This window comes from Cupriavidus necator, assembly GCF_013141915.1.
In the GTDB taxonomy this organism is placed as follows: Bacteria; Pseudomonadota; Gammaproteobacteria; order Burkholderiales; family Burkholderiaceae; genus Cupriavidus; species Cupriavidus necator_B.
In genome coordinates this window covers 112,031-193,693 of sequence record NZ_SROX01000012.1, presented here as the reverse complement: position 1 = coordinate 193,693, position 81,663 = coordinate 112,031, and the positions used below count along the sequence as shown (strand labels likewise).

At 68.2% G+C, this 81,663-nt stretch carries 84 protein-coding genes (1 of these 84 running past the window's edge); 26 read left to right on the top strand and 58 right to left on the bottom strand.

Annotated features, from left to right (window positions below; all coding sequences use genetic code 11):
* The 20 genes from E5S69_RS32985 to E5S69_RS21475 form a co-directional block, all read right to left on the bottom strand.
* The coding region (locus E5S69_RS32985; RefSeq protein ID WP_171516668.1) for a biotin carboxylase N-terminal domain-containing protein at positions 1–77 on the bottom strand (77 nt) is incomplete at its 3' end.
* Positions 78–148: 71 nt separating this feature from the next.
* Entirely contained in the window at positions 149–1,171 is a 1,023-nt protein-coding gene (gene bioB, locus E5S69_RS21565) for a biotin synthase BioB (protein WP_171516658.1), read from the bottom strand.
* Between the two features lie 19 nt (positions 1,172–1,190).
* Entirely contained in the window at positions 1,191–1,928 is a 738-nt protein-coding gene (gene bioD / locus E5S69_RS21560) for a dethiobiotin synthase (RefSeq protein ID WP_171516657.1), read from the bottom strand.
* Positions 1,925–3,139, bottom strand: coding sequence for an 8-amino-7-oxononanoate synthase (bioF, locus tag E5S69_RS21555; protein ID WP_171516656.1), 1,215 nt, complete (start codon positions 3,137–3,139; stop codon positions 1,925–1,927). Before bioF ends, bioD begins: the two co-directional genes overlap by 4 nt.
* Positions 3,129–4,547, bottom strand: a complete 1,419-nt coding sequence (bioA, locus tag E5S69_RS21550) for an adenosylmethionine--8-amino-7-oxononanoate transaminase (RefSeq protein WP_171516655.1) — start codon at positions 4,545–4,547, stop codon at positions 3,129–3,131. The genes bioF and bioA overlap by 11 nt, the downstream gene beginning before the upstream one ends.
* Positions 4,548–4,869: 322 nt before the next feature.
* Entirely contained in the window at positions 4,870–5,658 is a 789-nt protein-coding gene (locus tag E5S69_RS21545; protein ID WP_171516654.1) for an enoyl-CoA hydratase/isomerase family protein, read from the bottom strand.
* A gap of 40 nt (positions 5,659–5,698) precedes the next feature.
* Positions 5,699–6,595: a dienelactone hydrolase family protein gene (locus E5S69_RS21540; protein ID WP_171516653.1), complete on the bottom strand. Its 897-nt coding sequence runs from the start codon at positions 6,593–6,595 to the stop codon at positions 5,699–5,701.
* A gap of 31 nt (positions 6,596–6,626) precedes the next feature.
* Positions 6,627–8,234 carry a carboxyl transferase domain-containing protein gene (locus E5S69_RS21535; protein ID WP_171516652.1) on the bottom strand — a complete coding sequence of 536 codons (1,608 nt, stop codon included), beginning with the start codon at positions 8,232–8,234 and terminating at the stop codon, positions 6,627–6,629.
* Between the two features lie 64 nt (positions 8,235–8,298).
* Positions 8,299–8,988 carry a glutathione S-transferase family protein gene (locus tag E5S69_RS21530; RefSeq protein WP_171516651.1) on the bottom strand — a complete coding sequence of 230 codons (690 nt, stop codon included), beginning with the start codon at positions 8,986–8,988 and terminating at the stop codon, positions 8,299–8,301.
* Positions 8,985–9,413 carry a YchJ family protein gene (locus E5S69_RS21525; RefSeq protein WP_171516667.1) on the bottom strand — a complete coding sequence of 143 codons (429 nt, stop codon included), beginning with the start codon at positions 9,411–9,413 and terminating at the stop codon, positions 8,985–8,987. The genes E5S69_RS21530 and E5S69_RS21525 overlap by 4 nt, the downstream gene beginning before the upstream one ends.
* Before the next feature lie 53 nt (positions 9,414–9,466).
* Positions 9,467–10,153, bottom strand: coding sequence for an HAD family hydrolase (locus tag E5S69_RS21520; protein WP_171516650.1), 687 nt, complete (start codon positions 10,151–10,153; stop codon positions 9,467–9,469).
* Positions 10,150–10,806, bottom strand: a complete 657-nt coding sequence (locus tag E5S69_RS21515; protein WP_171516649.1) for a 2-hydroxychromene-2-carboxylate isomerase — start codon at positions 10,804–10,806, stop codon at positions 10,150–10,152. Before E5S69_RS21515 ends, E5S69_RS21520 begins: the two co-directional genes overlap by 4 nt.
* A 93-nt stretch (positions 10,807–10,899) precedes the next feature.
* The gene (locus tag E5S69_RS21510) at positions 10,900–12,030 is read right to left on the bottom strand and encodes an acyl-CoA dehydrogenase family protein (RefSeq protein WP_171516648.1); all 1,131 of its coding nucleotides are present in this window, start codon (positions 12,028–12,030) and stop codon (positions 10,900–10,902) included.
* 30 nt (positions 12,031–12,060) lie between these two features.
* Complete coding sequence (locus E5S69_RS21505) at positions 12,061–12,741, bottom strand: SDR family oxidoreductase (protein ID WP_171516647.1); 681 nt, start codon at positions 12,739–12,741, stop codon at positions 12,061–12,063.
* Positions 12,742–12,964: 223 nt separating this feature from the next.
* On the bottom strand, positions 12,965–14,143 hold the full coding sequence (locus E5S69_RS21500; RefSeq protein WP_171516646.1) for an acetyl-CoA C-acetyltransferase: 1,179 nt from the start codon (positions 14,141–14,143) through the stop codon (positions 12,965–12,967).
* A 48-nt stretch (positions 14,144–14,191) separates the two neighbouring features.
* Positions 14,192–14,863 carry a carbonate dehydratase gene (gene can / locus E5S69_RS21495; RefSeq protein WP_171516645.1) on the bottom strand — a complete coding sequence of 224 codons (672 nt, stop codon included), beginning with the start codon at positions 14,861–14,863 and terminating at the stop codon, positions 14,192–14,194.
* Positions 14,860–16,707, bottom strand: a complete 1,848-nt coding sequence (aceK, locus tag E5S69_RS21490; protein ID WP_171516644.1) for a bifunctional isocitrate dehydrogenase kinase/phosphatase — start codon at positions 16,705–16,707, stop codon at positions 14,860–14,862. Before aceK ends, can begins: the two co-directional genes overlap by 4 nt.
* A gap of 124 nt (positions 16,708–16,831) precedes the next feature.
* Positions 16,832–18,013: an isovaleryl-CoA dehydrogenase gene (locus tag E5S69_RS21485; protein WP_171516643.1), complete on the bottom strand. Its 1,182-nt coding sequence runs from the start codon at positions 18,011–18,013 to the stop codon at positions 16,832–16,834.
* A 62-nt stretch (positions 18,014–18,075) separates the two neighbouring features.
* Positions 18,076–18,552, bottom strand: coding sequence for a PaaI family thioesterase (locus E5S69_RS21480; RefSeq protein ID WP_171516642.1), 477 nt, complete (start codon positions 18,550–18,552; stop codon positions 18,076–18,078).
* 127 nt (positions 18,553–18,679) lie between these two features.
* Positions 18,680–19,138 carry a MerR family transcriptional regulator gene (locus E5S69_RS21475; protein ID WP_171516641.1) on the bottom strand — a complete coding sequence of 153 codons (459 nt, stop codon included), beginning with the start codon at positions 19,136–19,138 and terminating at the stop codon, positions 18,680–18,682.
* Between the two features lie 209 nt (positions 19,139–19,347).
* Here E5S69_RS21475 and E5S69_RS21470 point away from each other — a divergent pair, with 209 nt between their 5' ends.
* Positions 19,348–20,424 carry an MBL fold metallo-hydrolase gene (locus E5S69_RS21470; RefSeq protein ID WP_171516640.1) on the top strand — a complete coding sequence of 359 codons (1,077 nt, stop codon included), beginning with the start codon at positions 19,348–19,350 and terminating at the stop codon, positions 20,422–20,424.
* Positions 20,425–20,430: 6 nt separating this feature from the next.
* Here the strand turns inward: E5S69_RS21470 and E5S69_RS21465 are convergent, their stop codons facing one another.
* The 5 genes from E5S69_RS21465 to argS all read right to left on the bottom strand — a co-directional run bounded on the left by E5S69_RS21465 (position 20,431) and on the right by argS (position 25,619).
* Positions 20,431–21,261 carry a helical backbone metal receptor gene (locus E5S69_RS21465; RefSeq protein ID WP_171516639.1) on the bottom strand — a complete coding sequence of 277 codons (831 nt, stop codon included), beginning with the start codon at positions 21,259–21,261 and terminating at the stop codon, positions 20,431–20,433.
* A 2-nt stretch (positions 21,262–21,263) separates the two neighbouring features.
* Entirely contained in the window at positions 21,264–22,085 is an 822-nt protein-coding gene (locus tag E5S69_RS21460) for an SDR family oxidoreductase (protein ID WP_171516638.1), read from the bottom strand.
* Between the two features lie 133 nt (positions 22,086–22,218).
* Positions 22,219–22,854: a thiol:disulfide interchange protein DsbA/DsbL gene (locus E5S69_RS21455; RefSeq protein WP_171516637.1), complete on the bottom strand. Its 636-nt coding sequence runs from the start codon at positions 22,852–22,854 to the stop codon at positions 22,219–22,221.
* Positions 22,855–22,990: 136 nt separating this feature from the next.
* Positions 22,991–23,707, bottom strand: coding sequence for an SPOR domain-containing protein (locus tag E5S69_RS21450; RefSeq protein WP_171516636.1), 717 nt, complete (start codon positions 23,705–23,707; stop codon positions 22,991–22,993).
* Between the two features lie 124 nt (positions 23,708–23,831).
* The gene (gene argS, locus E5S69_RS21445; protein WP_171516635.1) at positions 23,832–25,619 is read right to left on the bottom strand and encodes an arginine--tRNA ligase; all 1,788 of its coding nucleotides are present in this window, start codon (positions 25,617–25,619) and stop codon (positions 23,832–23,834) included.
* Between the two features lie 279 nt (positions 25,620–25,898).
* Here argS and E5S69_RS21440 point away from each other — a divergent pair, with 279 nt between their 5' ends.
* Complete coding sequence (locus E5S69_RS21440; protein WP_171516634.1) at positions 25,899–26,222, top strand: DUF1840 domain-containing protein; 324 nt, start codon at positions 25,899–25,901, stop codon at positions 26,220–26,222.
* 180 nt (positions 26,223–26,402) lie between these two features.
* Here E5S69_RS21440 and E5S69_RS21435 read toward each other — a convergent pair whose 3' ends face one another.
* The gene (locus tag E5S69_RS21435; RefSeq protein ID WP_171516633.1) at positions 26,403–26,831 is read right to left on the bottom strand and encodes a DUF883 family protein; all 429 of its coding nucleotides are present in this window, start codon (positions 26,829–26,831) and stop codon (positions 26,403–26,405) included.
* A gap of 52 nt (positions 26,832–26,883) precedes the next feature.
* Positions 26,884–27,051 (bottom strand): DUF1328 domain-containing protein, encoded by a 168-nt coding sequence (locus E5S69_RS21430; RefSeq protein WP_010812883.1) that lies wholly within the window; start codon positions 27,049–27,051, stop codon positions 26,884–26,886.
* 331 nt (positions 27,052–27,382) lie between these two features.
* Here E5S69_RS21430 and E5S69_RS21425 point away from each other — a divergent pair, with 331 nt between their 5' ends.
* Positions 27,383–28,804: a CHASE3 domain-containing protein gene (locus tag E5S69_RS21425; protein ID WP_171516632.1), complete on the top strand. Its 1,422-nt coding sequence runs from the start codon at positions 27,383–27,385 to the stop codon at positions 28,802–28,804.
* A 44-nt stretch (positions 28,805–28,848) separates the two neighbouring features.
* Here E5S69_RS21425 and E5S69_RS21420 read toward each other — a convergent pair whose 3' ends face one another.
* The 5 genes from E5S69_RS21420 to E5S69_RS21400 all read right to left on the bottom strand — a co-directional run bounded on the left by E5S69_RS21420 (position 28,849) and on the right by E5S69_RS21400 (position 34,806).
* Entirely contained in the window at positions 28,849–29,256 is a 408-nt protein-coding gene (locus tag E5S69_RS21420) for a response regulator (RefSeq protein ID WP_171516631.1), read from the bottom strand.
* Between the two features lie 54 nt (positions 29,257–29,310).
* Complete coding sequence (locus E5S69_RS21415; RefSeq protein WP_171516630.1) at positions 29,311–29,943, bottom strand: response regulator; 633 nt, start codon at positions 29,941–29,943, stop codon at positions 29,311–29,313.
* A 309-nt stretch (positions 29,944–30,252) separates the two neighbouring features.
* Positions 30,253–30,714: a hypothetical protein gene (locus E5S69_RS21410; protein WP_171516629.1), complete on the bottom strand. Its 462-nt coding sequence runs from the start codon at positions 30,712–30,714 to the stop codon at positions 30,253–30,255.
* 263 nt (positions 30,715–30,977) lie between these two features.
* Positions 30,978–33,725, bottom strand: a complete 2,748-nt coding sequence (metH, locus tag E5S69_RS21405) for a methionine synthase (RefSeq protein ID WP_171516628.1) — start codon at positions 33,723–33,725, stop codon at positions 30,978–30,980.
* Between the two features lie 19 nt (positions 33,726–33,744).
* Positions 33,745–34,806 carry a homocysteine S-methyltransferase family protein gene (locus tag E5S69_RS21400; protein WP_171516627.1) on the bottom strand — a complete coding sequence of 354 codons (1,062 nt, stop codon included), beginning with the start codon at positions 34,804–34,806 and terminating at the stop codon, positions 33,745–33,747.
* Positions 34,807–35,001: 195 nt separating this feature from the next.
* On the opposite strand from E5S69_RS21400, the gene E5S69_RS21395 reads away from it, so the two are divergent.
* Complete coding sequence (locus E5S69_RS21395) at positions 35,002–35,394, top strand: rhodanese-like domain-containing protein (protein ID WP_171516626.1); 393 nt, start codon at positions 35,002–35,004, stop codon at positions 35,392–35,394.
* A 105-nt stretch (positions 35,395–35,499) separates the two neighbouring features.
* Here the strand turns inward: E5S69_RS21395 and E5S69_RS21390 are convergent, their stop codons facing one another.
* The 4 genes from E5S69_RS21390 to E5S69_RS21375 form a co-directional block, all read right to left on the bottom strand.
* Positions 35,500–35,757, bottom strand: a complete 258-nt coding sequence (locus E5S69_RS21390; RefSeq protein WP_012351433.1) for a BTH_I0359 family protein — start codon at positions 35,755–35,757, stop codon at positions 35,500–35,502.
* 226 nt (positions 35,758–35,983) lie between these two features.
* Complete coding sequence (pcaD, locus tag E5S69_RS21385; protein ID WP_171516625.1) at positions 35,984–36,826, bottom strand: 3-oxoadipate enol-lactonase; 843 nt, start codon at positions 36,824–36,826, stop codon at positions 35,984–35,986.
* Positions 36,827–36,880: 54 nt separating this feature from the next.
* Entirely contained in the window at positions 36,881–37,888 is a 1,008-nt protein-coding gene (locus E5S69_RS21380; protein WP_336510608.1) for a DUF3108 domain-containing protein, read from the bottom strand.
* Positions 37,889–37,946: 58 nt separating this feature from the next.
* A complete protein-coding gene (locus tag E5S69_RS21375) occupies positions 37,947–38,780 on the bottom strand; it encodes an IclR family transcriptional regulator (protein WP_171516624.1) in 834 nt (277 codons plus the stop codon).
* Between the two features lie 168 nt (positions 38,781–38,948).
* Between E5S69_RS21375 and E5S69_RS21370 the strand changes: the two genes are divergently transcribed.
* From E5S69_RS21370 to rfaE2, 7 genes are all read left to right on the top strand, one after another.
* The gene (locus E5S69_RS21370; protein WP_171516623.1) at positions 38,949–39,947 is read left to right on the top strand and encodes a Bug family tripartite tricarboxylate transporter substrate binding protein; all 999 of its coding nucleotides are present in this window, start codon (positions 38,949–38,951) and stop codon (positions 39,945–39,947) included.
* Between the two features lie 51 nt (positions 39,948–39,998).
* Positions 39,999–40,979, top strand: a complete 981-nt coding sequence (locus E5S69_RS21365; RefSeq protein WP_171516622.1) for a fumarylacetoacetate hydrolase family protein — start codon at positions 39,999–40,001, stop codon at positions 40,977–40,979.
* Between the two features lie 123 nt (positions 40,980–41,102).
* Positions 41,103–41,936: an enoyl-CoA hydratase/isomerase family protein gene (locus tag E5S69_RS21360; RefSeq protein ID WP_171516621.1), complete on the top strand. Its 834-nt coding sequence runs from the start codon at positions 41,103–41,105 to the stop codon at positions 41,934–41,936.
* 64 nt (positions 41,937–42,000) lie between these two features.
* The gene (locus E5S69_RS21355; RefSeq protein ID WP_171516620.1) at positions 42,001–42,783 is read left to right on the top strand and encodes a PhaM family polyhydroxyalkanoate granule multifunctional regulatory protein; all 783 of its coding nucleotides are present in this window, start codon (positions 42,001–42,003) and stop codon (positions 42,781–42,783) included.
* A 36-nt stretch (positions 42,784–42,819) separates the two neighbouring features.
* On the top strand, positions 42,820–44,097 hold the full coding sequence (locus E5S69_RS21350) for a patatin-like phospholipase family protein (RefSeq protein ID WP_171516619.1): 1,278 nt from the start codon (positions 42,820–42,822) through the stop codon (positions 44,095–44,097).
* A gap of 201 nt (positions 44,098–44,298) precedes the next feature.
* The gene (locus tag E5S69_RS21345) at positions 44,299–45,162 is read left to right on the top strand and encodes a ferritin-like domain-containing protein (RefSeq protein ID WP_171516618.1); all 864 of its coding nucleotides are present in this window, start codon (positions 44,299–44,301) and stop codon (positions 45,160–45,162) included.
* Positions 45,163–45,518: 356 nt separating this feature from the next.
* A complete protein-coding gene (rfaE2, locus tag E5S69_RS21340; protein ID WP_171516617.1) occupies positions 45,519–46,013 on the top strand; it encodes a D-glycero-beta-D-manno-heptose 1-phosphate adenylyltransferase in 495 nt (164 codons plus the stop codon).
* 15 nt (positions 46,014–46,028) lie between these two features.
* Here the strand turns inward: rfaE2 and E5S69_RS21335 are convergent, their stop codons facing one another.
* From E5S69_RS21335 to E5S69_RS21325, 3 genes are read right to left on the bottom strand one after another with little or no spacing between them, the layout of a single operon-like run.
* Positions 46,029–46,253: a hypothetical protein gene (locus tag E5S69_RS21335; protein ID WP_171516616.1), complete on the bottom strand. Its 225-nt coding sequence runs from the start codon at positions 46,251–46,253 to the stop codon at positions 46,029–46,031.
* Between the two features lie 40 nt (positions 46,254–46,293).
* The gene (locus tag E5S69_RS21330) at positions 46,294–47,136 is read right to left on the bottom strand and encodes a type III pantothenate kinase (RefSeq protein ID WP_171516615.1); all 843 of its coding nucleotides are present in this window, start codon (positions 47,134–47,136) and stop codon (positions 46,294–46,296) included.
* Positions 47,133–48,008 (bottom strand): biotin--[acetyl-CoA-carboxylase] ligase, encoded by an 876-nt coding sequence (locus tag E5S69_RS21325; protein WP_171516614.1) that lies wholly within the window; start codon positions 48,006–48,008, stop codon positions 47,133–47,135. Before E5S69_RS21325 ends, E5S69_RS21330 begins: the two co-directional genes overlap by 4 nt.
* A 194-nt stretch (positions 48,009–48,202) precedes the next feature.
* Between E5S69_RS21325 and E5S69_RS21320 the strand changes: the two genes are divergently transcribed.
* The 5 genes from E5S69_RS21320 (at position 48,203) to E5S69_RS21300 (ending at position 53,116) form a co-directional block, all read left to right on the top strand.
* Entirely contained in the window at positions 48,203–49,339 is a 1,137-nt protein-coding gene (locus E5S69_RS21320; protein WP_171516613.1) for an MlaE family ABC transporter permease, read from the top strand.
* Positions 49,336–50,184 carry an ATP-binding cassette domain-containing protein gene (locus tag E5S69_RS21315; protein WP_171516612.1) on the top strand — a complete coding sequence of 283 codons (849 nt, stop codon included), beginning with the start codon at positions 49,336–49,338 and terminating at the stop codon, positions 50,182–50,184. The genes E5S69_RS21320 and E5S69_RS21315 overlap by 4 nt, the downstream gene beginning before the upstream one ends.
* Positions 50,181–51,125, top strand: coding sequence for an MlaD family protein (locus E5S69_RS21310; RefSeq protein WP_171516611.1), 945 nt, complete (start codon positions 50,181–50,183; stop codon positions 51,123–51,125). The genes E5S69_RS21315 and E5S69_RS21310 overlap by 4 nt, the downstream gene beginning before the upstream one ends.
* 65 nt (positions 51,126–51,190) lie before the next feature.
* Positions 51,191–51,847 carry an ABC-type transport auxiliary lipoprotein family protein gene (locus E5S69_RS21305; RefSeq protein WP_423766659.1) on the top strand — a complete coding sequence of 219 codons (657 nt, stop codon included), beginning with the start codon at positions 51,191–51,193 and terminating at the stop codon, positions 51,845–51,847.
* Between the two features lie 18 nt (positions 51,848–51,865).
* Entirely contained in the window at positions 51,866–53,116 is a 1,251-nt protein-coding gene (locus E5S69_RS21300; RefSeq protein ID WP_171516610.1) for a VanZ family protein, read from the top strand.
* Between the two features lie 34 nt (positions 53,117–53,150).
* Here E5S69_RS21300 and pcp read toward each other — a convergent pair whose 3' ends face one another.
* The 9 genes from pcp to E5S69_RS21255 form a co-directional block, all read right to left on the bottom strand.
* Positions 53,151–53,801, bottom strand: coding sequence for a pyroglutamyl-peptidase I (gene pcp, locus E5S69_RS21295; protein ID WP_171516609.1), 651 nt, complete (start codon positions 53,799–53,801; stop codon positions 53,151–53,153).
* A 16-nt stretch (positions 53,802–53,817) separates the two neighbouring features.
* Positions 53,818–54,768, bottom strand: coding sequence for a DUF979 domain-containing protein (locus E5S69_RS21290; RefSeq protein ID WP_171516608.1), 951 nt, complete (start codon positions 54,766–54,768; stop codon positions 53,818–53,820).
* 10 nt (positions 54,769–54,778) lie between these two features.
* The gene (locus tag E5S69_RS21285) at positions 54,779–55,504 is read right to left on the bottom strand and encodes a DUF969 domain-containing protein (protein WP_171516607.1); all 726 of its coding nucleotides are present in this window, start codon (positions 55,502–55,504) and stop codon (positions 54,779–54,781) included.
* A gap of 107 nt (positions 55,505–55,611) precedes the next feature.
* Positions 55,612–56,352 carry a 5-oxoprolinase subunit PxpA gene (gene pxpA, locus E5S69_RS21280; RefSeq protein ID WP_171516606.1) on the bottom strand — a complete coding sequence of 247 codons (741 nt, stop codon included), beginning with the start codon at positions 56,350–56,352 and terminating at the stop codon, positions 55,612–55,614.
* 30 nt (positions 56,353–56,382) lie between these two features.
* A complete protein-coding gene (locus tag E5S69_RS21275) occupies positions 56,383–57,402 on the bottom strand; it encodes a 5-oxoprolinase/urea amidolyase family protein (RefSeq protein WP_171516605.1) in 1,020 nt (339 codons plus the stop codon).
* Positions 57,399–58,046, bottom strand: a complete 648-nt coding sequence (pxpB, locus tag E5S69_RS21270; RefSeq protein WP_171516604.1) for a 5-oxoprolinase subunit PxpB — start codon at positions 58,044–58,046, stop codon at positions 57,399–57,401. The genes E5S69_RS21275 and pxpB overlap by 4 nt, the downstream gene beginning before the upstream one ends.
* A gap of 226 nt (positions 58,047–58,272) precedes the next feature.
* Positions 58,273–59,268 carry a lipoyl synthase gene (lipA, locus tag E5S69_RS21265; RefSeq protein ID WP_171516603.1) on the bottom strand — a complete coding sequence of 332 codons (996 nt, stop codon included), beginning with the start codon at positions 59,266–59,268 and terminating at the stop codon, positions 58,273–58,275.
* A 40-nt stretch (positions 59,269–59,308) separates the two neighbouring features.
* Positions 59,309–60,037 carry a lipoyl(octanoyl) transferase LipB gene (lipB, locus tag E5S69_RS21260; RefSeq protein WP_171516602.1) on the bottom strand — a complete coding sequence of 243 codons (729 nt, stop codon included), beginning with the start codon at positions 60,035–60,037 and terminating at the stop codon, positions 59,309–59,311.
* A 148-nt stretch (positions 60,038–60,185) separates the two neighbouring features.
* Positions 60,186–60,554: a DUF2917 domain-containing protein gene (locus E5S69_RS21255; RefSeq protein ID WP_171516601.1), complete on the bottom strand. Its 369-nt coding sequence runs from the start codon at positions 60,552–60,554 to the stop codon at positions 60,186–60,188.
* 248 nt (positions 60,555–60,802) lie between these two features.
* On the opposite strand from E5S69_RS21255, the gene E5S69_RS21250 reads away from it, so the two are divergent.
* On the top strand, positions 60,803–61,759 hold the full coding sequence (locus E5S69_RS21250; protein ID WP_171516600.1) for a transcriptional regulator GcvA: 957 nt from the start codon (positions 60,803–60,805) through the stop codon (positions 61,757–61,759).
* Between the two features lies 1 nt (position 61,760).
* Here the strand turns inward: E5S69_RS21250 and E5S69_RS21245 are convergent, their stop codons facing one another.
* The 7 genes from E5S69_RS21245 to E5S69_RS21215 form a co-directional block, all read right to left on the bottom strand.
* Positions 61,761–62,837, bottom strand: coding sequence for a tyrosine recombinase XerC (locus tag E5S69_RS21245; RefSeq protein ID WP_171516599.1), 1,077 nt, complete (start codon positions 62,835–62,837; stop codon positions 61,761–61,763).
* A 4-nt stretch (positions 62,838–62,841) separates the two neighbouring features.
* Positions 62,842–63,528, bottom strand: coding sequence for a DUF484 family protein (locus E5S69_RS21240; RefSeq protein ID WP_171516598.1), 687 nt, complete (start codon positions 63,526–63,528; stop codon positions 62,842–62,844).
* A 141-nt stretch (positions 63,529–63,669) separates the two neighbouring features.
* Positions 63,670–64,812 carry a rod shape-determining protein RodA gene (gene rodA, locus E5S69_RS21235; RefSeq protein WP_171516597.1) on the bottom strand — a complete coding sequence of 381 codons (1,143 nt, stop codon included), beginning with the start codon at positions 64,810–64,812 and terminating at the stop codon, positions 63,670–63,672.
* An 11-nt stretch (positions 64,813–64,823) separates the two neighbouring features.
* Positions 64,824–67,127 carry a penicillin-binding protein 2 gene (mrdA, locus tag E5S69_RS21230; RefSeq protein ID WP_171516596.1) on the bottom strand — a complete coding sequence of 768 codons (2,304 nt, stop codon included), beginning with the start codon at positions 67,125–67,127 and terminating at the stop codon, positions 64,824–64,826.
* Positions 67,128–67,187: 60 nt separating this feature from the next.
* Complete coding sequence (gene mreD, locus E5S69_RS21225; protein ID WP_116355312.1) at positions 67,188–67,700, bottom strand: rod shape-determining protein MreD; 513 nt, start codon at positions 67,698–67,700, stop codon at positions 67,188–67,190.
* Complete coding sequence (gene mreC / locus E5S69_RS21220) at positions 67,697–68,662, bottom strand: rod shape-determining protein MreC (RefSeq protein ID WP_171516595.1); 966 nt, start codon at positions 68,660–68,662, stop codon at positions 67,697–67,699. The genes mreD and mreC overlap by 4 nt, the downstream gene beginning before the upstream one ends.
* 196 nt (positions 68,663–68,858) lie before the next feature.
* A complete protein-coding gene (locus E5S69_RS21215) occupies positions 68,859–69,902 on the bottom strand; it encodes a rod shape-determining protein (RefSeq protein WP_008648066.1) in 1,044 nt (347 codons plus the stop codon).
* A gap of 556 nt (positions 69,903–70,458) precedes the next feature.
* Between E5S69_RS21215 and gatC the strand changes: the two genes are divergently transcribed.
* From gatC to gatB, 5 genes are all read left to right on the top strand, one after another.
* The gene (gene gatC, locus E5S69_RS21210; protein ID WP_116355310.1) at positions 70,459–70,758 is read left to right on the top strand and encodes an Asp-tRNA(Asn)/Glu-tRNA(Gln) amidotransferase subunit GatC; all 300 of its coding nucleotides are present in this window, start codon (positions 70,459–70,461) and stop codon (positions 70,756–70,758) included.
* Between the two features lie 92 nt (positions 70,759–70,850).
* On the top strand, positions 70,851–72,356 hold the full coding sequence (gene gatA, locus E5S69_RS21205; RefSeq protein ID WP_171516594.1) for an Asp-tRNA(Asn)/Glu-tRNA(Gln) amidotransferase subunit GatA: 1,506 nt from the start codon (positions 70,851–70,853) through the stop codon (positions 72,354–72,356).
* Positions 72,357–72,358: 2 nt separating this feature from the next.
* Positions 72,359–72,817, top strand: coding sequence for a hypothetical protein (locus E5S69_RS21200; protein WP_171516593.1), 459 nt, complete (start codon positions 72,359–72,361; stop codon positions 72,815–72,817).
* A 17-nt stretch (positions 72,818–72,834) separates the two neighbouring features.
* The gene (locus E5S69_RS21195; RefSeq protein ID WP_171516592.1) at positions 72,835–73,938 is read left to right on the top strand and encodes a dienelactone hydrolase family protein; all 1,104 of its coding nucleotides are present in this window, start codon (positions 72,835–72,837) and stop codon (positions 73,936–73,938) included.
* An 89-nt stretch (positions 73,939–74,027) separates the two neighbouring features.
* Positions 74,028–75,485 (top strand): Asp-tRNA(Asn)/Glu-tRNA(Gln) amidotransferase subunit GatB, encoded by a 1,458-nt coding sequence (gene gatB / locus E5S69_RS21190; RefSeq protein ID WP_171516591.1) that lies wholly within the window; start codon positions 74,028–74,030, stop codon positions 75,483–75,485.
* Positions 75,486–75,650: 165 nt separating this feature from the next.
* On the opposite strand, the gene E5S69_RS21185 is transcribed toward gatB, so the two are convergent.
* A complete protein-coding gene (locus E5S69_RS21185; protein ID WP_171516590.1) occupies positions 75,651–76,352 on the bottom strand; it encodes a tetratricopeptide repeat protein in 702 nt (233 codons plus the stop codon).
* Positions 76,353–76,496: 144 nt separating this feature from the next.
* Positions 76,497–77,468, bottom strand: coding sequence for a magnesium and cobalt transport protein CorA (locus E5S69_RS21180; protein WP_171516589.1), 972 nt, complete (start codon positions 77,466–77,468; stop codon positions 76,497–76,499).
* Between the two features lie 218 nt (positions 77,469–77,686).
* Here E5S69_RS21180 and minC point away from each other — a divergent pair, with 218 nt between their 5' ends.
* From minC to E5S69_RS21160, 4 genes are all read left to right on the top strand, one after another.
* The gene (minC, locus tag E5S69_RS21175) at positions 77,687–78,487 is read left to right on the top strand and encodes a septum site-determining protein MinC (protein WP_171516588.1); all 801 of its coding nucleotides are present in this window, start codon (positions 77,687–77,689) and stop codon (positions 78,485–78,487) included.
* A gap of 67 nt (positions 78,488–78,554) precedes the next feature.
* A complete protein-coding gene (gene minD / locus E5S69_RS21170; protein WP_171516587.1) occupies positions 78,555–79,370 on the top strand; it encodes a septum site-determining protein MinD in 816 nt (271 codons plus the stop codon).
* A 21-nt stretch (positions 79,371–79,391) separates the two neighbouring features.
* Entirely contained in the window at positions 79,392–79,646 is a 255-nt protein-coding gene (gene minE / locus E5S69_RS21165; RefSeq protein WP_012351386.1) for a cell division topological specificity factor MinE, read from the top strand.
* A 356-nt stretch (positions 79,647–80,002) separates the two neighbouring features.
* Positions 80,003–81,100, top strand: coding sequence for a porin (locus tag E5S69_RS21160; RefSeq protein WP_171516586.1), 1,098 nt, complete (start codon positions 80,003–80,005; stop codon positions 81,098–81,100).
* 51 nt (positions 81,101–81,151) lie between these two features.
* On the opposite strand, the gene E5S69_RS21155 is transcribed toward E5S69_RS21160, so the two are convergent.
* Positions 81,152–81,663 carry the 3' portion of a HAMP domain-containing histidine kinase gene (locus E5S69_RS21155; protein ID WP_171516585.1) on the bottom strand. Its footprint extends 262 nt past the window's final position, so the window shows 512 of its 774 coding nt (coding positions 263–774); its start codon lies off the right edge, out of view; it ends in the stop codon at positions 81,152–81,154.

Here is an 81,663-nt window from a genome sequence, read left to right as displayed (position 1 = left end):
ATGCCCAGCCGGCGGCAGGTGGCGGCCACGCGGCAGGCGATTTCACCGCGGTTGGCGATCAGGATCTTGTTGAACATGCCCCCTCCTCGTTATCCCATGGATGGGATCTTACGGCGGCGAGCCGTCCAGCGGGCACTTTCCTACCGCGTCATCCCGCGTAGCCCTCCGCGCGGATGTCGAGGCGGGCCAGCAGGGCGCGATCGCGGTCGGCCTGCGGGTTGCCGGTGGTCAGCAGCTTGTCGCCGTAGAAAATGGAATTGGCGCCCGCCATGAAGCACAGCGCCTGCAACGCTTCGTCCATGGCCTCGCGGCCGGCGGACAGGCGCACCATCGCTTGAGGCATGGTGATGCGGGCCACGGCGATGGTGCGCACGAACTCGAACGGGTCCAGCGCCTCGGTGCCCGCCAGCGGCGTGCCCTCGACCTGCACCAGGTTGTTGATGGGCACCGACTCGGGGTACGGGTCCATGTTGGCCAGCTGCGCGATCAGGCCGGCGCGCGCCTCGCGCGATTCGCCCATGCCGACGATGCCGCCGCAGCAGACGTTGATGCCGGCGTCGCGCACATGGCCGATGGTGTCGAGCCGGTCCTGGTAGGTACGCGTGGTGATGATCTTGCCGTAGAACTCGGGCGAGGTATCGAGGTTGTGGTTGTAGTAGTCCAGCCCCGCGTCCTTGAGCTGCTGCGCCTGCTCGGCCTTGAGCATGCCCAGCGTGACGCAGGTCTCCAGCCCCATCGCCTTGACCTCGCGCACCATGTCCATCACCGGCTCCAGGTGGCGGTCCTTGGGGCTGCGCCAGGCGGCGCCCATGCAGAAGCGCGTGGCGCCATTGGCCTTGGCCGCGCGCGCGGCGTCGAGCACTTCGTCCAGCGCCATCAGCTTCTCGGCCTTGACGCCGGCATCATGATGCGCGCTCTGCGGGCAGTAGCCGCAATCCTCTTCGCAGCCGCCGGTCTTGATCGACAGCAGTGTCGACAGCTGCACGGTATTGGCGTCGAAATGCTCGCGATGCACCTGCTGGGCGCGGAACAGCAGGTCGTTGAACGGCAGCGCGAACAGCGCGGCAACGTCGTCGACGCGCCATTTGGCATCGTCGGGCAAGGCATGCTGGCGCGCGGTCTGGCGCAGCGATTCGGCGGAGATGGTGGTAACGGTGTGGGCTTGGGTCATGGTCAGTCGAATTCTGTTTTCAGGCGGCGAGGCCAGCGGCCTCGGTCTGGTAGCGGGTGGCGGCGGCCAGCAGCGGCGCCAGGTCGAGCCGGTCCGCGGCATCGGCGGGTGCCAGTTGCCAGGGCAGCTCGCCGAGGCAGGGCGCGGCGAGCGACGCATGCAGCGTGGCGATGTTCTCGTCGGCCAGCAGCATGTCCGGGTCGACCCGGTTGGCGATCCAGCCGGCCAGCGGCAGGCCGCGCGCGCGGATGGCCTCGGCGCTCAGCACGGCGTGGTTCAGGCATCCGAGCCGGATGCCCACCACCAGCACCACCGGCACGCTCAGCATCACCGCGAGGTCGGCGGTGTTCCAGCGCACCGCGCCGGCGTCGAGCGGCACGTTGAAGCCGCCCACGCCCTCGACCACCACGGCGTCGGCCTGGCGGCGCAGCGCGTCGAAGGCGGCGCGGATGGGGGCCCGCGTGATGCGCACGCCTTCCTGTGCCGCGGCCAGGTGCGGCGAGCACGGCGTGCGCAGCAGGAACGGGCAGGTATGGCCGAGCGGCACCGTGACCGAGCTGGCGGCGCGCAGCTGCGCCACATCGTCGTTGTGCCAATGGCCGTCGCGCCATTCGCTGCCGCTGGCCACGGGCTTCATGCCCGCGGTGCGGTAGCCGGCGGCGCCGAGCGCATGCAGCAGCGCGGCGCTGGCGTGGGTCTTGCCGATGCCGGTATCGGTGCCCGTCACAAAGCAGGCAAAGGGCGCCCGGGTGCTCATGCGGCCTCCCGCTGCGCCACCGCGGCGCTCAGCGCATCGAGCAGGCGCCGCACGTCGGCTTCGGTGTGCGATGCCGACAGCGTGATGCGCAGCCGCGCGGTGCCCTCGGGCACGGTCGGCGGACGGATCGCGCCAACGCGGATGCCGTCGGCCTCCAGCATGGCCGACAGCGCCAGCGACGCGCCGTTGTCGCCGACGATCAGCGGCTGGACCGCGGTCTGGCTGTCGCCCAGGGTCCAGCCCGCGATCGCGGCCAGCTGGGCCAAGCCCTCGCGCAGCATGGCGATGCAGCGCGCCAGTTGCGCACGGCGTTGCCGGCCCTCCTCACCTTCGATGATGGCCAGGCTGGCCAGCAGCGCGTGCGCGACCGCCGGCGGCGCGGCCGTGGTGTAGATATACGGCCGCGCAGTGTTGACCAGGTGCTCGATGATGGCCTCGTGCGCAGCGACGAAGGCGCCCGCCACGCCGGCGGCCTTGCCGAGCGTGCCGATATAGATGAAGCGTTCGGACGACAGGCCCAGCGCTTCCAGCACGCCATGCCCCTGTTCGCCGAGCACGCCGAAGCCATGGGCATCGTCGACGATGATCCAGGCGTCATGACGCTCGGCCAGCGCCAGCAGCGCGCGCAACGGCGCCACATTGCCGTCCATGCTGAACACGCTGTCGGTAACGATCAGCTTGCGCTGGCTGGTGCTGGCCGCGAGCAGCGCTTCCAGCGCATCGGTGTCGCAATGCGGGTAGCGCTGCACGTCGGCGCGCGCCAGCCGTGCGCCGTCGATCAGCGAGGCATGATTGAGCGATTCGCAGAACAACGTCGCCCCGGCCGCGCCCAGTGCTGTCAGCACCGCCATATTGGCCATATAGCCGGTGCAGAAGTACAGCGTGCGCGCGTGCGCGATATGCGGCGCGAGCCAGCGTGCCAGCTCGGTCTCGAGCTGCGCGTGCGCGCGTGAATGGCCGCTGACCAGATGCGAGGCACCGCTGCCGGCGCCATAGCGCTGCGCGCCTTCCACCAGCGCGGCGATCACTTGCGGGTGGTTGGCGAGCCCCAGGTAGTCGTTGCTGCAGAAGGTCAGCAGCGATTCCGCCTCGGCCCCGTCCTCGCCCACGGCCTGATGCGGCGCGCATGCGGTGTGCGCGATGCGGCGGCGGCGCGTAAGGGCCTGGGCGTGGCGCTGTTCCGCGGCCTGCTTCAGTTGTTCAAGCAGCATGGCGCACCTCCTTGTCCGCAGCCACGGTCACGTGCGCGGTCACGTCGTCGAGCGTCGCCAGCAGCTGTTCGCCCAGCCAGTGCGCCTGCGCGGCGTCGAAGACGTAGGGCGGCATCACGTAGAGCGTATGGCCGATCGGGCGCACCAGCAGCTCGCGTGCGCGCGCGGCATGGTGGAAGCGCGCGGCAAAGTCGGCGCCGGCCACCTCGCCGCTTACGTCGGCGGCCCAGATCAGGCCGCGCTGGCGCACGTGCCGCACGCGCGCGTCGGCAGCCAGCGCGGCCATGCCGTCGGCCAGCCATTGCGCGCGCTCGCGGTTGCGCGCCAGCACCTGGTCCTGCGCGAACAGGTCCAGCGTGGCCAGGGCCGCGCGGCAGGCGAGCGGGTTGCCGGTGTACGAATGCGAATGCAGGAAGCTGCGCGCCAGCTCGTCGGCAACGAAGGCGCGCTGGATTTCGGGGCGCGACAACACCAGCGACAGCGGCAGGTAGCCGCCGCTGATGCCCTTGGACAGGCACAGGAAGTCAGGCCAGGCATGCGCGGGCAGCGGCGCCTCGGTGCCGCGCGACTGTTCCCACGCGAAGAAGGTGCCGGTGCGTCCGCAGCCCACCGCGATCTCGTCGGCGATCAGGTGGACGCGGTAGCGGTCGCACAACGCGCGCACGCCGTCGAGGTAGGACGGGTCATGCATCGCCATGCCGGCGGCGCCCTGCACCAGCGGCTCGACGATCAGCGCGGCAATGGCGCCGGCGCGCTCGCGCAGCAGCGCCTCGAGCTCCGCCAGCGCGCGCACCGCCACGTCGGCGGGCGACTCGCCGCGCGCAGCCTGGCGTGCATCGGGCGACATCACCACATGCGCGCGGCGGATCAGCGCATCGTAGGCATCGCGGAAGATCTCTACGTCGGTCACGGCGAGCGCGCCTACGGTTTCACCGTGGTAACCGTGGCGCAGGCAGACGAACTCGCGCTTGGCCGGCAGGCCGGTGTTGCGCCAGTAGTGGAAGCTCATCTTCAGCGCGATCTCGACCGCCGAGGCACCGTCCGAGGCGTAGAAGACGTTGCCCAGCGCGCCGCCGGTCAAAGCCGATAGGCGCTCGGCCAGCTCGACTGCCGGGGCGTGCGTGCAGCCGGCGAGCATCACGTGCTCGAGCGTCTCCAGCTGCATTGCCAGCGCCGCGTTGATGCGCGGATTGGCGTGGCCGAACAGGTTGACCCACCAGGAGCTGGTGGCGTCGAAATAGCGATGGCCGTCGGCATCGTGCAGCCACGGGCCTTCGCCGCGAACGATGGCCAGCGGCACGGCGTCGTCATCGGGACGCAGGCGCGTGCACGGGTGCCAGACGGCAGCGCGGCTGCGCTGGCCCAGCGCCGGCGCGCCGCTGGCTGGGAAATGGGACAGGTGGTCCAAGATAGCCCTCCTTGGTTGACCATCCGCGCGGTCGCCGCTGCCGGCGAGGCCGGGCAGTGCGACAGTGGCGGATCGGTTGGGGAGGGTCATGTTAGGAAGGTCTGCCGCGCCTTGGCAATGACTGCCGATTTTTCCGGTTAGCGTAGCGTTGTCTGGATTTGGCGAACGTTATACGCATGAAGCCAAGATTTTGGGGCTAGCGTGCTGCCATCTCCACGCAATCCCAGGGGGCCTTTATTTCCTGAATCGCTTTCACATGCCGCCGTGGAGCTCCCCTCTCCCGCTTGCGGGGGAAGGGAGCAACCAAACGGGGATGCCTTCTTCAAGCCGGCCGCCACGACGGCGTGCGCTTCTCCAGAAACGACTTCACCCCTTCGCGCCCTTCTTCCGACGCCCGGATCTTCGCGATGCGGTCGGCGGTATCGGCCAGCAGGTCGTTGTCGATGACGCGCCCGGCAATGTCCTGCACCAGCCGCTTGCTCTCGCGCACGGCGTTGGGGCTGTTGGCCACCAGCGCGGCCGTCAGTTCGGCCACCTTGGCGTCCAGCGCCTCGGCCGGCACCACCGCATGCAGCAGGCCCAGGCGCAGCGCCTCGGCCGCGTCGAAGCGCTCGGCGGTGATGAAGTAGCGGCGCGCGGCCTGTTCGCCCATGGCGCGGATCACATACGGGCTGATGGTGGCAGGCAGCAGCCCCAGGCGCGCCTCGGAGAGGCAGAAATGCGCGTGCTCGGCCGCCACCGCGATATCGCACGCGGCCACCAGGCCCATGCCGCCGGCGTAGGTGTCGCCCTGGATGCGCGCGATCACCGGGCGCGGGCACGACCAGATGGTGTGCAGCATCTGCGCCAGCGTCAGCGCATCGGCGCGGTTCTGGTCGTCGGAGTAGCCCGCCATCTTCTTCATCCAGTTCAGGTCGGCGCCGGCGCAGAAGGCCGGCCCGCTGCCGGCCAGCACGATGGCGCGCACTTCGTCCATGTCGCCCAGCGCGCGGAAGGCGCCGGTCAGCTCGGCGATCACGGTCTCGTTGAAGGCGTTGCGCACGTCGGGCCGGTTCAGCGTGACGGTGGCCACGTGGCTGGCGATATTGACGTTCAGGGCTGTGAATTCCATGGTTCGCTCCGTTGGCGGATAGTGATGGGGCGGCGTGCCTTCAGCTGCCGGTATCGAATGGCAGCCCGAGCGAGCGGAAGAAGTTGCCGACTTCCGGCAGCCACACGGGGATGCCTTCGCGCGCGCTGAACAGGCGGTGCGAGTCGGTGCCGAACTCGCCCACGTCGACCAGCCGCGCTTGCGCCGCCAGGCCGGTGGCGCGCGCCTTGAAGGCGTTGAACATGCGGCCGGGCAAGGGCACCGGCCAGTAACTGTCGTTCTCGCCATAGAACCACAGCGAGGGGTAGCGCGCCAGGCTGCCGTAGCTCGCAAACGCATCGACCAGGCGCGCTTCCCAGTCCGGGCAGTTCAGGTTGCGCAGCCCGCCGGCAAAGTTGACCACGCCCCGCACGCCCGGATAGGCGATGGTGCTGAACGCCATGGTGGTCAGCCCGCCGTGGGACTGGCCGATCACGACGATGCGCGCCATGTCGACATAGGGCTGCGTGGCCATGTAATCGAGCGTGGCGACGACGTCGTCGGCCTGCATCATGCCGTTGGTCTCGATGTCGCAACTGCCGCCCACATAGGCGCCGCCCGAGCGCGCAAAGCCCTGCCGCATCGGCAGCACCACCACGTAGCCGCGGCGCAGGAATTCCACGCTCTGCGCCGGAAAGCGCGCGCGCCCTTGCATGCCGGGCCGGCCCGGCGCCTTGCCGTGGTTGATCACCACCAGCGGGAACGGCCCGTCCCCGGCGGGCTTGAACACTGTGGCCTCCAGGTCGATGCGCGACGGGATCGCGGCCTTCGGCAGCATCACCACCTGCTCCTGGAAGCGCACGCGGGCCGCCGACTGGCCGTTGCCATTCGGCGTCTGCGCGTGCCCGCACAGCGGCGCCAGCACGGCAAGCAGCGTGACTAGGGCGAGGCGGCGAAGCAGGCGGGTGGCGCTGCGCATGGCGTGCAAGGTGGTGATGGCGTGCCCGGGACTACATGCGGAACACGCCGAACTTCATCTCGTCGATCGGCGCATTGAGGCTGGCCGACAGCCCTAGCCCGAGCACCGTGCGCGTCTGCGCGGGATCGATCACGCCGTCGTCCCACAGCCGCGCGCTGGCGTAGTACGGGTGGCCCTGGTGTTCGTACTGGTCGCGGATCGGCTGCTTGAACGCGTCTTCTTCCTGCGCGCTCCACTGGCCGCCCTTCGCTTCGATGCCGTCGCGGCGCACCGTTGCCAGCACGCTCGCGGCCTGCTCGCCGCCCATCACCGAGATGCGCGCGTTCGGCCACATCCACAGGAAGCGCGGCGAATACGCGCGCCCGCACATGCCGTAGTTGCCCGCGCCGAACGAGCCGCCAATGATCACCGTGAACTTGGGCACCTGCGCGGTCGCCACCGCGGTCACCATCTTGGCGCCGTTGCGCGCGATGCCTTCGTTCTCGTACTTGCGCCCCACCATGAAGCCGGTGATGTTCTGCAGGAACACCAGCGGGATCTTGCGCTGGCAGCACAGCTCGATGAAGTGCGCGCCCTTGAGCGCCGACTCCGAAAACAGGATGCCGTTGTTGGCGACGATCCCGACCGGATAGCCCCAGATCCGCGCGAAGCCGCACACCAGCGTGGTGCCGTAGCGCGCCTTGAACTCGTCGAACTCCGAACCGTCGACCAGCCGCGCGATCACCTCGCGCACGTCGTACGGCTTGCGCGTGTCGGTCGGGATCACGCCGTACAGCTCTTCCACCGGATAGAGCGGCTCGACCGGCGCGTGCAGGCGGATCTGGTCCGGCTTGCGGCGGTTCAGGTGCTGCACGATATTGCGCGCCAGCGAAAGCGCGTGGTGGTCGTTCTGCGCGAAGTAGTCGGCCACGCCCGACAGGCGGGTATGCACATCGGCGCCGCCGAGGTCTTCGGCGCTGACTTCCTCGCCGGTGGCCGCCTTCACCAGCGGCGGGCCGCCCAGGAAGATGGTGCCCTGGTTCTTGACGATGATCGACTCGTCGCTCATCGCCGGCACGTAGGCGCCGCCCGCGGTGCACGATCCCATCACCACCGCGATCTGCGGGATGCCGCGCTTGGACAGGTTGGCCTGGTTGTAGAAGATGCGGCCGAAGTGGTCGCGGTCGGGAAACACCTCGTCCTGGTTGGGCAGGTTGGCGCCGCCCGAATCGACCAGGTAGATGCACGGCAGGTGGTTCTCTTCGGCGATTTCCTGCGCGCGCACGTGCTTCTTGACCGTCATCGGGTAATACGTGCCGCCCTTGACGGTGGCGTCGTTGCAGACGATCACGCATTCCTGCCCGGCCACGCGGCCGATGCCGGTGATGATGCCGGCGCCGGGCGCGGCGTTTTCGTACATGTCGTACGCGGCCAGCTGCGACAGCTCCAGGAACGGCGTGCCGGGGTCCAGCAATTGCTGCACGCGCTCGCGCGGCAGCAGCTTGCCGCGCGACAGGTGCTTGGCGCGCGCGTCGGCGCCGCCGCCTTCGGCCAGCTTCGCGATCTTTGCTTTGAGGTCGGCCACCAGCGCGTGCATGGCCTCGGCATTGGCCTTGAAGGATTCGGAGCGGGCGTTGAGTTTGGTTTCGAGCGTAGGCATCTCGGAGTCTCTTGCTGCCAGATAGGGTTGTGCGCCGCGTGATGCCGTCCCGCCGCGGCCGGGCTCAGCCGGCGGACTTGGGCAACGGATGCCCGGGCATCAGGTCATAGGGATGCTTCCAGCCCGGCAGCGCGCGCATGCGCTCGGTCCAGGCGTGGATATGCGGATATTCCTTGCGCCAGTGCACGCCGATTTCGTCATCGAAGAAGACATAGCCCGCCAGCGAGAAGTCGGCGATGGTGGTGCGCTCGCCCAGCACGAAGTCGCGCGCGGCCAGGTGCGCGTCCAGCACGTGCCACGCGCCTTCGCAGCGCGCGCGGAAGAACTCCAGCACGGCCGGGTCGGGCGACCTGGCGAAGTTGCGCATGAAGCGGTAGGTGGCGGTGTACGAGGTGAACTTGTGGTTGTCGAACAGCAGCCAGCGCAGCACCTCGGCGCGCTCGGCTTCATTGCGCGGGCCGAACGCATCCAGGCGCGTCGCCAGCGTATCGAGGATGGCGCCGGACTGCGACAGGCGCTGGCCGCCGAACTCCAGCACCGGCACCTCGCCCATCACGTTGATGGCGCGGTATTCGGGGGTGCGGGTCTCGCCGTTGAAGAAATCGACGAAACGCGGCTGCCAGAGTGGCTGATGTGGCGGCTGGCCGCGCTGCACGGCAACCGTTTCCAGCAACTGCGCCACCTTGTAGGCATTGCCTGACTGGGCAAAGCAATACAGCAGGTACTCAGGCCCGTTCTGCTTTTCGATGCTCATGAAGTTTCCCCGATCATGTCGCCATCCACATATAGCCAGCGCGGCGCCTCGCCGGGCAGGCGCGGCTCGCACACAAAGCGGCTGCGCTCATGCAGCCGCAAGGCGCGCCCGCCCACCTTGTAGCGCGCCACGAATTCCACTTCGGCATGGGTGTCGTCCTGCTGCGCATGCGCCTTGACCGTCAGCCCCAGCCAGCGCGTCGCGGTGTCCGGCACCAGGTCGGCCGGACACGTCGATGCATGCCAGGTTTGCCGCAGCCAGTCCATGTCGTTCAGCACATAGGCGCTGTAGCGCGAGCGCATCAGCGCCTCGGCATTGGGCGGCAGCGCCTCGCCGCGGTGAAAGCGGCCACAGCAGGCGGCGTAGTCGGCGCTGCCGCACGGGCACGGCACCGGCCCGGCCTTGGGCAGGCGCTGCGACGCCATCGCCGCCTTTGCCGCCTTTGCCGCCTTTGCCGTCTTTGCCGCCTTCGCGCCCGTCATCCCACCAGCTCCGGCAGCTCGCGCATATCGGCGAAGATGGTGCGCGCGCCGGCCTCGCGCAGCTGCGCGGCATCGTTGCGCGCGGCGTAGCCGAACACCGTCATGCCGGCGGCCACGCCCGCGGTCACGCCGGTCGGGCTGTCTTCCACCACCGCGCAGCGCGCCGGCTCAACGCCCATGGTGCGCGCGGCCAGCAGGTACACGTCCGGTGCGGGCTTGCTGCGCGCCACCTCGGTCGCCGAGAAGATATGCTCGCGCGCATCTTGCTGGAACAGCTCGACCAGCCCGGTCTTGGTCAGCTGCAGCTTGACCTTGACGCGGTCCGCGCCCGAAGCCACGCACACCGGCATGCCGGTGGCGGCGACCGCGCGGATGGCCTCGCGCACATGCGCGACCGCGGCGACTTCTTCTTCCAGCACCGCGTTGCGGCGCGCCAGCCAGGTCGACAGCCAGTTCTCGGGCAGCGGCGCGCCGCGCATGCGTTCGATCATGTCCAGCTCCTCGCGCACCGCGCGGCCCAGGAACAGCCGCGTGGAGTCTTCCAGCGAGATCTCGATGCCGAGCTCGTTCAGCATCTGGTTGAGCACGCGGTTGACGATGGGTTCGCTGTCGACGAGCACGCCGTCGCAATCGAAGATGACACAATCGAAGCGGCCGGAATGGCCATGGTTTACTGCAGTCATGCGGGTTTCTTTTCCTTGGTGTCGAGATTGGGCACGGCCCGTAGCTCGGTCTGGCGGCGGCTCTTCAGGTGGGCCTCGACCTGGTCGAAGCGGTCGAAGCCCCAGAACGGCTCGCCATCGACGATGACGAAGGGCGAGCCGAACACGCCCTTGGCCATCGCCACCTCGATCTCGGCCTTAAGCTGGTCCTTGATCTGGTAGCTGGTGGCGCCGGCATCGAGCGCCTGCACGTCCACCCCCAGCGGCTCGGCCAGCTTCATGATTTCGGCCGGCTCGGCGATATTGATGTCGTCGACGAACAGCGCGCGGTACACCGACCGGGCGAAAGCCGCGGCCAGGTCGTCGCCGTGATGGTTCTGCAGCCACAGCATGGCGCGCGCCGCATGCGTGGTCGGCAGCGGGAAATGCGTGGGGCGCTTGTAGTCGATGCCGTGGAAGCGCGCGGTGCGCTCGAAGTCGCGCCAGGCGTAGTCGCCCTTGAGCGGCAGCTGCGGCAGCGGCGCCGCGCCGGTGGTCTTGAACACCACGCCCAGCAGGATCGGATGCCAGGCGACGTTGCGCCCGTACTTCTGCGCCAGGTCGTCGATACGGGTGCTGGCGAAGTAGCCGTACGGCGAAGAGAAATCAAAGTAGAAGTCGATCGCTGCGGTCATGTCGGGGCCCTATTCTTGTGGTGGCAGGTCGGGTGGCGGGAAGACGTGGCGCATGCGCGGCACGCCTGCTCATCGTACGCGCAAATGCCGGCGCTAGGCCAGCGCCCGCGCGATCAGGATCTTCTGGATGTCGCTGGTGCCCTCATAGATCTGGCACACGCGCACGTCGCGGTAGATGCGCTCCACCGGGAAGTCGCTGACATAGCCGTAGCCGCCGAACACCTGGATCGCGTCCGAGCACACCCGCTCGGCCATTTCGCTGGCGAAAAGCTTGGCCATGGCCGCTTCCTTCAGGCACGGGCGCCCGGCGTCGCGCAGCGTGGCGGCGTGCCACACCATCTGGCGCGCCACGTCGATGCGCGTGGCCATCTCGGCGAGCCGGAACTGCACCGCCTGGTGCTGGAACAGCGGCTGTCCGAAACTCTCGCGTTCCCTGGCGTAGGCCAGGGCCGCCTCGAACGCGGCGCGCGCCATGCCGATGCTCTGCGAGGCGATGCCGATGCGCCCGCCCTCCAGCCCCGACAGCGCCATCTTGTAGCCGCCGCCTTCGTCGCCGAGCAGGTTGGCGGCCGGGACCCGGCAGTCCTCGAACAGGATCTGCGCGGTGTCGGACGAATGCTGGCCGAGCTTGTCTTCAAGCCGTGCCACCACGTAGCCCGGTGTCGACGTCGGCACGATGAAGGCGCTGATGCCGCGCTTGCCGGCGGCCTTGTCGGTCACCGCCAGCACGATCGCCACATCGGCGTTCTGCCCGCTGGTGATGAACTGCTTGACGCCGTTGAGCACGTAGTGGTCGCCGTCGCGGACCGCGCTGGTGCGCAGTGCCGACGCGTCCGAGCCGACGTGCGGCTCGGTCAGGCAGAACGCGCCCAGCATCTCGCCGCGCGCCAGCGGCACCAGCCACTGCTGCTTCTGCGCCTCGCTGGCAAACGACATCAGCATGCTGCACACCGGGCAGTTGTTGACGCTGATGACGGTGGAGGTGCCGCCGTCGCCCGCCGCGATCTCTTCCAGGATCAGCGCCAGCGACAGGTAGTCGAGCCCGGCGCCGCCGTATTCCTCCGGCACCGCCACGCCATACGCGCCCAGCGCGGCCAGCTCGCGGTGCACGTCCTTGGGGAAGGTCTTGTCGCGGTCCCATTGCGCGGCCTGCGGCGCGATCACTTCCTGCGCGAACTGGCGCACGGCATCGCGGATCATTTCCTGTTCGGGGGTCAGCAGCATGTCGGTTCGGTGATCCAGTGTGCAGGCGCGCTACCAGGGGATGGGCGTGCCGTCGTAGTTGTGGAAGGTGCCGTTGTCGCGGCGCTTGACGCTGGCCAGCACCTGGCGCATGCCCCTGACGCTCTGCTGCACGGTCAGGTCGGCTTCCTGGCCGCCCATGTCGGTCTTGACCCAGCCCGGGTGCAGTGCGACGCAGGTGGCATGGCGCGCATCCAGCGACACCGCGCGCAGCGCCGCGTTGGCGCCGGCCTTGCTGACGCGGTACAGCCAGCTGGTGCTGTGCTCCATCGCGCCGATGCTGCCCATGCGCGACGACAGTACCGCCAGCACCCCGCCGTGGCCGGACTGCCCGGCCTCGACATAGGGCAGCAGCAACGGCAGCGCCATCATCGGCCCCAGCACATTGACATGCATGACGCGGTCGAACTCCGGCGGCGTGACCGGCTGCGCGCTGTCGCTGCGCGGGCCCATCACGCCGGCGTTGTAGACCGCTACGTCAAGCGCCTCGCCGTCGAGCTTCCAGCCCAGGCCGGCCACCGCGCCGGCATCGGCGAGGTCGGCCTGGTGCGCTTCGGCGCCGAGCGCCTGCAGCGCGCCCACGCCCTCGGGCGTGCGCGCCGCCGCGATGACGCGCCAGCCGTCGGCACGGTACTGGCGCACGAATTCAAGTCCGATGCCACGCGAGGCACCGAGGATGAGAGCGGTTGGCAAGGGTGGGCCTCCTTTTGTCGAAGACCCGTGCGATACGCTCGCCGGGCCACAAGTTCAGCAAACTGCCTCGGTCTGGCTCCCTCTCCCGCTTGCGGGAGAGGGTTGGGGAGAGGGCCGGCGTTGCCACGAAGTGAAGCGTGCCGTGCCTGGCGCGCGCCTGCCCTCTTCCCTGGCCCCTCTCCCGCACGCGGGAGAGGGGAGAAAACAAGCGGGAGGCAAGGCGTCAGACGATCTCGATCCCCACCGCCGTCGCCTCGCCGCCGCCGATGCACAGGCTGGCCACGCCGCGCTTGCCGCCGGTCTTGCGCAGCGCGCCGATCAGCGTGGTCATGATGCGCGCGCCCGAGGCGCCGATCGGGTGTCCCAGCGCGCAGGCGCCGCCGTGGATATTGACCTTGTCGCGCGGGATCTTGAGGTCGTGCATCGCCGCCATCGGCACCACGGCGAAGGCCTCGTTGATCTCGAACAGGTCGACGCTGTCGGTGGTCCAGTCCAGTTTGCGGTACAGCTTGGCGATGGCCTCGACCGGCGCGGTGGTGAACCACCCCGGCGCCTGCGCGTGCGTGGTGTGGCCCAGCATGCGGGCGATCGGCTGCAGGCCCAGCGCCTTTGCGGTGGAGGCGCGCATCATCACCAGCGCCGCGGCGCCGTCGTTGATCGACGACGACGAGGCGGCGGTGATGGTGCCGTCCTTGGCAAAGGCGGGCTTGAGCGACGGGATCTTGTCGAGCTTGATGCGGCGCGGGCCTTCGTCGGTGTCGATCACCGTGTCGCCGCCCTTGCCCGACACCGTCACCGGCGCGATCTCCCAGCGGAAGTCGCCGTTCTCGGTGGCCTGCTGCGCGCGCCGCACGCTTTCCATCGCGAACTCGTCCTGCTGCTGGCGCGTGAAGCCGTACTTGGCAGCGCAGTCTTCGCCGAAGGTGCCCATGGCGCGGCCCTTGTCGTACGCGTCTTCCAGGCCGTCCAGCATCATGTGGTCGTAGATCATGCCGTGGCCGATGCGGTAGCCGCCGCGGCCCTTCGGGATCAGGTACGGCGCGTTGGTCATGCTCTCCATGCCGCCGGCGACCGCGATCTCGAACGAGCCGGCGATCAGGCCGTCATAGACGGTCATCGCCGCGCGCATGCCCGAGCCGCACATCTTGTTGACGGTGGTGCAGCCCGTGGCCAGCGGCAAGCCTGCGCCGAGCGCGGCCTGGCGTGCCGGCGCCTGGCCCTGGCCGGCCGGCAGCACGCAGCCGAACACCACTTCCTCCACCTGATCCGGCTTCAGGCCGGCGCGTTCGACCGCCGCGCGGATGGCCGCGGCGCCCAGTTGCGGCGCGGTGACGCTGGCGAATTCGCTTTGGAACGCAGCCATCGGCGTGCGCGCTGCTGAAACGATGACGATCTCTTCCATGTCGGGTCTCCTGGATCGGTAGGTATGCGTAAGGGGTGCCGGAACGGGCTAGCGGATCGACGCCTGCGGCGGCTCGCCGTACTGGCGGTAGGCCGCGGCCAGCTGTTCGTGCAGCTCGTCGTTGTTGCTGGCGGCCATGCCGAGGTCGCGCAGCAGGCCGTCGGACACGCCGTAGATCCAGCCGTGCACGGTGATGGCCTGGCCGCGGTCCCAGGCGTCCTGGATCACGGTGGTCTGGCAGATGTTGTTGACCTGCTCGATCACGTTGAGCTCGCACAGCCGGGTGTGGGCGTCTTCCTCGCGCAGGATGGTGCCGAGGTAGGACTCGTGCTTGTCGGCCACGTCGCGCACATGGCGCAGCCAGTTGTCGGCCAGGCCGATGCGCTCGCGCTTGAGCGCGACCTTGACGCCGCCGCAGCCGTAGTGGCCCACCACGGTGATATGGCGCACCTTGAGCACTTCTACCGCGAACTGGATCACGGACAGCGCGTTCAGGTCGCTGTGCGCGATCACGTTGGCAATGTTGCGGTGGACGAACACCTCGCCCGGGGCCAGACCCAGGATCTGGTTGGCCGGCACGCGCGAATCGGAACAGCCGATCCACAGGTACTCCGGCGCCTGCTGGTTGGCCAGGCGGGTGAAGAACGCCGGATCTTCCGCATTGACGCGGTCGACCCAGTCGCGGTTGTTGCGGAACAGCTGGGCGATAGCGTCATTCATGCGACTCTCCTTGCAGGACCGGGATCGGGCTGTTTATCTGGCTGTTGATCGGACTGTTCGGCGGCAGCGCCGTAGCGGTGTATGAATCGCTCTGAAGCGTGATAGGCAAAGAAGTCATGGACATGTCCGGCCAGCAGCCGGTCCTTGTGGCTCTGCCACATGGCAGGGTCAAAAAAATCCGCGTGGTGACGCAGGAACGCCGCGCGCACGCGCGGGTCGCCTAGCAGGAAAGTGCGGAAGGTCTCGGGAAAGATGTCGTGCGGACGCACGGTGTACCAGACCTCGCCCGACATCTCCTCTTCCTCGTTGCGCGGCTGCGGCACGTGGCGGATGTTGCAGTCGGTCAGGTACTCGATCTCGTCGTAGTCGTAGAACACCACGCGCCCGTGGCGCGTGACGCCGAAGTTCTTGTACAGCATGTCGCCCGGGAAGATGTTGGCGGCCATCAGTTCCTTGATGGCATTGCCATATTCCAGCACGCCATGCTCGACCTGCTCGTCGGAACCCTCCTGCAGGTAGATGTTCAGCGGCGTCATGCGGCGCTCGATATAGACATGGCGCACCACGATCTCTTCGCCGCCGTCCTTGGCGCGCTGGTATTCGATCATCGAGGGCGCGTGCTGCTCGAACTCGCGCACCAGCGCCTCGTCGAAGCGCGACAGCGGAAAGGCCACGTCGGAGTATTCCAGCGTATCGGCCATGCGGCCGACGCGATCGTGCTGCTTGACCAGCTGGTACTTCGACTTGACCAGCTCGCGCGTGGTTTCCTTCGGTGCCGGAATAAAATCGCGGATCACCTTGAACACGTACGGGTACGACGGCAGCGTGAACACCAGCATCACCAGCCCGCGGATGCCGGGCGCGATGATGAAGCGGTCCGACGAATGCTGCAGGTGGTGCAGGAAATCCCGGTAGAACAGGTTCTTGCCCTGCTTCTGCAAGCCCAGCGAGGTGTAGATTTCCGCGCGCGGCTTGCGCGGCATGATGTCGCGCAGGAAGGTCACGTAGGCCGACGGGATTTCCATGTCGACCATGAAATAGGAGTGCGTGAACGAGAACAGGATCAGCAGCTGTTCCTTCTTCAGCAGCACCGTGTCGAGCATCAGCTTGCCGCCCGGGCCATGCAGGATCGGGATCGCCAGCGGGAAGGTGCGGTCGCCGTTGACGATGCGGCCGATGATGAAGGCGGCCTTGTTGCGGAAGAACAGCGACGACAGCGTATGGACCTGGAAATTCGGCGCGATGCGCAGGTCGCCGAAATGCTCGCTGACGGCGCGCACCACGTAGCCGATGTCGCGCTGCAGGTCTTCGAACGGGCGTTCGAGCTGGAAGTTGTGGACGATGCGCTCGAAGCACGCGGCCATGCCTTCGCGGCTGCCCGGGTAGTACGCGCGGAAGGTCGGGCGCGTGGGCGATTCTTCGTTCTCGATGTACTCGGTCGAGATCGCCGGGCGCACGAAGATGAAATCGTTGTTGAAGTACGAGCGGTGCAGGATGCGCGTGCACACCGAGTTGAAGAAGGTCTCGGCCAGCTCGGGCTGGTGGTGGTTGGTCAGCAGCCCGATGTAGTGCAGCTTGATCTGCTGCCAGATCTCGTCGTCGATGTTCTCGGCGTCGTACTCGTCTTCCAGGATCACGCTCGACTCGCGCACGCGCTCGTTATAGAAGGCGATGCGGTCGCGCTGGATCTGCTGCAGCCCGTGCCAGTCTCCGGCCTCGAATTTCAGCTTGGCCTGGTGGCTGACCTCGCGGAACAGGCGGTAGTGCTTGTCGAACCCGTCGAGCATGGTTCTCGCCACATCGTAGGCAATCTGCGAGGAGAGCAGTTTGGGGAAGTGGGACATGGGTCGACGGGGGCCTGGAGGCAGTACAGCGTGAGGATGTTGTAACGGGTATTGAGATTGTAATGGGGTTCGGGCGGGGGCTCCGGGTGATTTCGGCGCCCCGCCTGGTCGCCGGCGCTGCCGCTTACATGGTTTCGGCGAACAGTTCGCGGCCGATCAGCATGCGGCGGATCTCCGAGGTGCCGGCGCCGATCTCGTACAGCTTGGCATCGCGCCACAGGCGGCCGGCCGGGTATTCGTTGATATAGCCATTGCCGCCCAGGATCTGCACGGTCTCGCCCGCCATCCAGGTGGCCTTTTCCGCCGTGTACAGGATCACCGCGGCGCAGTCCTTGCGCACCTGGCGCACATGGTCGCTGCCGAGCGCGTCGAGGTTCTTGCCGACCGTGTACAGGTAGCTGCGCGCCGCCTGCAGCGTGGTGTACATGTCGGCCACCTTGCCCTGGATCAGCTGGAATTCGCCGATGCTCTGGCCGAACTGCTTGCGGTCGTGGATATACGGCGTGACCACATCCATGCAGGCCTGCATGATGCCGACCGGGCCGCCCGACAGCACCGCGCGCTCGTAGTCCAGGCCGCTCATCAGCACCCTGGCGCCGCCGTTCTCGGCGCCGAGGATGTTCTCGGCGGGGACTTCCACGTCCTCGAACACCAGTTCGCCGGTGTGCGAGCCGCGCATGCCGAGCTTGTCGAGCTTCTGCGCCACCGAGAAGCCCTTCATGCCCTTCTCGACGATAAACGCGGTCATGCCGCGCGCGCCCAGTTCGGGCTCGGTCTTGGCGTAGACCACCAGCACGTCGCAGTCCGGGCCGTTGGTAATCCACATCTTGGTGCCGTTCAGCACGTAGCGGTCGCCCTTCAGTTCGGCGCGCAGCTTCATGCTGACCACGTCGGAGCCGGCGTTGGGCTCGCTCATCGCCAGTGCGCCGATCCACTCGCCCGAGACCAGTTTGGGCAGGTACCTTGCCTTCTGCGCCGGCGTGCCGTTGCGGTGGATCTGGTTCACGCACAGGTTGGAATGCGCGCCGTACGACAGCCCGACCGAGGCCGAGGCGCGGCTGATTTCCTCCATCGCGATCATGTGGGCCAGGTAGCCCATGTTGGCGCCGCCGTATTCCTCGGCCACGGTGATGCCGAGCACGCCGAGGTCGCCCATCTTCTTCCAGGCGTCCATCGGGAACTGGTCGGTGCGGTCGATCTCGCCCGCGCGCGGTGCCAGTTCGGCCTGGGCCCAGTCGCGCACGGAATTGCGCAGCATCTCGATGTCTTCGCCCAGATCGAATTTCAGGCCTGGCAGTTCAGTCATGGTGGTCTCCTGTAGGAATCGGTGTGTGTCGCGTTTTTTCCGGGGTTGCCGGATCAATGGGTTCAGACGTGGCCGAGTGTCTTGACCACGCACAGCGTCATCAGCATGGTCGCCACCTGCTTGCGGCGGCGGTCCTGCTCGACGTAGACATCGCCCTGCGCCACGATCAGCGTGCGCCCGGGCTTGAGCACCCGCCCCACCGCCACCAGGCGTTCGCCCTGGGCCGGGGACAGCAGGTTGATCTTGTATTCGGCGGTCAGGCCCGCCTCATCCTCGCCCACCAGCGTCAGCGCGGCATAGCCGCAGGCGCTGTCGGCCAGCGCGCCCACCACGCCGCCGTGGAAAAAGCCGTGCTGCTGGGTCACGCCCTCGGACCAAGGCATCGCCAGCTCGACCTCGCCGCGCGCGACGCGCTGCAGCGTGGCGCCAAAGGTGTTCATCAGCCCCTGCCGCGAAAAACTCGTGGCAATGGCGTCGGCCCGCGCGGCGGACAGCGGTTCCGGTTCAGCGGGCACGGCACTGGCAATGGAGGCGGTCATGACTGGTTCCGGTATCGGGGGCCTGGATGGCGGGCAGCGGAACGGCGCGCCATCCCGGTTATTCTATTTACGTTTACGTAAACGTCAATCCCAAGCGGCCCGCATTTCGGGGAAAGTGGCGCGTGCTCTACGTGGATTGGCCCGGCGCGTTGTCGCCGTCCGCAGCCTGCGTCAGCGTGCCGCTCTGTGCCGCCAGCAAGGCCTTGCACTGACGCTCGTGCTGGTCAATTTCGGCCAGCTGCGCCTGCAGGTCTTCCATTTGCCGCTCCAGCGTGCGGCGGTGCGCGGCGAGCGCGTGCAGGAAGCGATCCAGTTGCGGCGCGGTGTCGCGGGGTGATTCATAGAGATCAAGGATTTCTCGGATCTCGTTGAGAGTAAGCCCTAACCTCTTGCCGCGCAGAGTCAGTTTCAGCCGGGTCCGCTCGCGGCCGTTGTAGACGCGCTTGCGGCCGCCCGGGCCTTCGCGTTCCGGTGACAGCAGGCCCTGGTCCTCGTAAAAGCGGATAGCCCGCGGCGTCACATCGAATTCGCGTGCGAGGTCGGTAATGGTGTAGGTGGCGGAAGCCGCCGCTGGCGTTGCTGACATGGCCTGCCTGAAGAAAGTGAACGGTCGTTCGTTGCGAAGTCAAGTTTTCGCTTAAGATGGAAACGAACCCGTATGGTTGACGTTTACGTTAGCGTCAACCCGATCGGCTGGCAACCGGTGCTTGCACGCCCCCACGCACGAGCCGGGACGTGCCGGCAGAACGAGAAAGCCCGCGCCCCGCCGCCAGGCTTCGACCCACGAGACTCCTCATGAACGCACTCGAACATCAGCTCCAATATCCGTTCGGCGACACCATGCCCGCGCCCGGCGCCAAGCAGGAAGTCGCCCCCGGCGTCTACTGGCTGCGCATGCCGCTGCCGTTCGCACTCGACCATATCAATCTGTGGCTGCTGCGCGACCGCCTGGACGGACGCGACGGCTGGACCATCATTGACTGCGGCATCACCAACGATGTCATCAAGGGTCACTGGGAAACCATCTTCGCCAATGAGCTGGAAGGCTTGCCGGTGGTGCGCGTGCTGGTCACGCACAGCCATCCGGACCATGTCGGGCTGGCACACTGGCTGTGCCGGCGCTTCGGCGTGCGGCTGTGGATGAGCCTGGGCGACTACATGAGCGCGCGCGTGATGGGCAGCGGCACCGGTGCCGGCTCCAGCGCGGGCGGCGACGCCGCCGCCGCGCATTTCGCGCTGCATGGCCTGACTGATGCCGACAGCCAGGAGAAGCTGCGCGCGCGCAAGACCTATTACCCGTCGCTGGTGCCGGACCTGCCGGCGCAGTACCGCCGCCTGATGGAGGGCGAGACGGTGCGCATCGGCACCGAGCCAGCCACCTCGTCCTGGCGCGTGATTACCGGCTTCGGCCATTCGCCCGAGCACGTGGCGCTGTATAACGCGGCCACCAACGTGCTGATCTCCGGCGACATGGTGCTGCCGCGCATCTCGACCAATGTCAGCGTGTTCGACATGGAGCCGGAGGGCAATTCGCTGCAGCTCTACCTGGATTCGCTCGGCAAGTACGAGCCGCTGCCGCAAGACGTGCTGATCCTGCCGTCGCACGGCCGCCCCTTCCGCAACCTGCATACCCGCATCACGCAGCTGCGCGAGCACCATGCCGACCGTCTCGCCGAAACGCTCGAAGCGTGCCGCGAGAAGGCCTGCAGCGCCCACGACATCGTCAGCGTGATCTTCAAGCGCCAGTTCGACATCCACCAGATGACCTTCGCCATGGGCGAGTCGCTGGCCCATCTGCACTGCCTGTGGCACCGCGGCGAGCTGGTGCGCGACACCGGCGACGACGGCGTGATCCGCTTCCGCGCCGCCTGAGCTGCCTCAGTTGGCGGCTGCCAGCGCCGCCAGGTAGCGCACCCCGTCGACGGCGCGGCTGCCGTACCAGGACAGCATCTCGCCGTCGACCAGCAGCACCGGCTTGCCGAGCTGGCGCTCGAGCGCATCGGCGTGGTCTTCGGTAAAGCGGTAGGGCTCGGTCGACAGCAGCACCAGGTCAAGCTCGCGCACCAGCGCGTCGCTCCAGCGGAAGGTGGGATAGCGCTCGCCGGGCGCATTGGGCCGGCTGCAGTCGCCTCCCGCGCAGGCCTGCAGGTCGTTGCCGCCAGGCCAGGTCCGCCAGTTGGCCAGCGCCAGCATGCGACTGATATAGGTGTCGCGCGACACCGTCATCCACGGGTCTTGCCAGATCGCGTACAGCACGCGGCGTGCCGGCCATGGCCGCACGCGGATCGCATCCAGCTGCAGCTGCAGCGCCGTGCACAGCGCCTCGGCCTCGGCATGGCAGCCGAAGATGCCGCCCAGCAGCCGGTACAGCCCGAAATTGTCCTCCGGCGCGCACGGATGGGTGACGATCACGTTGGGCACGAAGCTGCGGATCTCGTCCACCGTCTCGCGCCGGTTCTCGTCGATATTGACCACCACGTGCGTGGGCGCCAGCTGGCGCAGGCGCGCTACGTTCACGTCCTTGGTGCCGCCCACCTTGGGCAGCGCGCGCACGGCCGGTTCCGGGTGGATGCAGAAGCCGGTGCGCGCCACCATCTGCCGCGCCATCCCGAGCGCGAACAGCAACTCGGTCACCGACGGCACCAGCGAGGCGATCCGCACCACGCCAGTGGCGGCGGCATGCTGCTGGCCGATGGCGTCGCGCCACATGGTCAGGGCTCCAGGGGCGGCTCTGCACTGCGCGGGTCGGCACGGCGCGGCTTGCGCGGCGCGCCCGCGGCGAGCGCGTCGTACAGCCAGCGCGGCATCACGTGCAGCAGCGCCGCCACCACGCCCATCGGCCACGGGATCACGCGGAAGCGCCGGCCCGCCGCGATCACGCGCACGGCCTTGCGCGCGAAAACGTCGGCATCGGTCAGGAACGGCATGCGGTACGGGTTGTGCGCGGTCATCGGCGTGCGGATATAGCCCGGCGCGATCGTGACCACGCCGATGCCGTGCCGGCGCTGCTCCAGCCGCAGGCTTTCCAGCAGCTTGATCACCGCCGACTTGGAAGCGCTGTAGGCCCCCGCGCCCGGCAGCCCGCGCACGCCGGCGACGCTGGCAATGCCCACCAGCGTGCCGCGCCGGCCGAAATGGCCGGGCTCGCGCGCCTGCATTGCGTGCAGGAAGGGCTGGAAGGTGGTCAGCACGCCGAACCAGTTGGTGTCCATGACCTGGCGGAACGCGTCCAGGTCCTCGCGCTCGCTCGCCACCGTGCCAACCGAAACGCCGGCATTGGCGATCACCACATCGGGACAGCCGAAATGGCCGAGAAAGTCCTCCGCTGCGCGCGCCATCGCGTCGGCATCGCGCACGTCGGCGCCATAGACCCGCACCGCGCCCGGGTTGGGCAACGTTGCCACGAACTCGCGCAGCGCTTCCTCGCGGCGGGCGACCAGGCCGAGGATGGCGCCCTGCGCGGCGTATTCGCGCGCGAGCGCCTGGCCCAGGCCGCTGGAGGCACCGGTGAGAAAGACTTTGAGGGGGCGCATGAAAGCGAAGGCAGTGGGAAATGAAAAACGGCTGGTACAGGATACCAGCCGTTTGGCTTGCCACAGGCGTTTGACATACTGCCTGGGTACTCCCTCTCCCGCTCGCGGGAGAGTGGAGCAAACCCTCAACCAGTCAAAGCTTCTTCGCCTTCACCTGCTCCACCAGGTAATCCATGGTCTGGATCGCACCCTGCTTGTTGCCGGCGATGGAAGGCGAGGTCACGTACTTGCCCTGCACCACCACGGTCGGCACGCCGTCAACCTTGTAGGCGTCGGCGATCTTGTTGGCGCGCTGCGAATTGGTCGTCACCGTGAACGAGTTGTATGCGTCCAGGAAGGCCTTGCGGTCGACGCCGTTCTTGGCCATGAAATCGGCAATCTCGTTGGGGTCGGTCAGGCGCTTGCGGTCCACGTGGATCGCGTTGAAGACCTTGGTGTGCATGGCGTCGAGCTTGCCGATGGCTTCCAGCGCGTAGAAGATCTTGGTGTGCGGCAGCAGGTCGTCGCGGAAGGCGACCGGCACGCGCTTGAACACCACATTGCCGCCCTGCTTCTTGACCCAGGCCTCCAGGTCCGGCTCGAAGTCGTAGCAGTGCGGGCAGCCATACCAGAAGAACTCGGTTACCTCGATCTTGCCCGCCGCGACCGGCTGGGGCGTCTTCAGGACCTGGTACTCCTTGCCTTCGGTGGGTGCCGCCTGGGACGGGGCGGACATCAGCAGGCCGCCCACGGCGGCAAACATGGCGAACAGTGCGGCGAGTTTTTTCATCTTGGAACGGCCTTGCGGTTTGGACGATGAGCGTATGACAGCGGCGGTGGCACCCGGTTCATCGAAGTGCCCGCCGCGCCTGGCGGGAACGTGTTGCTGCGGTGTTGCGGCGGTTACCGGAAATTAAGCGGCTCGCCTACTGCTTGGTGAAGCGGATCACCGAGGCCTCGAAGCCGGACGACTGCAACCGGTCGCGTGCCTTGTTCATGTCTTCGATGCGGTTGAACGGCCCCAGGCGCACCCGGTACATCTTGACCCCATTGACGTCGCGCTCGGTGATGCGGGCCTCGAAGCCCTGCATCGCCAGGTTGGCCTTCTGGCGGTCGGCGTCGTCCGACGAGCGGAACGCGCCCACCTGCAACAGGTAGCCCACCTTGTGGGCGTCGGCCTGGGCGATTTCGGCAATCGGGTCGGACACCGGCTTTTCGGCCGGCTTGCTCGCGAGCGGCTTGTCAGCCGGCTTTTCCACTGGCTTTTCCACCGGACGGTCCAGCGGCTTCTCCGCCGGGCGGGTGGCCGCCACCGGCGGCTGGCCGTTCTGCCGGGGCTCCGGCTCCGGCGCCGGGCCCACCGGCTTGGCCGGGGTCTTGCTCCACAGCGGCTTGTTCGGATCGCTCGGCCCCTCGTCGGCGCGCTGGGCCGGTGCCGGCAGCTGGCTGGTGACGTTGCCGGGCTCGCTCGGCCGCGGGGCGTTCTTCTGCTGGAACGGAGTCGGCGACTTGGTGATGTACAGGGCGACCACCACGGCGATGGCCAGCCCGACGATCAGCCCGAGCACCAGGCCCAGGAACGTACCGCCGCGTTGCTGGCTGCGGCGAACATTGCGCGAAGCGCGCTTGCGTTGCTGTTGCATGAAGTCCTCTTCGGTGATGCCGGGATTATAGAGCCAGTGCCGCCGCCGGCCGCACCGGATCGTCCCCGGGGCCAGCTGGCCCCGTGCGTCGCCCGGCGGCCCGGACCGGGCGCCGGCAGCCTGCTTACATGCGACGCGGGGCGGACACCCCGATCACCGCCAGGCCGTTGCGCAGCACCTGGCGCGTGGCCGCCAGCAGCGCCAGGCGCGCGCGCTTGACGGCTTCGTCGTCGACCAGCACGCGGTCGGCATTGTAGAAGGCGTGGAAGTCGCCGGCCAGGTCGCGCAGGTAGAACGCCACCGCGTGCGGCGCCAGTTCGGCCGCGGCGGCCGACAGCATGTCCGGGAACTCGGCCAGGCGACGTCCCAGCGCCTGCGCCTGCGCGCTGGCTTCGGCGCCGGTCACGGCGGACAGGTCGGCGCCGGCCAGCTCGGCCAGCCGGGCTTCCCAGTCCGCGCCGCCCCACGACTCGAAGATCGAGCAGATGCGGGCATGGGCATACTGGACGTAGTACACCGGGTTCTCGTCGTTCTGCTTGAGTGCAAGGTCGACGTCGAACACGAATTCGGTATCGGCCTTGCGCGACAGCAGGAAGAAGCGCACCGCATCGCGGCCGCGGGTGAAGTGCGCGGGCCAGTCGGCCACGCCGGCGTCCAGGCAGCCGCGGATGGTTTCATCGCCGCCGTTGGACCATTCGATCAGGTCGCGCACGGTAACGTAGGAGCCGGCGCGCTTGGAGATCTTGACCTCCTCGCCGTTCTTCATCACGGTCACCATCTTGTGCAGCACGTAGTCGGGGTAGCCCTGCGGGATGCCCATGTCCAGGCCCTGCAGGCCGGCGCGCACGCGCGCGATGGTGCCGTGGTGGTCGCTGCCCTGCACGTTGATGACCTTGGTGAAGCCGCGCTCCCACTTGGTGGTGTGGTAGGCCACGTCCGGCACGAAGTACGTATAGGTGCCGTCGCTCTTCTTCATCACGCGGTCCTTGTCGTCGCCGTCGTCGGTGGTGCGCAGCCACAGCGCGCCCTCGCTCTCGTAGGTCTTGCCCTTCCCGATCAGCGACTGCACCGCGGCGTCGACGCGGCCGTCGCTGTACAGCGACGACTCCAGGTAATAGCGGTCGAACTTGACGCCGAAGGCCTGCAGGTCGATGTCCTGCTCGTTGCGCAGGTAGGTCACGGCAAACTTGCGGATCGAGTCGATGTCTTCGACGTTGCCCGACGCGGTTACCGGCTCGCCGTCCGAAGCGCTGACGGTCTTGCCGGCGAGGAAGTCGGCGGCGATATCGGCGATGTAGTCGCCGTTGTAGGCGGCCTCGGGCCAGCTGGCATCGCCCGGCTTCAGGCCGCGCGCGCGCGCCTGCACCGACAGCGCCAGGGTCTGGATCTGCACGCCGGCGTCGTTGTAGTAGAACTCGCGGTGCACGTGCCAGCCCTGCCACGACAGCAGGTTGGCGAGCGCGTCGCCCAGCGCCGCCTGGCGGCCGTGGCCGACGTGCAGCGGACCGGTCGGGTTGGCCGAGACGAATTCGACCAGCACCTGGCCGTGCACGCCGCGCTCGCGCGCGCCGTAGTGGTCGCCCTCGGCCAGCACCGCGCGCAGCACGTCGGCCTTGGCGGCCGGGGTCAGGCGCAGGTTGATGAAGCCGGGGCCGGCGATCTCCATGGCCGCGACCAGGCCTTGCGCGCGCGCATCGGCCTTAACCGCGGCGACAATGCGCTGCGCCAGCTCGCGCGGATTGCTCTTGAGCGCGCGCGCGACCTGCATGGCGACATTGCAGGCCAGGTCGCCATGGGCGGCCGCCTTGGGCCGCTCGAAGGTGACGGCGGGCAAGGCGGCATCGGCCGGGGCGAGTGCGCGCACGGCATCGGTGAACGCGGCGGCAAGATTGGAGGTCTGAACAGGCAGCATGGATGTCGGAAGCCCTGTGGGCTGGTATTCAGGCGCGGTCCCTGCGGGCCGCGCCGGGTGCCTGGACTACGGCAAGTGACGGCGGATCAACGCCGCGCCGCGTGACAGGCATGGGAATCGGGAACGCGCAATTTTATCAGGTGCTATGCTGACATCATGCCCAAGGACGGCCACGGACCACAATCCGGTCCGGCGGCCGCCCCACACCGTGCCCGCACCGGCGCGGCATCCCGCCCCGGGGACGCCGCCCACCGCATCTCCGTGAAAGGAAAAACCATCATGCTGATCACCTTCAAATCCCACGCCGCGCAGGACCTGATCATGATGAAGGATCTGGCCGTGACGCTGCTGGGCATCATCGGCAAGCATCTCGGGGAACGGGGGGTGATCACCGTCGAAGAACTGCCGCACGCGATCCACAGGCTCGAAGCGGCCGTGGCCGATGCGCGCCGCGCGCATCCGGCCGACGCCGCCGTCGAGGCCCGCCCCGACGCCGACGAGCAAGAGGAAGAACCGCTGCATCTGGGCCAGCGGGCCTATCCGTTCCTCGACATGCTGCGCGCTTCGCAGCGCGAAGGGGCCAATGTGCTGTGGGGGGTCTGAGCCGTCCCGGCCGGGCGCCGCGCGAGGCGGCGCCGGTCGAGCGCTGGCGGATAAAAAAACACCCGGCACCCCAATTGGGGCCGGGCTTCCGGACGAGGGTTCCGGAAAGGGGGGAATTCTGGCGCAGCCGCCTGGCCAACCAGGCGGTGCGCAGCAGGGCTGGGGTTCTAGCCCGAGCGGCTATTCCTCATCGGCATGGTGCCGGCCACTAGCCAGCAGCAGCCCGATCACCGCGCCGACCGCCGCGGCCAGCGCCACCGCCTTCAACGGGGACTCGGCCACGCGGTGCTGGGCCTGCACCACCGCACCATCCACACGCTCGCGCGCGCGCATCATGCCGTCAGTGGTCTGGGCGCGCAGGCGATGCGCCATGTCGCTGGCGCGTTCACGCAAGCGCTGGCCGGCTTGCAGGCTCTCGGCAGAGCCCTCCCGTGCCAGCACCTGGATGGTGTGCTCGAGTTGCGAAATCAGCGACTTGACTTCGCTCGAGACCGGCGCCGCTGCCTCGCGCGTATCGCGCGCAGCGTGCTTGATATGGCGAATCGCACTGTCGGCACTGTCGGACAGGTGGTTCAGTTCCTTCCGGACTTTGGGGTTCTGCGTCAGCATACGGTCTCCTCAGGTTCGGTCGGCGAGGGGGTGAAGTCGGCGTGCGCCGGATTCATCGGCCCCTGCGGACGAGGCCCATCACCGCGGCGACCAGCGCCACGACCAGGAAGATGAAGAACAGGATCTTGGCGATTTCGACGGCACCGGCGGCAATCCCGCCGAAGCCGAAGATCGCGGCGATCAGGGCGATGACGAAAAATACGAGTGCATATTGCAGCATGGCTAGGCTCCCGAAGATTTCGGACCAGGCCAGGCGCACTGGCTGGGCCCATGTGAGGGCTTGCGCCAAGGGGTGCAAGCTCATAGCCTCATCGTAGAAAGCCACGCTTCGTGCCAATACCGACAGGCAGCCGATTCCGCTGTCAGCCGAGTCCTACAACACGGGTCCGGCGCCACGCCGGCGTGCGCATTGCGCGCGCGCCGGAAGCTGTACAGGCGCTAAAGGGACCTGGATGCCGGGCTTCGGGTTGACCCATGGCGGTCGATGTGATTCCATGGGCGCTCCCTGGCGCCGCGGCGGGCGAGCGCGCCTTCACGATAGGAATTGCCCCATGTTCAAGCAGTCATTTCTACCTCACACGCTGTTGCTCGCGGGCGGCATCCTGCTGACCCTGGCAGTGCTGGTGGCGTCGGAAACCGGCAATATCCGCCTGCGCGAAAGCTATACCGACGTGATCCGCTCGCAGCGCCTGCAGACCGAGCTGGCCGCGCTCAACGGCGAGCTGGTCAATGCGGAGGCCGGCCAGCGCGGCTTCCTGCTGACCGGCAAGGAAAGCTACCTGGAGCCCTACTACAAGGCGCTGCCCCGCATTGCCGAACTGATGGCGCAGATCCGCGCCGGCTACGCCAATGACCCGGAGGGCCTGAAGCAGTTCGGCGACACCTCCAAGCTGGTCAACAGCAAGCTCAACGAAATGGCGCTGACCCTGGTGTATGGCAAGCGTGACCTGGAAGTGGCGCTGGACCTGATCCGCACCGACTACGGCAAGCAGACCATGGACAACGCCCGCCGCGGGCTCGACCAGCTGCAGGCGCGCGAGGCCGGCGCGGTCTCGCACCGGCTCGAAGGCGCCGAGAACGACGTGCAGCTGTCGCGTTACGGCATCGGCCTGCTCACCGCCATCAACATCATCCTGCTGATGGCCGTCGGCATCGGCCACGCCAAGCGGCTGTCGATGGCCGAGGCGGTGCGCTCGCAGCTGGAAGAGGAAAGCGTGCGGCTGGACCGCAAGGTGCGCGCGCGCACGCGCCAGCTGTCGGCACTGGCGGCCCACCTGCAGCGCGTGACCGAAGACGAGAAGACGCGGCTCGCGCGCGAACTGCATGACGAACTGGGCGCGATCCTGACCGCGATCAAGCTGGACCTGCATTGGGTGCGGCGCAAGGTCCAGGCGGACCACCCCCTGGCGGCCGAGCGCCTGACGCGCGTGATGCTGCACGTGGACCAGGGCATCCAGATCAAGCGCCGCCTGATCGAAGACCTGCGCCCCACCGTGCTGCTCAACCTGGGGCTGCGCGCGGCGGTGTGCCAGCTGGTCGAGGAAGTCGGCGCGCGCAACAACTGGGGTACCCAGGTCAGCGTGCCCGAAGACCTGCCCGCACTGCGCGACGAAGCCGCGATCGCGCTGTACCGGATCGTGCAGGAATCGCTGACCAATGCCAGCAAGTACTCGGAGGCCAGGCACGTCGACGTGTCGCTGGCGTGCCAGGGTGAGCTGCTGACGCTGACCGTGCGCGACGACGGCAAGGGCTTGCCGCCGGACTTCGACCCCGGCAGCACCGCCGGCCACCACGGCCTGCTGGGGATGGAGCAGCGTGTCACCGCGCTCGGCGGCAGCATGCAGATCGATTCGTCGCCGGATGCCGGGGTGCGGGTCCGGATCGAGGTACCGCTGACCGCGTCAGTGCTGGCGCCGGCGGAAGAGCCGGAGAGCCCGGAGCGTCCGGAGAGCCCCGAGCCGGCACGCGCCTGACAGGGCCACGGAATCGGCGCGGACGCGTCAGCGACGCGCTGTCGTCATGGCTGGGGCCCGGCGTGTTCCTCGATCACGCGGAACACCTGCTCCAGCTCCAGGGATTTGTCGAAGAAGTAGTCGGCGCCCGCCTCGGCGCACTGGCGCCGGTACATCTCGAGCTGGGCATGGTTGGTATAGACGATGCGGACCGTGCCGTTGTCGTCGCGCTGCATGGCGCGCAGCACATTGATGCCGTTGCCCTGGCGCAGCTGCAGATCGACGATCGCCACGTCGTACTTGCCGGCGCCAAGCAGGCGCAACGCCATGGCTTCGGTGTCGGCCCAGTCAACGTTCTCGACGAACGGGAAATCCTTCAGGTATTCGAGCAGCATGCCACGCAGGACCGCCGAATCTTCAATCAGCAGCACGTTCAGCGCCCGGTAGGAAGTGTTCGAATCCTGCTCCGACATATTTTGTATTGCGGGTCCCTTCCGGGGCGGCCCGCTCGGGCCGCGATTGAACTGCTATTCCACCAGGCCGTTCTTGATCGCGTAATAGGTCAGGTCGGCGTTGGTCTTCATGCCCATTTTCTCCAGGATGCGCGAACGGTAAGTGCTGACGGTCTTGACGCTGAGGAACAGCTCGTCGGCGATCACCGACACCGATTGCCCGCGCGACAGCTTGCAGAAGATCTGGAATTCGCGCTCGGACAGCATCTGGTGCACTGGCTGCTCGGTCGGCTTGTCGAGCCCGCCGATCAGCAGGTCGGCCACCGTTGCGCTCACGTAGCGGCGGCCCTGCGCGACCGTGCGGATCGCCTTGACGAGGTCGTCCGGCGCGCTTTCCTTGGTCAGGTAGCCGGACGCGCCGGCACGGATCAGGTTGATTGCATACTGGTCTTCCGGATACGTCGACAGGATCAGTACCGGCAAATCGGGCTTGCGCTGCCGGATCAGCTTCAGCACGTCGATGCCGTTGCGGTCCGGCATGGAAATGTCCAGCACCAGCACGTCGAAGTCGGCATCGCGCAACCGCGCCATGACTTCATCGCCACTGCCGGCCTCGCCGGTCACCTGGATATCGGGTTCTTCGGAAATAAACTGACGCAGCCCGGCACGCACAATCTCGTGGTCGTCGGCGATCAGGACGCGGATCATGTGGGGCTCCACGGGTTGAACGGACCGGCACTTCGGCCCGGTGCACGTCGGGTGCAGGCGGAACCGCTTGCGATGTTGTCATTGTAGTGCCGGGCGCGGGCGCGGGCTGTCGGTGTCAGGCTGACAATGCGCCGTGGCGGCGGGACCGCTTCGGTGCGGATTGTGACCGCGCGCTAAAGCAAAGCGGGACGGATCAGATCCGTCCCGCTTTGCTGCGGCGCGTCAGGCCCATGAACGTCCCTGGAGGGAGCCCGGCGCGGCCGCCACCGGCAGTGGCTGTGGCTAGTACTGCAAGCGACTGCCCGGTGCTTACTGGGCCTTGGCGCCGGCTTCAGCCCCCGCGCTCACGTCCACGCTGGCGTCGGCCTTCGATTTCTTGGTCGACTTGGCGGCGTGCTTGCCGTGCTTGGCCTTGGTGCCGGCGTCTGCCTTGGCCGAGCCGGTGGCGTCGGCGGCAGTGCCGGCGCCCTTGTCGACTGCCGCGCCTGCGGTCGACAGGCCCTTGTCAGCCGCCGTGCCCGCTGCCGACAGGCCCTTGTCGGTCGCCGCGCCGGCGGTCGACAGGCCCTTCTCGGCCGCGCCCGCGGCACCTGTCGTGGCGCTGCCGACGGCATTCAGGCCACCCTGCGCCGCCGCAGCGGGCGAAGGCGTGGTCACCGAGGCACCAACATCGGCTTTGGTGCCAACGCCAACGCCGGTGCCCTGGGCCATGGCCAGCGAGGAAGCGGCGGCGATCGACACGACGGACAGGGAGAGCAGCAGTTTCTTCATGGACAGACTCCTTTCAGGATGCCCCACGGCGAAACATTCGCCGCGGTGATCACGCTGGTGTTTGCGTGTATCGAGCCCTCAGTCTAGGGAGCCGCACTGCGCCGGTCTGTGAGCAGTTGAAAGGCTCTGTAAGGAGTTGTGAGGCGCCGCCCTCGCCGCTTGAGCCGCGGCGTGCGGGCCGTGCGCGACGCTTTTCCCTGACGCATCAACGGGCTGGCAGCGGGGCGCCGCCACCGCCGCTGCCGCGCTGGCGTCGCACCCGGTTACAGGTTGGGCGCGAGCGCTCGCGCCACCGCGGCGCGGTCTTCGTGGCGGCGTGCCGCCATGTCATCGAGCTGGTCCTGGCCGATCTTGCCGATGGTGAAGTAGGTCGACGCGGGATGCGCGAGGTAGAAGCCGCTGACCGAGGCCGCCGGCGTCATCGCCAGCGACTCGGTAATACCCATGCCGATCTCGGCCGCGTCGAGGTATTCGAACATTGGCCCCTTGACGGTGTGCTCCGGGCAGGCCGGATAGCCGGGCGCGGGACGAATGCCGCGGTATTTCTCGGCGATCAGTTCCTCGTTGCTCAGCGTCTCGGCGGCGTCATAGCCCCACAGGTCCTTGCGCACGCGCTCATGCAGGCATTCGGCGAAGCCCTCGGCGAGGCGGTCGGCCAGCGCCTTCAGCATGATCGCGCTGTAGTCGTCGTGGTCGGCCTCGAACTGCGCCTCCTTCTTGTCCACGCCCAGGCCCGCCGTCACGGCAAACAGGCCGACATAGTCGGCGATGCCGCTGTCCTTCGGTGCGACGAAGTCCGCCAGGCAACGGTTGGGACGGCGCACGCCGTCCACCACCGGGCGCTCGCTTTGCTGGCGCAGGTTGTGCCAGGTCAGCGCCACCTTGCTGCGGGTCTCGTCGGTGTAGATCTCGATATCGTCGTCGTTGACGGTATTGGCCGGCAGCAATGCAATCACGCCGTTGGCGTTGAGCCAGCGGCCCTGGATCAGCCGCGACAGCATCGCCTTGCCGTCCGAGAACACCCTGCGCGCCGACTCGCCGACGATCTCGTCGTTGAGGATGTCGGGGAATTTGCCGGCCAGGTCCCAGGTCTGGAAGAACGGGCCCCAGTCGATGTAGTGGGCCAGCTCGGCCAGGTCATAGTTGCGGAACACGCGGCGGCCGATGAACTTGGGCTTCGGCGGCACGTACCCGCTCCAGTCGATCGGCGTCTTGTTGGCGCGCGCCTGCGCCAGCGTCACCATCGGCGTGGCCTTCTTGTTGGCGTGCTGGGTGCGGATGCGGTCGTAGTCGGACTTGAGCTCGTCCAGGTAGCGCGCCGCCCCTTCGTCGGACAGCAGGCTCGACGCCACGCTGACCGAACGCGAGGCATCCGGCACGTAGACCACCGGGCCTTCGTAGTTCGGTGCGATCTTGACCGCGGTATGGACCCGCGACGTCGTCGCGCCGCCGATCAGCAGCGGGATCTTCTTCACGCGGAAGTAGTCGTCGCGCTGCATCTCCGACGCGACGTAGGCCATTTCTTCGAGCGACGGCGTGATCAGCCCGGACAGGCCGACGATGTCCGCGCCCTCGACCTTGGCCTTGGCCAGGATCTCGTTGCACGGGACCATCACGCCCATGTTGACCACTTCGAAGTTATTGCACTGGAGCACCACCGACACGATGTTCTTGCCGATGTCGTGCACGTCGCCCTTGACCGTGGCGATCACGATCTTGCCGCGCGCCTTGACCTCGCCGCCGGCCTCGGCCAGCAGGCGCTTCTCTTCCTCGATGAAGGGCAGCAGGTGCGCCACCGCCTGCTTCATCACGCGCGCGCTCTTGACCACTTGCGGCAGGAACATCTTGCCGGCGCCGAACAGGTCGCCGACGATGTTCATGCCGTCCATCAGCGGGCCTTCGATCACCTCGATCGGACGGCCGCCACGCGCCGCCACCTGCTGGCGGACTTCCTCGGTGTCCTCGACGATAAAGGTGGTGATGCCGTGCACGAGCGCGTGCGCCAGGCGCTCGCCCACCGGCACCGGCTGCTCGGGCGTGCCGCGCCAGGCCAGGTTCTCTTCCTTCTTCGCGCCGCCGCCCTTGTAGCGGTCGGCGATTTCCAGCAAGCGGTCGGTGGAGTCTTCGCGGCGGTTGAGCACCACGTCTTCCACGCGCTCGCGCAGCTCGGGATCGAGCTGGTCATACACGCCGAGCTGGCCGGCGTTGACGATGCCCATGTCCATGCCCGCGCCGATGGCGTGGTACAGGAACACGGTGTGGATCGCCTCGCGCACCACGTCGTTGCCGCGGAACGAGAACGACACGTTGGACACGCCGCCGCTGACCTTGGCATACGGCAGGTTCTGCTTGATCCAGCGCGTGGCCTCGATGAAGTCGACCGCGTAGTTGTTGTGCTCTTCGATGCCGGTCGCGACCGCGAAGATGTTCGGGTCGAAGATGATGTCTTCCGGCGGAAAACCGACTTCGTTCACCAGGATGTCGTAGCTGCGCTTGCAGATTTCGGTCTTGCGCGCGAAGGTATCGGCCTGGCCCTTCTCGTCGAAAGCCATCACTACGCTGGCCGCGCCGTAGCGGCGGATCAGCTCGGCATGGTGGCGGAACTGTTCCTCGCCTTCCTTCAGCGAGATCGAGTTCACCACCGGCTTGCCCTGCACGCACTGCAGGCCCGCCTCGATCACTTCCCACTTGGACGAGTCCAGCATGATCGGCACGCGCGCGATGTCGGGCTCGGAGGCGATCAGGTTCAGGAAGCGAACCATCGCGGCCTTCGAGTCCAGCATGGCCTCGTCCATGTTGATGTCGATGATCTGCGCGCCGTTCTCGACCTGCTGGCGCGCCACCGCCAGCGCCTCGTCGAACTGGCCGTTCAGGATCATGCGCGCGAAGGCCTTGGAGCCGGTCACGTTGGTGCGTTCGCCGACGTTGACGAACAGCGTGTCGTCGTCGATGGTGAAGGGCTCGAGGCCGGACAGGCGCATCGGGCGCGGGGGCAGTTTGTTATCGCTCATGTTCTGGGGGCTCTCGGGCTCAGGCGGCGTCGCGGTACTGGCCGGGCCAGGTGCGGGGTTTCTTGTCGGCCACGCGCTGGGCGATGGCGGCGATGTGCTCGGGGGTGGTGCCGCAGCAGCCGCCTACCAGGTTCACCAGCCCGGAGGCGGCGAACTCTTCCACCAGCGACGAGGTGACCTCCGGGGTTTCATCGAAGCCCGTATCGCTCATCGGGTTGGGCAAACCCGCGTTCGGGTAGCACGACACCGCGGCATCGCAGATCTTGGCCAGCTCGGCGATATACGGGCGCATCAGCGTCGCGCCGAGCGCGCAGTTCAGCCCGAACGTGACCGGCCGCGCGTGGCGCAGGCTGTTCCAGAACGCCTCGACGGTCTGGCCGGACAGGATGCGGCCCGAGGCGTCGGTGACGGTGCCGGAGATCATCACCGGCACGCGTTCGCCGGTGTCCTCGAACAGCTGGTCGATGGCGAACAGCGCGGCCTTGGCATTGAGCGTGTCGAAGATGGTCTCGACCAGGAACACGTCGGCACCGCCTTCGAGCAAAGCCTTGCCCTGCTCGTAGTAGGACTCGCGCAGCTCTTCGAAGGTCACGTTGCGCGCGCCCGGGTCGTTCACGTCGGGCGAGATGCTGGCGGTCTTGGGCGTGGGGCCGAACGCGCCGGCGACAAAGCGCGGCTTGTCGGGCGTGCTGTACTTGTCGCAGGCGGCGCGTGCCAGGCGCGCGGCCTCGACATTCATCTCGTACGCCAGCTCGGCCATCTTGTAGTCTTCCTGCGCCACGCGCGTGGCGCCGAAGGTATTGGTCTCGATCAGGTCGGCGCCGGCGGCCAGGTATTGCTCGTGGATCTCGCTGATGACTTGCGGGCGTGTCAGCACCAGCAGCTCGTTGTTGCCCTTGACGTCCACCTTGTGTTCCGTGAAGCGCGTGCCGCGGTAGTCCGCCTCGGACAGCTTGTAGCGCTGGATCATGGTGCCCATGGCGCCATCGAGGATCAGGATGCGTTCTTGCAGCAGCCGGGGCAGGACGGCTGCCCGGGTATAGGGGCGCGGCGCGGCCGCGGTGGATTCAGGGGCACTCATGGCGGGGAACTCTGGAAAGGCGGGGCCGGCGGAGCTTCGACGGTAGGCCGCGGTGGCCGATGGCGGCCAAAGAAGTGCGATTTTATCAGGTGTATCAAGGCCTTGCGGCCGCCTTCGGTTGCCTGCCGCCCGCTCCGGCGCCTACACTGAGAGACGTAAACGTCACCGTCCGCCGTGCCGCATTCCCCTCCGACCATGCAACACCTTGCCCCCACCGACGCCCACGATTTGCTGGCGCAATCGCCCGAGACCCTGTTCATCGACTGCCGCAGCGAGATGGAATACCTGTTCGTCGGCCATCCGAAGGGCGCGCACAACGTGCCCTGGAACGACGGTCCGGACTGGGAGGTCAACCCGCATTTCGTGCAGATGGTGAAGAAGCTCGCCGGGCAGGCCTCGGCGCGGCCGGTGCTGCTGATCTGCCGCAGCGGCAACCGCTCCTCGGCGGCGGCGCGCGCGCTGGAAGGGGCGGGGTTCTCCAACGTCCAGTATGTGCTGCACGGCTTCGAGGGCGACCTCGATGCCGAGCGCCACCGCAATACGCTCAACGGCTGGCGCCACGACGGACTGCCCTGGGAGCAGTACTGAAGCGCGCCGCCGGGCCGCAAAAACAAAAGCCCGCCGAAGCGGGCAGGATCCTCGTCGCGAAACCGGGCAGCGCGGCGGCTCGAGGCGCCGACCCGGCGTTGCCGCTCAGTGCATCACCAGCGGATGCGTCATCACGTTGTCGAACTTGCCGAGGAAGTCATCGACTTCCTCCACCGATGGCTCGCTTTCGATCAACCGCTTCACGTCCGCGCGGAAGCTCTCGGCGAGCTGGCCACCGAGGAAAATCTCGCGCTTCAGGTTCTTGTCGACGATTTCGTAGCCCCCGAACTCAAGCGGCGCTTGCTCGACATCCGCACCGAACTCGACGATGCAGTAGTTGTCGCTGTTGTAGATCATTTGCATGGCACACCTCCTGGGCGTCATGGATGGGCGGCTCGCCCTTGTGGTTCTTGCCTCAGTTAATGCCATGAGGGGGCGCCGCGGCTTTACCTCCAAACTTGGGGTGACCGGCGGGAAATCAAGTTATTGCGTGCCTGTCACCACGTTGCCACGATTTTCTGCCTTACATGAATTGGGCATCGGCCAATGCAACAAGTTTCTTGAGCCGGGAACATCAGTGTGTTGCTTGTCACGGAACGTCGCACTGGCCCCCGCATGCGGCGCTCCCCAGGAAGGCGTCCAGCACGGCGTGGAAGCGTTCAGGCTGCTCCACGTGCACCAGGTGCGCCGCTTGCGGCACGACCTCGAGCCGGGACCCGGCGATTGCCGCGGCAATGCTCTGCGCCATCGCCACGGTAGCACCCTGGTCCTGCTCGCCCGCTACTACCAGCGTAGGACAATGAATGCGGGAAAGCGCGCCCGCGAGGTCAAAAGCCATGATGGCCTCGGCCACACCCACGTAGCCACGTACCGGGGTCGCCACCAGCATGTTGCGGATGCGCAACACCTCGTCCGGATGTGATGCGTGGAACGCAGGCGTCAGCCAGCGGCCCAGGGTGGCGTCGGCCAGTCCTGCCATGCCGTGCGCCTCGGCCTGGCCGATGCGGTTGTGCCACATCGGGTGGGCTTCCATCGGCGTCTGGCTGTTGGTGGCTACCAGCGCCAGCGACAGCAGCCGCTCCGGATGGCGCAGTCCCATGCTCTGCCCGATCATCCCGCCCACCGAGATCCCGCAGAAATGCGCCTGCGGCACCTGCAGCGCGTCCATCACCGCGACCACGTCGTCGGCCAGCCGCGTCATGGTGTAAGGGCCGAGCGGGGCATCGCTGGCGCCGTGGCCGCGCAAGTCCGGGCGCACCACGCGGTAGTGTCCCGCCAGGTGGCGGGCGGTGGTGTCCCACAAGGTATGGTCGGCGGCCAGGGCGTGGGTCAGGATCACCCATGGCCCGTCGACGCCGTCCACACGCACGTGCAAATCAGCACCATCGGCGTGGATGCGGCGGGTTTCGGTGGGTGGCGTGGCAACGGTCATGGCTGGGACTCCTTGTGGGTCAAGCATGCATGGGAATGTGCAAAGCCGGCAGCGCTACGGTCCTTCCTTGCCGCGGTACACCAGGTCTATCTGGGTGCCGTCGGGCTCTGTCTGGCGCAACCGTACCGGCATCCAGCCGAGTGACTGGGCCAGCCAGACCTCGACGCGGCGCCGGTCGTTGGCGCGGCGCGGCAGCCGGACAAAGTGCTTGGCCCGCACCGCGCCCTGGCCGGTGTCGATCTCGTCCTCTCCAACATACTGCACTTGCATCGGTTCCACATCCCGGGTGTCGGCAACCTGGAACGTTTCCGTCACACCGGGCGAGGCATAGCGCTGTGGGTTGCCGCGGACCAGGCCCACCAGTTGCAGGAAGACACTGAAGCGGTCCTGAGCGCCGGACGGGAAAGGCGCCTGCGCGCCCGAGGCGAAGGCCACGGTGCCCGCTGCGGCGTCGATGCGCGTGGCCTCGACCTTGTTGCGGCGGCGCTCTTCATAGCGCTCGGGCAGCAGGCCCTGCTCGGCCATCGCGCCGCTGCTCTGGAAGGCAAAGCGGAACCACAGCACGCGGGTTTCGACGGCGAGACGGTAACGGCCGCCGTCCTGCTCCCAGCGGATCAGGCCGTCGGGGTTCTGCACGCCGTTGACGAAACTGGCGTAGTGCATGGTTGCCGACGGCGGCGCGTTGTAGCGCAGGCCATCGACGCCGCCCTGCGGGCCGCCGGATGGCGCGGGCACAGCGGCAGCGGGCCTGGCCGCGCTGCCCTCGCCGCCGCTGCCGGCGACCATCTCTGACGGGCCTTGCGGGCTGGTGGCGAGCGCCGGCGCGGGGGGCGCTTCCTGCGGCTCGGGTCGGGGGACGGGAGCCGCAGGCCTGGGCTGAGGCTGGGGCCGCGCCGGCCGCGCGACCGGCCGCGGCTTGGGCGGGGCCGGCGGCGCTGGCGGCGGCAGCAGCACGGCTTCCAGCGTGGGGGTGTTGCTGACATCGACCGGGATCAGCGGCCCTGGCATGCGCACCAGCCCCACCACTGCCAGCAGGTGGACCAGCAGCACCAGCGCAATCACGAAGATCCAGCGGCGCCGGCGCCAGACGCGGGGATCCGCGCCGCGACGGGCGTGGGGACTAGGGGTGGCCGGTCTGTCCGGCCGGGGTGGCGGCACCAAGGTAGCCGAGTTCCGATGAGAGCTGTTGGGCGATGGCGCGTACGCGGCAATCCATCGTACCGCCCCATTCTGCATCGAATATGCTTTGCGCGCCCAGCACGATCAGCCCCATGGCGAGATGCCCGTTGGCGTCGAACACCGGCATCGAGAACGCGTTGATGCCCGGCAGCACGCCGCCGAGCGTGCGCGCGGCGCCGTGCGCGCGCACCTCGGCGCAGATCGCGTCGTAGTCGGCCAGGGTGCGCGGCATGTCGGGCACGCCGTCATGGCCGCGCGCGCCCAGCTCGCGCTCGATCAGCGGCAGCGTCTGCTTGCGCGGCAGGTAGGCACCGTAGAGGCGGCCGGTGGCCGAGTTCAGCATCGGCATGACATCGCCCAGGCGCAGGCTGACCGTGACCGGGTGGCTGGACTCCTCCCAGTGCACCACGGTGGGACCGTGGTTGCCCCACACGGCGATGCCGGCGGTCAGGTCGAGGTCGTCGCGCAGCTGGGACAAAATCGGGCGCGCCTTCTTGACCGGATCGAGGCGGTTCAGCCCGGCCAGCCCCAGTTGCAGCGCGAACGGACCCAGGTCATAGCGTCCGCTGACGGGATCCTGCGCCACCGCGCCCAGCCGCATGAAGCTGACCAGGTAGCGGTGCGCCTTGGCCGGGTTCATGTCCGCGGCGGCGGCGAGGTCGCGCAACATCATCGCGCGCGGCGATGCCGCCAGCGCCTGCAGCAGCCTGAAACCCACCTCGATGGACTGGATGCCGGAACGCAGCTTGGCGTCTTCTTCTTCGATCTCTGACATGCGGATGGTTGCCGGGGGGCGGGACAAATCGTAGGTAAATTTACTATAGCGAAATCGATTTACCAATTTTTAAGCGATCGGTAGACTTTCTTCGCAACAGACCTGGCCGGCGCAACGCTTGCGTGCAAGCCCGCCCGAGCCGGGCCCTTTTTATCACGGAGACAACCGATGCGCCCCTCTGGCTACTTCCGCACAGCTTGCGCCGCCCTGACGGCCGCTTCCCTGTTCGGCCTCCTGTTTGCGGCCAGCGCCTCCGCGCACGCCGATGACTGGCCGTCGCAGCCGATCCGCTGGGTGGTGCCCTACCCTGCCGGCGGCGGCACCGACGTGGTGGCGCGCACCGTGGCCCAGGCCATCACGCCGGGGCTGGGCAAGCAGGTGGTGATCGACAACCGGCCGGGCGCCGCCACCATCGTCGGCGCCGACGCCGTGGCGCATGCCAAACCCGACGGCTACACCGTGCTGACCGCCGATACCGCCACGCTGGCCGCCAATCCGTCGCTGTACAAGAAGCTGCCATACAACGCCGACAAGGACTTCGTCTACATCGGCCAGCTGGCGCGCTTTCCGCTGGTGCTGGTGGCCACGCCCAACTTCCCCGCGCGCACGCTCAAGGAAGTGATCGAATACGCGCAGAAGAACCCGGGCAAGGTCAACTTTGCCTCGCCCGGCGCCGGCAGCCCGCACCACCTGGCGATGGAACTGTTCATGGACCAGACCCGGGTCAAGATGACGCACGTGCCCTACAAGGGCGCCGCGCCCGCGGTGCAGGACCTGCTGGCGGGCCAGGTCGACCTGATGTTCCTGGACCTGGCCTCGGGCCAGCAGAACGTGCAAGCCGGCAAACTGCGCGCGCTGGGCGTGGCCACGCCCAAGCGCCTCACCGTGCTGCCGAGCGTGCCGACCGTGGCCGAAGGTGGCGTGGCTGGCTTTGAGGCCTACGCCTGGCAAGGCATGGTGGCGCCGGCCGGCACGCCCAAGGCGGTGGTCACGCGGCTGAATGCCGAGCTGGTCAAGGCGCTGAAGACGCCCGAGGTGCAGAAGAAGCTGGAAGGCGTTGGCGTGGAAGCGGTCTACAGCACGCCCGACGAGTTCGCCAGCTACGCGCGCGCCGAAGCCGAACGCTGGGGCAAGCTGATCAAGGCCAAGGGCATCACGGTAGACTAGCGGCCATTGCGCCCGCCCCGGCCGGCGCCCCTGAACTTCCGTACCCGATCCATGAAACTCGCAACCCTGAAGGACGGTTCGCGCGACGGCCAGCTGGTGGTCGTGTCGCGCGACCTGAAGACCGCGCACACCGCCACCGACATCGCTGGCAAGCTGCAGACCGTGCTCGACGACTGGCAGTTCTACGCGCCGCAACTGCAGGACCTGTACGACGCGCTCAACGGCGGCCGCGCGCGGCATCCGTTCCCGTTCGCGCCGAAAGACTGCATGGCGCCGCTGCCGCGCGCCTACCAGTGGGCCGACGGCTCGGCCTATGTCAACCACGTCGAGCTGGTGCGCAAGGCGCGCGGCGCCGAGATGCCGCCCGAGTTCTGGACCGACCCGCTGATGTACCAGGGCGGCTCCGACGACTTCCTGGGCCCGCACGACGACATCGTCTGCGCCAGCGAGGCCTTCGGCATCGACTTCGAGGCCGAGGTGGCGGTGATCACCGGCGACGTGAAGATGGGCGCCACGCCGGAACAGGCCGGCGAGGCCATCCGGCTGGTGCTGCTGGCCAACGATGTCTCGCTGCGCAACCTGATCCCGGCCGAACTGGGCAAGGGCTTCGGCTTCTTCCAGAGCAAGCCGGCGACCGCGTTCTCGCCGGTGGCGGTGACCCCCGACGAGCTGGGCGAGGCCTGGCGCGAGTGCAAGGTCCACCTGCCGATGACGGTCCACTGGAACAGCAAGAAGGTGGGCCAGCCCGATTGCGGCACCGACATGGTGTTCGACTTCGGCCAGCTGATCGCGCATATCTGCAAGACCCGCAACGTGCGCGCCGGCAGCATCGTCGGCTCGGGCACGATCTCCAACGTCGACCGCAAGAAGGGCTACTGCTGCATCGCCGAGAAGCGCATGCTCGAGACCATCGACGAAGGCAAGCCGGTGACCGAGTTCATGAAGTTCGGCGACGCGGTCAAGATCGAGATGTTCGACGCGCAGGGCCATTCGGTCTTCGGCGCGATCGACCAGCTGGTGGCGCCTGCCTGAGCAAGGCCGGGGGCCGCGCGATGCGGCGGCGCGCCGGATCTGCATATAATTAACCGACCGATCGGTTGGCAAATTAACCATGCACCCGGCGCCCGCGCTGGCGCCCTCTTCACAGGCCCCACCATGACCACTTCCTCCGCTGACAATGCTGCCCTGTCCCCGCGCTACGCGCGCTATCACGCGCTGACACTGCGCCGCCACGGCCCCATCCTGGAAATCGTCATGGGCGCGGCCCAGTCGGCCAACCAGAAGCTGGCCACGGCGGACGCCAGCATGCACCGCGAACTGGCCGAAATCTGGCGCGACGTGTCCGCCGACCCCGAGGTGCGCGTGGCGCTGATCCGCGGCGAAGGCAAGGGCTTCTCCGCCGGCGGCGACCTGGCGCTGGTCGAGGACATGGCCAACGACTTCGACACCCGCACCCGGGTCTGGCACGAGGCACGCGACCTGGTCTACAACGTCATCAACTGCGACAAGCCGGTGGTGTCGGCCATGCATGGCCCGGCGGTCGGCGCCGGGCTGGTGGCCGGGCTGCTGGCCGATATCTCGATCGCCGCGAAGACCGCGCGCATCGTCGACGGCCATACCCGGCTGGGCGTGGCGGCGGGCGACCATGCCGCGATCGTGTGGCCGCTGCTGTGCGGAATGGCCAAGGCCAAGTACTATCTGATGCTGTGCGAGTCGGTCAGCGGCGAAGAGGCCGAGCGGATCGGCCTGGTTTCGCTGGCGGTGGAAGAGGACGAACTGGTAGCGCGCGCGTTCGAGGTGGCCAACCGGCTGGCGGCGGGGTCGCAGACGGCAATCCGCTGGACCAAGTACGCCCTCAACAACTGGCTGCGCATGGCCGGCCCCGCGTTCGATACCTCGCTGGCGCTCGAATTCATGGGCTTTGCCGGCCCCGACGTGCACGAAGGCATGGCGAGCCTGCGGCAGAAGCGGCCGCCACAGTTCAGGTAACGACGACGCAGCCGCGCTCCCGGGGGTCCGGGCACGGGCTGCGCCGCACACGGAGCGCGCGACCATGTTCGGACAGATTCCCGATTTCACCAACGGCTTTGATTTCATGCGCCGGCTGTGGGGCGGCGGCGCAGGCGTGTCCGCCGGCCTGATGCCTGGCCTGCAGGCCATGACGCCGCCGATGGACCTCGATGACCTCGACAAGCGCATCGCCGACCTGAAGGCCGTGGAGAGCTGGCTGCAGCTCAACACCAACCTGCTGCGCACCACCATCCAGGGGCTGGAGGTGCAACGCGCCACGCTGGTGGCGCTGCAGACCTTCGGCAATGCCCTGTCGCCCGAGGCGATGCAGTCGGCGATGGAAAACGTTGCCCGCGCAGCCAACGCACCCAGCACCGAGCCGCCGCAACGCACCGGCGCCGATACCGGCAGCGGTGCGCAAGCCGAGCCGGCTGCCACCGAGAGCGCGCAGGCTGCCGCCAGCGACGCCGATGCCGCCACGCCGCCCAACGCGGGGCTGTGGTGGGACATGCTGCAACAGCAGTTCAACCAGATTGCCAGCAGCGCCGCGGCAGCCAGCATGGCGCCGTTCGGCATGGGCGGCTTTGGCGCTGCCGGCGCTGCCACGCCAGCCGCCGCCACCCAGGCAACCGCGGAGAAACCGAAGCCGGCGGCGGCCGGCAAGACGGCTGCGGCCGGTACCGCCAGGCCTGCCGCTAAGAAGGCGCCGGCGAAGAAGGCGGCCGCCAAGAAAACGGCCAAGGCCAGGCCGGCCCGCGATGCGGGCGAGGGTGGCAACGGCGGCAGTGGCAGCAACAATGGCGCCGGCGGCAACGTCACCAACTGATCCCCCTGCTGCGTGGCGCGCACTTTCCCCAACCCCATGCACCGAGATTCCCTGCCGCTGCCCGCTGCGGCGCCCGCGTCCGGTCCCAACCCCGCCGCCACCGCCCTGATCATGATGGGCGGGGGCGCGCGCGCGGCGTACCAGGCCGGCGTGCTCAACGGCGTGGCGCGCATCGCCGCGCGCCACGGCAAGGCGCAGGCAGCGCTGCCGTTCGGCATCATCGCCGGCACTTCGGCCGGGGCCATCAACGGCGCCGGTCTGGCGATCCATGCCGGCGACTTCCAGGCCGCCGCGCAGAGCCTGGGCGCGCTCTGGCACAGCATCCATGCCGACGAGGTTTACCGCACCGATGTGCTGCGCGTGGGCGTGTCGGGGGCGCGCTGGCTGTCGGCGCTGGCGCTGGGCTGGGCCACCCAGCGGCGGGCGCCGCGCGCCTTGTTCGACAACACGCCGCTGGGCAGCATGCTGGGCGAGCTGTTCGAGCCCGCGCGGGTGCAGGCCAGCCTTGACAGCGGCGCGCTGCAGGCATTCGCGGTCACGGCGCTGTCGTACAGCACCGGGCGCCATGTGACCTTTTACCAGTCGCACCACCGCATCCATCCGTGGCACCGCAGCCAGCGCATCGCGGTGCCGGCGCAGATCACGGTGGACCACCTGCTGGCGTCGTCGTCGATCCCGTTCCTGTTCCCCGCCATGCCGCTGGAGCTGGACGGCCACCACGAATGGTTCGGCGACGGCACCATGCGCCAGATGTCGCCGCTGTCGCCGGCCATCCACCTGGGCGCTTCGCGCATCCTGGCGATCGGCGCGGCCTCGCGGCAGCGCTCGGGCTGGTTCGACACCATGCCGGGGGGTGGCTATCCGTCGCTGGCACAGGTTGGCGGGCAGGCACTGGCCAGCATCTTCCTGGACGGCCTGAATGCAGACCTGGAGCGGCTGCTGCATATCAACCGGCTGCTGGCGCGCATGCCCGAGGTGGCCGGCGACCGCGAAGGCTGGCGCCCGGTGCAGGTGATGACGGTGGCACCCAGCGAGCCGATCGAAGCCATCGCCGCCGAGCACCAGAAGCAGTTGCCGCGCACCGTGCGCGCGCTGCTGGCGCCGCTGGGCGGCACCGAGGTGCGCGGCGCGGCGTTCGCCAGCTACCTCCTGTTCGAACCGGCCTTCACGCAGGCGCTGATTGCGCTGGGCGAGCGCGACGCCGCGGCCCAGGCCGACGAGCTGGCGGCCTTCCTCTACGGCATCGTCCCTGGCACGGCGCCCGCGGCGACGGGCGCGGGGAACCAGGCGGCCGAGCAGGCGATCTCACCCTGAGCCGTTGCGATCACATGACATCCCCGTGAACGCCCGGGCTGTCACTTTGCCGCGCCGCCGCGGCGCTGATCGCCCGGAAAATGCAAAAGGCCGTGGGCAAACCCCGTCCAAGGCGTTGCATTTGCCCCGATCCCGCCTAAAAAAGGGAGAAGAGAATAATTCGCATCTGGTAGAATCTGCCCGTAATTTCAAAGGCTTACCATGCTCTACCCCGAACTGTTCAAATCGTTGGAAGCCGTCCGCTGGCACATGGACAAGGACATCCCCTGGGATACCTTCGACGCCAGCATGCTGACGGACGACCAGGCCAAGACCATTCGCATGAATGCGATCACGGAATGGTCCGCCCTGCCCGCGACCGAAATGTTCCTGCGCGACAACCGCCACGACTCGGACTTTTCGGCGTTCATGAGCATCTGGTTCTTCGAGGAACAGAAGCACTCGCTGGTGCTGATGGAATACCTGCGCCGCTTCCGCCCGGACCTGGTGCCGACCGAGGAAGAACTGCACGCGGTGCGCTTCGAGTTCGATCCGGCCCCGCCGCTGGAAACGCTGATGCTGCATTTCTGCGGCGAGATCCGCCTGAACCACTGGTACCGCCGTGCCGCCGAATGGCACACCGAACCGGTGATCAAGCATATCTACCGCACCCTGTCGCAGGACGAAGCCCGCCATGGCGGCGCCTACCTGCGCTACATGAAGAAGTACCTGGCGCAGTTCGGCGACAGCGCGCGCGCGGCCTTCGCCAAGATCGGCGTGCTGATGGCATCGGCGCGCCGCACCGAGAAGCCGCTGCACCCGACCAACCTGCACGTCAACAAGGCGCTGTTCCCCAATGACACGGTGCAGTCGCGCCTGCCGGACCCGGACTGGCTCGAGCACTGGCTGGACGAACAGATCCGCTTCGACGAAGGCTGGGAGAAGAAGGTCATCGAACGGATCCTGCACAACATGTCGCTGCTGTTCGAACGTACCTTTGAAACCGTGCAGGACCTGAACCGCTACCGCAAGGAGCTGAACGCCAGCCTGCAAGGCACCGGCGGCGCCAGCCCGGCGCAAGCCTGAGCGGCCAGCCCGGACGCACAAAAAAACGCCCCGCCGAAGCGGGGCATTTTTTTGCCTTCACGCATTCCCGACAAATGCGGCCCGCTGCGGCGCGCCGGATCTGGCCCGGCGCTGGCGGGTAGGATGCAACGCCGTTTTTCCTGTGGCCGGAAATTACGGTGCCGCGGATGATAAGCGCGCCATGCGCCGCGCAGGTAGTAGCCGGTTACTACATCGCCGCCGTGCCGTCCCTGCGCCGTGACGCGACAACGTAAACCATGGGGCGGCCCGGGACCTGCTGCAAGAACAGGTACCATTCGGGCAAGCGCGCCGGCTCCGACACGGGTCCGGCCTTCCACTATCCGATGCCCTGATCCATGTCCGTACCCGCCTTCGAATCCAAGCTGACTCCCGCCGACGATCCCGCCGCGCTGGCCGCGCGCATCGCCGCGCTGCCGCGCCCGCTGGTGTTTACCAACGGCGTCTTCGACATCCTGCATCGCGGCCATGCCACCTACCTGGCGCAGGCGCGCGCGCTCGGCGCCAGCCTGGTGGTCGGGGTCAACAGCGATGCGTCGGTGAAGATGCTGGGCAAGGGCGACGACCGCCCGCTCAACCATGAATCGGACCGCATGGCGCTGCTGGCCGCGCTCGCCTCGGTTGATCTGGTGGCGATGTTCCGCGAGCAGACGCCGGTGGAGCTGATCCGCCTGGTGCGCCCCGACATCTACGTCAAGGGCGGCGACTACGATATCGACACGCTGGAAGAAACCCGGCTGGTACGCAGCTGGGGCGGCCACGCCTATGCCATTCCCTTCCTGCACGACCGCTCGACCACCAAGCTGCTGACCAAGGTACGCGAGGGCGGCTGAGCCGCCGCGCTTGCGCTACGCGGCCGGCGCCGACGCCGGCAGGGCCGGCTGGGGTTGCAGCCGCATCCGTTCGCCGCGCACCTGCTGCTCCAGCCGGTGCGGCTCGCGCGGCGATTCAAACCACCCCGACAGCGGCTCCGCGCCGAACGCGCCGAGCCCCGCGGCCAGCAGCACGGCGTTGGCGAACAGCAGCAACAGCAACGCGATGCGCAGGGAGCGTGACAGGCCGGGATGGGTCATGGTGGGAGGCCGGAACGATGGTATAGGGGACTGGCTGCGGCTACGCGCCGGTCGATGCCATCGCATGCAGGCCGAGCAGCACCAGATTATCGTGCATCTCGAACGGCACCGCGAGCGCCCCCGCCAGCGCACCGCGCGCCCCGCCCGACAGCAGGCAGCGCGGCGGGCGCGAACCGTCGCCGCGCTCGCCCAGCGCGCGCCAGGTGCGCTCGATGGCGCCAGCCTGCGCGGCCAGGCAGCCGGCGGCAATGGCGTCGTGGGTGTTGTCGGCCCAGCGCCGCTGCGCGGCGGCCACGCTGCCGGCGTCGCCAACCTCCAGCGCCGGCAGCTGCGCCGTATTGCGTGCCAGCGTGCCCAGCATCAGCGCCAGGCCCGGCAGGATCAGGCCGCCTTCGAAGCGCGCGCCGCCATCCGCCGCCACGGTGACGATATCCAGCGTGGTGGCGGTGCCGGCGGTCACCACCAGCAGCGTGTCGTGCGGCAGCCAGCGGTGCGCGCCAATGGCGCCGACCCAGCGGTCCACGCCCAGCTGCGTGGGTTCGCGATAACCGTTGGCAAGGTCGCCCTGCGCGGCGGCGCTGCGCACCCATTGCATCGGCGCGCAGCCGCCGAAGGCGTCGGCCAGCGCGGCATCGACGGCGGCGGCAATCACCGGCCCGGCCACGTTGCTGATCCACACCGACGGCATCGGCCCGCTGGCCCGCAGTGCGCGCAGGTCGGCGGCCAGGGCCCCGAGCGCGCCGTCATCGGCATGCGCCACCGCACCGCCGTGCTGCCACGGCGTGGGCAGGGCACCCGTGGCGGGCAGCGCCGCGCCGGCCTCGCACCACGCCCACTTGAGCCGGGTATTGCCGATATCGATCAGCAGCCGCGGCGCGTTCATGCGGTCTCTCCGTCGCCCGGGACAGGCCGCAGCGACAGTTCGCCGCTGGCGATGCGCTCCAGCCCGGCGGGCGTTTCCAGCAGCAGGTGGCCGGCCTCGTCGACGCCGCGCGCCATGCCTTCGGCGATCACCTGGCCGTCGTGCAGCAGCCGCACCGGCTGGTCACGGTAGGCATCGGCCGCGGACCAGCGCCGCGCCATCGGGCCGAAGCCATGCGCGAGGAAGTCCGCGCGCATGGCTGCCAGCCGTGCCAGCAGCGCGGCCAGCAGGCGCGGCGCATCGCGTCCGGCATCGAAGCCGGGCATGGCCTCGGCCACACCCGCCAGTTCGCGGCCCAGCGCCGCTTCCATCTGCGCATCGCGCACCAGGTTCAGGCCGATGCCGATCACCGCCCAGACCCGCCGCGGCCCCGCCGGCACCGACTCGATCAGGATGCCGGCCAGCTTGCGGCCATCGATCTGCAGGTCATTGGGCCATTTCAGGCCAACCCGCGCGCCCAGCGCCGGCGCGACCTCGCCCAGGGCCTCGGCCAGCGCCAGGCCCACCGCCAGGCTCAGGCCGCTCAGTTGCGCCGGCGCCAGCGCCAGCGGCAGCGCCACCGAGAACGTCATGCCGGCCTGCCCCTGCCACGGCCGGCCCTGGCGCCCGCGCCCCGCGGTCTGGCGATAGGCCAGGCGCAGCGTGCCGGCGTCGGACCACGGCGCCTGGCGGCACAGCGCGGTGAGGTCGGCATTGGTGGAGCCGGTTTCCTCGACCAGCTCCAGGGTCCAGTCGCGCAGCGCGGGCGGCAGCATGGCGCGCAGCGCCTCGGCATCGATGCGCCACGGCGCGACAGGGGAGGAATCGGGCGGAAGTGGAGGAACGGCGGACATGCGCGGCAAAGGACTGGGATGGGCGAGGGATCGCGGGCGATTGCGGTCAGCACCGGCAGGATCGGGGTGGGGACCCGGACCTGCGGCCGATGCCGCATTGTAGCCGTGCCGCGCGCCCGCGCATGGCCTCGGCCACGCCGCGGTCGCGCCAGCGGGGCGCGTGGCTTAGAATCGAGACTCGGCCATCACATCGCTTGCCCTTGGAACGCCAGACGACGCCAGACTTCCAGATCACGCGCGGGGACGGAACCGTCAGCGTACAGCTGCGTGGCGACTGGACCGCGCTCGCCCTGGCCGGGTGCCGCCAGGCGCGGCAACTGCGCTCGCAGCTGCATGAGCTGGCGCAAGCGCCGGACGGCGCGCAATGGTCGCTGGCGGGCATCGAGCGGCTCGACCATATCGGCGGACAGCTGCTGTGGCAGGCCTGGAACGGTGCGCTGCCGCAGCGGCTCGAGGCCAGCGAGGGCCAGCGCCGCGTGTTCGAGCGCATCGCCGCGGTGCAGGACCAGGGCTGGAAGAAGCACATGGTGGACCGCTTCAACCCAATCACGCTGTTTGGCGCCAACGTGCTCTCGTTCGGTGCGCAGCTGGGCAACGGCATCACCATGCTGGGCCAGCTGGCGTTCGACCTGCTGCGCTTCGCGCGCATGCCGCAGCGCGGGCCGTGGCGCGAGATCTCGGCCAATATCTACAACGTCGGCTACAAGGCTCTGGGCATCACGGCGCTGGTCGGCTTCCTGATCGGCATCGTGCTGTCGTACCTGTCGGCGAACCAGCTGCGCACCTTCGGCGCCAGCACCTTCATCGTCAATATCCTCGGCATGGCGGTGATCCGCGAACTGGGGCCGGTGCTCGCCGCGATCCTGATCGCGGGGCGCTCGGGCTCGGCCATCACCGCGCAGATCGGCGTGATGCGGGTGACCGAAGAGCTCGACGCGATGCGCGTGATGGGCATTTCGCACGGCTTCCGGCTGATCATGCCGCGCGTGATCGCACTGGCCATCGCCATGCCGCTGCTGGTGGCCTGGACCGACGTGATGGCCCTGGCCGGTGGCATGCTGGCTGCGCGCATGCAGCTGGGCATCAGTGCCGCCTTCTTCCTGCGCGAGCTGCCCGATGCGGTGCCGGTGGCCAACCTGTGGCTGGGGCTGGGCAAGGGCGTGGTGTTCGGCATCCTGATCGCGCTGACCGCCTGCCACTTCGGCCTGCGCATCAAGCCCAACACCCAGAGCCTGGGCGAAGGCACCACCGCCTCGGTGGTGACCGCGATCACCATCGTGATCCTGGCCGACGCGGTCTTCGCCATCCTGTTCAAGGACGTGGGCCTGTGAGCGCGGCGCAAGCGAACGCTGCCGCGCAAGGCACGCCCGACCGCACCCCGGTGATCGAGGTGCGCGACCTGGTCAAGCGCTTCGGCAAGGCCGTGGTGCATGACCATGTCGACCTGGACGTCTACCGCGGCGAGGTGCTGTCGATCGTCGGCGGCTCGGGCAGCGGCAAGACCGTGCTGCTGCGCCAGATCGTGGGGCTGGAGCGCCCGACCTCGGGCAGCATCAAGGTGTTCGGCGAAGACCCCGCGCGGCTGCGGCCGGCGCAGCTGCAGGCGCTGCGCAGCCGCTGGGGCCTGCAGTTCCAGCGCGGCGCGCTGTTCTCGGCGCTGTCGGTGCTCGACAATATCGCGCTGCCGCTGCGCGAGCTGCGCGCGCTGCCCGACAACCTGATCTGCCAGGCGGCGCTGCTCAAGCTGCAACTGGTGGGGCTGTCGGCGCGCGATGCCGACAAGATGCCGTCGGACCTGTCCGGCGGCATGATCAAGCGCGTGGCGCTGGCGCGCGCGCTGTCGCTGGAACCCGAGCTACTGTTCCTGGACGAACCCACTGCCGGGCTCGATCCGATGGCGTCCGACGACTACGTGGCATTGATCCGCGAACTGCGCCGCGAACTGGGCCTGACCGTGGTCATGATCACGCACGATCTCGACACGCTGGTGGCGCTGTCCGACCGCGTCGCGGTGCTGGCCGACCATAAGGTGATCGCGGCCGCGCCAATTGCGGAGGTGGTGAAGGTAGACCACCCCTTCATCCGCGAGTATTTCCTGGGCGAGCGCGCCCAGCGCGCCCTGCAGGCGCTGCCGCAGCCCGGGCAGCCGCCGGCGCCACCCCCTGGAGAAGCATGATGGAAAACAAGTCACACGCATTCCTCGCCGGCGTGTTCACCATCGGCCTGGCCGTGCTGGTGCTGTTCGCGATTTTCTGGTTCAGCAGCGACCACGCGGTGCGCGTGCCGTATGACCTGATCACCCGCTCCACCGTCAACGGCCTCGGCCCGCAGGCCGACGTCAAGTACCGCGGGCTGGCAGTGGGCAAGGTCGAGTCGATCAAGTTCGATCCGCAGGTGCCGGGACAGATCATCGTGCGCGTCAGCGTCGACCAGAACACGCCGATCACGCGCACCACCTACGCCACGCTGGGCTTCCAGGGCGTGACCGGGATCGCTTACGTGCAGCTTGACGACTCCGCCGCGCGCGACGGCGCCGCCGGCTCGCCGCCGCTGCCCACCTCGCCCAGGGCAGTGGCGCGCATCGCGATGCGGCCTGGTTTCTTCGAGGAACTGGAAAAGCGCGGCGATTCGCTGCTGACCCAGGCCGAGACCCTGATGGGCTCGCTCAACGACATGTTCAGGGGCGCCAACCGCGACGAGCTGATGGCGGCGATCCGCTCGGTGCACAAGACTGCCGACGACTATTCGCGCTTGTCGGATTCGCTGGCGCCGGCCGCGCAGCGCCTGCCCAGGGTGGCCGAGAACCTGAACGCGACGCTGGAATCGACCCGGCGCCTGACGCAGGAGCTGGCCAACCCCAATGGCACCGTGATGCGCACCGTCGACAGCGTCGGGCGCGACCTGCAGGCCGCGTCGGCATCGGTGCAGTCGGCGGCGGGCACCTTCAGCGAAGAAACCCTGCCCCAGCTCAACGGTCTTGCCCGCGACGCGCGCCAGACCGCGCGCAGTTTCGAGCGCGCCGCCGGCCAGTTCAACGAGAGCCCGAGCAGCGTGCTGTTCGGCGCGCCCGCGCCGGCGCCAGGTCCGGGCGAGCCCGGCTTCAGCGCCGCACCGTAGCGCGGCCGGCATGCGCCACCGCCCTGCCCGTCGATAACGCCAAACGCCAACCGCGAGAATCCGCCGTGAACCCTGCGACCGACATGCCACGCTTCCTGCGCTCCGCGCGCGTCCGCCTGCGCGCGGCCCTGCTGCTCGCCGCCGCCGGGCTGGCGCTGTCGGGCTGCGCGCTGACCCGCGGCGATCCCACCATCACCTATGACCTCGGACCGGCTGTGTCCGCCAGCTCCGGCAACGGCAATGGCAACGGGAACCCCGCGCCCGCACCGCTGCCCAAACTGCGCGTGGCACAGACCGACGGGCCCAACTGGCTGGAAGGCAACGCCCTGTTCTACCGGCTGCAATACGCCCAGGCGCAGCGCCTGCAGGCCTACGCCACGCAGCGCTGGGTAATGTCGCCCACGCGCTTGTTCGACGAGCGGCTGCGCGAGGCCGTGGCCGCGCGCGGCACGCTGGGCTGGTCCGGCGACGGCAGCGTGCCGGCGCTGAAGGTGGACTTGCTCGAGTTCGACCAGGTATTTGACAGCGCCACCACCAGCGCGGGCGTGGTGCGGCTGCGCGCCACGGTATACCGGCACGCCATGCTCGGCCAGCAGACCTTCGAGGTGCGCCGGCCCGCGCCCAGCGCCGACGGCGCCGGCGGGGTCAAGGCGCTGGCCGAGGCCAGCGATGCCGTGATTGCCGCGCTGCTCGACTGGATCGGCACGCTGCAGCTAAAGTAAAGCCACAGGAGAATTGCCATGGAGCCGGCTCCCCCGCCGCTCTCCGCGCCGCCGCCGGCGGCTCCGCCAACGCCCGCCACCACGGGCCCGCAGCACTCGCCGCTGGCGCGCGTGGGGTTGCTCTGCTTCACGCTGCTGGTGGTGTACGCCAGCCTGTACCCGTTTTCGGGCTGGATCGACAACGGCATCTCGCCCTTTGCCTTCCTGAGCGCGCCCAAGCCGCGCTATATCACCGACTTCGACCTGCTGACCAACGTGCTGGGGTATTTCCCGTTCGGCGCGCTGGTGGTGCTGTCGCTGCATCCGCGCGTGTCGGGCGGGCGCGCCACGCTGGTGGCGATGGTGGCCGGCGCCCTGCTGTCGGCATGCATGGAGGCTTTCCAGACCTGGCTGCCCAGCCGCATCTCGTCCAACATCGACCTGATCACCAATGCGCTCGGCGCGCTGCTGGGCGGCGCCGTGGTGGCGCCGTTCACGCGCGCGCTGATCGACGACGGCCGCCTGACGCGGCTGCGCCACGCATGGTTCGAGCCGCATGCCAGCTTTGCCATCATCCTGCTGCTGCTGTGGCCGTTCGCGCAGGTGTTTCCGCAAGAGCACCTGTTCGGCATGGGCGGCATCGTGCGCGAATGGCTGACCGACCCCGAATCCTGGCCGATGCAGGTGCTGCAGATGGTGTTCCCGCAGCTGGAGGCCTGGCAGGACCATATCGGCCTGCGGCCCGAGGACATGCAGAGCCAGCAGTTGCTGGAATCGCTGGTGACCGCCAGCAGCTGGATCGGCACCGGCCTGTTCGCCTCGATCGCGATGCGCCGCAGCGCGCCGATGCTGCGCATCCTGGCGGGACTGCTGGCGGCGGCGCTGCTGCTCAAGGCGACCGCGGCCGAGCTGCAGTTTCCCACTGAAAGCGCATTCGTCTGGCTGTCCGAAGGCGGCCGCTTTGCGCTGCTGACCAGTTCGCTGGTGCTGGCGTTGCTGCTCTACCTGCCGCGCTGGCTGCGCGCGATCCTTGCCATGGCGGCGCTGATCGTGCTGGTGGCGCTGACCAACGTGCTGCCGTCCAACCCGTACGCGTGGATCTCGGAACAGGGCTGGCGCATGGGCCGCTTCATCCACTTCAACAGCCTGGCGCAGTGGCTGGGCTGGCTGTGGCCATTCCTGGCGTTTTGCTATGTGATCTGGCGCTTCGAACAGGTCAGCCTGCGCCGCCATGCGATGAAAAAAGCCGCGGCACGCCGTGAGGCGGCCGCGGCCAACATGCAGGAATAAGCAAGAGGCGGGAACGGGCCCGGCGGCCTCAGGCCTAGTGCAGCTGCCCGCCCTGCTCGCGCACATCGGCGCGGGTCGACAGCGCCGTGGCCACCGCGGTGCGCAGGCCCCTCACCAGCGTTTCGTGCGCCAGGCTGGGCTGGCCCGGATGGCGCGCCGCCTGCTCGGGCAGGTACGGAATGTGGATAAAGCCGCCGCGCACCGCGTCGTCCTGCTCCCGCGCCAACCGGTGCATCAGCCCGTAGAAGACATGGTTGCAGACGAAGGTGCCGGCGGTCTGCGACACCGACGTCGGCACGCCCGCCGCGCGCATGTCGCGCACCATCGCCTTGATCGGCAGCGTAGCAAAGTAGGCCGCCGGGCCATCCGCGGCGATGGCGGTATCGATCGGCTGCGCGCCGGCATTGTCGGCGATGCGCGCATCGTCGACATTGATCGCCACGCGCTCCACCGACATCTCGGCGCGCCCGCCGGCCTGGCCCACCGCGATCACCAGCACCGGCCGCAGCGTGTCGAGCAGTTCGCCGATCGCATCGATCGCCGCGCCGAACACGCAAGGCAGCTGGCGCGCGACGATCGTCGCGTCGCCGACGCGTTCGCCGTCGAGCGCGCGCACGGCTTCCCAGGACGGATTGATCGGTTCGTCCTCGAACGGCTCGAAGCCTGTCAGCAGCACGGTAGGCATGGCGGGGCTCCCTCGGTTACATCAGGAAATACAGCAGCGCGATATTGGCCACCAGGATCGCCAGCGCGGTCGGCACCTGCGCGCGGATCACGGCGTTCTTGTCGTCGAGTTCCAGCAGCGCCGCCGGCACGATATTGAAGTTGGCCGCCATCGGCGTCATCAGCGTACCGCAATAGCCGGAGAACATGCCAATCGCCGCCATCACCGCCGGATTGCCGCCGAACATGCCGACCAGGATGGGCACGCCCACGCCGCCGGTCATCACCGGGAAGGCGGCGAAGCCGTTGCCCATGATCACCGTGAACAGCGCCATGCCCACGCAATAGACCGCCACCGCCACCAGCTTGTAGTCCATGTTGATATAGGCCGTGGTCAGGTGCGCCACGGCCTTGCCCACGCCGGCATCGGCAAACACCAGCCCCAGCATCGCCAGCATCTGCGGCAGCACCAGCGCCCAGCCCAGCGACTCGGTCAGCCGGCGCGATTCGCGCAGGCCCTGCGCCACGGTGTCGCGCGTAAGCCAGCACACCACCGCCAGCGAGATCAGGCAGCCGATCCCCAGCGAGACGAAGGTCACGTTCTTCGGATCGAGCAGCGGCACGCCGGCCACCCTGACGTCCTTGAACAGCATGGTGCCGATCACGGTCACCAGCGGGATCAGCAGCGCCGGGATGAACAGCTTGTTGCCGAGGCGGCTCGCGCTGGCGCGGCGTTCTGCCTCGGGCAGGCTCTCATGCTTGCCGTGGCCGACGCCGCCGAAGCCCGCGATCAGCGCCATCACCACCGCGCCGATGCCGACCGCGGCCGGCGGCAGCCGGTCGCCGACCAGGAACACGATCGCGTACAGCAGCCAGAACAGCCCGGTGCTGAGACGGCGCGGATGCGCGCGGTCGGCGAAGGTCATCAGCGCGGTAATGGCCAGCACCAGGCCGGCGAGCCAGTAGAGGTATTCGATGGAAATAATCATGGCGCGCTCCTTATTCCGCGCTCTTTGCAGGCATGGCCTGAATCGCCTTGCCGCCGAGCTCGCGCTCGAGCCAGCCATCCAGGCGCTTGAGGCGCACCGCATGGATCAGGAACGCGCAGATCGCAGTGGGAATGCCCCACACGGCGATATGCAGCGGCTCCACGTCGATGTTCGACGACAGCAGGAAGGTATGCATCAGCGCGATCGCGCCGAATGCCACGAAGATATCCTCGCCGAAAAACAGGCCCACGTTGTCGGTGGCGGCACAGAAGGCCAGCACGCGCTGGCGCACCGGCTCGGGCAACTGGCCGAAGCGGTTTTCAGCCGCGCCCTCGGTCATCGGCGCCAGCAGCGGGCGCACCATCTGCGGGTGGCCGCCAAGGCTGGTCAGGCCGATCGCCGCGGTCAGCTCGCGCACGCCGAGGTAGACGATCAGCAAGCGCCCGACCGTGGCCGAGGCGATGCGCGCGATCCACGCCTGCGCATGCTCGCGCAGCCCGTGCCGCTCCAGCAGGCCGATCACGGCCAGCGGCAGCAGGATGATCAGCGGCAGGTTACGCGCCTTGACGAAGGCGGTGCCGATCGCCGCGAAGATCTGCATCAGCGGCATCGGCGCGGCCAGCCCGGTGGCCAGCGCGGCGAGCACCACCACCAGCATGGGATTGAAGCGCAGCACGAAGCCGATGATGATGACGCCGACCCCGACAAGGGGCCAGAGATTGACTGCCTGTTCCATGGAAACACCAAACGAAGATAACGAAGGCGCGCGGACAGCAGCCGCCGTGACGCGTGACGGGGCGGGCCGCGTGGGAGAAATGCCGGCGTGGAGGCGGGTGAACGCGCTCAGTCGCCGGCGCGGATCGCGATGCCCTCTGCGCCCAACCGTTCCCGGATGCGGCGCGCAAAGGCCAGCGCGTGGGCGCCGTCGCCGTGCAGACACACGGTTTCGGCCTGAATCGGTACCCAGGTGCCGTCGATGGCGCGCACGCGGCGCTCGCGCACCATGGTCAGGGTCTGGCCCAGGGCGACTTCCTCGTCCTCGTGCAGCGCGCCCGGCGTGCCGCGCCTGACCAGCGTGCCGTCGGCGTTGTAGCCGCGGTCGGCAAAGACCTCCTGCTTGACACGCAGGCCGGCCGCCTTCGCCACGTCGATCATCTGGCTGCCGGCCAGGCCGAAGAACACCAGGTCGGCGTCGAAATCGCGCACCGCGCGCACGATCGCGCGCGCCAGCACCGGATCGCGCACGGCCTGGTTGTACAGCGCGCCATGCGGCTTGACGTGGTGCAGCTGGCCGCCCTGCGCGCGCACGATCGCGGCGAGCGCGCCGATCTGGTACAGCACGTCGGCGTAGACGTGCTCGGGGTCGCGCTGCATCTCGGTGCGGCCGAAGTTCTCGCGGTCGGGGTAGCTCGGGTGCGCGCCGATCGCCACGCCGCGCTCGAGCGCCCACTTCACCGTCTGCACCATGGTGGCGGCGTCGCCAGCGTGCCAGCCGCAAGCGATATTGGCCGAGCTGATCAGCGCCAGCAGCGCCTCGTCATTGCCACAGCCTTCGCCAAGATCCGCGTTCAAATCGATCTGCATTGCCATTCTCCTGTGCGGCGCCTCGCGCCCTTATGCGGCCACCCGCGTGCGTGCGCGCCGGCGCGCGGCAATTGGCATGCCATCGCCCTGCCACCGCAGCGCCTGCTCGATCTGGCGCAGGTAGCGTGCCAGCTCGGCCTGCGCGGCCTCGGCCTGCGCCAGCGTGACCTGGGCAAAGCGCACCGGCGCGCCCAGCGGCACCTGGGCCAGGCGCCACAGGTCGGCGCCGATCACCACGCCGATCTTGGGATAGCCGCCGGTGGTCTGCGCATCCGCCATCAGCGCGATCGGCTGGCCCGCCGGCGGCACCTGCAGCACGCCCGGCACCACGCCATGCGACAGCAGGTCGGCACTGCGCCCGTCGCGCCGCGCCAAGGCCGGCCCGTTCAGGCGCAGGCCCATGCGGTTGCTGTTGGGCGTGACGGTCCAGTCGGCCTGCCACAGCGCGGCCTGCGAGGCCGCGTCAAAGTCATCGTATTCCGGACCGGGCAGCATGCGGATGGTCGTAGCCTTGCCTTCGACCGCGGCCGGCAGCGCCCACGCTGGCGCCTGCACGCCGATCCAGTCGGTCTCGGCTTCCAGCCCCGGGCGTCCCGCGAGCAGGCGGTCGCCCTCCTGCAGCGCGCGTCCGCCCAGCCCGCCGAAGCCTGACTTCAGGTCAGTACTGCGCGAGCCCATCACCGGATCCACCGCAATGCCGCCCGCCACGCACAGGTATGCGCGCGTGCCACCCCGGGTCGACGGCAGCGTCAGGGTCTCGCCCTTGTGCGCGTCGAACGCGTGCCACGACCACACCGGCACGCCGTCGAGGTTGGCGCCGCACTCGGCGCCGGCCAGTGCCACCCGCATATCGGCATGGAAGCGCACCGCGGCGCGGCCCAGCGTGAATTCAATGGCGGCGCACTGCGGCGCGTTGCCGAGCAGGCGGTTGCCGACTTCCACCGCCAGCAGGTCCATGGCCCCGCAGCGGCCCACGCCAAAACGGCGAAAGCCGGTACGGCCCAGGTCCTGCACCGAGGCGAGCGCGCCGGGACGAATGATCTCGATCACGCGATGATTTCCTCGGCGACAAAGCGCACGGTATCGCCGGGCGCAAACAGGGAAGGCGGATCGCGGTCCGCCACGAAGAGTTCGGCGTCGGTGCGCCCGATCAGCTGCCAGCCGCCCGGCAGCACCGCCGGATAGATCCCGGTCTGCTCGCCGCCGATACCGACCGACCCGGCCGGCACCGCCAGCCGTGGCTCGCGCCGGCGCGGCGTGGCCAGCTCCGGCGCCAGCCCGCCCATATAGGCGAAGCCGGGCTGGAAGCCGAGGAAGTAGACCACGTACTCGCCCGCGGCATGGCGGCGCACCACTTCCTGCGGCGACAGGCCGGTATGCGCGGCGACGTCGCCCAGGTCGGGGCCATGCTTGCCGCCGTAGCGCACCGGGATCTCGACCAGCTTGCCGGTCGCATTGCGCGCCTCGCCCGAGGCCCACGCCAGCTTCAGGTTGCGCTCGAGCGCGTCCACGTCGGCATCTTCGTCGAAGATCACGGTGAGGTTGTTCATGCCCGGCACCACGTCCACCACGCCGCGCCAGTCGGCCGCCCGCGCGGCCATGGCCCAGATCCGGCGCTGGACGGCCAGCGATGCTGGCGGCGCGACGCTGTACAGCAGCGCCTGCTCGGCAAGTCGGTGGACGGTGCAGTTCATGAGATTCCCGTTAGCGCACTTGCTAACCAGTGTAGGCAGAGAAGCGGAATGTGACGTGCTGGTATTTCATCGATAATTTATCGATGAATTCATCATATCGAAACGGACCGGGCACGGACAGTCGGGGTTGACCCTAGGATGGGCGTTGGGCGGGCACGCGCCAAAATAAAAACGGCCGGGGAAGTCCCCCGGCCGTTTCGTATTCTCAATCGCTGTGCAACCCGCTTCAGGCAAACCCCGCCTGATGCGCCTGCTGGTCGGCATGGTAGGAACTGCGTACCATCGCGCCCACCGCAGCGTGGGTAAAGCCCATCTTGTAGGCCTCTTCCTCGAACATCTTGAAGGTGTCGGGATGCACGTAGCGCAGCACCGGCAGGTGGTGGTTCGACGGCGCCAGGTACTGGCCGATGGTCAGCATGTCGATGTCGTGGGCGCGCATGTCGCGCATGACTTCCAAAATTTCCTCGTCGGTCTCGCCCAGGCCGACCATCAGGCCGGACTTGGTCGGGACGTTGGGATTGCGGCGCTTGAATTCCTGCAGCAGCTTGAGCGAGTGCGCATAGTCGGCACCCGGGCGAGCCTGCTTGTACAGGCGCGGCACGGTTTCCATGTTGTGGTTCATCACGTCGGGCGGGCACGCCTGCAGGATGTCCAGCGCCTTGTCCAGCCGGCCGCGGAAGTCGGGCACCAGCACTTCAATGCGGGTGCCGGGCGACAGCTCGCGCGTCTGCGAGATGCAGTCGACATAGTGCTGGGCGCCGCCGTCGCGCAGGTCGTCGCGGTCGACGCTGGTGATGACCACGTAGTTCAGCTTGAGCTGGGCGATGGTGCGCGCCAGGTTGCCGGGCTCGTTCACGTCGAGCGGATCCGGACGGCCGTGGCCGACGTCGCAGAACGGGCAGCGGCGCGTGCACTTGTCGCCCATGATCATGAAGGTGGCGGTGCCCTTGCCAAAGCATTCGCCGATATTCGGGCAGCTGGCTTCCTCGCACACCGTCACCAGGTTGTTGGCGCGCAGGATGTCCTTGATCTCATAGAAACGCGAATTGCCGGTGGCGGCCTTCACGCGGATCCAGTCCGGCTTCTTGAGCTTTTCGGCCGGCACGATCTTGATGGGGATGCGTGCGGTCTTGTCGGCCGACTTCTGCTTGCGGGTCGGGTCGTACTGCTCCGCGGGGGATTGCGGGGCTTCGCTTGAAGTGGCGATCAGGGCGTCGCTCATACATTTCTCCGCACGCGCTCGGCGTGCATTTCGCTTTTGACTAGGAGGCCAGGGCCGGGGCGGCAGGTTCTTCAGCCGCCAGCACGCGAGCTTCGTGCGCTGCCAGCACCTCGCACAATGCAGCCGCCAGGCGCTGTGCGATCTCGGGTTGTCTTGCCGCGGTCACGGGCACCGGCGCGCCATCGGCATCCGCCACCGGACAGGTGGCTCCCGCGGTGGCCATGTCGACCGTTTCCAGTCCGGCATAGCCGCAGGGATTGATGCGCAGGAATGGCGACAGGTCCATCTGCACGTTGAGGCTGACGCCGTGGTAGCTGCAGCCGTTGCGGATCTTGAGGCCGAGCGCGGCAATCTTGGCGCCCTGGTGCGGCCCGCCGGACAGGTAGATGCCGGGGGCGCCGGGCTTGCGTTCGGCTGCGAGATTATACGCCGCGAGCGTGTCCAGCACGGCCTGCTCGATGCCGTGCACCAGCTCGCGCACCATCAGGCGGCGGCGGCGCAGGTCAAGCAGCAGGTAAGCCACGACCTGTCCCGGCCCGTGGTAAGTGATCTGCCCTCCACGATCGATCTGCACCACCGGAATCCGCTCGTCCGGCGCCAGGAGGTGCGCGGGGTCGCCCGCCTGGCCCAGCGTGTAGACCGGCGGATGCTCGACCAGCCAGACCTGGTCGGGCGTATCAGAGGTGCGCGCGGCGGTGAAGGCGCGCATCGCGTCGAAACACGGCTGATAGTCCTCGCGGCCGCGTTCGATGACTTGAATCGGATGCATGGCGAGAGTGTAACGAAAAGGGCCGGCTTGCGCCGGCCCTGCCTGCCCCGTTCAGGGAGCGGAACCGTCCGCTGCGTCACGCGACCAGACCAGGCGCAGATGGCCCCCGGCCTGATGCGACGCGGACGTGGCTCCGCCCTCTCCAACTTCAGGAGGCGGTGACCCGGTCCTGGTTCGGCGTCCACTCGGTGCCTCGAACCAGTCGGCGCAGGCTGCGATACACCAGGTGCGGCAGGTCGGCGAGCGCCAGTGCCGGGCGACGCGCCTCGGCAATCAGCGCCAGGCGTACCGGATGCATGGCGCGCGGATCGATGCTGAGCACCACCTCGTCCCCGCTGCGCAGCAGCAGGCTGCCGCCACAACGCAGCCAGTAGTCCTCCGAATCATTCTCGCGGGTCAGCCACACATCGGTGCCACGGGCCTCTGCAATGTGGAGGCGCTGGGGCGCATGCACCGACAGCGTGGTGACTTCGCCAGGATTCAGGGTGAACTCGGTCGTTGTGAGCACGGTTTTCATGGTGGTTCTCCGTTCAGCCGGCCCTGGCGGGGATACGCCAGACACAGTACGGATTCGCCGCGGGGCACCGGAACTGGCCCGGCAAGGGGACCAGGCCAGTTAAATCCTGTGAATATCGCGGTGAAGAAGGGGGCAACTGCGGGGGCCGGTGATGGAATATTAGTGATTGCCCGGCCACTATCAAAACGATATATTTTCTTTGTTCTTGTTAGCCAATCTCACATAACCCCGATTGCCTGGAGGCGGCCATGGCCTGGAAAAGCGCCTGGGAAAAAGACCTGCCGCGTGGCTGGCACCGCGAGTTGCCGCGCCTGCCCGCGCTAACCGCACTGCGCGCGTTCGAAGCCGCGGCGCGGCACGAGAGCTTTTCGCGCGCGGCGACGGAGCTGTTCGTCACGCACGGCGCGGTGAGCCACCAGATCCGCGCGCTGGAAGAAGAACTGGGCATGCCGCTGTTCGAGCGCCACGGCAAGCGCGTGGCGCTGACGCCGGCGGGCCGGCTCTATGCCGAGCGCGTGCGTGACGCGCTGCTGCAAATCGCCGATGCCACGCGCGCGCTGCAGGCCGGCAACCGCGACAAGCGCCTGACCATCAGCACCATGCCGTCGTTCGCCGCGCGCTGGCTGACGCCGCGCATCGGCAGCTTTATCGAGCGCCACCCGGAACTGGATGTCGAGCTGCTGTCGTCGAACACGCTGGTCAACTTTGCGCACGAAGAGGTCGATGTCGCGCTGCGCATGGGCAGCGGCGACTATCCCGGCCTGTATGTGGAGCGGCTGCTTGACGATGTCTTCTTCCCGGTATGCAGCCCTGCCTTCAACGGCGGGCGGCTGCCGGATCGGCCGCAGGACATGGCGGGCCTGCCGCTGCTGCGCGGCGAGGGCGATCCGTGGAAGCCGTGGTTCGAGGCCGCCGGGCTGGACTGGCCCGAGCCGCGCAAGGGCCTGCTGCTGGAAGATTCCTCGCTGCTGTTGCAGGCTGCCTCGGAAGGCCAGGGCATTGCCCTGATCCGCTCGTCGCTGGCGTGCAACGACCTGCTGTCCGGGCGCGTGGTGCGGCTGTTCGAGGTCAGCATCCCGTGCCCGTGGCTGCTGTACTTCGTGTGCGCTCCGGGCGCGCTGAACCTGCCCAAGGTGCAGGCGTTCCGTGGCTGGCTGCTGCCCGAGATCGAGCGCTTTCGCGAAGTGCTTGCGCAGTGGGAGTGAATCAGTCGTCCGGCGTATCGTCGCTATCCGTCGCCCGGGTCGGGGCATCGGCCGCCGCTTTCGCGCGTGCCCGGCCGGCACGCGGGTGGGCCTTGTCGTAGACCTTGGCCAGGTGCTGGAAATCGAGCGCGGTGTACACCTGCGTGGTCGAGATGCTGGCATGGCCCAGCATCTCCTGCACCGCGCGCAGGTCGCCGGAAGACTGCAGCATGTGGGTGGCGAAGGAATGCCGCAGCATATGCGGATGCACATCGGCCGGCACGCCGGCGCGCAGCGCCTGCTGCTTGAGCCGCAGTTGCACCGTGCGCATCGACAGGCGCCGCCCGCGCGGACCTAGGAACAAGGCATGGGCGTCCTCGGGCGCAGCGCCCGGCCGCAGCCAGGCGTCGCGCACCGCGAGCCACGCCTGCAGCGCGGCGATGGCCTTGCTGCCGACCGGCACCGAGCGCCGGCGCGAGCCCTTGCCGGTCACGGTCACCTCGGCGCCGGCCAGGTCGAGCCAGCCGCTGGAGCGGTAGCCATCGCCATCGGCATAGCGCAGGTCCAGCTGCACCAGCTCGGACAGCCGCAGCCCGCTGGAATAGAACAATTCGTAGACGGCCTGGTCGCGCAGCGCCTCGGCGTCGGTGCCGGCAGGGTGCGCGACCAGCGCCACCGCGTGCTCGACCGACAGCGCCTTGGGCAGCGCGTGCCCCGAGCGCGGCGCGCGCACGCCGTCGACCGGATTCACGCTCACGCCATGGCCGTGCCGTGCTGCCCACAGGTAGAAGCCGCGCCATGCCGACAGCGCGCGCGCGATGCTGGTGCCGACCAGCCCGGCGGCATGCAGCCGCGCGGCGAAATTGCGGATATGGTGGGCCTGCAGCGCCAGCAGCGCGACACCCGGCGCATGCTGCGCCGCGTGTGCCTGCAGCACGCGCAGTTCGCGCGCGTAATTTGACAGCGTATGCTCGGCCAGCTTGCGGCTGCCGCGCAGCCAGTCGAGATAGCGGGTGACCAGCGGGTCTGGCGGCGGGGCTGCGCCGCCGGCGGCAGCGGGCGGCGCGCCCGCGTCGCGCGGCGGCCGGCGTGCAGCCATGGCTTCAGTCGCGCAACCGGTTCAGCGCGGCGCCCGCGACTTCGCCGATCTGCGACAGGTAGGCGGTGCCCATGCCTTCGTGGAAACGGCGCGGATCGGGCGAGCCCAGCACCAGCATGCCAAAGGCGGCGCCACGCACATCGGCGCCAGCCTCGGCCTCGCCGGCGCGCACCGGCACGCGCAGCGTCACCATCGCCAGCGAGGTGATATCGTCGTGCTCGAGCAGGCTGGCCGCCTCGAAGCCGCTGTTGCTGCCGCAGTACGGCGCACGCAGGCCCTCTGCAAAGATGCGCAGGTCTTCGCTGGCGCCCTGCGCCACTTCCATGTGTGCGTACTGTTCGGCGACATCCCACAGCCTGAGCGCCACCGCCGGCACGTCGAACACCTGCTGCAGGCCGTCCTGCACGGCATACGGCAGCGCGTGCGAATCGGCCTCGGCCAGCAGGCGCAGCTGCCAGTCATGCAGGCGCTGCTGGGTGCGGTCGTTCTCGTGGCCATGGCGGACCAGGTCCGCCAGGCGCAGCTCCAATCCCTTGTTCTTCTCGCGCAGGATTTCCATCTGGCGCTCCTGCAGCGACACGGCGCGATGGCTGTGCGGGCTGGTCAACTGCACCGCCGCCAGCAACTCGGCATGCTCTTCGAAGAACTCAGGATGGCTCTGCAGGTAGGCGGCAACGTCTTGGGCGTTCATGGGGCGTGGACCGGTAGAGGTAAAGTGGGTGGCAGTTTAGCAAAGCGGCCGTGACGGGCGCTGCGAAAGCGGTCAAACCCGCGCTGGCAGGCTCCCTCTCCCGCTTGCGGGAGAGGGGAGCAAACCTTTGGCATGCCCTCGCTACGTCTGAATCAGCCGCTTCTGCCGCGAAATGCTCATCAGGATGCCGATGCCCGCGCCCAGCGTCACCAGTGCCGTGCCGCCATAGCTCATCAGCGGCAGCGGCACGCCCACCACCGGCAGGATGCCGCTGACCATGCCCATGTTGACGAAGGCATAGGTGAAGAAGATCAGCGTGATCGACCCCGCCAGCAGCCGCGAGAACAGCGTCGGCGCATTGGCCGCGATAAAGAGCCCGCGGAAGATCAGCAGCAGGTACAGCACCAGCAGCACCGCGTTGCCGATCAGCCCGAACTCCTCCGAATACACCGCGAAGATAAAGTCGGTGTGCTTCTCCGGAATGAACTCCAGGTGGGTCTGCGTCCCCTTGAGCCAGCCCTTGCCCTCGACCCCGCCGGAGCCGATCGCGATGATCGACTGGATCGTGTGGAAGCCCTTGCCGAGCGGATCGCTGGTCGGGTCCAGCAGCGTGCAGACGCGGTGCTGCTGGTAGTCGTGCAGCACCGGCCAGTTCACGCCCGGCGCGCAGATGTCGTTCTGGAACGTGATCAGCAGGGTGATCGCCACCACCAGCAGCCCCAGCAGCGGCAGGATCAGCCTCCACGAGAGGCCGGCGAAGTAGATCACGTACACCCCCGCGGCCATCACCAGCAGCGCCGTGCCCAGGTCGGGCTGCTTGGCGATCAGACCGACCGGGATCAGCAGCAGCACCAGTGCCACCACGAAATCGAACCACTTGACCACGCCCTCGCGCTTCTGGAAATACCACGCCAGCATCAGCGGCATCGAGATCTTCATGATCTCGGACGGCTGGATCACCATGCCGACATAGAGCCAGCGGCGCGCGCCCTTGCGGATCAGGCCGAACATGGCCACCGCGATCAGCAGCGCCACCCCCACCGTGTAGATGGGCACCGCCACGCGCATCAGTGTCTGCGTAGGCAGGTAAGCGATCACCAGCATCACCACGTACGACAGCAGGATGTTGCGCAACTGGTCCTCGACCCGGCCCGGCATGTCGATCGCGGCCGAGTACAGCGCGACGATGCCGGTGGCGAACAGCAGGAACACGATCAGCGAGAGCGGTTTGTCGAAACCGGTCAGCGCGGTCTTGACCAGGGACAGGACGCGGCGGCGATCCATGCGCGTCTCCTTCAGCGAGTGGCGCCGGCACCGCTGGCTGCCTTGGCAGCCACGGGCTTGACGCGTGGTTTGGGCGCGGACGCCTTGGCCGGTGCGACCGGGGCGGAGGCCGGCGGCAACTGCGGCTTGCTGTGGCCAAGCGCCTGCAGCATGCGCTGGTCCAGCGTCTGCACCGCCGAGGCCGGGGCGATGGCGTCGGGATCCAGCGTCGCGGCGATCGCCTCCGGCGTCGGCGCCTGCACGCCCGATGCCGCCGCCACCGCGCTGGCGGCAGCGCCACTGGCCGGCGCGCCGCCGCTGGCCATCACCGTGGCGCTGGCAATGCTGGCGGTCTGGCCGGTGGTGAACACGCTCGGCGTATCCACCGGCGCGCGGCCCGCCACGCGCTCGCCGGCAGGGGGGGCGATCGCCTCGAGTTCGGCGGGCCACTTGCCGGTCAGGTAGTAGTCCATCACCTTGCGCGCGATCGGCGCGGCCACCGCGGCGCCAAAGCCGGCGTTCTCGACGATCAGCGCGATCGCGATCTTCGGGTTGTCGGCCGGCGCAAAGGCCGTGTACAGCGAGTGGTCGCGCTTGCGCTCGTCGAGCGCGTGGTGGTTGTACTTCTCGCCTTTGGAAAGGCTGTAGGTCTGCGCCGTGCCGGTCTTGCCCGCCGACTCATACGCCGCGCCGGCAAACACGCGCGCAGCGGTGCCGGAGTGCGTCACCGCCACCATCGCGCGCTTGATCACGTCGATATCGGCCTGCTTGAGCGGAATCGTGTAGCTTTCCTTGGGCACCGTCAGCGCGCGCTTGCGCGTGACCGCGTCTTCCACCGCCTTGACCAGGTGTGGCTTCATCACCTTGCCGTTGTTGACGATCACCGAAGTGGCCTGCGCCAGCTGCAGGATGGTGAAGCTGTTGTAGCCCTGGCCAATGCCCAGCGAGATGGTCTCGCCGTCATACCACTTCTGCTGCTCGGGCTTGCGGTAAGCCTTGCGCTTCCATTCGGTCGACGGCAGGATGCCGCGGCTTTCGCCCTCGATGTCGATGCCCGTGATCTGGCCGAAGCCCAGTGGCTTCATGAAGTCATGGATGCCGTTGACACCCATGTCGCGCGCCAGTGCGTAGTAATAGGTATCGCATGAATGCACGATCGAGCTGTGCATGTCGACCCAGCCGTGGCCGCCCGGCTTGTCGTCGCGGAAGGTGTGGTTGCCCAGCGTGAAGAAGCCCGGATCCGACATGCCCCAGGCCGCGGTGCGCTTGCCGGTGGTCAGCGCCGCCAGCGCCATGAACGGCTTGTAGGTCGAGCCCGGCGGATAGGTGCCGCGCAACGGCCGGTTGAGCAGCGGCTTGTCGGGCGAGCCGTTGAGCTCGTTCCAGGTATTGGTGTCGATGCCCTCGACAAACAGGTTGGGGTCGAAGGTGGGCTTGGAGACAAAGGCCAGGATATCGCCCGTGGACGGCTCGATCGCCACCAGCGCGCCGCGGCGGTCGCCGTAGAGCGCTTCGGCCAGCTGCTGCAGGCGGATATCGAGCGACAGGATCAGGTTGTTGCCGGGCGTGGCCGGCGAGGTGGACAGCGTGCGGATCGGGCGCCCGCCCGCGCTCACTTCCACTTCCTCGAACCCGGTCAGGCCGTGCAGCTCGGTCTCGTAGCTCTGCTCCAGGCCGATCTTGCCGATGTAGTTGGAGCCCTTGTAGTTGTCGGCATCCTTGCGCGGATCGTACTTGGCGGCGTCGGCATCGTTGGCCTCGTCCATGGCCTCGATACGCTCCTGGTCACGCTGCGAGATGCGGCCCAGATAGCCGACCACGTGCGAGGCCGACTCGCCCAGCGGATACTGGCGGAACAGCCGCGCGCGCACGTCGACGCCCGGGAAGCGGAAACGCTGCGCGGAAAAGCGCGCCACTTCCTCGTCGGTCAGCTGGCTGCGGATCGGCAGGCTTTCAAAGCTGCGCGATTCTTCCATCAGCCGCTTGAAGCGGCGCCGGTCGCGCGGCTGGATGTCGACCAGCGCCGACAGGCCCTCGATAGTGTTGTCCAGCGTATCGGTCAGCTTGGACGGTGTGACCTCCAGCGTGTACGCGGAATAGTTGCGCGCCAGCACGACCCCGTTGCGGTCCATGATGATGCCGCGGTTGGGCTCGATCGGCGCCACCGAGATGCGGTTGTCCTCGGCCTTGGCCGAGTACTGGTCGTGCTTGTACCACTGCAGCCACAGGAAACGCGAGAACAGCAGGCCGAAGCAGATCACCGTAAACAGCGCCGCGGCCGCCACGCGGATGCGGAAGCGGCCGATTTCCAGTTCGACGTTGCGGATTTCGGTCATGGTACTGCGTGGCCTGGAAGGTGCGGTGATGGACGGTGGCGGGCGATGGCGATGGCGGCGTCAGATCGGCCGGGTCTCGTCGACGTCGCTGGAGCGGCGCTGCGGCGCCAGCAGCAGGCTGGTGGCGAGCGGCCACAGCAGCGCCTCGATCGCCGGCGCCAGCAGCAGCGGCCAGCCCGGCAGCGGCGCGCCCATGGCCAGCCGGATCAGCACCGGCACCGCGTGCGCGATGAACAGCAGCGGCAGCACGTGCAGCGCCTGGGTGTAGACCGTGAACCACAGCACGCGGCGATGGATGGTGATGGCAAAGTAGGCCAGCAGCGTGTACGCCAGCGCATGCTCGCCCAGCAGCCTGGCATCGTGCACGTCCATCAGCAGGCCCAGCAGGAAGGCCACGCCCATGCCCACCTTGCGGGGCTGGTGGATATTCCAGAACACCAGCACCAGCGCCACCATGTCCGGGATCCACAGCGTGGTGCCCCACGGCATCAGGTTGAACAGGAACGCCAGCACGAAGCTGAAGGCGATAAAGGCCGGATTGACCGGCCGCAGCAGGTATTGGGGATTGGTCACCGTGGTGCCTCCTTGGCGGTCGCGGCCTTGCCTGCCGCGGCGCTGTCAGCGGCGGCGCGCGCCGCGGCGGACCTGGCGCCCCTGACCGGCGCCTCGGGCCGGGCCTCGACTGCTTCGCGTGCCGGGATGGCGGCGTCGTAGCGCACCACCAGCAGCTGGCGGTGCGCGCGCACGCCAGCCACCGGCTCGCAATAGACGCGCGAGAATGCGGTATCGGCCTTGCGCTCGATCTGCACGATCTTCGCCACCGGCAGGCCCGGCGGATAGGTGCCGTCCAGGCCGGAGGTCACCAGCAGGTCGCCCTGCTGCAGGTCGGCGGCGGCGGCCATGAAGCGCAGGTCCAGCTGGCCCGCGCGCGCGCCGCCGAAGGCCACGCTGCGCAGCCCGTTGCGCACCACCTGCACCGGGATCGCCTGATCCTTGTCGGTCAGCAGCGTCACCTCGGCCTGGAACGGCGACACGCGCGTGACCTGCCCCACCACGCCGCGCTCGTCGATCACCGGATAGCCCGCGCGCAGGCCGTGCTGGCTGCCCTTGTCGATCACGATGCGCTGGCTGTACGGGTCGCGCGCGTCATACAGGATCTCGGCCACCGTCACCGGCGTGGCCGATTGCTGCGCCAGCCCCAGCAGCTTGCGCAACTGGTTGTTCTCGGCCTCGAGCTGCGCCTGGCGCACCGAGGCCTGGGCCTGCTGCACGGCGTTCTGGCGCAGTTCGCGGTTCTCGGTGGCAAGCGTCGCCGACGACTGCGCGTAGTCGAACATGGTGCGCAGCGCATCACGCGGGGCCAGCACCAGGCGCTCGACCGGCATCAGCACGGTGGCGGCAACCTGGCGCCCGACGCGCAGCGCGTCGAAACGGGCATCGACCACCAGCAGCGCCAGCGCGATGCCCACGTACAGGACCAGCCTGGCGACAGCCGAGGTGCCTTGCTTGAAGAGCGGCGGAGGGGAGTAATCCATTTACCCGAACAAAGGCCGGAGGCCACGCGGAAACGCCCCGCCGCCCGCCGTGCCGCGCCCCGATCCCTGGCGGGAACGGGCGCGGTACGGTCGGGCGGCGGGAGCTGCCAGGGCCCGGCCCCGGCGGATGCGGCGCCGCGACGCCGCCATGATCGATCGATCCGGCAGGCCGCGCATCGCCACGTGAGCGTCCTGCTTACTCGTAGGAGAAGATGCTGCCGAGCTTGTCCATGCGTTCCAGCGCCATGCCGGAGCCGCGCACCACGCAGGTCAGCGGGTCTTCGGCAACCAGCACCGGCAAGCCGGTTTCTTCCGCCAGCAGGCGATCCAGGTCGCGCAGCAGCGCGCCGCCGCCGGTCAGCATCATGCCGCGCTCGGCGATGTCGGCGCCCAGCTCGGGCGGGGTCTGCTCCAGCGCGATCTTCACCGCCGACACGATCTGGTTCAGCGGATCGGTCAGCGCCTCGAGGATTTCATTGGACGACACCGTGAACGCACGCGGAATGCCTTCGGACAGGTTGCGGCCCTTGACTTCCATCTCGCGCACTTCGGAGCCCGGGAAGGCCGAGCCGATTTCCTTCTTGATGGCTTCGGCGGTCTGCTCGCCGATCAGCATGCCGTAGTTGCGGCGGATGTAGTTGACGATGGCCTCGTCGAACTTGTCGCCGCCCACGCGCACCGAACCCTTATAGACCATGCCGCCCAGCGAGATGATGCCGACCTCGGTGGTGCCGCCGCCGATATCGACCACCATCGAGCCCGACGGCTCCGACACCGGCAGGCCGGCGCCGATCGCGGCCGACATCGGCTCCTCGATCAGGTAGACCTGGCTGGCGCCGGCGCCCAGCGCCGATTCGCGGATGGCGCGGCGCTCGACCTGGGTCGAGCCGCACGGCACGCAGATGATGATGCGCGGGCTCGGGCGCAGCAGCTTGCTGTCATGCACCATCTTGATGAATTGCTTGAGCATCTGCTCGGTGACGGTGAAGTCGGCGATCACGCCGTCCTTCATCGGGCGGATCGCCTCGATATTGCCCGGCACCTTGCCCAGCATCTGCTTGGCTTCCTTGCCCACCGCCGTGATGGTCTTCTTGGCGTTGGGGCCGCCTTCCTGGCGGATCGCAACCACCGAGGGCTCGTCCAGCACGATGCCCTTGTCGCGCATGTAGATCAGCGTGTTGGCGGTGCCGAGGTCGATCGCCAGGTCGTTGGAGAAGTAGCTGCGGAGAAATCCGAACATCAGGAATCCTGTCTGTGGTGGTGTTCGCGGGTAGGCGAAGCGGCCGGCGCCGCGAGCGGCCCGGCCACGAAATGCGTTGTGTTGAATACGGAATGGTTCTCGGCTTCCCGCTCCGCCCGCCGCCCGGACCGGAGGCTGTCCGGCCGGATGGACGTGGGATCGGCACCGCCGGCGCACCGTGCGCGCCGGCCCTACGGGAACCTTTGATTAGACCCCGCGGAAAAGTTCGCGGAAATGTGCAGATGCCGGCGCATCATGTCGGCCGTGGGGCGACACGCGGGGCTGGCGGCAAGGCCTAATCAGAGGACCCAGGTTTGCCCTTCGGGCGCCTTCGGACACCGGGCGCGGAGGCGCGGGCCGCAGGCCATGTGGCGTAGGCGTTGCCAAAGGTCGGTAACTCGCAATGATACCTTATAATTCCAGCGGCTTCGGGCGTTTACAGCCTGAAAATACCTGCAATTCTGACGACTACGGGGTGCCCTCCGGCGCCCGCGGTCAGCCCCCCGGGCCAGGCCGCCTTTCGTCTCCGAGCATCCGAGCATCGACCCACCACGCCATGGCCCTCGACCTATCCGACGTCAAGCGCATTGCCCACCTCGCCCGCATCGAAACCAGCGATGCCGAGGCCGAACAGACGCTTGCGCAACTGAACAACTTTTTCTCGCTGGTCGAGCAGATGCAGGCGGTCGACACCACCGGCATCGAACCGCTCGCGCACCCGCTGTCGGCCGTGCGCGACATGGTCCAGCGCCTGCGCGAGGACGTGGTCACCGAAGCCGACCGCCGCGCCGACTACCAGCGCCCCGCGCCGGCCACCGAAAACGGCCTGTACCTGGTGCCCAAGGTCATTGAATGACCGTTGCCCGGCCCGCGCTGCCGCGCCGCCAGGCGCCGCGGTCCGGCGCCGGCCGCCCGCCAGTACAACACCCCTGATGCCAACCGACTGTCATGCCCTTTTCCGCTGATTCCGTGACTTCCCTGCGCCAGCTTGCCGACGCCCTGGCCGCGCGCACCGTCTCCGCCGAGGAACTCGCGCGCGAGTACCTGGCCCGCATCGAGCAGGCCGCCGCGCTCAACGCCTTTATCCACGTCGATGCCGAACTGACGCTGGCCCAGGCGCGCGCCGCCGACGCACGCCGCGCGCGCGGCGAGGCCGCGCCGCTGACCGGCGTGCCGGTCGCGCACAAGGATGTGTTCGTCACGCGCGGCTGGCGCGCCACCGCCGGCTCGAAGATGCTGGCCAGCTATGAAAGCCCGTTCGACGCCACCGTGGTCGAGCGCATGGCCGCGGCCGGCATGGTCACGCTGGGCAAGACCAACATGGACGAATTTGCGATGGGCTCGTCCAACGAGAACTCGCATTTCGGCCCGGTGCGCAACCCGTGGGACGCCAGCCGCGTGCCCGGCGGCTCGTCGGGCGGCTCGGCCGCCGCGGTGGCCGCGGGCCTGGCGCCCGCCGCCACCGGCACCGACACCGGCGGCTCGATCCGCCAGCCGGCGTCGTTCTCGGGCATCACCGGGATCAAGCCCACCTATGGCCGCGTGTCGCGCTACGGCATGATCGCCTTTGCCTCGTCGCTGGACCAGGGCGGCCCGATGGCCCACAGCGCCGAGGACTGCGCGCTGCTGCTCAACGCCATGGCCGGCTTCGATCCGAAGGACTCGACCAGCATCCCGCCCGCGCAAGGCGGCATCGACGAGGACTACACGCGCCTGCTGGGCCAGCCGCGCGCCGGCGCCACCGCCGGGCGCCCGCTGGCCGGCCTGCGCATCGGCCTGCCCAAGGAATACTTCGGCAAGGGCCTGGCGGCCGATGTCGAGCAGGCCGTGCGCGCCGCGCTGGCCGAGTACGAAAAGCTGGGCGCCACGCTGGTCGAGGTGTCGCTGCCCAAGACCGAGCTGTCGATCCCGGTGTACTACGTGATCGCGCCGGCCGAGGCCTCGTCCAACCTGTCGCGCTTCGACGGGGTGCGCTACGGCCACCGCGCCGCCGGGTACCGCGACCTGCTCGACATGTACAAGAAGACCCGCGCCGAAGGCTTCGGCGCCGAGGTCAAGCGCCGCATCATGGTCGGCACCTACGTGCTGTCGCACGGCTACTACGACGCCTACTACCTGCAGGCGCAGAAGATCCGCCGCATCATCGCCGACGACTTCCAGCGCGCCTTCGCCCAGTGCGACGTGATCATGGGCCCGGTGGCGCCGACGGTGGCGTGGAAGCTGGGCGAGAAGACCTCGGACCCGGTGCAGATGTACCTGGCCGACATCTTCACGCTGTCGACCAGCCTGGCCGGCCTGCCCGGCATGAGCGTGCCGTGCGGCTTCGGCGCGGGCAACATGCCCGTCGGCCTGCAGCTGATCGGCAACTACTTTGACGAAGCGCGCCTGCTGCAGGCCGCGCATGCGTTCCAGCAGGCGACCGACTGGCACCTGCGCTGCCCCGCCAAGGCCTGACCATGACCCGCACCCTGCTCCGCCTGCTCGCTGCCGCAGCGCTCGCCGCGCTGGTGGCGGGCTGCATCCAGCTGCCGATCATCGGCAAGCCCACGCCGATCGCCAGCCGCGACATCGACCTGGCCGGCGACTGCCGCCGCACCGAGGAAGACGGCTTCCGCGAAGACGCGCAGCTGCGCATCGCGGACAACAGCGTGCAGCAGCTGTCGTGGAAGCTGTGGGTCGGCAAGCGCGGCTCGTGCAGCTTCAACCTGGCCGACTTCCGCCAGGTCCAGAAGAAGCCGCATATCGAGCTGCGCGCCAACGACGGCAGCGGCTGCAAGCTGATGGTGTGGCAGGACCCGCGCCGCGTCACGCTGGCGCACGCCAACTGCCAGCAGCGCTGCACGCCCGGCATCTATGAAGAAGCCTGGCCGGTGATGTTCGAGCCAGGCACCGGCGCCTGCGCCCGCACGCGCTGAAGCCACCGCAGCCGGTCATGATCCAGTCCCCCACCACCCCGCAACCCGCGCCGCGCGCCACCCACCCGGTGGCCGCCTGGCTGCGCGCCGCGGTGGCGCTGGGCCTATGCACATGGCTGGCCGGCGCCGCGGCGCATACGCCGGACCTGCCCGCGCCCGCACTGGACGCGCCGGCACCGCTGACGCCGGCGGGCGTACTGGCGCCGAACGCGGTGAACCGGGCCGCGCCCGCCACGGCGGCCCCTGCGGCCACGACGCCCGTGCCCGCGCAGCGAGTGCAGCTGCGCGGCGATGCCGCCACGCCGGCACTGACCGCCTACTGGTTCCTGCCGCGCGAAGGCGCCACGCCGCGCGCGCTGCCCGTGGTGGTGGCGCTGCACGGCTGTGGCGGCCTGCTGGCCCAGCGCCCTGCGCGCGAGCGCACCGCTGGTACGGTCGAAACCGACAAGGCCGGCGTTGCCGCACTGCTGCAGCAACGCTACCGTGAGTACGCCCACTGGCTGACCGAACGCGGCTATGCGGTGCTGATGCCGGACAGCTTCAGCGCGCGCGGCAGGCCTCACGGCATCTGTACCGAGCCCATCGACACGCGCGCCATCGACGACCGCACCCGCCGTGCCGACGCGCTCGCCGCGCTGCGCTGGGTGGCACAGCAACCCGCCGTCGACGCCGCGCGCATCGTGCTGCTGGGCTGGTCGAACGGCGCGCAGGCGGTGCTGGCCACCGTCGACGCCAGCCGCCCGTGGCCGGCCGGCACGCCGCCGGTCGAGCGCGCGGTGGCGTTCTACCCGGGCTGCAAGCGCGCGGTGCAGCAGCACAGCTTCCGCCTGCGCGCGCCGCTGCTGCTGATGATCGGCGGCGCCGACGACTGGACCCCGGCGACCCGCTGCGCCATGCTGCAGAGCGCGGTGCAGGCGCGCCAGCCGGGGGCGCGCTTCCGGCTGGAGATCTTCCCGGGCGCCTATCACGGCTTCGACGGCACCAGCGAGCTGCATCGGCGCACCGACGTGCCTGCCGCCGTCATGCGCAAGGGCCAGAGCGTCACCGTCGGCGGCGATGCGGTGGCACGCGTGGCCGCGCTCGCCCAGCTCGACTCCTGGCTGGCCAGTCCCGACCCCTGACGGCCACGCAAGACCAGACCCAACACCGGGGCGGCGCTGCCGTTCCCTCGCAACAGACAACATCGAAAGAACCGAACAGGAATACCGCCATGCAATGGGAAGTGGTGATCGGCCTCGAAACGCACGCGCAGCTGTCGACGGCCTCCAAGATTTTTTCCGGCACCTCCACCGCCTTCGGTGCCGAGGCCAACACGCAGGCGTCGCCGGTGGACCTGGCGCTGCCCGGCGTACTGCCGGTGCTGAACCAGGGCGCGGTCGAGCGCGCGATCCAGTTCGGCCTGGCGATCGGCGCCACCATCGCGCCGCGCAGCGTGTTCGCGCGCAAGAACTACTTCTACCCCGACCTGCCCAAGGGCTACCAGATCAGCCAGTACGAGATCCCGGTGGTACAGGGCGGCACCATCACCATCCAGGTCGAGGGCAAGCAGGGCGAATCCTACGAGAAGACCGTCAACCTGACGCGCGCGCACCTGGAAGAAGACGCGGGCAAGTCGCTGCACGAGGACTTTGCCGGCATGACCGGCATCGACCTGAACCGTGCCGGCACGCCGCTGCTGGAAATCGTTACCGAGCCCGACATGCGCAGCGCCGCCGAAGCGGTGGCCTACGCCAAGGCGCTGCACTCGCTGGTGGTGTGGCTGGGCATCTGCGACGGCAACATGCAGGAAGGCAGCTTCCGTTGCGACGCCAACGTGTCGGTGCGGCCGCTGGGCCAGAAGGAATTCGGCACGCGCCGCGAGATCAAGAACCTGAACTCGTTCCGCTTCCTGCAGCAGGCCATCGACTACGAAGTGCAGTGGCAGATCGCCGAGATCGAAGACGGCCGCAAGATCCAGCAGGCCACCGTCCTGTTCGATCCGGACACCGGCGAAACCCGCGCCATGCGCACCAAGGAAGATGCGCACGACTACCGCTACTTCCCCGATCCGGACCTGATGCCGCTGGAGATCGACGCCGGCTGGGTCGAGCGCGTGCGCGGCGAACTGCCTGAGCTGCCGGCAGCGATGCAGGCGCGCCTGGTCTCGCAATACGGCTTGTCAGCATATGACGCCACCATGCTGACCGCGACCAAGGCCTTCGCCGCCTACTACGAAGCCGTGGTCGCCGGCGCGGGCGCCGCCAGCGCCAAGCCCGCCGCCAACTGGCTGATGGGCGACGTGGCCTCGCAACTCAACCGCGAAGGCATCGCCATCGATGCAGCGCCGGTCACGCCGGCGCAACTGGCAAAGCTGCTCGCGCGCATCGCCGACGGCACGGTCTCGAACAACACCGCGAAGAAGGATGTGTTCCCGGCGATGTGGGCGGGCGAGCATGGCGGCGACGCCGACGCCATCATCGCGGCCAAGGGACTGAAGCAGATGTCCGACAGCGGCGAGCTGGAAAAGATCATCGACGACGTGCTGGCCGCCAATGCCAAGTCGGTCGAGGAATTCCGCTCGGGCAAGGAAAAGGCGTTCAATGCGCTGGTCGGCCAGGCGATGAAGGCGACCAAGGGCAAGGCCAACCCGGCGCAGGTGAATGAGTTGTTGAGGAAGAAGCTGGGCTGAGGGATAGTCACCCGCCCGACTGTTTGCTCCCCTCTCCCGCTTGCGGGAGAGGGGCCGGGGGAGAGGGCAGGCGCTGGCATACCACAGGCGTGACTTCGTGACTCCTACAAGCGGGAGAGGGAGCCAGTCCTCAGCCAATAAAAGGCTGGTGTACTCCGACACGCCTTACATCCCCGCCCTGCCCTTCACCGTCTCCTCCAGCAGCGACCTCAGCTTCGCCAGCGCTCCCGGATCGCCGTGCGCCGCGGAGCGCGCGTACCAGATCTTCGCCTGCTCGATATCCCGCTCGACCACGCCAGGCTCGCCGCGCTCATAGAAGCTGCCGACGATGTACTGCGCGCCGCCATCCCCCGCGCTCGCCGCGCGGCGGTACCACGCAAACGCCTGCGCGTAGTCGCGCGGCAGGCCGCGCCCGGTGAAGTAGTTCGTCGCCAGCTCCATCTGCGCCTGCACATGGCCGCCCTGCGCCGCACGCTCGTACCAGCGGTTGGCTTCTTCCAGCGATTTCGGTACCAGTTCGCCGCGCTCGTAGAGATCGCCCCAGGTGTACTGGGCATGGGTCATGCCGTTGTCGGCCGCCTTGCGCAGCCATACCAGCGCCTCTTGCGGCCGCGCGGCAGTGCCCTCGCCGCGCAGCAGCATCATTGCGTAGTTGAACTGGGCAAGCCGGTTGCCCTGGCGCGCGGCGCCGGCGAAACCCTGCAAGGCCGCGTCGAAGCGGCCCGATTCGTAGGCGGCGACCGCGTCGCGGGTCTGCGCCTGCGCGGGAGCGGCGGGCTGGGGTGCGGCAGCGGCGGGTGGCACGACCAGCCATGCGCAAAGGATGCCGGCCAGCACGGCGGCATGCGGGGAACGGTGTTTCGACATGGCGGACTCCGGGCGCGGCGCCTTGTTGCTCCAGTGTAGGAGTCGGCGCGGGTGCCCGGTAGCGGCGAGATTATCCGCGCGAATAATCAATGCTCGTTAAAAAGCCATTCATTCATTCGTCGCATCGATATAACGACGTCGCGCTCAGATCCAGCCCGCGCGGTGCAGCCGCCGCCACAGCGCGCCGCACGCCACCGCCGTCACCCCGATCACGGCCGGATAGGCGTAGTGGAATTTCAGTTCGGGCATGAAATCGAAGTTCATGCCGTACAGGCTGAACATCACCGTCGGGATCGCCAGGATCGCGCCCCAGCCGGCCAGCCGCTTGACCACTTCGTTCTGGCCGACGGTCACCAGCGCCAGGTTGACCTGCACCGCGGTGGTCAGCATTTCGCGCACCACGTCGAGCGTGCGCACCAGCCGGCTGGCGTGGTCTTCGACATCGCGGAAGTAGGCGCGCAACTCCTTCGGCACCAGGTCTTCATGCAGCCGGATCAGCTGGCTGCACATGTCTTCGACGGGGCTGACCGCATTGCGCAGCCGCAGCACCTGGCGCTTGATCTGGTACAGGCGCTCGATCGCGGCGCGGTCGAATTCGTCGCGGAAGATGTTTTGCTCGAGCGCCTCGAAGGTGTCTTCCAGGCGCGTGACGATGGGCAGGTAATGGTCGACGACAAAATCCATCAGCGCGTACAGCACGTAGCCGGGGCCGTTGGCCAGGCCAGTGGGATCGTGCTCGCAGCGCTCGCGCACGGGCGCATACGTGCTGCTGACGCCGTGGCGTACCGAAACCACGTAGTTGGGCCCGACGAAGAGATGGGTCTCTCCGACCACGACCTCCTCCTCCAACAGTTGCGCCGTGTTGAGCACCACGAACACCGAATCGCCATAGGCCTCGAGCTTGGGCCGCTGGTGCGCGTTCAACGCGTCTTCGACCGCCAGGTCATGCAGGCCGAAGGCCTGTTGGGCCTGGCGCAGCAACGCCAGCTCGGGCTCATGCAGTCCCAGCCAGACGAAGGTGCCGGGCACGGCCAGCACGGTCGGGATTTCCTCCATGCTTACCGTGCCGAGCCGCTTGCCCTGCCGGTAAGCCACGCAATTGACGATGGCGCCCATGGAAACTCCGCTGATCAGATGGCGCAATCGTAACAAGGCTTTGCAGCATGCCCACGACCGCAGCGTGCGATGCCGCGCAAGCCGCGCCGGCCACACTTGCGCCGCGCAACCGGGGACCGCATGGCGCCCCCGCGCCACCTGCGGTACATATCGATCCAATTGTTACAGTTCGCGACAGATACGACGTTAGAATGTGGCATTTCCACGGTCACCCGGCTATGTCCCAGAAGAAATCGCCACGCTTCGAGCTGCGCAGTGGCAACGTCGACGCCCTCCTTCTCGCCCTCCAGACCGCCGACATGGCTGCGCTGCGGGATGACCTCCTCACCCGCTTCGAAGCCACCCCCGACTTCTTCTCCAATGACGTGATCGCGCTGGACCTGCGCGCGCTTGAAGACGACAGCGAAGTCGCGCTCGGCACCGTGATCGACACGCTGGCCACGCTCAAGGCCCGCGCCATCGGCGTGGTGGCCCGTGCGGGCCAGCGCGAGTGGGCCGAGCGCTTCGGCCTGCCGCTGCTGGACAGCCAGGCCCGCCGCAGCGGCGCCACCGAGCGTGCCGCCGAGGCCAAGGCCGCTGCCGCCGCGGAACAGGCCGCCGCCGCGCAGGCGGCGCGCGAGGAAGCCGCCCGCGCCGCGGCGCAGGCAGCCAACGACGCCGCCATCGCCGCCGCCGTGCGCCAGACCCAGACCCTGCTGATCGACAAGCCGCTGCGCTCGGGCCAGCAGGTCTATGCGCATGGCGACGTAGTCATCATGGACGTGGTCAGCTACGGTGCGGAAGTCATCGCCGAAGGCAACATCCATATCTATGCCCCGCTGCGCGGCCGCGCGCTGGCGGGCGTCAAGGGCAACACCGGCGCGCGCATCTTCAGCACGTGCATGGAGCCTGAACTGATTTCCATCGCCGGCATCTACCGGACCGCGGAGCAGACGCTTCCGGCCGATGTGCACGGCAAGACCGCCCAGGTGCGCCTGGCCGATGAAAAACTGATCCTCGAAGCGCTGCGGCTCAAGTAACCGCGGCGCCCCCCGGGACCGAATCGCAGAGAGCGCAAGCTTCAACTTATTACTGGACCAAAGAGCCATGGCAAAAATCATCGTTGTGACCTCCGGCAAGGGAGGCGTCGGCAAGACCACCACCAGCGCCAGCTTTGCCGCCGGCCTGGCCCTGCGCGGCCACAAGACTGCCGTGATCGACTTCGACGTCGGCCTGCGCAACCTCGACCTGATCATGGGTTGCGAACGCCGCGTGGTGTATGACCTGATCAACGTGGTGCAGGGCGAAGCCAACCTGCGCCAGGCGCTGATCAAGGACAAGAAGTGCGAGAACCTGTTCATCCTGCCGGCCTCGCAAACGCGCGACAAGGATGCGCTCACGCGCGAAGGCGTCGAGAAGGTGATCGACGGCCTGATCGAGATGGATTTCGAGTACATCGTCTGCGACTCGCCCGCCGGCATCGAATCGGGCGCGCTGATGGCCATGTACTTTGCCGACGAGGCGCTGATCGTGACCAACCCCGAAGTGTCGTCGGTACGCGATTCGGACCGCATCCTGGGCATCCTGGCGTCGAAGACCAAGCGTGCCACCGAGGGCGGCGACCCGATCAAGGAACACCTGCTGATCACCCGCTACAACCCCAAGCGCGTGCATGGCGGCGAGATGCTGTCGCTGACCGACATCCAGGAAATCCTGCGCATCAAGCTGATCGGCGTGGTGCCGGAATCGGAAGCCGTGCTGCATGCCTCCAACCAGGGCACGCCCGCCATCCATATGGAAGGCAGCGACGTGTCGGACGCCTACAGCGACGTGGTGGACCGCTTCCTCGGCAAGGACAAGCCGATGCGTTTCACCGACTACCAGAAGCCGGGGCTGTTCTCGCGCATCTTCGGCAACAAGTAACGGTCAAGGAGGGCTCACCCCATGTCGATCCTTTCCTTCCTGCTGGGAGAGAAGAAGAAGTCCGCGTCAGTCGCCAAGGAGCGGCTGCAGATTATCCTGGCGCATGAGCGCACCGGCCATTCCGCCCCCGCCGACTACCTGCCCGCGCTGCAGCGCGAACTGGTGGCGGTGATCTCCAAATACGTCAAGATCGGCGACCAGGACCTGCGCGTCAGCCTGGAACGCCAGGACAACCTCGAGGTGCTCGAGGTCAAGATCGAGATCCCGCAGCACTGAGGACAGGACCCGGCAGCGCCGGGTCCATGCGCCTTCGGGGCCCGCGCCCCGTCCCTGCTTCAGCCTTCGCGCGCTGGCCCGCCAACGCCGCGCCAACACCCCGCCAACGCCCCGTCGCCGTGCCAGCGCCGCCGCGAGGCCATCCTGTATCGCTGCCGCAGCCCCGGAATGCAGAATTCTGTAGCGGCCAGACAACGAAATTGCACCAATTTCCTGCTTGAAAGGGCGGCTCCCCGGAGTTTTGTGTCCTTGTTCCTTACGTTTTGTTAAATTTTCGCGGCGTTTACACGAAACGTAGACCTCTATCCCCGCCGTGATCCGGCGCAGGGCACAGTACAAGACAGAAAAGGAGCACCATGAAGAAATCGGCCATCGTCCTCGCAGCCGGCAGCCTGTTGGCAGGTTCGGCATTCGCCCAGTCGTCCGTCACCCTGTACGGCATCGTTGACCAGAGCATCCGCTTCACCACCAACGCCAACGCCAACAACGATCATCTGTTTGAACTGACCAACGGTGCAGTTACCAACAGCCGCTGGGGCCTGAAGGGCAGCGAAGCCCTCGGCAACAACCTGAAGGCGATCTTCCAGCTCGAAGGTGGCTTCGATCCGGATACCGGCCGTTCCAATCAAGCCAGCGCCACCAACCCGAATGGCCGTCTGTTCGGTCGTCAGGCATACGTTGGCCTGTCGGGTGACTTCGGCACGATCAAGCTGGGCCGCCAGTACACCGAAGGCTTTAACTTCTTCGGCGACTACGATCCGCTGACCATCGGCAACTACACCGCCAACGCCTGGCCGTTCTTCCTGACCCAGTTCCGCAGCGACAACGTGGTCAGCTACGGCGGCAAGTTCGGCGGCCTGGACGTGGGCGCCAGCTACGGCTTCGGCGAGCAACCGGGCAGCATGACCAAGAACCAGTACTGGGGTACCCGTGCCGCCTACACGTACGGTCCGTTCGGCATTGGTGGCGTGTACCAGGAAATCCGCGACATCAACGGCAACAAGCAGCAAATGTGGGGCGCTGCCGGCAAGTATGCCTTCGGCCCGGCCAAGCTGTTCGTGGGCTACGTGGGCGGCAAGGACCGCACCGGTGTGATCGACAACGGCTTCCTGAACAACTCGGCTGCCGCGCCTGCTCCGGCCGTGGTCACCGCCGGCGCCGCCAACAACCCGCGCAAGGACACCATCGGCTACATCGGCCTGACCTACCAGGCCACCCCGGCCCTGGCGCTGACGGGCGTGTTCTACGGCGACTACGTCGAGAACAAGAACGGTGTGAACGACAACAACGGCCGCCGCTACACCGGCGTGCTGCTGGCCGAGTACTCGCTGTCCAAGCGCACCCAGGTTTACGGCACGGTTGATTTCAACAAGGTTTCGGGCGGCACCACCACCGAACTGCCGGGCCGCAACAACCAGACCGGCGCTGCGCTGGGTATCCGCCACATCTTCTGATCGAAACCTGATCCGCAGTTCCTGGCGAAAGGCACCTTCGGGTGCCTTTTTTCATGGGCGCGGCCGGCGCCGCAGCCACAGGTACCAGCCCGCCTGCGCGGCGGTGCCTTGCACCGGCTGCAGCGGCACCAGCAGGCCGCCATGGCGTGCCACCACCCGCTGCGCACACAGCAGCGCGGGTCCGGGCCGGGCCAGTTGCGCGGCGCCCGCGTCATCGGCAGGCTGAAACACGATGGTCAGCGCCACGCCACCGGCATGGCCGCGGCACGCGGTGCGCAGGGCCGTGCCCGGCGCCGCCGCGCCGATGGCGCTGGTCAGCAGCCATTCGAGCGTGCCGGCGAGCAGAGCCGCGTCCCCGCCGATGCGCGGAAGGCGCGCTGCCGGGCGTTCCAGCCGCACGCCGGCCTCGCTGGCCTCGGTCCAGACGCGGTCCAGCGCTTCATCGAGCAGGGTTTCCATGGCGATCCGCCGCATCCGGTACGCATGCCGCGTTTCGCGCAGCAGCCGGTTCAGGTCGTCGATATGGCGCAGCGAGCGGCGCGCATGGCCGCCGACCTGGGCCA

Excerpts from the sequence above, each read along its gene's own strand:
- minD (WP_171516587.1), top strand. The coding sequence starts at position 78,555 with ATGGCAAAAATCATCGTTGTGACCTCCGGCAAGGGAGGCGTCGGCAAG.
- E5S69_RS21525 (WP_171516667.1), bottom strand. The coding sequence starts at position 9,413 with ATGGCGTCGCAGCGCCTGCCCAAGGCCGGGCCGGTGCCGTGCCCGTGC.
- E5S69_RS21460 (WP_171516638.1), bottom strand. The coding sequence starts at position 22,085 with ATGCGCCCCCTCAAAGTCTTTCTCACCGGTGCCTCCAGCGGCCTGGGC.
- mrdA (WP_171516596.1), bottom strand. The coding sequence starts at position 67,127 with ATGACCGAAATCCGCAACGTCGAACTGGAAATCGGCCGCTTCCGCATC.
- E5S69_RS21465 (WP_171516639.1), bottom strand. The coding sequence starts at position 21,261 with ATGTGGCGCGACGCCATCGGCCAGCAGCATGCCGCCGCCACTGGCGTG.
- E5S69_RS21195 (WP_171516592.1), top strand. The coding sequence starts at position 72,835 with ATGATCCAGTCCCCCACCACCCCGCAACCCGCGCCGCGCGCCACCCAC.
- mreC (WP_171516595.1), bottom strand. The coding sequence starts at position 68,662 with ATGGATTACTCCCCTCCGCCGCTCTTCAAGCAAGGCACCTCGGCTGTC.
- E5S69_RS21360 (WP_171516621.1), top strand. The coding sequence starts at position 41,103 with ATGACCACTTCCTCCGCTGACAATGCTGCCCTGTCCCCGCGCTACGCG.
- E5S69_RS21425 (WP_171516632.1), top strand. The coding sequence starts at position 27,383 with ATGTTCAAGCAGTCATTTCTACCTCACACGCTGTTGCTCGCGGGCGGC.
- bioF (WP_171516656.1), bottom strand. The coding sequence starts at position 3,139 with ATGCTGCTTGAACAACTGAAGCAGGCCGCGGAACAGCGCCACGCCCAG.
- pcaD (WP_171516625.1), bottom strand. The coding sequence starts at position 36,826 with ATGACCGTTGCCACGCCACCCACCGAAACCCGCCGCATCCACGCCGAT.
- E5S69_RS21310 (WP_171516611.1), top strand. The coding sequence starts at position 50,181 with ATGATGGAAAACAAGTCACACGCATTCCTCGCCGGCGTGTTCACCATC.
- gatB (WP_171516591.1), top strand. The coding sequence starts at position 74,028 with ATGCAATGGGAAGTGGTGATCGGCCTCGAAACGCACGCGCAGCTGTCG.
- E5S69_RS21300 (WP_171516610.1), top strand. The coding sequence starts at position 51,866 with ATGGAGCCGGCTCCCCCGCCGCTCTCCGCGCCGCCGCCGGCGGCTCCG.
- E5S69_RS21420 (WP_171516631.1), bottom strand. The coding sequence starts at position 29,256 with ATGTCGGAGCAGGATTCGAACACTTCCTACCGGGCGCTGAACGTGCTG.
- E5S69_RS21475 (WP_171516641.1), bottom strand. The coding sequence starts at position 19,138 with ATGTCAGCAACGCCAGCGGCGGCTTCCGCCACCTACACCATTACCGAC.
- E5S69_RS21500 (WP_171516646.1), bottom strand. The coding sequence starts at position 14,143 with ATGGAAGAGATCGTCATCGTTTCAGCAGCGCGCACGCCGATGGCTGCG.
- E5S69_RS21350 (WP_171516619.1), top strand. The coding sequence starts at position 42,820 with ATGCACCGAGATTCCCTGCCGCTGCCCGCTGCGGCGCCCGCGTCCGGT.
- E5S69_RS21200 (WP_171516593.1), top strand. The coding sequence starts at position 72,359 with ATGACCCGCACCCTGCTCCGCCTGCTCGCTGCCGCAGCGCTCGCCGCG.
- pxpA (WP_171516606.1), bottom strand. The coding sequence starts at position 56,352 with ATGCAGATCGATTTGAACGCGGATCTTGGCGAAGGCTGTGGCAATGAC.
- can (WP_171516645.1), bottom strand. The coding sequence starts at position 14,863 with ATGAATGACGCTATCGCCCAGCTGTTCCGCAACAACCGCGACTGGGTC.
- gatA (WP_171516594.1), top strand. The coding sequence starts at position 70,851 with ATGCCCTTTTCCGCTGATTCCGTGACTTCCCTGCGCCAGCTTGCCGAC.
- E5S69_RS21510 (WP_171516648.1), bottom strand. The coding sequence starts at position 12,030 with ATGCTGCTGACCCCCGAACAGGAAATGATCCGCGATGCCGTGCGCCAG.
- E5S69_RS21240 (WP_171516598.1), bottom strand. The coding sequence starts at position 63,528 with ATGAACGCCCAAGACGTTGCCGCCTACCTGCAGAGCCATCCTGAGTTC.
- E5S69_RS21375 (WP_171516624.1), bottom strand. The coding sequence starts at position 38,780 with ATGTCAGAGATCGAAGAAGAAGACGCCAAGCTGCGTTCCGGCATCCAG.
- E5S69_RS21410 (WP_171516629.1), bottom strand. The coding sequence starts at position 30,714 with ATGAAGAAACTGCTGCTCTCCCTGTCCGTCGTGTCGATCGCCGCCGCT.
- E5S69_RS21365 (WP_171516622.1), top strand. The coding sequence starts at position 39,999 with ATGAAACTCGCAACCCTGAAGGACGGTTCGCGCGACGGCCAGCTGGTG.
- E5S69_RS21450 (WP_171516636.1), bottom strand. The coding sequence starts at position 23,707 with ATGCAACAGCAACGCAAGCGCGCTTCGCGCAATGTTCGCCGCAGCCAG.
- E5S69_RS21345 (WP_171516618.1), top strand. The coding sequence starts at position 44,299 with ATGCTCTACCCCGAACTGTTCAAATCGTTGGAAGCCGTCCGCTGGCAC.
- E5S69_RS21400 (WP_171516627.1), bottom strand. The coding sequence starts at position 34,806 with ATGAGTGCCCCTGAATCCACCGCGGCCGCGCCGCGCCCCTATACCCGG.
- pxpB (WP_171516604.1), bottom strand. The coding sequence starts at position 58,046 with ATGAACTGCACCGTCCACCGACTTGCCGAGCAGGCGCTGCTGTACAGC.
- E5S69_RS21250 (WP_171516600.1), top strand. The coding sequence starts at position 60,803 with ATGGCCTGGAAAAGCGCCTGGGAAAAAGACCTGCCGCGTGGCTGGCAC.
- E5S69_RS21390 (WP_012351433.1), bottom strand. The coding sequence starts at position 35,757 with ATGCAAATGATCTACAACAGCGACAACTACTGCATCGTCGAGTTCGGT.
- bioB (WP_171516658.1), bottom strand. The coding sequence starts at position 1,171 with ATGACCCAAGCCCACACCGTTACCACCATCTCCGCCGAATCGCTGCGC.
- E5S69_RS21290 (WP_171516608.1), bottom strand. The coding sequence starts at position 54,768 with ATGATTATTTCCATCGAATACCTCTACTGGCTCGCCGGCCTGGTGCTG.
- minC (WP_171516588.1), top strand. The coding sequence starts at position 77,687 with ATGTCCCAGAAGAAATCGCCACGCTTCGAGCTGCGCAGTGGCAACGTC.
- aceK (WP_171516644.1), bottom strand. The coding sequence starts at position 16,707 with ATGTCCCACTTCCCCAAACTGCTCTCCTCGCAGATTGCCTACGATGTG.
- lipB (WP_171516602.1), bottom strand. The coding sequence starts at position 60,037 with ATGCATCCGATTCAAGTCATCGAACGCGGCCGCGAGGACTATCAGCCG.
- E5S69_RS21395 (WP_171516626.1), top strand. The coding sequence starts at position 35,002 with ATGCAACACCTTGCCCCCACCGACGCCCACGATTTGCTGGCGCAATCG.
- E5S69_RS21180 (WP_171516589.1), bottom strand. The coding sequence starts at position 77,468 with ATGGGCGCCATCGTCAATTGCGTGGCTTACCGGCAGGGCAAGCGGCTC.
- E5S69_RS21185 (WP_171516590.1), bottom strand. The coding sequence starts at position 76,352 with ATGTCGAAACACCGTTCCCCGCATGCCGCCGTGCTGGCCGGCATCCTT.
- rfaE2 (WP_171516617.1), top strand. The coding sequence starts at position 45,519 with ATGTCCGTACCCGCCTTCGAATCCAAGCTGACTCCCGCCGACGATCCC.
- E5S69_RS21440 (WP_171516634.1), top strand. The coding sequence starts at position 25,899 with ATGCTGATCACCTTCAAATCCCACGCCGCGCAGGACCTGATCATGATG.
- gatC (WP_116355310.1), top strand. The coding sequence starts at position 70,459 with ATGGCCCTCGACCTATCCGACGTCAAGCGCATTGCCCACCTCGCCCGC.
- pcp (WP_171516609.1), bottom strand. The coding sequence starts at position 53,801 with ATGCCTACCGTGCTGCTGACAGGCTTCGAGCCGTTCGAGGACGAACCG.
- E5S69_RS21335 (WP_171516616.1), bottom strand. The coding sequence starts at position 46,253 with ATGACCCATCCCGGCCTGTCACGCTCCCTGCGCATCGCGTTGCTGTTG.
- E5S69_RS21215 (WP_008648066.1), bottom strand. The coding sequence starts at position 69,902 with ATGTTCGGATTTCTCCGCAGCTACTTCTCCAACGACCTGGCGATCGAC.
- E5S69_RS21245 (WP_171516599.1), bottom strand. The coding sequence starts at position 62,837 with ATGGCTGCACGCCGGCCGCCGCGCGACGCGGGCGCGCCGCCCGCTGCC.
- E5S69_RS21415 (WP_171516630.1), bottom strand. The coding sequence starts at position 29,943 with ATGATCCGCGTCCTGATCGCCGACGACCACGAGATTGTGCGTGCCGGG.
- E5S69_RS21370 (WP_171516623.1), top strand. The coding sequence starts at position 38,949 with ATGCGCCCCTCTGGCTACTTCCGCACAGCTTGCGCCGCCCTGACGGCC.
- E5S69_RS21330 (WP_171516615.1), bottom strand. The coding sequence starts at position 47,136 with ATGAACGCGCCGCGGCTGCTGATCGATATCGGCAATACCCGGCTCAAG.
- lipA (WP_171516603.1), bottom strand. The coding sequence starts at position 59,268 with ATGAGCGACGCCCTGATCGCCACTTCAAGCGAAGCCCCGCAATCCCCC.
- E5S69_RS21430 (WP_010812883.1), bottom strand. The coding sequence starts at position 27,051 with ATGCTGCAATATGCACTCGTATTTTTCGTCATCGCCCTGATCGCCGCG.
- E5S69_RS21435 (WP_171516633.1), bottom strand. The coding sequence starts at position 26,831 with ATGCTGACGCAGAACCCCAAAGTCCGGAAGGAACTGAACCACCTGTCC.
- E5S69_RS21455 (WP_171516637.1), bottom strand. The coding sequence starts at position 22,854 with ATGAAAAAACTCGCCGCACTGTTCGCCATGTTTGCCGCCGTGGGCGGC.
- E5S69_RS21540 (WP_171516653.1), bottom strand. The coding sequence starts at position 6,595 with ATGCGCAGCGCCACCCGCCTGCTTCGCCGCCTCGCCCTAGTCACGCTG.
- E5S69_RS21285 (WP_171516607.1), bottom strand. The coding sequence starts at position 55,504 with ATGGAACAGGCAGTCAATCTCTGGCCCCTTGTCGGGGTCGGCGTCATC.
- E5S69_RS21160 (WP_171516586.1), top strand. The coding sequence starts at position 80,003 with ATGAAGAAATCGGCCATCGTCCTCGCAGCCGGCAGCCTGTTGGCAGGT.
- metH (WP_171516628.1), bottom strand. The coding sequence starts at position 33,725 with ATGAGCGATAACAAACTGCCCCCGCGCCCGATGCGCCTGTCCGGCCTC.
- rodA (WP_171516597.1), bottom strand. The coding sequence starts at position 64,812 with ATGGATCGCCGCCGCGTCCTGTCCCTGGTCAAGACCGCGCTGACCGGT.
- E5S69_RS21545 (WP_171516654.1), bottom strand. The coding sequence starts at position 5,658 with ATGGAATTCACAGCCCTGAACGTCAATATCGCCAGCCACGTGGCCACC.
- bioD (WP_171516657.1), bottom strand. The coding sequence starts at position 1,928 with ATGAGCACCCGGGCGCCCTTTGCCTGCTTTGTGACGGGCACCGATACC.
- E5S69_RS21355 (WP_171516620.1), top strand. The coding sequence starts at position 42,001 with ATGTTCGGACAGATTCCCGATTTCACCAACGGCTTTGATTTCATGCGC.
- E5S69_RS21480 (WP_171516642.1), bottom strand. The coding sequence starts at position 18,552 with ATGACCGCCTCCATTGCCAGTGCCGTGCCCGCTGAACCGGAACCGCTG.
- E5S69_RS21515 (WP_171516649.1), bottom strand. The coding sequence starts at position 10,806 with ATGACCGCAGCGATCGACTTCTACTTTGATTTCTCTTCGCCGTACGGC.
- E5S69_RS21530 (WP_171516651.1), bottom strand. The coding sequence starts at position 8,988 with ATGAGCATCGAAAAGCAGAACGGGCCTGAGTACCTGCTGTATTGCTTT.
- E5S69_RS21325 (WP_171516614.1), bottom strand. The coding sequence starts at position 48,008 with ATGTCCGCCGTTCCTCCACTTCCGCCCGATTCCTCCCCTGTCGCGCCG.
- E5S69_RS21485 (WP_171516643.1), bottom strand. The coding sequence starts at position 18,013 with ATGACTGAACTGCCAGGCCTGAAATTCGATCTGGGCGAAGACATCGAG.
- E5S69_RS21255 (WP_171516601.1), bottom strand. The coding sequence starts at position 60,554 with ATGAAAACCGTGCTCACAACGACCGAGTTCACCCTGAATCCTGGCGAA.
- E5S69_RS21470 (WP_171516640.1), top strand. The coding sequence starts at position 19,348 with ATGAACGCACTCGAACATCAGCTCCAATATCCGTTCGGCGACACCATG.
- E5S69_RS21520 (WP_171516650.1), bottom strand. The coding sequence starts at position 10,153 with ATGACTGCAGTAAACCATGGCCATTCCGGCCGCTTCGATTGTGTCATC.
- E5S69_RS21535 (WP_171516652.1), bottom strand. The coding sequence starts at position 8,234 with ATGCCTACGCTCGAAACCAAACTCAACGCCCGCTCCGAATCCTTCAAG.
- argS (WP_171516635.1), bottom strand. The coding sequence starts at position 25,619 with ATGCTGCCTGTTCAGACCTCCAATCTTGCCGCCGCGTTCACCGATGCC.
- minE (WP_012351386.1), top strand. The coding sequence starts at position 79,392 with ATGTCGATCCTTTCCTTCCTGCTGGGAGAGAAGAAGAAGTCCGCGTCA.